The 85,809-nt window shown below is 63.7% G+C and carries 86 protein-coding genes, 2 tRNA genes, 1 pseudogene and 1 riboswitch; of the genes and pseudogenes, 46 read left to right on the forward strand and 43 right to left on the reverse strand.

From position 1 onward, the window contains the following. The coding region (locus Q4G20_RS11080) for an elongation factor Tu (RefSeq protein WP_303343514.1) at positions 1 to 757 on the reverse strand (757 nt) is incomplete at its 3' end. A gap of 249 nt (positions 758 to 1,006) precedes the next feature. On the opposite strand from Q4G20_RS11080, the gene Q4G20_RS11085 reads away from it, so the two are divergent. The 8 genes from Q4G20_RS11085 to Q4G20_RS11120 all read left to right on the forward strand — a co-directional run bounded on the left by Q4G20_RS11085 (position 1,007) and on the right by Q4G20_RS11120 (position 8,072). Continuing rightward, entirely contained in the window at positions 1,007 to 1,819 is an 813-nt protein-coding gene (locus tag Q4G20_RS11085; protein WP_303343515.1) for a DUF533 domain-containing protein, read from the forward strand. Between the two features lie 102 nt (positions 1,820 to 1,921). Beyond that, positions 1,922 to 2,371, forward strand: coding sequence for a cytochrome c (locus Q4G20_RS11090; protein ID WP_303343516.1), 450 nt, complete (start codon positions 1,922 to 1,924; stop codon positions 2,369 to 2,371). Beyond that, positions 2,371 to 2,952: a cytochrome b/b6 domain-containing protein gene (locus Q4G20_RS11095; protein WP_303343517.1), complete on the forward strand. Its 582-nt coding sequence runs from the start codon at positions 2,371 to 2,373 to the stop codon at positions 2,950 to 2,952. Before Q4G20_RS11090 ends, Q4G20_RS11095 begins: the two co-directional genes overlap by 1 nt. Then, a complete protein-coding gene (locus Q4G20_RS11100; RefSeq protein ID WP_303343518.1) occupies positions 2,949 to 3,803 on the forward strand; it encodes a hypothetical protein in 855 nt (284 codons plus the stop codon). Before Q4G20_RS11095 ends, Q4G20_RS11100 begins: the two co-directional genes overlap by 4 nt. Positions 3,804 to 3,817: 14 nt before the next feature. Beyond that, on the forward strand, positions 3,818 to 5,665 hold the full coding sequence (locus tag Q4G20_RS11105; RefSeq protein WP_303343519.1) for an ABC transporter ATP-binding protein: 1,848 nt from the start codon (positions 3,818 to 3,820) through the stop codon (positions 5,663 to 5,665). A gap of 45 nt (positions 5,666 to 5,710) precedes the next feature. Further along, a tRNA-Trp gene (locus Q4G20_RS11110) sits at positions 5,711 to 5,786 on the forward strand. Positions 5,787 to 6,009: 223 nt separating this feature from the next. Then, positions 6,010 to 7,674 carry a formate--tetrahydrofolate ligase gene (locus Q4G20_RS11115; RefSeq protein ID WP_303343520.1) on the forward strand — a complete coding sequence of 555 codons (1,665 nt, stop codon included), beginning with the start codon at positions 6,010 to 6,012 and terminating at the stop codon, positions 7,672 to 7,674. Between the two features lie 62 nt (positions 7,675 to 7,736). Beyond that, a complete protein-coding gene (locus Q4G20_RS11120) occupies positions 7,737 to 8,072 on the forward strand; it encodes a hypothetical protein (RefSeq protein ID WP_303343521.1) in 336 nt (111 codons plus the stop codon). A gap of 6 nt (positions 8,073 to 8,078) precedes the next feature. Here Q4G20_RS11120 and plsY read toward each other — a convergent pair whose 3' ends face one another. From plsY to Q4G20_RS11155, 7 genes are read right to left on the reverse strand one after another with little or no spacing between them, the layout of a single operon-like run. Further along, positions 8,079 to 8,660, reverse strand: a complete 582-nt coding sequence (plsY, locus tag Q4G20_RS11125) for a glycerol-3-phosphate 1-O-acyltransferase PlsY (protein ID WP_303343522.1) — start codon at positions 8,658 to 8,660, stop codon at positions 8,079 to 8,081. Continuing rightward, a complete protein-coding gene (gene pyrC / locus Q4G20_RS11130) occupies positions 8,657 to 9,916 on the reverse strand; it encodes a dihydroorotase (protein WP_303343523.1) in 1,260 nt (419 codons plus the stop codon). Before pyrC ends, plsY begins: the two co-directional genes overlap by 4 nt. 9 nt (positions 9,917 to 9,925) lie before the next feature. Beyond that, positions 9,926 to 10,423, reverse strand: a complete 498-nt coding sequence (locus Q4G20_RS11135; protein WP_303343524.1) for a hypothetical protein — start codon at positions 10,421 to 10,423, stop codon at positions 9,926 to 9,928. After that, positions 10,420 to 10,878, reverse strand: a complete 459-nt coding sequence (locus Q4G20_RS11140; RefSeq protein WP_303343525.1) for a hypothetical protein — start codon at positions 10,876 to 10,878, stop codon at positions 10,420 to 10,422. Before Q4G20_RS11140 ends, Q4G20_RS11135 begins: the two co-directional genes overlap by 4 nt. Beyond that, on the reverse strand, positions 10,871 to 11,275 hold the full coding sequence (locus Q4G20_RS11145) for a hypothetical protein (protein WP_303343526.1): 405 nt from the start codon (positions 11,273 to 11,275) through the stop codon (positions 10,871 to 10,873). The genes Q4G20_RS11140 and Q4G20_RS11145 overlap by 8 nt, the downstream gene beginning before the upstream one ends. Further along, the gene (locus tag Q4G20_RS11150; protein ID WP_303343527.1) at positions 11,272 to 11,718 is read right to left on the reverse strand and encodes a hypothetical protein; all 447 of its coding nucleotides are present in this window, start codon (positions 11,716 to 11,718) and stop codon (positions 11,272 to 11,274) included. The genes Q4G20_RS11145 and Q4G20_RS11150 overlap by 4 nt, the downstream gene beginning before the upstream one ends. Next, on the reverse strand, positions 11,711 to 12,670 hold the full coding sequence (locus tag Q4G20_RS11155; protein WP_303343528.1) for an aspartate carbamoyltransferase catalytic subunit: 960 nt from the start codon (positions 12,668 to 12,670) through the stop codon (positions 11,711 to 11,713). Before Q4G20_RS11155 ends, Q4G20_RS11150 begins: the two co-directional genes overlap by 8 nt. 156 nt (positions 12,671 to 12,826) lie before the next feature. Here Q4G20_RS11155 and Q4G20_RS11160 point away from each other — a divergent pair, with 156 nt between their 5' ends. The 6 genes from Q4G20_RS11160 to Q4G20_RS11185 all read left to right on the forward strand — a co-directional run bounded on the left by Q4G20_RS11160 (position 12,827) and on the right by Q4G20_RS11185 (position 17,849). Further along, on the forward strand, positions 12,827 to 14,203 hold the full coding sequence (locus Q4G20_RS11160) for an MATE family efflux transporter (protein ID WP_303343529.1): 1,377 nt from the start codon (positions 12,827 to 12,829) through the stop codon (positions 14,201 to 14,203). Positions 14,204 to 14,225: 22 nt separating this feature from the next. Beyond that, on the forward strand, positions 14,226 to 14,462 hold the full coding sequence (locus Q4G20_RS11165; protein WP_303343530.1) for an Lrp/AsnC ligand binding domain-containing protein: 237 nt from the start codon (positions 14,226 to 14,228) through the stop codon (positions 14,460 to 14,462). Then, positions 14,462 to 15,157, forward strand: coding sequence for an SDR family oxidoreductase (locus tag Q4G20_RS11170; protein WP_303343531.1), 696 nt, complete (start codon positions 14,462 to 14,464; stop codon positions 15,155 to 15,157). Before Q4G20_RS11165 ends, Q4G20_RS11170 begins: the two co-directional genes overlap by 1 nt. Next, the gene (locus Q4G20_RS11175) at positions 15,157 to 16,245 is read left to right on the forward strand and encodes a pyridoxal phosphate-dependent aminotransferase (RefSeq protein ID WP_303343532.1); all 1,089 of its coding nucleotides are present in this window, start codon (positions 15,157 to 15,159) and stop codon (positions 16,243 to 16,245) included. Before Q4G20_RS11170 ends, Q4G20_RS11175 begins: the two co-directional genes overlap by 1 nt. Positions 16,246 to 16,317: 72 nt before the next feature. Further along, positions 16,318 to 17,001, forward strand: coding sequence for an N-acetylmannosamine-6-phosphate 2-epimerase (locus Q4G20_RS11180; RefSeq protein ID WP_303343533.1), 684 nt, complete (start codon positions 16,318 to 16,320; stop codon positions 16,999 to 17,001). Further along, complete coding sequence (locus Q4G20_RS11185) at positions 16,998 to 17,849, forward strand: ROK family protein (protein ID WP_303343534.1); 852 nt, start codon at positions 16,998 to 17,000, stop codon at positions 17,847 to 17,849. The genes Q4G20_RS11180 and Q4G20_RS11185 overlap by 4 nt, the downstream gene beginning before the upstream one ends. A 17-nt stretch (positions 17,850 to 17,866) precedes the next feature. Here Q4G20_RS11185 and Q4G20_RS11190 read toward each other — a convergent pair whose 3' ends face one another. The 5 genes from Q4G20_RS11190 to Q4G20_RS11210 form a co-directional block, all read right to left on the reverse strand. After that, positions 17,867 to 18,784, reverse strand: a complete 918-nt coding sequence (locus Q4G20_RS11190; RefSeq protein WP_303343535.1) for a dihydrodipicolinate synthase family protein — start codon at positions 18,782 to 18,784, stop codon at positions 17,867 to 17,869. A 12-nt stretch (positions 18,785 to 18,796) separates the two neighbouring features. Continuing rightward, on the reverse strand, positions 18,797 to 19,588 hold the full coding sequence (locus Q4G20_RS11195; protein ID WP_303343536.1) for an ABC transporter ATP-binding protein: 792 nt from the start codon (positions 19,586 to 19,588) through the stop codon (positions 18,797 to 18,799). Continuing rightward, positions 19,585 to 21,552 carry a dipeptide/oligopeptide/nickel ABC transporter permease/ATP-binding protein gene (locus Q4G20_RS11200; protein WP_303343537.1) on the reverse strand — a complete coding sequence of 656 codons (1,968 nt, stop codon included), beginning with the start codon at positions 21,550 to 21,552 and terminating at the stop codon, positions 19,585 to 19,587. The genes Q4G20_RS11195 and Q4G20_RS11200 overlap by 4 nt, the downstream gene beginning before the upstream one ends. Then, complete coding sequence (locus tag Q4G20_RS11205) at positions 21,552 to 22,517, reverse strand: ABC transporter permease (protein ID WP_303343538.1); 966 nt, start codon at positions 22,515 to 22,517, stop codon at positions 21,552 to 21,554. Before Q4G20_RS11205 ends, Q4G20_RS11200 begins: the two co-directional genes overlap by 1 nt. 134 nt (positions 22,518 to 22,651) lie before the next feature. After that, complete coding sequence (locus Q4G20_RS11210; protein WP_303343539.1) at positions 22,652 to 24,214, reverse strand: ABC transporter substrate-binding protein; 1,563 nt, start codon at positions 24,212 to 24,214, stop codon at positions 22,652 to 22,654. Between the two features lie 126 nt (positions 24,215 to 24,340). On the opposite strand from Q4G20_RS11210, the gene Q4G20_RS11215 reads away from it, so the two are divergent. Further along, positions 24,341 to 25,048 (forward strand): FadR/GntR family transcriptional regulator, encoded by a 708-nt coding sequence (locus Q4G20_RS11215; RefSeq protein ID WP_303343540.1) that lies wholly within the window; start codon positions 24,341 to 24,343, stop codon positions 25,046 to 25,048. A 23-nt stretch (positions 25,049 to 25,071) separates the two neighbouring features. Here Q4G20_RS11215 and Q4G20_RS11220 read toward each other — a convergent pair whose 3' ends face one another. Continuing rightward, positions 25,072 to 25,866 carry an IclR family transcriptional regulator gene (locus tag Q4G20_RS11220; protein WP_303343542.1) on the reverse strand — a complete coding sequence of 265 codons (795 nt, stop codon included), beginning with the start codon at positions 25,864 to 25,866 and terminating at the stop codon, positions 25,072 to 25,074. A 439-nt stretch (positions 25,867 to 26,305) separates the two neighbouring features. On the opposite strand from Q4G20_RS11220, the gene Q4G20_RS11225 reads away from it, so the two are divergent. The 3 genes from Q4G20_RS11225 to Q4G20_RS11235 all read left to right on the forward strand — a co-directional run bounded on the left by Q4G20_RS11225 (position 26,306) and on the right by Q4G20_RS11235 (position 29,902). Then, complete coding sequence (locus tag Q4G20_RS11225; RefSeq protein ID WP_303343543.1) at positions 26,306 to 27,727, forward strand: mannose-1-phosphate guanylyltransferase/mannose-6-phosphate isomerase; 1,422 nt, start codon at positions 26,306 to 26,308, stop codon at positions 27,725 to 27,727. A 1-nt stretch (position 27,728) separates the two neighbouring features. After that, positions 27,729 to 28,319 (forward strand): d(CMP) kinase, encoded by a 591-nt coding sequence (locus Q4G20_RS11230; protein ID WP_303343544.1) that lies wholly within the window; start codon positions 27,729 to 27,731, stop codon positions 28,317 to 28,319. A 74-nt stretch (positions 28,320 to 28,393) separates the two neighbouring features. Beyond that, positions 28,394 to 29,902, forward strand: a complete 1,509-nt coding sequence (locus tag Q4G20_RS11235; RefSeq protein ID WP_303343545.1) for a VPLPA-CTERM sorting domain-containing protein — start codon at positions 28,394 to 28,396, stop codon at positions 29,900 to 29,902. Positions 29,903 to 29,950: 48 nt separating this feature from the next. Here the strand turns inward: Q4G20_RS11235 and metH are convergent, their stop codons facing one another. From metH to trpA, 6 genes are all read right to left on the reverse strand, one after another. Then, on the reverse strand, positions 29,951 to 32,656 hold the full coding sequence (gene metH, locus Q4G20_RS11240; protein ID WP_303343546.1) for a methionine synthase: 2,706 nt from the start codon (positions 32,654 to 32,656) through the stop codon (positions 29,951 to 29,953). Further along, positions 32,649 to 33,692, reverse strand: a complete 1,044-nt coding sequence (locus Q4G20_RS11245; RefSeq protein ID WP_303343548.1) for a homocysteine S-methyltransferase family protein — start codon at positions 33,690 to 33,692, stop codon at positions 32,649 to 32,651. Before Q4G20_RS11245 ends, metH begins: the two co-directional genes overlap by 8 nt. A 96-nt stretch (positions 33,693 to 33,788) precedes the next feature. Beyond that, positions 33,789 to 34,163 carry an AAA+ family ATPase gene (locus Q4G20_RS11250; RefSeq protein WP_303343549.1) on the reverse strand — a complete coding sequence of 125 codons (375 nt, stop codon included), beginning with the start codon at positions 34,161 to 34,163 and terminating at the stop codon, positions 33,789 to 33,791. 41 nt (positions 34,164 to 34,204) lie between these two features. Then, positions 34,205 to 34,933 (reverse strand): molecular chaperone DjiA, encoded by a 729-nt coding sequence (locus tag Q4G20_RS11255; protein WP_303343550.1) that lies wholly within the window; start codon positions 34,931 to 34,933, stop codon positions 34,205 to 34,207. Between the two features lie 46 nt (positions 34,934 to 34,979). Beyond that, complete coding sequence (locus Q4G20_RS11260; RefSeq protein ID WP_303343551.1) at positions 34,980 to 35,489, reverse strand: GNAT family N-acetyltransferase; 510 nt, start codon at positions 35,487 to 35,489, stop codon at positions 34,980 to 34,982. After that, the gene (trpA, locus tag Q4G20_RS11265) at positions 35,482 to 36,279 is read right to left on the reverse strand and encodes a tryptophan synthase subunit alpha (RefSeq protein ID WP_303343552.1); all 798 of its coding nucleotides are present in this window, start codon (positions 36,277 to 36,279) and stop codon (positions 35,482 to 35,484) included. The genes Q4G20_RS11260 and trpA overlap by 8 nt, the downstream gene beginning before the upstream one ends. Before the next feature lie 211 nt (positions 36,280 to 36,490). Between trpA and Q4G20_RS11270 the strand changes: the two genes are divergently transcribed. Together Q4G20_RS11270 and ychF are read left to right on the forward strand one after the other, a co-directional pair. Continuing rightward, positions 36,491 to 37,285, forward strand: a complete 795-nt coding sequence (locus Q4G20_RS11270) for an NF038132 family protein (RefSeq protein ID WP_303343553.1) — start codon at positions 36,491 to 36,493, stop codon at positions 37,283 to 37,285. A 127-nt stretch (positions 37,286 to 37,412) separates the two neighbouring features. Further along, positions 37,413 to 38,510: a redox-regulated ATPase YchF gene (gene ychF / locus Q4G20_RS11275; RefSeq protein WP_303343554.1), complete on the forward strand. Its 1,098-nt coding sequence runs from the start codon at positions 37,413 to 37,415 to the stop codon at positions 38,508 to 38,510. A 505-nt stretch (positions 38,511 to 39,015) separates the two neighbouring features. Here ychF and Q4G20_RS11280 read toward each other — a convergent pair. Further along, positions 39,016 to 39,609, reverse strand: a complete 594-nt coding sequence (locus Q4G20_RS11280; protein WP_303343555.1) for a TetR/AcrR family transcriptional regulator — start codon at positions 39,607 to 39,609, stop codon at positions 39,016 to 39,018. Between the two features lie 272 nt (positions 39,610 to 39,881). Next, positions 39,882 to 39,956: transfer RNA gene (locus tag Q4G20_RS11285), tRNA-Thr, on the reverse strand. A 136-nt stretch (positions 39,957 to 40,092) separates the two neighbouring features. Between Q4G20_RS11285 and Q4G20_RS11290 the strand changes: the two genes are divergently transcribed. From Q4G20_RS11290 to Q4G20_RS11300, 3 genes are read left to right on the forward strand one after another with little or no spacing between them, the layout of a single operon-like run. Next, positions 40,093 to 40,266 (forward strand): hypothetical protein, encoded by a 174-nt coding sequence (locus tag Q4G20_RS11290; RefSeq protein ID WP_303343556.1) that lies wholly within the window; start codon positions 40,093 to 40,095, stop codon positions 40,264 to 40,266. Beyond that, on the forward strand, positions 40,247 to 41,527 hold the full coding sequence (gene murA / locus Q4G20_RS11295; protein ID WP_303343557.1) for a UDP-N-acetylglucosamine 1-carboxyvinyltransferase: 1,281 nt from the start codon (positions 40,247 to 40,249) through the stop codon (positions 41,525 to 41,527). Before Q4G20_RS11290 ends, murA begins: the two co-directional genes overlap by 20 nt. A gap of 2 nt (positions 41,528 to 41,529) precedes the next feature. Next, positions 41,530 to 42,003 carry a DUF2948 family protein gene (locus Q4G20_RS11300; protein ID WP_303343558.1) on the forward strand — a complete coding sequence of 158 codons (474 nt, stop codon included), beginning with the start codon at positions 41,530 to 41,532 and terminating at the stop codon, positions 42,001 to 42,003. 6 nt (positions 42,004 to 42,009) lie between these two features. On the opposite strand, the gene Q4G20_RS11305 is transcribed toward Q4G20_RS11300, so the two are convergent. After that, a complete protein-coding gene (locus tag Q4G20_RS11305) occupies positions 42,010 to 42,804 on the reverse strand; it encodes a peptidoglycan-binding domain-containing protein (protein WP_303343559.1) in 795 nt (264 codons plus the stop codon). Positions 42,805 to 42,956: 152 nt separating this feature from the next. Between Q4G20_RS11305 and hisD the strand changes: the two genes are divergently transcribed. From hisD to Q4G20_RS11320, 3 genes are read left to right on the forward strand one after another with little or no spacing between them, the layout of a single operon-like run. After that, positions 42,957 to 44,270, forward strand: a complete 1,314-nt coding sequence (gene hisD / locus Q4G20_RS11310) for a histidinol dehydrogenase (RefSeq protein WP_303343561.1) — start codon at positions 42,957 to 42,959, stop codon at positions 44,268 to 44,270. Beyond that, positions 44,267 to 44,746, forward strand: a complete 480-nt coding sequence (locus Q4G20_RS11315; RefSeq protein WP_303343562.1) for a UPF0262 family protein — start codon at positions 44,267 to 44,269, stop codon at positions 44,744 to 44,746. Before hisD ends, Q4G20_RS11315 begins: the two co-directional genes overlap by 4 nt. Before the next feature lie 3 nt (positions 44,747 to 44,749). Then, positions 44,750 to 45,205: a low molecular weight phosphatase family protein gene (locus tag Q4G20_RS11320; RefSeq protein ID WP_303343563.1), complete on the forward strand. Its 456-nt coding sequence runs from the start codon at positions 44,750 to 44,752 to the stop codon at positions 45,203 to 45,205. On the opposite strand, the gene Q4G20_RS11325 is transcribed toward Q4G20_RS11320, so the two are convergent. From Q4G20_RS11325 to Q4G20_RS11350, 6 genes are all read right to left on the reverse strand, one after another. Next, positions 45,202 to 46,074 carry a DMT family transporter gene (locus tag Q4G20_RS11325; RefSeq protein WP_303343564.1) on the reverse strand — a complete coding sequence of 291 codons (873 nt, stop codon included), beginning with the start codon at positions 46,072 to 46,074 and terminating at the stop codon, positions 45,202 to 45,204. The two genes, Q4G20_RS11320 and Q4G20_RS11325, sit on opposite strands and share 4 nt — an antisense overlap. Positions 46,075 to 46,133: 59 nt before the next feature. Then, positions 46,134 to 46,264: riboswitch (FMN riboswitch) on the reverse strand. Between the two features lie 35 nt (positions 46,265 to 46,299). After that, positions 46,300 to 47,901, reverse strand: coding sequence for a glucose-6-phosphate isomerase (gene pgi, locus Q4G20_RS11330; protein WP_303343565.1), 1,602 nt, complete (start codon positions 47,899 to 47,901; stop codon positions 46,300 to 46,302). A gap of 10 nt (positions 47,902 to 47,911) precedes the next feature. Beyond that, complete coding sequence (gene pgl / locus Q4G20_RS11335; protein WP_303343600.1) at positions 47,912 to 48,583, reverse strand: 6-phosphogluconolactonase; 672 nt, start codon at positions 48,581 to 48,583, stop codon at positions 47,912 to 47,914. Positions 48,584 to 48,585: 2 nt separating this feature from the next. Further along, positions 48,586 to 50,031 (reverse strand): glucose-6-phosphate dehydrogenase, encoded by a 1,446-nt coding sequence (gene zwf / locus Q4G20_RS11340; RefSeq protein ID WP_303343566.1) that lies wholly within the window; start codon positions 50,029 to 50,031, stop codon positions 48,586 to 48,588. 51 nt (positions 50,032 to 50,082) lie between these two features. Further along, a complete protein-coding gene (locus tag Q4G20_RS11345) occupies positions 50,083 to 50,616 on the reverse strand; it encodes an RSP_2648 family PIN domain-containing protein (RefSeq protein WP_303343567.1) in 534 nt (177 codons plus the stop codon). Further along, positions 50,616 to 51,806, reverse strand: coding sequence for an RSP_2647 family RNA methyltransferase (locus Q4G20_RS11350; protein ID WP_303343568.1), 1,191 nt, complete (start codon positions 51,804 to 51,806; stop codon positions 50,616 to 50,618). The genes Q4G20_RS11345 and Q4G20_RS11350 overlap by 1 nt, the downstream gene beginning before the upstream one ends. Before the next feature lie 119 nt (positions 51,807 to 51,925). On the opposite strand from Q4G20_RS11350, the gene edd reads away from it, so the two are divergent. Further along, positions 51,926 to 53,728 (forward strand): phosphogluconate dehydratase, encoded by a 1,803-nt coding sequence (edd, locus tag Q4G20_RS11355; RefSeq protein ID WP_303343569.1) that lies wholly within the window; start codon positions 51,926 to 51,928, stop codon positions 53,726 to 53,728. Positions 53,729 to 53,788: 60 nt separating this feature from the next. Further along, on the forward strand, positions 53,789 to 54,817 hold the full coding sequence (ftsY, locus tag Q4G20_RS11360; protein ID WP_303343570.1) for a signal recognition particle-docking protein FtsY: 1,029 nt from the start codon (positions 53,789 to 53,791) through the stop codon (positions 54,815 to 54,817). Here ftsY and Q4G20_RS11365 read toward each other — a convergent pair. The 4 genes from Q4G20_RS11365 to hisS are packed head-to-tail and all read right to left on the reverse strand — an operon-like array spanning position 54,806 to position 58,526. Beyond that, positions 54,806 to 55,264 carry a cytochrome b gene (locus Q4G20_RS11365; RefSeq protein ID WP_303343571.1) on the reverse strand — a complete coding sequence of 153 codons (459 nt, stop codon included), beginning with the start codon at positions 55,262 to 55,264 and terminating at the stop codon, positions 54,806 to 54,808. The two genes, ftsY and Q4G20_RS11365, sit on opposite strands and share 12 nt — an antisense overlap. Before the next feature lie 45 nt (positions 55,265 to 55,309). Next, positions 55,310 to 55,990: an ATP phosphoribosyltransferase gene (hisG, locus tag Q4G20_RS11370; RefSeq protein ID WP_303343572.1), complete on the reverse strand. Its 681-nt coding sequence runs from the start codon at positions 55,988 to 55,990 to the stop codon at positions 55,310 to 55,312. Further along, a complete protein-coding gene (locus Q4G20_RS11375; protein ID WP_303343573.1) occupies positions 55,987 to 57,048 on the reverse strand; it encodes an ATP phosphoribosyltransferase regulatory subunit in 1,062 nt (353 codons plus the stop codon). Before Q4G20_RS11375 ends, hisG begins: the two co-directional genes overlap by 4 nt. Then, a complete protein-coding gene (gene hisS / locus Q4G20_RS11380) occupies positions 57,045 to 58,526 on the reverse strand; it encodes a histidine--tRNA ligase (protein WP_303343574.1) in 1,482 nt (493 codons plus the stop codon). The genes Q4G20_RS11375 and hisS overlap by 4 nt, the downstream gene beginning before the upstream one ends. Positions 58,527 to 58,580: 54 nt before the next feature. Between hisS and Q4G20_RS11385 the strand changes: the two genes are divergently transcribed. Further along, positions 58,581 to 58,793, forward strand: coding sequence for a SlyX family protein (locus Q4G20_RS11385; RefSeq protein ID WP_303343575.1), 213 nt, complete (start codon positions 58,581 to 58,583; stop codon positions 58,791 to 58,793). 7 nt (positions 58,794 to 58,800) lie between these two features. Here the strand turns inward: Q4G20_RS11385 and Q4G20_RS11390 are convergent, their stop codons facing one another. Further along, positions 58,801 to 59,415 (reverse strand): thiamine phosphate synthase, encoded by a 615-nt coding sequence (locus Q4G20_RS11390; RefSeq protein ID WP_303343576.1) that lies wholly within the window; start codon positions 59,413 to 59,415, stop codon positions 58,801 to 58,803. A 194-nt stretch (positions 59,416 to 59,609) separates the two neighbouring features. Here Q4G20_RS11390 and Q4G20_RS11395 point away from each other — a divergent pair, with 194 nt between their 5' ends. The 9 genes from Q4G20_RS11395 (at position 59,610) to Q4G20_RS11435 (ending at position 67,385) form a co-directional block, all read left to right on the forward strand. After that, positions 59,610 to 60,332, forward strand: a complete 723-nt coding sequence (locus Q4G20_RS11395; RefSeq protein ID WP_303343577.1) for an RNA methyltransferase — start codon at positions 59,610 to 59,612, stop codon at positions 60,330 to 60,332. 106 nt (positions 60,333 to 60,438) lie between these two features. Further along, entirely contained in the window at positions 60,439 to 61,581 is a 1,143-nt protein-coding gene (ctaA, locus tag Q4G20_RS11400; protein WP_303343578.1) for a heme A synthase, read from the forward strand. After that, positions 61,578 to 63,050: a carboxypeptidase M32 gene (locus Q4G20_RS11405; RefSeq protein ID WP_303343579.1), complete on the forward strand. Its 1,473-nt coding sequence runs from the start codon at positions 61,578 to 61,580 to the stop codon at positions 63,048 to 63,050. Before ctaA ends, Q4G20_RS11405 begins: the two co-directional genes overlap by 4 nt. Before the next feature lie 70 nt (positions 63,051 to 63,120). Next, positions 63,121 to 64,413, forward strand: coding sequence for an adenylosuccinate synthase (locus Q4G20_RS11410; RefSeq protein ID WP_303343580.1), 1,293 nt, complete (start codon positions 63,121 to 63,123; stop codon positions 64,411 to 64,413). Positions 64,414 to 64,417: 4 nt separating this feature from the next. Then, positions 64,418 to 64,630, forward strand: coding sequence for a DUF2842 domain-containing protein (locus tag Q4G20_RS11415; RefSeq protein ID WP_303343581.1), 213 nt, complete (start codon positions 64,418 to 64,420; stop codon positions 64,628 to 64,630). Further along, complete coding sequence (locus tag Q4G20_RS11420) at positions 64,627 to 65,274, forward strand: thiamine diphosphokinase (RefSeq protein ID WP_303343582.1); 648 nt, start codon at positions 64,627 to 64,629, stop codon at positions 65,272 to 65,274. Before Q4G20_RS11415 ends, Q4G20_RS11420 begins: the two co-directional genes overlap by 4 nt. A gap of 48 nt (positions 65,275 to 65,322) precedes the next feature. Further along, positions 65,323 to 66,438, forward strand: a complete 1,116-nt coding sequence (gene ispG, locus Q4G20_RS11425) for a flavodoxin-dependent (E)-4-hydroxy-3-methylbut-2-enyl-diphosphate synthase (RefSeq protein ID WP_303343583.1) — start codon at positions 65,323 to 65,325, stop codon at positions 66,436 to 66,438. Continuing rightward, complete coding sequence (locus tag Q4G20_RS11430; RefSeq protein ID WP_303343584.1) at positions 66,431 to 66,640, forward strand: DUF333 domain-containing protein; 210 nt, start codon at positions 66,431 to 66,433, stop codon at positions 66,638 to 66,640. Before ispG ends, Q4G20_RS11430 begins: the two co-directional genes overlap by 8 nt. A 217-nt stretch (positions 66,641 to 66,857) precedes the next feature. Then, positions 66,858 to 67,385 (forward strand): hypothetical protein, encoded by a 528-nt coding sequence (locus Q4G20_RS11435; protein ID WP_303343585.1) that lies wholly within the window; start codon positions 66,858 to 66,860, stop codon positions 67,383 to 67,385. Here the strand turns inward: Q4G20_RS11435 and Q4G20_RS11440 are convergent. The 5 genes from Q4G20_RS11440 to Q4G20_RS11460 all read right to left on the reverse strand — a co-directional run bounded on the left by Q4G20_RS11440 (position 67,375) and on the right by Q4G20_RS11460 (position 72,598). Then, positions 67,375 to 68,046: a DNA alkylation repair protein gene (locus Q4G20_RS11440; protein ID WP_303343586.1), complete on the reverse strand. Its 672-nt coding sequence runs from the start codon at positions 68,044 to 68,046 to the stop codon at positions 67,375 to 67,377. The two genes, Q4G20_RS11435 and Q4G20_RS11440, sit on opposite strands and share 11 nt — an antisense overlap. 78 nt (positions 68,047 to 68,124) lie before the next feature. Next, entirely contained in the window at positions 68,125 to 70,017 is a 1,893-nt protein-coding gene (locus tag Q4G20_RS11445) for a propionyl-CoA synthetase (protein ID WP_303343601.1), read from the reverse strand. Between the two features lie 210 nt (positions 70,018 to 70,227). After that, positions 70,228 to 70,998, reverse strand: a complete 771-nt coding sequence (locus Q4G20_RS11450; protein WP_303343587.1) for a 1-acyl-sn-glycerol-3-phosphate acyltransferase — start codon at positions 70,996 to 70,998, stop codon at positions 70,228 to 70,230. After that, positions 70,995 to 71,927: an ABC transporter permease gene (locus Q4G20_RS11455; RefSeq protein ID WP_303343588.1), complete on the reverse strand. Its 933-nt coding sequence runs from the start codon at positions 71,925 to 71,927 to the stop codon at positions 70,995 to 70,997. The genes Q4G20_RS11450 and Q4G20_RS11455 overlap by 4 nt, the downstream gene beginning before the upstream one ends. Continuing rightward, positions 71,924 to 72,598, reverse strand: a complete 675-nt coding sequence (locus Q4G20_RS11460) for a cell division ATP-binding protein FtsE (protein ID WP_303343589.1) — start codon at positions 72,596 to 72,598, stop codon at positions 71,924 to 71,926. Before Q4G20_RS11460 ends, Q4G20_RS11455 begins: the two co-directional genes overlap by 4 nt. A 106-nt stretch (positions 72,599 to 72,704) precedes the next feature. Here Q4G20_RS11460 and Q4G20_RS11465 point away from each other — a divergent pair, with 106 nt between their 5' ends. Next, positions 72,705 to 73,484: a zinc-ribbon domain-containing protein gene (locus Q4G20_RS11465; protein ID WP_303343590.1), complete on the forward strand. Its 780-nt coding sequence runs from the start codon at positions 72,705 to 72,707 to the stop codon at positions 73,482 to 73,484. After that, a complete protein-coding gene (locus Q4G20_RS11470) occupies positions 73,481 to 74,473 on the forward strand; it encodes a hypothetical protein (protein WP_368660796.1) in 993 nt (330 codons plus the stop codon). Before Q4G20_RS11465 ends, Q4G20_RS11470 begins: the two co-directional genes overlap by 4 nt. Here Q4G20_RS11470 and ileS read toward each other — a convergent pair. Then, the gene (gene ileS, locus Q4G20_RS11475) at positions 74,470 to 77,358 is read right to left on the reverse strand and encodes an isoleucine--tRNA ligase (RefSeq protein ID WP_303343591.1); all 2,889 of its coding nucleotides are present in this window, start codon (positions 77,356 to 77,358) and stop codon (positions 74,470 to 74,472) included. The genes Q4G20_RS11470 and ileS overlap by 4 nt on opposite strands. A gap of 243 nt (positions 77,359 to 77,601) precedes the next feature. Between ileS and Q4G20_RS11480 the strand changes: the two are divergent. Next, positions 77,602 to 78,551 (forward strand): annotated as a pseudogene (locus tag Q4G20_RS11480) (acetamidase/formamidase family protein). Here the strand turns inward: Q4G20_RS11480 and Q4G20_RS11485 are convergent. Beyond that, positions 78,548 to 80,566: a lytic transglycosylase domain-containing protein gene (locus Q4G20_RS11485; protein ID WP_303343592.1), complete on the reverse strand. Its 2,019-nt coding sequence runs from the start codon at positions 80,564 to 80,566 to the stop codon at positions 78,548 to 78,550. The pseudogene Q4G20_RS11480 and the gene Q4G20_RS11485 sit on opposite strands and share 4 nt — an antisense overlap. Before the next feature lie 110 nt (positions 80,567 to 80,676). On the opposite strand from Q4G20_RS11485, the gene dapA reads away from it, so the two are divergent. Together dapA and Q4G20_RS11495 are read left to right on the forward strand one after the other, a co-directional pair. Next, a complete protein-coding gene (dapA, locus tag Q4G20_RS11490) occupies positions 80,677 to 81,552 on the forward strand; it encodes a 4-hydroxy-tetrahydrodipicolinate synthase (protein WP_303343593.1) in 876 nt (291 codons plus the stop codon). A 285-nt stretch (positions 81,553 to 81,837) separates the two neighbouring features. Continuing rightward, positions 81,838 to 82,011 (forward strand): hypothetical protein, encoded by a 174-nt coding sequence (locus tag Q4G20_RS11495; protein ID WP_303343594.1) that lies wholly within the window; start codon positions 81,838 to 81,840, stop codon positions 82,009 to 82,011. A 9-nt stretch (positions 82,012 to 82,020) separates the two neighbouring features. Here Q4G20_RS11495 and Q4G20_RS11500 read toward each other — a convergent pair whose 3' ends face one another. Next, the gene (locus tag Q4G20_RS11500) at positions 82,021 to 82,617 is read right to left on the reverse strand and encodes an HNH endonuclease (protein ID WP_303343595.1); all 597 of its coding nucleotides are present in this window, start codon (positions 82,615 to 82,617) and stop codon (positions 82,021 to 82,023) included. A 186-nt stretch (positions 82,618 to 82,803) separates the two neighbouring features. Here Q4G20_RS11500 and Q4G20_RS11505 point away from each other — a divergent pair, with 186 nt between their 5' ends. After that, positions 82,804 to 83,235 (forward strand): VOC family protein, encoded by a 432-nt coding sequence (locus Q4G20_RS11505; RefSeq protein ID WP_303343596.1) that lies wholly within the window; start codon positions 82,804 to 82,806, stop codon positions 83,233 to 83,235. 21 nt (positions 83,236 to 83,256) lie between these two features. Here Q4G20_RS11505 and Q4G20_RS11510 read toward each other — a convergent pair whose 3' ends face one another. Further along, positions 83,257 to 83,742 (reverse strand): peroxiredoxin, encoded by a 486-nt coding sequence (locus Q4G20_RS11510; protein ID WP_303343597.1) that lies wholly within the window; start codon positions 83,740 to 83,742, stop codon positions 83,257 to 83,259. Between the two features lie 78 nt (positions 83,743 to 83,820). Between Q4G20_RS11510 and Q4G20_RS11515 the strand changes: the two genes are divergently transcribed. Together Q4G20_RS11515 and rsmD are read left to right on the forward strand one after the other, a co-directional pair. Then, the gene (locus tag Q4G20_RS11515) at positions 83,821 to 85,017 is read left to right on the forward strand and encodes an NAD(P)/FAD-dependent oxidoreductase (RefSeq protein ID WP_303343598.1); all 1,197 of its coding nucleotides are present in this window, start codon (positions 83,821 to 83,823) and stop codon (positions 85,015 to 85,017) included. Positions 85,018 to 85,147: 130 nt separating this feature from the next. Further along, on the forward strand, positions 85,148 to 85,717 hold the full coding sequence (rsmD, locus tag Q4G20_RS11520; protein ID WP_303343599.1) for a 16S rRNA (guanine(966)-N(2))-methyltransferase RsmD: 570 nt from the start codon (positions 85,148 to 85,150) through the stop codon (positions 85,715 to 85,717). Positions 85,718 to 85,809 lie beyond the last annotated feature (92 nt).

Below are 85,809 nucleotides of genomic sequence, written 5' to 3' on the forward strand. Positions count from 1 at the left end.
AGGTGGTTTTCTTGGTGTCGCGGATGCCCACGATTTCCAGTTCGTCGCCGACGTTCACCGCGCCGCGTTCCACACGACCGGTCACCACGGTGCCGCGGCCCGAGATCGAGAACACGTCTTCGATCGGCATCAGGAAGGGCTGGTCAACAGCGCGTTCCGGGGTCGGGATGTATTCGTCGACAGCCGCGATCAGCGCGCGGATCGAGTTTTCGCCGATTTCCGGGTCGCGACCTTCCATAGCGGCCAGAGCCGAGCCTTTGACGATCGGAATATCGTCGCCCGGATAGTCGTAGGAGGACAGCAGCTCGCGCACTTCCATCTCGACCAGTTCCAGCAGTTCTTCATCGTCCACCTGGTCAACCTTGTTCAGGTAAACGACCATGTAGGGGATGCCGACCTGACGGCCCAGCAGGATGTGTTCGCGGGTCTGCGGCATCGGGCCGTCAGCGGCGTTCACCACCAGAATCGCGCCGTCCATCTGCGCCGCGCCGGTGATCATGTTCTTCACATAGTCGGCGTGGCCGGGGCAGTCCACATGCGCGTAGTGGCGCGAATCCGATTCATATTCAACGTGAGCGGTCGAAATCGTGATCCCGCGGGCCTTTTCTTCCGGCGCGCCGTCGATCTGGTCATACGCCTTGAAGTCACCAAAATATTTGGTGATCGCCGCCGTCAGTGTCGTCTTGCCGTGGTCAACGTGACCAATCGTCCCGATGTTGACGTGCGGTTTCGTCCGTTCAAACTTTGCCTTTGCCATGTCGGCCTCCTGATCAGCGGGGCATGGCGGTAACGGCCCCGGAGTGAAACGTGCGCCGCGATTTATAGGGCGTGAAAGGAAAAATCAAGGGCGGGAAAGATTAAAGATTGCAGTATTATGATCCTTGACGTGGACGTTCTGCACCCCAATTCTGTGATGTGAATGGCGGGAACCCGGGCTGGAGTCCAGCCGTTTGCGCGTTACACGGCCACCATCCCGGTGGCTGCACCCTTGTAAAAGGACGTTCAGATGAGCCTGATGAAAAGCCTTGCCCGTGTTGCCGCTGGTGTCATGCTGGCCAAAGGTGTCGGCACGATGATGCAAAATCGCCAGCAAAGCAGCACAACCCCGCAACAGGGCGGCGGTCTGCTGAACGATCTTCTGCGCAACAATACCGGTGGCGCCGGGGGCAGCGTCACCGACATGCTGGGTCGCGCTTTGGGCGGCGGTGCTGGCACCGGTCGCCGTTATGGTGGGGCCAATTCTGCGGGCGCGCAGGGCGGTTTGGGCGGCTTGCTGGATCAGTTGGGCGGCCGTGGCGGCGCGGGTCTGGGCGATGTTCTGGGGGGCTTGCTGGGCGGTGCCGCTGGCGGTCTGGCGCAAAAGGATTCGCAGGCGCGCAATGACGCGACCTTTGGGGAATTGTTTAACGATGCCGTCAGCCATACCGGCGAACCCGAGGTTGCACCGACCGCTGAACAAAACGCGCTTGCTGGCCTGATGCTGCGTGCGATGATTCAGGCCGCCAAGGCCGATGGTAAGATTGACGAACGCGAACGCGCGCATCTGATGGGCCAGTTGGGCGATGATCTGGACGATGACGAACGCCAGTTCATTCGTGAACAGATGGCGGCCCCGGTTGATGCGCAGGCTTTGGCCAATGACGTTCCCAAGGGTCTGGAATCACAGGTTTATCTGATGTCGCTGCTGGCGATCAGCTTTGATAACGAAGCCGAGGCGCGCTATCTGAACGACCTTGCCACGGCCATGGGCCTGTCGCGTTCCGCCGTGAACGCGATCCATGACGAAGCGGGCGTCGCGCCGCTGTATAATCGCAGCTGATTTAACCTTTGCGTAACAGGTTTGTGTTACGTTCATTCAAAAGGTTGAACGAATGGTCCCGCTCTGTCACCCTGAGCGGGACTTATTTTACAGGAGTATGTCATGCGCATCGCCACATTTGCCGCCATTGCGGCCCTGATTGCAACGCCGTTGATGGCGCAAACGCCGGATGACGCCATGCAGGCCCGCCAAGGCTATATGAAGCTGGTCGCGGCCGAAATGGGCAAACTGTCGGGCATGGCGCGCGGAGAAATCGCCTTTGATCAGGCGCTTGCCGATGCAGCGGCGGCGAATCTGGCGGCTTTGGGCAGCTATGACGTGGCGCAGTTCTTTGTCGAAGGCACGTCGTCGAATGATCTGGCTGATTCGGACGCCTTGCCCGCGATCTGGGGCGATTTTGCCGATTTTCAGGCGAAATTGGCGGCGTTTTCGGACGCGGCTAAGGGCGCTCCGCAAGCCGTTGCGGATGCGGGCGGCAATCTGGGGCCAGCTCTGCAAGGTCTGGGAACCACCTGCCGCGACTGCCACCAACCCTATCGCCGCGACCGCTGATGCAAACGGGCGCCGATAAGGTCAGGGTCTGGGATCCGTTTTTGCGGATATTTCACTGGCTGCTGGCCGTGTTGGTGATCGCCAACTGGCTGCTGGGTCAATTCGGCCCGGCGGTCATGACGCTGCATTTCTGGCTGGGCTATGCGACTTTGGCGCTGATTGCGATGCGCATTGTCTGGGGCTTTGTCGGGCCGGAAACCGCGCGGTTTACCCATTTTATCCGGGGGCCGGGGGCGGTGATCGACTATGCCCGCCATATGCCCGAACGCCGGCCCAGCCATTGGTTTGGGCATAATCCGCTGGGCGCGCTATCGGTGGTGGCGATTCTGGCGATTTTGCTGTTTCAGATCGCCACCGGGCTGGTCGGTGATCCCGATGATTACATCAATATCGGCCCGTTGGCACCCTATGTCAGCCGGGCGACGACCCGCGCGGCGGTTGGATGGCATCAATGGGGCGCGAATGTCATTCTGGGTCTGGTCGTGCTGCATGTCGCGGTCATCCTGTTTTACCGCCTGTGGAAGCACGAAGATCTGATTCGCCCCATGATCACCGGCTGGAAATGGGTGCGCCGCAGGTGAGCGTCGACGTCGCGCATTTTCAAAACCGGCCTTGGCTGGCGGGATCGGCCGCGGTTTTACGGCCGACCCGGCATGTGCCGACGATGCTGACCGGGCAGGAACAGCGCCTGTATTATTGGTTAACGCACGAACAAGTGGCAGGGCCGGGGGCGATTGTCGATCTGGGTTGTTTTATCGGCGGATCGACGGCGCGGTTGGCGCAGGGCTTGGCCGATGGCGGGCGCGGCGGTGTGATCCATGCCTATGACCGCTTTACGGTGGATGCCGAAACGCGGCGACGTTTTCTGGCCGATCCGGCGCTGCCGCCCATTCCCGGCACCGATATTCTGCCCGCCGCGCGGGAATTGCTGGCGCCTTGGGCCGATGTGATCCGCCTGATCCCCGGTGAAATTCACCACATCGGTTGGGACGCGGCGCATGGGCCGATTGCGCTGTTGATTTTGGATGCGTGCAAACGCACCGAATGGACCGACCAGATGGCGCAGGATTTTTACCCCGATCTGATCGCCGGTCAGTCGATTGTGAACCATCAGGACTTTGGCCAGTGGCATCATTTCTGGGTGGCTGCGCATATGGCGTTGATGGCTGATTTCTTTGAACCTTTGGTTTATGTGCCTGGTGGGTCGATGCTGTTTCGCTGCATCCGGGTGCCGGACCGGGCGCAGCTGCGTGAACGCCGCGTCGCCGATCTGGACGATGCGCAGATGATCGCCGCGCTGCGTCAGGCGCGGCGGTGGTTGCGCGGCTTTGGCGTGGGGCAGATCATTGAAACCATGATTCGCACGGTCGAACAAAACCCCGGTCAGCGGTTTTTCTGGGAATTGAAAAACCCGCATGACATCGCCACGTGATAAAAAGGCCCGCTATGTTCGGTTGGTTTGAACGCCGCATCACCCCCTATCCCGACGCCGCGCCGGATATGCCGCCGCGCGGGTTTTTGGGCTTTATGCTGCATTACACGCAGGGCGCGCGGCTGTGGCTGGTGTTGCTGGCGCTTGGCTCTGGCGCGATTGCGCTGATCGAGGTGATCCTGTTTGGCTGGCTGGGTCAGTTGATCGACCGGCTGGCCGACACCCCGCGCGACCTGTTCTGGTCGCAAGAAGGGGGCCGCATCGCCATGATGGCCGCGGTTCTGCTGATTGCGGCGCCGCTGTTGAATATGGTGAGCACGTTGATTTTGCATCAATCCCTGATGGGCAACCTGCCACAGCGGATCCGTTGGCTGGGGCATCGGTATCTGTTGCGCCAATCGGTCGGTTATTTTCAGGACGAATTCGCCGGTCGCATCGCGCAGCGGCTGATGCAAACCGCGCTTGCCGTGCGCGAGGTGGCGATGAAAATCATGGATGTCGGCAGCTATATCCTGATTTATTTCGTGGGCGCTTTGGTTCTGGCAGCCAGTCAGGATTGGCGGCTGGCGATGCCCTTTGTCGTGTGGGCGGCGGCTTATGGCGCGCTGTTATGGGTGGTGGTGCCGCGTCTGGGCCGCGTGGCCGAGGCGCAGGCCGACGCCCGCAGCGCCATGACCGGGCGGATCGTGGACAGCTATACCAACATCGCGACGGTGAAGCTGTTTTCCCATTCTGACCGCGAAGAACGCTGGATGCGCGACGGCATGGATGGGTTTTTGCAGACGGTTTACCGCCAGATGCGCCTGTCCAGCGGTCAGGATATTGTGCTGAACCTGATCAATGTCTGGCTGCTGGCCGCCGTTGCGGGGATCGGGCTGTGGCTGTGGTCGAACGGCGATATTGCGGTGGGGGCGGTTGCGATTGCGGTGCCTCTGGCCATGCGCATGAACAATATGTCGCATTGGATCATGTGGGAATTCGCCGCGCTGTTTGAAAATATCGGCACGGTCCGCGACGGCATTACGACGCTGGCCATGCCGCGCGATGTGCGTGACGCCCCCGATGCGCGCCCGCTGGAACCCGGCGCGGGGGCGGTGCGGTTTGACAATGTGACCTTCCGCTATGCCGGGGTGGGGCGCAAAATCGCCGTGCTGGACGATCTGACGCTGCACATAAACCCCGGCGAACGGGTGGGGCTGGTCGGGCGGTCCGGGGCCGGAAAATCGACGCTGATCAATCTGTTGCTGCGGTTTTATGATATTCAGGACGGGCGCATTTCGATTGACGGGCAGGATGTCGCGCAGGTCACGCAGGACAGTTTGCGCGCCTCGATCGGGGTGGTGACGCAGGACAGTTCGCTGCTGCATCGGTCGGTGCGCGAAAACATCGCCTATGGTCGCCCCGGCGCGTCGGATGACCAGATCACCCACGCCCTGCGCATGGCCGAGGCGGATGGCTTTGTCCCCGATCTGTCCGACAGCCACGGGCGGCGGGGCCTGGACGCGCATGTCGGTGAACGCGGGGTCAAACTGTCCGGCGGTCAGCGCCAGCGAATCGCCATTGCGCGGGTGGCGTTGAAAGACGCGCCGATCCTGATTCTGGACGAAGCGACCAGCGCCCTGGACAGCGAGGTCGAGGCCGCGATTCAATCCCGTCTGGATGTGCTGATGCAGGGGAAAACCGTGATCGCCATTGCGCATCGCCTGTCCACGATTGCGGCCATGGACCGGCTGATCGTGATGGATCAGGGCCGGATTGTCGAACAGGGCAGCCATTCCGACCTGTTGGCGCAGGGTGGGATTTACGCGCGGCTGTGGGCGCGGCAGTCGGGCGGATTTTTGGCGGCCGATGATGGTGAATAACCCCTTGCGCCGGGGCGCGGGGTGGATTATCCAACCCCACGGCCTAGGGGTATAGCTCAGTTGGTAGAGCATCGGTCTCCAAAACCGAGGGTCGGGGGTTCGAGTCCCTCTGCCCCTGCCAGCCGTTTCCTGACATTGTTGTTTGTCCCTGTTTTTCTTGGGATTTGGGTGTGCCGTGCGGTCCGATGAATAGACCAGCGGCGGTTCCCGGTGATTCGGCTGCCGGTCGGGTGAAGGATGCTGGCCTGTTCCTTGATTCCATGATGATTTTGCCGCATCCTTTACAGCGCCCCAAGGCCCGCCGGCTTCGGCGATGACGCGCCCGCTTTGACAAAGGTGATGCCATGAATGACATAGATATTGCGCGCGCCGCCGCGAAACGCCCGATTGTGGACATCGCGGCGCGGCTGGGGCTGACGGCGGATGACATTCTGCCCTATGGCCATGATAAGGCGAAAATCACCCATGACGCCGTGGCGGGGCTGGCGGATCGGCCGCAGGGGCATCTGGTGCTGGTGACTGCGATCAACCCCACCCCGGCGGGCGAGGGGAAAACCACAACCACCGTCGGGCTGGGCGACGCGCTGAACCTTATTGGCAAACGCGCGACCATCTGCATCCGCGAGGCCAGCCTTGGCCCCAATTTCGGGCAAAAGGGCGGCGCAGCGGGCGGCGGTTACGCCCAAATCGTCCCGATGGAGGATATGAACCTGCATTTTACCGGCGATTTCCACGCCATTACCTCAGCGCATAATCTGCTGGCGGCGATGGTGGATAACCATATTTATTGGGGAAATACGCTGGATATTGACACGCGGCGGATCACCTGGCGGCGGGTCATGGACATGAACGACCGCGCGCTGCGTGATGTGGTCGTGGGACTGGGCGGCGTGGCGAACGGGTTCAGCCGCCCCACCGGTTTCGACATCACCGTCGCGTCCGAGGTGATGGCGATTCTGTGCCTGTCGCGCGATCTGGCCGATTTGCAGGACCGGCTGGGTCGCATCGTCATCGGCTATACCCGTGATCGTCAGCCGGTGACCGCGCGTGATCTGAACGCGGACGGGGCGATGACGGTGCTGTTGCGCGATGCGTTGCAGCCCAATCTGGTGCAGACGCTGGAAAACAACCCGGCTTTGGTGCATGGCGGGCCGTTCGCGAATATCGCCCATGGCTGCAACAGCGTGATCGCCACCCAAGCCGCGCTGCGCATGTCCGATTATGTCGTGACCGAGGCGGGCTTTGGCGCCGATCTGGGCGCGGAAAAGTTTCTGGACATCAAATGTCGGCTGGCGGGGCTGGCGCCGTCGGCTGTGGTGCTGGTGGCGACGATCCGGGCGCTGAAGATGAATGGCGGCGTGGCGCGGGCCGATCTGGGTGCGGAAAACGTTGATGCCGTGGTTCAGGGCTGCGACAATCTGGGGCGGCATATTGAAAACCTGACGGGTTACGGCCTGCCGGTGGTGGTCGCGCTGAACCATTTCGCGGGCGATACCGACGCCGAAATCGCGGCGGTGCGCGAATATTGCGCGGCGCGGGATGTGCGCGCGGTTGTGGCGCGGCATTGGGCCGATGGCGGAGCGGGGGCCACCGATCTGGCCCATGCGGTTGTCGATCTGATCGACGGCGGCGCGGATTTCACCACGCTCTATCCCGATGACATGCCGTTGTGGGACAAAATCGAAACCATCTGCACCCGGATTTACCGCGCGGATCGGGTTGAGGCTGGCCCCGGCGTGCGCGCGCAATTGCAGGCGTGGCAGGATCAGGGCCATGGCGCGATGCCGGTCTGTATCGCAAAAACGCAATACAGTTTCAGCACCGACCCCAATCTGCGCGGCGCGCCCACCGGCCACACCATCCCCGTGCGTGAGGTGCGCCTGAACGCAGGGGCCGGGTTCATCGTCGCAATCTGCGGCGATATTATGACCATGCCCGGCCTGCCGCGTCAGCCCGCCGCGGAAACGATCCGGCTGGATGACCAAGGGCAGGTTCAGGGCCTGTTCTGACCCGAACGTGACTTGCGCCCCGCGAACTGGGATGGCAGGTCGGGCGCAAAACGGGGGCGCGTATGATTTGGGTTCAGCGGCTGGTTGCGGTGGTCTTTGCGGTGGGCGTGGTGACGCTGGCCGTGTTCTATGGCGGGATTGCGTGGCGGGCCGAAGGGGTGCCGACCATGCCGATTTTCATGGGGCTGATGGGTGTGATCGTGCTGATCCTGCTGGCGGGGGCGTGCCTTGCGATGATCTCGGTCGCGCAGTCTGCGCGGCGGGCGGCGGATGCGCTGCAACGGATGGCGAGGCAGGGCGGCGCGTTGCCGGTTCAGACCGACAGCGTGGTGCCGTTCAGCGACAGCGGGCTGGCCACGCCGAAACCGACCACCCGCCGTCTGGTCGCGGAACGCTAAGCCGCGTTATTTTTTCCCGATGCGCGGCTCGGTCCCGTTCATCAGCCGCGTTATATTGGCGCGGTGACGCACGAAAATCAGCACCGCCATGAACGCCGTGACCCCGGCCAGCGGCCACATCCCCATGGCTCCGGCAAAGACCGGCATCAACGCCGCCGCCAGCAGCGCCGACAGCGAACTGATCCGGCTGACCGCCGCCGTCGCCGCCCAGATCGCACAGGCGGTCAGGCCCAGCGGCCAATACAGGGCCAGCACCGTTCCCAGAAATGTGGCCACGCCCTTGCCGCCGTTGAACCGCAGCCACACCGGAAAGCAATGCCCCAGAAACGCCGCGCCGCCCGCCATGATCGCCGCCGTTTCGCCGCCGAAATACCGCGCCAGCAGAACCGCAATCGCGCCTTTGCCGGAATCCAGCAGCAGCGTGGCCAGTGCCGCGCCTTTGTTCCCGGTGCGCAGAACATTGGTCGCGCCGATATTGCCCGACCCGATCTGGCGCAGATCGCCCAGACCCAAGGCCCGCGTGATGACCAGCCCGAACGGAACCGACCCCAAAAGATAGCCAAAAACGGCCCAGATCAGCGCGATCATCCGAATACCCTTTCGCCCGCAACCCAAGTGCCGATGACGCGCCCTTCCATCCGGGCGCCGTCAAAGGGGGTGTTTTTCGATTTCGACAACAGCGTGAACCGATCCAGCACAAAGGGCGCGTTCGGGTCAAACAGCACCAGATCCGCAGGCGCGCCGACCGACAGACGCCCCCCGGGCAGGCCCAGCCGCCGCGCCGGGTTCAGCGACATGGCGCGCCACAATTGCGGCAGGCTCAGCCCGCCCTGATGATAGAGCCGCATCGCCGCCGGCAGCAGCGTTTGCAGGCCAACCGCGCCGGGGGCTGCGGCCTCGAAGGGCAGGCGTTTGGATTCTTCGTCCTGCGGGGTGTGGAAGGATGCGATGACGTCGATCACGCCTTCGGCTACGGCCTGCACCATGGCCAGACGGTCGTCTTCGGACCGTAAGGGCGGGGTGAACCGGAAAAAGGTGCGGTAATCACCGACATCAAATTCGTTCAGTGTCAGATGGTGGATTGAAATGCCCGCCGTCACGTCCAGCCCCGCATCGCGCGCGCGGCGCAGGGCGGGCAGGCTGGCGGCGGTCGTGATCTGATCGGCGTGCCAGCGGCACCCCGTCATCGCGACCAGTGCCAGATCGCGGTCAAGGCCCATCACCTCGGCCATGGGGGACACGGCAGGGATGCCGTAAAGCGACGCGAATTTGCCGCTGGTCGCCGCCGCGCCCTGCGACAGCGCCGCGTCCTGCGGGTGGCCCACGATCAGCGCGCCCATCCCCCGCGCATAGGTCATGCAGCGCCCCAGCAGTTTCGCGTCCCGCACCTGACGCACGCCATCGGTGAACGCAACCGCGCCAAGGTCGGTCATCAGGCCAATCTCGACCATTTCGCGGCCGTCGCGGGATTTGGTCAGCGCGGCCATGTGGCGGATATTGACGGGCGCGTCGGCGGCGCGGCGGGCGACGAAGTCCAAAGCCTCGGGCGTGTCGATGGGGGGCTGGGTGTCGGGGCGCGCGATGATGGTCGTCACGCCCCCCGCCGCCGCGGCCAGCCCGGCAGTGCGGAAGGATTCTTTGTGCCGTTCGCCGGGTTCCCCGATTTTCACGCCCCAGTCGATCAGCCCCGGTGCCAGCACGCGCCCGCCGCAGTCAATCACGGTCGCGCCATCCGGGGCCGCGCCGTCGCGGGCGGTGATCTGGCCACTATCCACGGTCAGAGTGCCGCGGGCGTCCGTCTGGCCTTCGGGGTCGATCAGGCGGGCGTTTTCGAAATGGATCATGTCAGGCCCCTATTCGTTCAGTGCTTGGGCAATCAGATTGGCAATCGCCGCCCCGTTTGGCAGATGCGCCAGCCGGGGCGATTTGCCGCCAAAGTGCAACGTGGACAGATCGCCGGGTTCGGGGTCGATCTGCGGCACCGCTCCGCGCGGCAGGCGCCAATCGCGCAGGCTGCGCGGGTCGCGCGCGTCCAGCGTGATCACGCGGCGATTGGTCACGGCATAGTTCACGCGCCCCATCTGTTTCTGCCGCTGGCGCATCTGGCGAAAGGGGATGCCTGCGACCAGCACCGCGCCCAGCATCCCGGCAAACAGCCAGCCCGCCGCGCTGTGGCTGTCCACCATCCGCGCGATGACCAGCACCGCCAGAAAGCCCACAGCCCCAAGCGCGCCGATCATCCATTCCCGCGATGTGGGCCGGATCAGAGACAGCGACGGATGCGGCTGCCCGGACCAGATCAGAACTTCGCCCGGTTCCAGCATGGGTTTCCATGGAAAGGCGCGGGTCATTGCGCGCCCCGGATCATGGCGGCGGTGTTTGCGGCGTCGGCCTGGTGTTTGATCAGGTGCTTGCGCCCGCCACGGGTCACGATCTGCACATCGCCCATCAGGTTGCGCACGGTGGTGATGTCGGCCAGTTCAAACCGATCATTGCCCGGCGCGATCACGGCGCGGTCGGTCAGCAACCACCGGGCGCGCATGGCGTCGGCGTAGAACCACAGCCCGCGCAGGGTCAGCGCCGCCAGCACGCCCAAAATGCCCGCCCACAGATGATCGGCCCGCCCGATCAGCCACATCACGACGACCACGGCGACCCCGCCCCAGCCGGCCATGGCCAGATGGTCGCGGATGTATCGCGCGCGGTCCGGGGCAAACAGCGCAATCTGGCGTTCGCCATCGGGCAGGCTGGGGGCGGCCAGACGGTCGCGGTATTCGGGCGCGCGGTCGGGTGTGGGGTCAGTCATGGCGGGCGGTCCTGATAGCGGCGGTAATCTGTTCAGCGGCGCGCGTGGGCCGGGGGAGCGAGCGCAGCGCAATCGCCGTATCCGGCCCCATTACGGTCACGTCTCCGGTGATCGAGGTTTTGACCCGCACCACATCGCGCAGCGGGATGGTCTGGCTGCGCATGTCGGACAGCGCGCGGTCGGTCAGCGTCCAGACCTGATGACGCGCCATCAGCCATTGCGCGACGCCGAACACCAGCCCCGCAATCAGCGCGCCAAAGACGATGCGCCCCCAATCGACCGGTCCGTCCGACAGGGTCCGCATCATGCCGATCACCGCGCCGACAACGCCGGTGACAATCGCCGCCCCGCGCAGCGCGCCGATGGCATCGGGGCGAAACTGGACCGGCGCGGTCATGGGGTCACCTGCTGGCGGGCTTGGCGGGCGGTTTCGATCTGGCGGGCCACGTCCGGCGCGCCGTGGATGCAGCGCAGGCGCAGCTTCAGCCCCGGTTGCGCCACGACGATGCCGCCAAACAGGCGGTCGATGCGGACGGGTTCGGCGGCGCTCAGGTCGATGGCACGCCCCCGGCGGTCGTCGATCAGCCGCTGATCCGTCAGCCGCCAGCGGTCGCGCAGACATGACAGCGCCAGCCCGGCAAAGATCGCCAGTGTAAAGATCACGAACTGCACCACCATGGCCGCGGGCGGCGTGGGTTGCCAGCCGGTCAGCCCCATCACCAGCATCAGCACAACATAAATCACGCCATAGATCAGCGCGTCCCGCCCCACGCCGCGCAAAGACGGGCGGGCGGTCGCAATCTCGTGTTCGCCGGGGTTCAGCGCCATCATCTCACGCATCCCCCGCCGCCTGCGCGCCACGTTCCGCGCGCAGGTTGCGCGCCAGCAAATCCAGTGCCGCCATGCGCACCGCGACGCCCATTTCAACCTGATCCTGAATCACGCTGCGGTTGATGTCGTCCGCAATCGTGCCGTCAATTTCAACGCCGCGATTCATCGGGCCGGGATGCATGACAATCGCATCGGGTGCTGCCGCCGACAGTTTCGCCGCGTCCAGCCCCCAGCGGTGATAATATTCGCGTTCCGACGGGATAAAGCCGCCATCCATGCGTTCGCGTTGCAGGCGCAGCATCATCACCACATCCGCGCCCGCCAGACCGGCGCGCATGTCTTCGTACACCTCGACCCCCATATCGGCGGCGCCCGATGGCATCAGCGTGGCTGGCCCCACCAGACGGATGCGGTTTTCCATTTTTCCCAGCAAAATCAAGTTCGACCGCGCCACACGCGAATGTGCAATATCGCCGCAGATCGCGATGGTCAGGCGGTGCAGGCGGCCCTTGGCCCGGCGGATGGTCAGCGCATCCAGCAGCGCCTGCGTCGGGTGTTCGTGCCGCCCGTCGCCCGCGTTCAGAACGGCGCAGTTCACCTTGGACGCCAAGAGATTTACCGCGCCGGAATTGGGGTGGCGCACGACCAACAGATCAGGATGCATCGCGTTCAGCGTCAGCGCCGTGTCGATCAGCGTTTCGCCCTTTTTGACGGATGACTGCGCGACGGCCATATTCATCACATCCGCGCCCAGCCGCTTGCCCGCCAGTTCAAAACTGGCCTGCGTCCGCGTGCTGTTTTCAAAGAACATATTGATCTGCGTCATCCCGGCCAAAGCGTCGGAATGTTTGACCGTCCGCTGATTCAGGGCAACGTAATCATTGGCCAAATCCAAGAGGGTCAGGATTTCGTCCGGCTTAAGGTGGTCAATGCCAAGCAGATGGCGGGCGCGAAAGGTCATGTTGCGGCCTTTTGATCGGGGTTGGGTGATCTATTGCAGATGGGGGCGCGCGCGGCAAGGCGGGGGGCTGTCTGCCCCCCGGCCCCCCGAGGATATTTTCACACAGAAGATGCCCGCAGCTTGTTTCATCACGGTTTTGCCGGTAACGCGGAGGATATGGATATGACCCGTTACCGCCCGCATATTATCGCCACCTTGACGCTGGGTTTGCCGCTGATCGGCAGCCATCTGGCGCGCATGGCCATCGGGGTGGGCGATACGGTGATGGTGGGCTGGTATGGCGTCACCGAGCTGGCCGGGCTGGTCATTGCGACATCGGTTATTCACATCCTGATGTTTCTGGGCATGGGATTTGGCATCGGCCTGTTGGGCGTGATCGCCAGCGACATTGCCGCCGGGCGCGAAACCGAGGTGCGGCGCGGCACCCGCATGGCGCTGTGGCTGTCGGGGGTTTATGGTCTGCTGGTCATGCCGCTGATGTGGTGGTCGCAGCCGGTATTGCTGGCCTTGGGGCAGACGCCTGACACTTCGCTGTTGGCGCAGGATTATCTGCGTGTGGCGGGCTGGGGTCTGGGCGTCGTTCTGGCGCAGATCGCGTTGTCATCTTATCTGGCGGCGATTGAGCGGGCGCAGATTGTGATGTGGGTGACTCTGGCCGGGTTGCCGGCGAATGTGGCGCTGAACTGGGTGTTGATTTTCGGCAATCTGGGCGCGCCGGAATTGGGCGTCACCGGCGCGGCCCTGGCCAGCGTCACCGTGCAGGTTCTGCAATTGCTGGCGCTGATCGGTTATGCGGCGTGGCTGCCGATGGCGCGGAAATACGCGCTGTTCCAGCGGTTCTGGCGTCCTGACTGGCCCGCTATGGCGCAGGTGGCGCGGGTGGGTTTTCCTATCGGCGTCACCATGCTGGCCGAAGGTGGGTTGTTCGTTGCGTCCAACATCATGATGGGCTGGATCGGCACGCTGGAACTGGCCGCCCATGGCATTGCGCTGCAAATCACCGCGATCACGTTTATGGCGCATCTGGGGCTGTCCAATGCCGTGACGGTGCGGGTCGGGCAGGCGCGGGGGCGCGGCGATCCGGTCTGGATGCGCGACGCCGCCGTGACGGCCATTGGCATGTCGCTGATCTTCGCGGCGATCTGCATTGTGATGTATCTGACCATCGGAGGCCCGCTGATCGCGCTGTATCTGGACCCGAACGGCCCGCTTAGCCCCGCCATCATCCGCATTGGCGCGGTGCTGCTGGCCTTTGCCGCGCTGTTTCAGCTGACCGATGCGATGCAGGTCATCGCTTTGGGTTGTCTGCGCGGGGTGCAGGATACGCGCGTGCCGATGTGGATTGCCGGGTTCAGCTATTGGGGGTTGGGGATGCCCGCGGCCTGGGCGTTCGCGTTTCCGTTGGGGATGGGGCCGGGCGGGCTGTGGCTGGGCCTGTGTGTCGGGCTGACATTCGCCGCCGTGCTGCTGATGCTGCGGTTCTGGTCCGGGATGCGGCGCGGGGACTGGACGCGCGGCCACGCGCCTGCATAATGCCCGAAACAGAGGAATCCCCATGCGCCCCGTTTTCGTTCAATTCCGCTGCGCGCCCGGCCAAACCTATCAGGTGGCCGACGCCATTTATGACCGCGAGGTCGTCAGCGAACTGTATTCCACATCCGGCGATTACGACCTGATCGCCAAGGTTTATATCCCCGAAGGCGAGGATGTTGGCCGCTTTCTGGCTGAACGCCTGTTCGATATTGACGGCATCAGCCGCACCCTGACCACCATGACATTCAAGGCGTTTTGATGCCGGTTCTGGTCATCACTGGCGCGTCGGGCGGGATTGGCGCAGCGGTTGCGACGTTGGCCGTTGCGCAGGGCTGGCAGGTGGCGGGCCTGTCGCGGCGGGCGCAGGCCCCGGACGGGGTGCGCGCAATCGCCTGCGATGTGACCGACAGCGCGGCGGTTCAGGCCGCGTTCGATCAGGTGGCGCGGGATTTTGGCCGCGTTGATGTGGTGTTTGCCAATGCCGGGGCCTTTCCCCGCGCCGATACCATCGACCAGATCACCGATGACGAATGGCGCGCGGGGCTGGCCGTCAATCTGGACGGGATGTTTTACACCTGCCGCGCCGCATTCGCGCAGATGCGGGCGCAGTCGCCTCAGGGGGGGCGGATCATCATTAACGGATCGGTCAGCGCGCAGTCGCCGCGTCCCAATGCGTTGGGCTATACCGTGGCGAAACATGCGTTAACCGGGATGACGCGGCAACTGGCCGTGGATGGGCGCGCGTTCGGGATTGCGGCGGGCCAGATCGACATTGGCAACGCCGCAACGGAATTGCTGGCCGGAATTGCCGCCACGCAGGACAATCCCGAACCGATGATGCCGGTGGAACAGGCGGCGGCCTCGGTCCTGCATATGGCGGGGCTGCCTGTGGGCAGCAATGTGCTGACGATGACCGTGATGGCCACGAATATGCCGCTGGTGGGGCGCGGCTGATGCGCTTTGCCCCGATCCCCGACAGCCTGCCCGCGACGGTCCCCTTTACCGGACCCGAGACGTTGGAGCGTCGCGCCGGTCGCCCCTTTGCCGCGCGTCTGGGCGCGAATGAGAACGGCTTTGGCCCCAGCCCCCGCGCGATTGCCGCCATGTCGCGGGCTGCGGCCGAGGTTTGGAAATACGGCGATCCCGACCTGTTCGATCTGAAAACCGCGCTTGCCGCGCAATGCGGCGTGACGCCTGCGCATATCACCGTGGGCGAGGGGATCGACGGCATCCTTGGCAATCTGGTGCGGCTGATGATCGCGCCGGGGGATGCGGTGGTCACATCCGACGGAGCCTATCCGACCTTTAATTACCACGTCGCGGGGTTTGGCGGCGCGCTGCACAAGGTTCCCTATCGCAACGATGCCGAAGACCCTGCGGCCCTGGCCGCCCGCGCGGCGCAGGTGGGCGCGCGGCTGGTCTATCTGGCCAATCCCGACAACCCGATGGGCAGCTGGGTGCCGGGCGCTGACATTGCCGCGATGCTGGACGCGTTGCCGGGGGATTGCCTGCTGGTTCTGGATCAGGCCTATGGCGAATTTGCGCCGGATGACGCGGTGCCGGACATTGCCGCCGATGACCCGCGCGTCATTCGGATGCGCACCTTTTCCAAAGCCTATGGCATGGCGGGCGCGCGCATTGGTTACGCGATTGGCGCGCCGGACCTGATCGCGGGGTTTGACCGCATCCGCAATCATTTCGGCGTCAGCCGCATGGCGCAGGCGGGGGCCTTGGCGGCGCTGAATGACCGCGATTGGCTGGCCCAGACCGTCGCGCAGGTCGCCCGCGCGCGGGACCGGATCGGCGTGATTGCGGCGGAGAATGGTATGCGGGCGCTGCCCTCGGCCACCAATTTCGTCGCCGTGGATACCGGGCGGGATGGCGATTTCGCGCGCAGGGTTGTGGCGGGGCTGGCCGAACTGGGCGTGTTCATTCGGATGCCGGGGGTCGCGCCTCTGGATCGGTGCATCCGCATCAGTTGCGGGCCGGATGCCGAACTGGATGTGCTGGCCGATGCGCTGCCCCGCGTTCTGCGCGGTTAGAGTTTTTTCCGATACCACCCGGCGCGGGGCTGCGGTAACATCAGACATCTGATGTTTGCCAAGGGGGATGCCATGACCGCCACCATAATCCTGGACCGCCTGCGGGGCGGGCTGATCGCTTCGTGCCAGCCGGTCGATGGCGGGCCGATGGATGACCCCGCGATCGTCGCCGCCATGGCGCGCGCGACGGTCGCCGGAGGGGCCTCTGCCCTGCGGATCGAAGGCGTTGCCAATCTGCGCGCCGTGCGTCCCGTGGTCGATGTGCCGATCATCGGGCTGGTCAAACGCGACCTGCCCGACAGCCCGGTGCGCATCACTGTGACCGTGGATGACGCGCGCGCCTTGGCCGATGCGGGGGCGGACATCATCGCCTATGACGGGACGCCGCGCGCGCGGCCGGATGCGCGGGACGCGATTCTGGCGGCGATTTTGGACGCGGGGCGGCTGGCCATGGCGGATTGCGCCACGGTTCAGGATGGCCGCGCGGCATTGGACGGCGGCGCGGCGATCATTGGCACCACGCTGTCGGGTTACACCGCCGAAACCCAAGGGCTGAACACCGGCCCCGATTTCGACCTGATCCGCGCCTTCCGCGCGATGGGCGGTTTTGTGATGGCCGAGGGACGGCTGAACACCCCCGAACTGGCCGCGCAGGCGATTGCGGCAGGCGCGGATGCGGTGACCGTGGGCAGCGCGCTGACCCGGTTGGAACATGTCACCGGCTGGTTTGCGGACGCGATCCGGGGCGCGAAATGACGGTTTCGGGCTGGGCGGTCGATCTGGGCGGCACGAAAACCGCCGCCGCACGGATTGACAACGGCGCGGTGACCGAACGCCGGCAGGTGCCGACTGATCCGAATGCGGGCTGGCAGGCGCAGGTGGATGCCATGGCCGGGTTGCTGGTGGAACTGGGCCACGCGCAGGGCGATCCGCTGGGCGTCGCTGTGGCGGGGCGCGTGGATCGCCACGGCAATTGGCACGCGGTCAACACCGGCACATTTCAGGGCATCACCGCCGCGCCTCTGGGCCGGGTGCTGCGCGAACGGTTTGGCGCCCGGTCGGTTGCGCTGAACGATGCCGCCGCCGCCGCTTTGGCGGAATCGCGGTTGGGCGCGGGGCAGGGGGCGGCGAATTTTGCGTTCCTGACCGTATCCACCGGGGTAGGCGGCGGCATCGTGCTGAACGGGCGGCTGGTGGACAGCGGCAACGGGCTGGCGGGCCATGCGGGCTTTGTGACCTCGCGCCTGTCAGATGCGCAATGCGGGTCGGGCCGCATCGGCACGGTCGAAAGCGTGGCGTCGGGCCGCGCAATCGCCGCCGCCGCCGGTCTGGCTGACGGGCGCGCGGTCTTCGAATCCGGCGCGCATGACGCCATCATCGACCGATCCGCCGCCGCCGTCGCGGGGTTGATCGCGGATATGACATCGCTGTTGGGGCTGGACCGCGTGGCTGTGGGCGGCAGCATCGGATTGGCACCCGGATATCTGCCGCGCGTCATCGCTCATCTGAACGACGAACCGGAATTGTTCCGCCCGCAGGTCGTGGCCGCGCAAATGGGCCATGACAGCGGGCTGATCGGGGCCGTGATTGCGGCGGGGGGCTGACCCCCGCCGCCACCGGATCACAGCATATCGACGTCGTGCAGAATGGCGCGGATCTGGTCCAGAACCTCGCCCTCAAGCGCCTTGACCGGGAACGCCATCGTCCCGGTCGAGATCATGCCAAGCGCCGCCATGGCCGCCTTGAACGCGCCCACACCCGCGGCATCGCCCGAACGGCCCTGCGCGCAAAACACGATTTCAAACAGGCGGTTAAGGTGGTCCTGTTCCTCCATTGCGGCGGTGCCGTCCCCCTCCATTGCGGCGGCCCACAGCCGGACATAGGCGCCCGGATCGACATTCGCCAGACCCGGCACCGCGCCATCGGCACCGATCATCGCCATGGCGTCCACGACGACCTCGTGACCCGTAAACACGGCCAGAGGCGAACCGGCGGCGCGGTTCAGCGCGATCAGGCGGCGGAACCCAACATCATCGCCGGACGAATCCTTAATGCCGACGATGGTGCCTTCGGTCCCCAGATCAACCAGCAGGCTGGCGGGCAGTTTCTTATGCACCCGCACCGGCACGTCATAGGCAAACAGCGGCGCGTCGATCAATTCGCGAATCCGGCGGAAATGATCTGCGATTTCAACGGCATCGTTGATCGCATAGAGCGGCGCGGTCGTCACAATCGCATCCGCCCCGGCGCTGACCAAGGCGCGGCCCGCCTGACCAATGCGCGATGCCGTCAGGTCAATCGCGCCCGCAATCACCGGCACGCGGCCGTCAACGGCCTTGGCCACGGTTTCAACGACCGACAGCCGTTCGGCATCGGTCAGATAGGCGACCTCACCCGTGGAACCCAGCGCGAAAATCCCATCGACGCCCTGTTCGATCAGGTGGTCGGTGTGGCGGGCCAGATCGTCGTGATTGATCGACCCATCCGTATTTAGCGGGGTAACGATCGGCGGGACAATACCGTGAAAATTCAATGTCATAGTCAGCGTTCCTTAGTGGTTCAGCAAGCCCGGCGCTGCGGCCAGCAGCGTGCGGGTATAGTCGTCGCGGGGGGTGCCAAAGACCTGCGCGGCGGTGCCGGATTCGACAATCCGCCCGTTGCGCATGACCACGATGTCATCCGACACATGGCGCATCGTCTGAATGTCGTGGGAAATGAACACCATCCCCAGATTAAGGTCTTTCTTCAGGTCCAGCAGCAGGTTCAGGATCTGCGCGCGCACCGATACGTCAAGCGCGCTGGTCGGTTCATCCGCGACGATCACCTGCGGTTCCAAAGCCAAGGCGCGGGCAATCGCCACCCGCTGCCGCTGACCGCCGGACAGTTGCGCCGGGATCGCGTCCAGCACGGATTGCGGCAGGCCGACCCGCGCAATCAGATCGGACACCCGCGCGCGGCGGGTGGTGGCGTTGCCGATGCCGTGAACCTCCAGCGGGTCGGTCAGGGCGTCGCGCACCAACATGCGCGCGTTCAGCGCCGTGGCGGGGTCTTGGAACACCACCGACACGACGCGCCCTAACCGGCGGCGGGTGGCGGCGTCGAACCGGCGAATCTCGACGCCCGCGAACATCACCTGTCCCGCGCTGGGCTGCACCAGCCCGATCATCACCTTGGCCGCCGTGGATTTGCCCGACCCGGATTCGCCCACGATGCCAAGCACTTGCCCGGGATGAACGGCGAATGACACGTCATCCACGGCGCGGACATAATGCGGCCGGAACAGGGTCGATGCGCGGGTGCGAAAATCAACGCAGACATTGCGTAATTCGATGATGGCGGTCATGGCAGCCTCTGGGTCGGGGCGTCGTCGGGATGGGCGGCATACCAGTGATCGGTGCCGTCGATCCGGCGCATCTGACGCGTCACACCGGCATTACGTGCGGGATCCGACGACCGGGGCGCAAAGCGATCACCCGGCGGGAAATCGCGCGGGCTGGGGACCGTGCCGCGCACTTGGTGCAGGCGTTCGGCCCCGGCCTCGATCGACAGGACAGCGCCCAACAGGCCGCGCGTGTATTCATGCACCGGCTGGGTCAGAATATCGCTGGTCGGTCCCTGTTCGACCATCTGCCCCGCATACATCACCGAAATGCGATGCGAGATTTCCGCAACCAGCGCCAGATCATGCGACACAAACACCATCGCAAAGCCCAGTTCCTGACGCAGCCGGTTCAACAGCTCGATCACCTGTTTCTGAACGGTGACGTCCAGTGCGGTGGTGGGCTCGTCCGCGATCACCAGTTTCGGATCGCGCGTCAGGGCCATGGCGATCAGCACCCGCTGCCGCTGCCCGCCCGACAATTCGTGCGGATAGCTGTTCAGCGTGCGGTCCGGGTCCAGCCCCACCAATTGCAACAGATCATGCGCCGACCGCGTCCCCCCGCGCGAGGTCAATTGCGCCATCTGCGACCGGATCAGCATGGCCGGGTTCAGCGCCGACAGTGCATCCTGATAGATCATGGCGATGCCGCGCCCGCGCAGGGCGTTGCGTTGCCGGGGCGTCATGGTCAGCAGGTTTTCCCCGTTAAACAGGATTTCACCGCGAATCCGCGCTTTGGGGTCCAACAGACCCATGATGGCCAATGCGGTGATGGATTTGCCGCAGCCCGATTCCCCGACCAGCGCCATGGTTTCGCCCGGCCGCACGTCAAAGGAAATGTTGTCCACCACATCCACATCGCCATGCCGGGGAAAGCCGATGGACAGGTTGCGCACCTGCAACAGCGGCGCGTCATCGCCCGGATAGATCAGCCGGTCGCCGCGCGCCAATTCCGCCGCGCGCAACTGCGCCAGACTGTCGGCCAGATCGGGGCCGGGGGTGTGGGCTTCGGGCGCGGCCTCGATTTCGGCCTGCACTTTGGCGGCGCTGACATTGGCGCGGGCGCGGGGGGCGGCCATGGCGTCGGTCATCCCCTCGGCCACGATGTTCAGGGCCAGAACGGTGGTGGTGATCAGCATCCCGGCAAAAAAGGTCGGCCACCACGCGCCGGACATGACCAATTGCCGCCCCGCCGCGATGACGTTGCCCCAGCTGGGTTCGGGGTCAGGAACGCCAGCCTGGATAAAGGACAGGGACGCCTCGAACACAATCGCGTCGGCGACCAGAACCGTGGCAAACACCAGAATCGGGGCCAGACAGTTGCGCGCGACGTGTTTCAGCAAAATACGATGCGTCGGCGCGCCCATCACGCGGACGGCGGCGACGTAATCTTCGCCATATTGGTCGATGATATTCGCGCGGATGACCCGCGTCAGCTGCGGCACATACAGAAAGGCAATCGTCAGCACCAACACCGGCAGCGACTGGCCGAACACCGTGACAAAGACCGCCGCCAGCGCAATCCCCGGAAAGGACATGACCATATCCAGCGCGCGCATCAGCACCTCGGCCAGCCATTGATGCGCAGTCGCGGCAATGGAGGCCAGAACGGCGGCCACGGCCAGCGCAACCCCGGTCGCCGCCAGCCCGATGACCAGCGAATAACGCGCGCCATAGACCAGCCGGGAAAAGATGTCGCGCCCCTGCCGGTCGGTGCCGAACCAATGCGCGGCGTCGGGTGCCGCCGGTCCGCGCGTCAGCCCGGTGGACAGCGGGTTATGCGTGGCGATCAGCGGCGCAAACACCGCAATCAGCGCGACCAGCACCAGAAACACCAGCGCCACCCGCGACGACAGAGGCAGCGACCGCAACGCAGCCAGCCGCAGCCCCGGAACCGACAGCCGTTCGGTCAGACCCGCGCGCAGCATCAGACCGACCGGATGCGCGGGTTGACCAGCACATAAAGCAGGTCAACGATGATGTTGATGACCACAAAGGCCAGCGCGACGGTCAGGGTCACGCCCTGCACCAGATTGGGTTCGTTATTCGTCACCCCGTTCAGGATCAGCATACCCATCCCGTTGATGTTAAAGATGATTTCAATGATGACTGCGCCGCCCATCAGATAACCGATGCGCAGGCCCAGAACCGTGATCGGCGTGATCAGCGCGTTGCGCAGCACGTTGCGCCCCACCACGATCCGGCGCGGGATCCCAGCGCCCAGGGCGGTGCGGACGTAATCTTTGTCCAGTTCCTCGACCACGGCGGTGCGGACGACGCGGGACAACTGCCCGATAACCGGCACGGCCAAGGCAAAGGCCGGCAGCAGCATCCGCAGGAACCAGCCCGACGGATCATCCATAAAGGCCGGCAACCGCCCCGAGGTCGGCAAGATCGGGATCAGCCCCACCCGGTTGCCGAACAGCTGGATCAGCAGCACCGCCAGCCAAAAGGACGGCGTGGACAGCGACGCAATCGACACAATGCGGATGATCTGATCCGGCCAGCCTCCGCGCCAGATCGCCGCGATGATCCCCAGCACCAGCGCCGATGCCACCGCGATAATCAGCCCCAGAAAGGTCAGTTGCAGCGTGATCGGAAAGGCGCGCGCGACTTCGTCAATCACGGGCAGTTGCCGCGCGGAATAGGTTCCCAGATCGCCCTGCAACAGCCCGCCCAGAAAACTGACATAGCGCGTCAGCAGCGGGTCATCCAAGCCATGCGCCAGACGATAGGCGGCCCGCGCATCGAGCGAGGCCCCTTCGCCCAGCGCGGTAATCGCCGGGTCGATTTTGGAAAACGACATGATGAAGAACACCAAAAAGGTGATGCCCAGAATCATCACCGGCAACTGGATCAGCCGACGACCGATCAGGTTCAACATGTTCATCATAATGGCGGCTTCTTTTCTTGATCTTGGTTAGCGGACCCCGACAAGGGGGGAGGGGCCGGGGTCCGTGACCGGCCACATGATGTGGTATCAGATGGCCGGTATCAGGGGGCGGCCCGCATGGGACCGCCCGCAGCTTATTTCGCCACGCCCACATCCAGGAAGGACAGGCCCGTGGTCGGAACCGGCGCAAAGCCAACCAGTTCGCCGTCATTCCACGCCGTCGGCAACATGCGGTGGAACAGCGGATACAACGGGACTTCGTTCGACAAGAGGTCAAACGCTTCGTTCCACTTGGCCTGTTGGGCGTCGCCATCCAGTTGCTGCGCCTCGGCCAGCGTGGCGGTCAGGGTTTTGTAACCCTCGCTGTCGGCCCAGCGGTAACGTGTGGTCGGCCAGATGTTGTCGCCATACCACCACTGCATCAGAATGTCGGGGTCGTTGCCGAACACCGACGGGTCGCCCGGCGCGATCATGACCTGCATGTCGCCCGCATCAACCTTGCCATACTGACCGCCCGACTGGCCGATGTCCAAGGTCGTCTGGAAGCCAACGGCGTTCAGCGATTCCTGAATGATCGGGGCCACGTCGCGGACCCAGCCGTGATCGGTGGACATCAGCGTGATGGCGGGGTTTGCCTCGCCCGCATCGGCCAGCAGGGCGCGCGCTTTATCGGGGTCATAGGTGTAAACCGTTGACGCCTGATGATAATTCGGATGCGTTTCCGGCAGGAACGACGACGCAGCGGTCGCGTTGTCCAGCATCCCGGTGCCGATGATCTTGTCCATGTCCAAGGCATAGAAGAACGCCTGACGCACACGCACATCATCAAAGGGTTCGGCCTGCGTGTTGAACATCGCAAACAACAGCCCAAACGACTGCGCCTTTTCCAGCGTTTCCGATGCGGCCACCATGTCGGCATCGACATAAGGCACATCTTCGATCGCCATCACCGTCCCCGAGGTCAGCGCGTTCACACGCGCAGTCGGGTCGGAAATCAGGTTCCAGACCATTTCGGCGGCCTTGGCCGGGCGCGGGCCGGTATAGGCGTCAAAGCGTTCAAAGATGATTTTGTCTTCGGGAACCGCCGAAATCATCTTATAGGGGCCGGTGCCGACCGGGGATTTGCCAAAACCTTCGGCGTCCGATTCGATCAGCGCCTTCGGCACGATTTTCACCGAACCCAGACGTTCGTTGAACAGGCTGAACGGGTATTTCGTGGTGATTTTGACGGTGGTGTCGTCAACCGCCTCGACGCTGTCGATAAAGGCCACGAACGACCGGAACAGCGATTTCGATTCCGGGTCCAGAACGCGGTTAAAGCTGAACACAACATCATCTGCCGTCACAGCATCGCCGTTGTGGAACACCGCACCATCGCGCAGTTTGATGGTGTAGGTGGTGCCGTCATCGGTTGCGGGCATCGCAGCGGCCAGCGCGGCATAGGGCTGGCGCGTCACCGGGTCCAGATCAACCAGACCTTCGAATGTGTGCCAGTTGGCGCCCAGCGTCACCGCGCCCGATGCGTTCAGCGGATCAAACGTGCCGGACAGGCCATAGGCGATCGCGGCCTGAATGGTCGCGTCGGGGTTCACCTCTTGCGCAAACGCGCCGGTGGTGGGCAGCGCAAAGGCCATGCCAGCCACAAGGCCGGTGGCCAGCAAAGCGCGGCGCGAAATTCCGTAATAGACGTTTTTCATAACTACCTCCCAGTCAGTTGACATCTGACGTCTGATGAATGTTAGACTCATCCCAATCCAACATGCAAGCATCTTGCACAAACAGGTTAATAAATCGAAAACGCCGTTTTGATCCGGGGGGGAGCCATGCCGATTCTTCGTGACAAGCGCCGTAATGCCGCGGCGGAACAGATCAAGTCGCTGATCTTGGCGCGCGGGCTGCGTCCGGGTGATCTGATGCCGACCGAAACCGACTTATGCGCCGAATTGGGCATATCGCGGTCATCCCTGCGCGAAGCGATGCGCACCCTGACCGCCCTTGATATCGTTGAGGTTCGCCACGGTCACGGCACCGTCGTGGGGCAAATGAGCCTGGATTCGCTGGTCGAAACGCTGGTGTTCCGGGGCGTCTTGTCGCGGGGCGATGATCTGGCTGTTCTGCGCGAGGTGGTGGAACTGCGCTGCGCCCTTGATCTGGCCATGGCCGATGCGGTGATGGCGGCGCATCAGGGGCGCGATGACGCATCGCTGGCCGAATTGGTCGCGCAGATGATTGACCGCGCGAATCGAGGCGAAACTTTCGTGCAGGCGGATCGGCAGTTTCACACCGAATTGCTGGCCCCCATCAACAACACGCTGGCCGGGCAAATGGTCGCGGCGTTTTGGGACATTCACACGGCGGTGCTGCCGCGTCTGGGGCTGGCGCTGCCCGCCGATCTGCGCCAGACGGCGCGGGCGCATGGGGAATTGCTGCGCGCAGCGCAGGCAGGGGACGCCGCGGCCTATCGCGCGGCGGTGCTGGATCATTACGAACCACTGCAGCGGATGCTGCGGGACGGTGACGCGGGCCGGTGATCCGACGCGCCGCGCCGTTTAGGTCACCCCAAAACACCCAAAGTTCCCGCTGCGGCAACTACTGCGGCGCCCAGCGTTTTCAGATGCTCGGCCCCCAGACGATGCGCCGGGCCGTGCAGGCACAGCGCCCCGGCCACGCGTCCCGACAGATCGCGCACCGGTGCCGCCACGCCGATCATCCCGTCCGCCGATTCGTTCTGGTCGATCGCATAGCCTCGGTTCTGAATGCGCGTCAGGTCGTCTTGCAGCTGCTGGGGATCGGTGATCGTGTGATCGGTCAGCCGGGTCGGAGGCGCGCCGTTCAGCACCGCCTGCATCAGGTCCGGGTTATGCGCCAGAATCGCCTTGCCCGGAGCGGAGGCATGCAGAGCCGCGCTGCTGCCAATGGCGAAATCCGCGCGGATGGCATGGGGCGATTCCGACTGCGCCACAACAACCACCGCATCGCGCTGTTCCAATGCCAGCGTCGCGGTTTCCGCCGTGTCGCCCGACAATTGCCGCAACAGCGGACGCGCGCGTTCGGTCAGCCCGCCCGCGCGCAAAAAGGACGCGCCCAGATAGAACCCGCCGGTCCCGATGCTCCATGCCTGCGTGGCCCGGTCGGTCTGGACCATATTGTGACGTTGCAGCGTGTGCAGCATCCGATGCACGGTCGAAGGAGACTGCCGCGTGAGGTCCGACGCCTCGCTTAGGGTCAGGCTGCCATGCTTGGCCAAGGTTGTCAGCAAATCCAGTGCGCGTTCCAGCGACTGAATGGTTCCCTGCGGCTCGGTGTCCTGTTTCGGGGGACGCCCCCGGCGGCGTATGGTATCAGACATCGCGCGTTCCCTGTTTCCTCAGCCATGTCTTTGGGCAGTTTCTGCACCTGCACAAGGTTAGACTGACATAAATCTGCAAAACAACGAAAAAAACCGTGTTTTGTCTAATTCACCTGTAAAAATCGTGATGTAAATGTCTGAAAATTAACGAATAGACCGGGGTAGAAACATGCAGATTGTGCAGGTTTTGATTTTGCCAGTTTTGTAAAAATATATTCCAACATTGTGGCCTCGGTAAATTGCACATATGGTATCCATATATAAACAAATGGTTTTTATGTAGAATATTTTAACCTGCCAATGTAGATGATTCGGGCGTGGCTCTGATGCGCGGCTGTCGTCACCTCATGGGCAGAAAATGCGCCGAATGCGATCGCGTCCCTTTTGTTCAGGATGGGCCGACGCTATCAGAAGGCTGTCATACGGAAGGGGCAGTGTCATGTTCAAAATTACGCCGGTGCTGATGGCGGGCGGGTCCGGGACGCGGTTGTGGCCGGTGTCGCGCAAAAGCTTTCCCAAACAGTTCGCGCAACTGATTGGCGATGAAACGCTGTTTCAGGCGTCGGCGCATCGGCTGTCGGGGCCGCTGTTTGATGCGCCTGTGGTGATGACGAATGCGGATTTCCGGTTCATCGTGGCGGAACAGCTGGATCAGATGGGGCTGACGCCGGGCGCGATTGTCATTGAACCGTCAGGCCGCAACACCGCGCCCGCCGTTTTGGCCGCGGCGCTGATGGCCGACAGCCCCGACACGCTGTTGCTGGTGGCGCCGTCCGATCATGTCATCCCCGATTCGGACGCGTTTGCGCGTGCGGTGGAACAGGGCGCGGCTGCGGCTGCCGATGGCCGCATTGTGACATTCGGCATCACGCCGGACCGCCCGGAAACGGGATATGGTTATCTGGAACTGGCGGGGCAGGGCGACGGCCCTCAGCCTCTGGCCCGGTTTGTCGAAAAGCCCGATGCCGACCGCGCGGCGCAGATGCTGGCGCAGGGCAACTATCTGTGGAATGCGGGGATTTTCCTGTTCCGCGCCGGCACGATGATCGACGCCTTCCGCGCCCATGCGCCGGACTATGTCGCGCCCGTGCAGCAGGCGATTGACGACGCGGCCACGGATCTGGGCTTTTTGCGACTGGCGCGCGCGCCGTGGGACAGCCTGCCCGATAATTCAATCGACTATGCCGTGATGGAAAAGGCCGACAATCTGACCGTCGTTCGGTTTTCCGACGGCTGGTCGGATCTGGGCGGCTGGGACGCCGTCTGGCGCGAAGGTCTGGGCGGCGCCGATACCGGCAATGTCGCGGATGACTGTTCGACGGCGATTGATTGCGAAAACGTGTTGCTGCGGTCGGACAACCCCGATGTGCAGGTCGTGGGCATCGGCCTGCGCGATACGGTCGTGGTGGCAACCGGCGATGCGGTTCTGGTCGCCGATAAGAACCGCGCCCAGGACGTGCGCAAGGCCGTATCCGCCCTGAAATCCAAAGGCCGCAAACAGGCCGAGGCGTTCCCCCGCGATCATCGCCCTTGGGGCTGGTTTGAAACGCTGGCCTTGGCGGATCGTTTTCAGGTCAAACGCATCGTGGTAAAACCCGGAGCGGCCCTGTCGCTGCAAAGCCATGTTCACCGGTCCGAACACTGGATTGTGGTCAGCGGCACCGCGCGGGTGACGGTGGATGACCGGGTGACGCTGGTGACGGAAAACCAGTCGATCTATGTGCCGCTGGGCGCGATTCACCGCATGGAAAACCCCGGCAAAGTCCCGATGATCCTGATCGAGGTGCAAACCGGCAGCTATCTGGGCGAAGACGATATTATCCGCTACGAAGACGTCTATTCCCGCAGCAGTGAGGATTGATATGGGATTTATCGTTGCCATTGATGGCCCCGCCGCGGCAGGCAAAGGCACGGTGTCGCGCGCGATTGCGGCGATGTTTGGCTTTGCGCATCTGGATACGGGGTTGCTGTATCGGGCGACGGGGGCCAAGGGCGGTGATCCGGTCGCGGCGGCGCGGGGGCTGTGTGCCGACGATCTGGCGCGCGACGACCTGCGCAGCGCCGAGGCCGGGCAGGCCGCAAGCCGCGTTGCCGCCATCCCGCAGGTCCGCGATGAGCTGGTTGAATTTCAGCGCCGCTTCGCGCGTCAGGAACCCGGCGCGGTGCTGGACGGGCGCGACATTGGCACGGTGATTTGCCCCGATGCCGATGTGAAATTCTTTATCACCGCATCCGATCAGGTGCGGGCGGAACGCCGCGCGGCGGAATTGGGTGCCGATGTGGCGCATATTCTGGCCGAATTGCGCGAACGCGACCGGCGCGACCGTGAACGGGCGACCGCGCCGCTCTGTGCCGCGCCCGATGCGGTTGTGATCGACACCAGCGATCTGACGGTGGATCAGGTGATTGATCAGGTTGCGCAATGCATCAAGAACCGGGCGAAATTCGCCTGAAACCACCCGATTGTCACAATTTTGTCACCTTTACGGGGCAAAGTCCGGTTAACTGTTTCTGACCCGAGGTTACTATGCGTTCTGTTTTGCTGTCTGGCGTGGCCCTGACGATGTTGATGGGGGGCGCGTCGTTTGCGGGTTCCTGTGATGCGGTTGCGATTGGCGGGGAAAGTCAAATTATCCGCTGCACCGGCGGCGAAGCCGGGCCGCAGGTTGTCAGCGGTTCTAACACATCCTTCACTGTTGGAGACGACGCCTCGCTGACGTCGAACAATCGCAGCACGCCTGCCGCAGCGATCACGGGCGACAATGTCAGGTTTTACAACCTAAATACCGTCTCGAACACCGACACCCGCAACAACGCCAATGCGATCGACGTGACCGGCGGCGGCGTCTATGTCGAAAATCGTGGCACCATTTCCAGCGGCGATCGCGCCATCCACATCACGGGCGAAGGTGCTGATGCGTTCAGCATCGTCAATGACGGCGTGATCACGTCGCGTCGTCAGGCGATTCGGACGCTGAACGAACTGGCCATCCCGTATCTGAGCGTCGTTAACAACGGCACCATCAGCAGCAGCGACGGCCGCGCGATCCAGGGTCGCGGCTTTGGCACATGGGTGCAAAATAACGGCCAACTGTTCGGCTGGGAAGAAGTGATCGAGGCCCGCGACGGCTTTGCCCTCGACAATCGCGGTGTGATCGAGGCTGGCCGCCCGATCTATGACGCCGAAGGCACCATCACCGGCTTTGAACGCAAGGCCGACGAAGACGGCGTGCAATTCGCCAGCGGCTCTGTGGTCAACTATGGCCGGATTGTCGGCACCGATGACGGCATCGACATGGACGAAGGCACGGTGGAAAACCGCGCGGGCGGTGTTATCATCTCGCTGGGGCCGGATAACGACCCGGACAAAGCCGCGATTGATATTGACGGCGCGTTTGACAACAGCCGCGATCCGCTGCGTTCGGCCACCACCGTCAGCATCGTCAACGAAGGCTATATGGAAGGGCCGCGCGGCATCACCGTCGAATACGACCCGACCCGCGCCGATGACGATGTGAATAACGCGCGCCAGCGTGTGACCATCGTCAACAGTGGCGAAATCGTCGGCCGAGGCGGCACGGCGATCTGGCTGGCCCCCACGCAGGGCGACAGCAGCCTGACCGTGACTGGCAACTCCATCATTCGCGGCGATGTCGTGATGGGCGGCGGCGATGACACGCTGACCTTTGCCCACCTGTCGCATACCGGCGACTGGCGGATCGACAACCTGTTTGATGGCGGGGCCGGCTATAACATCGTTGATATCGACTATGACTTTGCCGAGATTACGAACGCGACCCAGATGACGCCCAGCGTGCTGCGTTTGGCCTTTATGAACACCAATGCCGGTCTGGAAATGAACGCGCGGTTCACCAATTGGGATATGTTCTTCTTTAGCAGCGGTCATCGTTTCACGCCCAGCGAATTGCTGGCGCAGTTTGCGCAGATCGCGCCGGTTCCGCTGCCTGCGGGGGCGGTGCTGCTGGTGTCGGCCCTTGGCGGCATGGCGGCGCTGCGCCGTCGCAAAGCGGCCTAAGCCACCGGTTTTTAAACGAAAACGGGGCGCATCACGCGCCCCGTTTTTTTATACCGCCACCTTGGCCGGGGTGTAATTCAAAATCGGGGCCAGCCAGCGTTCGGCGTCGTCCAGTGACATGCCTTTGCGCGCGGCGTAATCGCGGACCTGATCCTGTTCGACCTTGGCCACCCCGAAATAATAGGCGTCGGGATGCGCGATATAGAGACCCGAGACCGACGAACCGGGCCACATCGCCATGCCCTCGGTCAGGCGAACGCCGGTGGTGTCTTCGGCGTTCAGCAGGCGGAACAGGGTCAGTTTTTCGGTGTGATCGGGCTGCGCCGGATAGCCGGGGGCGGGGCGGATCCCGGCATAGGGTTCCGCGATCAGTTCGACCGGCGTAAAGGCTTCATCCGCGGCATAGCCCCAGAATTCGCGCCGCACCCGTTCATGCAGCATTTCGGCCATAGCCTCGGCCATGCGGTCGGCCAGGGCTTTGACCAGAATCGCGGAATAATCGTCATGTTCGGATTCGAAGCGGGCGGCGATCTCGGCTTCTTCGGGGCCTGCGGTGACGACGAAACCGCCGACATGGTCGGGCGCGTCGGGTGCCACGAAATCCGACAGCGCGACATTCGGGCGTGCGCCGCGTTTGTTCACCTGTTGACGCAGCGTGTGCAGCGTGGCCAGTTCCTGTTCGCGGCTGGCATCGGTGAACAGACGGATGTCGTCGCCCACCGCATTGGCGGGCCAGAACCCAACCACGGCGCGCGGCGTGAACCATTTGCCGTCGATGATCCGGCGCAGCATCGCCTGCGCGTCATCAAACAGGGCGCGTGCGGCCTCGCCTTGTTTTTCATCGTCCAGAATACGCGGGTAAACGCCCTTCAGTTCCCATGTCTGGAAGAACGGAGTCCAGTCGATGTAATCCGCAATCGCCGCCAGATCCCAGTCATCAACGACCCGAGCGCCGGTAAAGCTGGGCGCGACCGGCGTGTAATCCGACCAGTCCAGTTTCAGCGCATTGGCGCGCGCGTCAGCCAGAGGCAGACGCTGTTTCGCGGCCTCGGACCGTTCGTGGCGGTCGGCGACTTCGGCGTATTCGGTGCGCAGATTGGCGATGTAGTCGGCCTGCTGGGTGGGGCTAAGCAGCGACGACACCACCCCCACGGCGCGGCTGGCATCGGTGACGTAAACCGCCGCACCTTTATGATAACGCGGGGCAATTTTGACCGCCGTGTGAATTTTCGACGTGGTGGCCCCGCCGATCAGCAGCGGCACGGCAAAGCCTTCGCGCTCCATTTCATTGGCGACATGGACCATTTCGTCCAGACTGGGCGTGATCAGACCCGACAGCCCGATGGCGTCCACATTTTCGTCGCGCGCCACTTGCAGGATTTTCTGCGCCGGCACCATGACGCCCAGATCAATCACCTGATAATTGTTGCAGGCCAGCACGACGCCGACGATGTTTTTGCCAATATCGTGAACGTCGCCCTTGACCGTCGCCATCAGGATTTTGCCCGCGCTTTCGCGGTCGGCGGCGCCGGTCAGACGCTTTTCTTCCTCCATATAGGGCAGCAGGACGGCGACGGCCTGCTTCATGACGCGGGCCGATTTCACGACCTGAGGCAGAAACATCTTACCCGCGCCAAACAGATCGCCCACCACATTCATGCCCGCCATCAGCGGGCCTTCGATGACATGCAAGGGGCGTTCGGCGGCCTGACGGGCCTCTTCGGTGTCGGCGTCGATATATTCGGTGATGCCGTTGACAAGCGCGTGTTCCAGCCGCTTTTCAACCGTCCATTCGCGCCAGGACAGGTCTTTTTCGCGGGCCTTGGTGCCGCCTTCGCCACGGAACCGTTCGGCCACATCCAGCAGGCGTTCGGTCGCATCGGGGCGGCGGTTCAGCACCACATCTTCGCAGGCGTCGCGCAATTCCGTGTCGATCTGATCGTAAACCGCCAGCTGACCGGCATTGACGATGCCCATATCCATGCCCGCCTGAATGGCGTGATACAGGAACACGGCGTGCATCGCTTCGCGCACGGGTTCGTTGCCCCGGAACGAAAACGACAGATTCGACACCCCGCCCGAGATATGCGCATGAGGCAGATTTTCGCGAATCCAGCGGGTCGCGTTAATGAAATCAACGCCATAATTGTTGTGTTCCTCGATCCCCGTCGCCACGGCGAACACATTGGGGTCAAAGATGATGTCTTCGGGCGGAAAGCCCACCTCGTCCACCAGAATACGATAGGCGCGTTCGCAGATTTCGATTTTGCGTTCGAAACTGTCGGCCTGACCCGTTTCGTCGAAGGCCATCACCACGACCGCCGCGCCATAGGCCAGACACAGACGCGCCTGTTCGCGGAACTGGTCCAGCCCCTCTTTCATGCTGATCGAGTTGACGATCGGCTTGCCCTGCACGCATTGCAGGCCCGCCTCGATCACGTCCCATTTGGAGCTGTCGATCATCACGGGAACGCGGGCAATATCGGGTTCGGCGGCCAGCAGGTTCAGAAACTCGACCATGGCGGCGCGGCTGTCGATCAGCCCTTCGTCCATGTTGATGTCGATGATCTGCGCGCCGTTTTCCACCTGATCGCGGGCCACGTCCAAAGCGGCGGCATAATCGCGATTCGTGATCAGTTTGCGAAACCGGGCGGAGCCGGTCACGTTGGTGCGTTCGCCCACATTCACAAACGGAATGTCCGGGGTCAGCGTAAAGGGTTCCAGCCCCGAAAGGCGCAGCAGGCGGTCAGACATGTTCAGGCACCTTTCGCGGGTTCAGTGTCGCCACGGCGTCGGCAATGGCGCGGATATGATCGGGGGTCGTGCCGCAGCAGCCGCCAACGACATTCACCAACCCCTCGCGGGCGAAATCGGCGACTTGGCGCGCGGTGTCGTCGGGGCCTTCGTCATATTGGCCGAACGCATTGGGCAGGCCCGCATTGGGATAGGCGCAGATGCGCGTATCCGCCACGCCCGCCAGTTCCGCCAGATGCGGGCGCATGGCGGATGCACCAAGCGCGCAGTTCAGCCCAACGGTCCACGGATTCGCGTGACGGACCGAATACCAGAACGCGGTCGGGGTTTGCCCCGACAGGGTGCGGCCCGATGCGTCGGTGATGGTCCCCGAAATCATCAAAGGCAGCGCCTGCCCGTGATCCTGCATCGCCTCAAGACAGGCAAAGATCGCGGCTTTGGCGTTCAGCGTGTCAAAGATGGTTTCGATCAGCAAAATATCCGCGCCGCCCGCGATCAGCCCGCGCGCCTGCTGCAAATAGGCGACGCGCAGATCGTCAAAGGTCACGGCGCGATAGCCGGGATTGTTCACATCGGGGCTGATGGATGCCGTGCGGTTCGTCGGCCCAATCGCGCCCGCCACGAAACGCGGCCGCCCGTCCTGCGCCGTGGCGCGGTCAAGCGCGCGACGCACAATCTGCGCGCCCTGCACATTCAGATCATGCACCGCGTTTTCCATGGCGTAATCGGCCTGCGCAATCGTGGTTGCGGAAAAGGTGTTGGTTTCCACGATATCCGCGCCGGCCATGGCGTATTTGTAATGGATTTCCTCGATCGCGTCGGGCTGGGTCAGGATCAGCAGATCGTTGTTGCCCTGTTGCGGATGGTCGGAATGGTGGCGGCAGACATGGCCGGATGCGTGGCCGGTATAGTCGTCTTCGGACAGGCCAAGCTGTTGAATCTGCGTCCCCATGGCCCCGTCAAGGATCAGGATCCGTTCGGATGCCGCGTGGTTCAGCGCCTGAAAAACGGGCGAAAGGGGTAATCTGCCGGTCATAATCGCGTCCTTATGGTTGAACGCGCTATAATGCCTGCGGATGCTGGCCGCAAATTCATAATCTGCGACATGATTATGAACGCGGGTCAAGTGCCGTTATAATTCAATCTGCGGCGCGTCGGGGTTGAGCGGGATGTCAGGCGTCAGCCGCCGCAGGTCATCGCCAATCGGCGGCGGGGGCGGCGCGTCGGGGCGGCGGCGGATCAGAATATCGCCGTTGTCCAACCGCTGCGGCAGTTCGTAATGGCGGATGTCGTCCATGATGACGCCCAGATCCTGCATCGCGGGGGCAAGGCGGTTCATCGCGCCCCCTAACCCGCGCGCGGCGTCGTCCAGATCGGGGCCGATTTCGTCCAGCAGGTTTTGAAACAACAGACCCAGCCCGCGTTCGATCAGGTCAAAGCCATCATCCTGCGCCAAGGCGGCACCGGGGGGCAGGGACAGGGCCAATATGACAGCAAGCCGTTTCATATCGCTAAGGTGGGGGCGCCGCCGCCCGGACGCAAGAGGGATCACGCCCCCGCCGGGTCAGGTGCCTGATGCAGCGCGCGAAATTTCTGCCACGCGTCGTTCAGAACACGGGTGCGGGCCTCGGCCAGACGGACGGCCTCGGGGGGCAGGCCGCGGGCAATGGCGCGGTCGGGATGCGATTCGCGAACCAGATCGCGCCAGCGTTTGCGCGCCTCGGGCAGCGGAGTGTCGGGGGTGACGCCCAGAACGTCGCAGGGCGGGCAGCCATTCGGAACATGACGGCGGCGGATCGCGGCCAGTTGCGGGGCCGGGACGCCGAAAATCCGCGCCACTTCGTCGATAAAGATCACCTCGGCGTCGTGCAATTCGCCATCGGCAAGGGCGATGATAAACAACCCCTCGATCACGTCCAGCAGCACGGGATCGGCGGGCGGAAACATCGCCGCAATGCGCCGCGCCCACGCGTCAAAGCCCGCCACATCCTGCCGCGCCAGATCAAAGACGCGGGCGGCGTTTTTTTCCTCGGACCGGGGGATGATGAACACGCGGCGAAAGGCCGTCACCTCGGACCGCGCAACCATGCCGTCGGCCTTGGCCAGTTTCGCGCCCAAGGCGATCACGGCAATGGTGAAGGCGACCGATTTTTCCGGCGGAGTCGCCGCCCGCGCCCGCCCGACCAAGGCCGCTAGCCGGTCGCCAATGCGCTGCCAAAAGCTGCGCGGCTTAGGCAGGGCGGGGCAGGGACACAAAGGCTGGGCGCAACATTCCATACGCCTATGTTAGCGCCAGTTCCGCCCCCCGAACAGAGGGCGCGGGTCACGCCTGCGTCAAATCCTTACCCCACAGGGTAATGTCATGATATTCGCCGAATTTACAGCCGATGCCGGGCAGGGTGGCCCATTTGCCGTAACCGTTGCGGTCGTGGAAATCCTGCGACGGCTGGTTGTCGCCGGTGATCGACCCCACCAGCACACGCCCGCCATGGGCGCGGACGTGATCTTCGATTGCGTTCAGCATCAGTTCGCCGGTGCCGTCGCCCTGATGGTCGGGGCAGATATAGATCGAATGTTCTTTGGTATGCGCGTATCCCGGCCCGTCGCGGAAATGGGTGTAGGTGGCAAAGCCCGCAATCGCGCCGTCTTGGGTCGTGGCAACCAGAAAGGCGTGGCCGTCGCCCTGATTGCGCGCGATCAGGTCCACGATGTCCTGTTCGGTCATCTCATCGGCGCGCACGGTCAACAGCGTGTCGCGGATCACCGGATTCCAGATGGCGACAATCGCCGCCGCGTCATCGGCGGTCGCATTCCGCAGGCACAGATCAGCCACGATGCGCCCCCGCCGCCAGATCGCGCACGAAATCCAGAACCTGCGCGACGGGGCGACCTTCGCCGATCATTTTGACAATCGCGCTGCCCACAACGCAGCCATCGGCCACGCTGGCGATTTGTTCGGCCGCGTCCGGGGTGTTGATCCCAAACCCCACCACAACCGGCAGATTGGCGGCGTCACGGATGCGCGCGACCTGAGGCGCGACATCCGCCGCATTGGCCGCCGCGCCGCCGGTGATGCCGGTGACGCTGACGTAATACACAAATCCGCTGGTGTTTTTCACCACGGCAGGCAGGCGGCGGTCATCGGTGGTCGGCGTCGCCAAACGGATAAAGTTCAACCCGGCGCGCGCGGCGGGGATGCATAATTCGTCGTCTTCTTCCGGGGGCAGATCAACGATGATCAGCCCGTCAACGCCTGCATCGGCGGCATCGGTCAGAAACTGATCCACACCACCGGGCCGGGCATAGATCGGGTTGTAATACCCCATCAGCACAACCGGAGTGGTGTTATCCTGCTGCCGGAACGCGCGCAGCATGTCCAAGGTCTGCGACACACTGCCACCGGCGGCCAAGGCGCGTTGCCCCGCCGCCTGAATGGTCGGGCCATCCGCCATCGGATCGGTGAAGGGCATCCCCAATTCGATAATATCAACCCCTGCCGCCGGCAGTCCCTGCATGATCTGCAACGCGGTGTCGTGGTCCGGGTCAGACGCCATCATATAGGCGACAAACGCCTTTTGCCCCTGATCACGCAGCCGCGCGAAGGTGTCATCAATCCGGGTCATCACCTGTCTCCGTCCGATCTATGCCGCTGGTGTGGCCCAGATTGCCGCGATGTTCAAGCGCGCCTTGCGATGCGGGTGACGGAAACGTCAACAACTCTGCTTTTGGTTGATTAGATTGTTTATTTTCAATCGCTTATCTGAAATTAATAAATTGCAAACATAGTTGACAATGGTAAACAGAACCCATCTCATATTCTGACAGGAGACGATAATGAGTTTTGCACGTTACGCAGCCGCGGCCTTGACCACGGCAGTGATCGCCACCGGCGCACATGCCGCATCGCTTCCCGCGGATTGGGTGGTCGACGGCAATGCCGGCGTTGCCATGCCCGACGGCATCATGACCGCGCCGCCGGAACAGGGGCCGGGTTATTATTACGTCACGACCTTTGAAGGCAAATACGGCGTCGGCGCGTTGCCGGGCGTGGGTGGTTCCGGGACGCCGATTGATGGCAGCACGCTGACCACGTCGTCATTCGCGGCCAAGGCTGGCGATGTTTTGACGTTCTTTTTCAACTATGTGACCTCGGACGGGGCAGGTTATGCTGACTACGGCTGGGCGCGTCTGCTGAATACGGCCGGCGATCAGGCCGCGTTGCTGTTCACCGCGCGCACCACGCCGGGCGGCAACAGCGTTCCGGGTTTCTCTATGCCCGACGCGCAAGCCACGCTGGAACCCGGCGTTGTCGATATTATCGCCGGTAGCCCGGTGTGGTCTGTTCTGGGGAGCGAAAGCGGCACCTGCTACAGCGTCGGCTGCGGTTACACCGGTTGGGTCAAATCGACTTATGAATTCCTGAATGACGGTGATTTCAACCTGCAATTCGGTGTCACGAACTGGAGCGATACCAACTATGCTTCGGCTATGGCGTTCGCCGGTGCGCAGATTGCGGGCGTGGACATCACGCCCCCGACGCAGCCCGCGCCGGTTCCGCTGCCCGCCAGTGCGGCACTGCTGCTGGCCGGGATGGGCGCATTGGCCGCCACCCGCCGTCGCAAAGCATAACGCTGCAACGCATAAAAATGTCAGGCCCGCCCCACCCGGCGGGCCTTTCTGTATCGGCGCAGGCTGGACTTGGCCCCTTATTCCGCGTAACAGACGCCGGATTTCACATAAGACAGGGAACAGGGTCATGGGCTTTCGCATGGGGATCGTCGGTTTGCCGAATGTTGGTAAATCAACGCTGTTTAACGCGCTGACGAAAACCGCCGCCGCGCAGGCCGCCAACTTTCCTTTCTGCACCATCGAACCGAACGTAGGTGAGGTGGCCGTCCCTGATCCCCGGTTGGACCAGTTGGCGCAGATCGCCGGGTCGAAACAGATCCTGCCCACGCGGATTACCTTTGTGGACATCGCCGGTCTGGTCAAAGGCGCATCCAAGGGCGAAGGTCTGGGCAACCAGTTTCTGGCCAATATCCGCGAAGTGGACGCAATCGCCCATGTTCTGCGCTGTTTCGAAGACGGCGACATTACCCATGTCGAAGGTCGCGTTGATCCTATGGCCGACGCCGAGGTGATCGAAACCGAACTGATGATCGCGGACATGGAATCCATCGAACGCCGTCTGGCCAACCTGCAACGCAAGCTGAAAGGCAACGACAAAGAGGCCGCCGAACAGGATCGCCTGCTGCGCGTGGCCTTGGCCGCGCTTGAGGCCGGGCAACCCGCGCGCAGCGTGCAGGTGGCCGATGACGACCGCAAGGCGTGGAATATGCTGCAATTGCTGACGTCAAAACCGGTTCTGTATGTCTGCAACGTGGCGGAATCCGAGGCCGCGAACGGCAACGCCCTGTCGGATAAAGTCGCCGAGATGGCGCGCGAACAGGGCGCGGGCCATGTCGTGATCTCGGCCCGGATCGAAGAAGAAATCAGCCAGCTGGACGCGGACGAAGCCGAAATGTTCCTTGGCGAAATGGGGTTAGAGGAAGCGGGCCTGGATCGCCTGATCCGCGCGGGTTACGACCTGTTGGGCCTGCAAACCTATTTCACCGTTGGCCCGAAAGAGGCGCGCGCCTGGACCATCCGCAAAGGCACGCTGGCCCCGCAAGCGGCGGGTGTCATTCATGGCGATTTTGAAAAAGGGTTCATCCGCGCCGAAACGATTGCCTTTGCCGATTATGTCGCGGGCAACGGCGAATCCGGCGCGCGCGACGCGGGCAAGCTGCGGGTCGAAGGCAAAACCTACGAAGTCAAAGACGGCGACGTCCTGCATTTCCTGTTCAACGCATAAAAAAGGGCGGCCACGGGGCCGCCTTTTTGTTTCCGCGTGGGGTGCGGCAAAACCTGCGCCGCCAAGAACGGCGGCGCTTGGATATGGGGTTGCGCGCATGACGATGGGCGGCGATTGGGTCGCCCTGTCTCTCTATTGGTGTGCCACCGGCGGGCCACGGGACTGACCTGTGATTGCAACAACGGCCATGTTCTGCGGCGCGGTTCGGCGCGTCAGAACGGGCGGGTCGTGACACGCCTTTCGCGGTCCGTGCGGGTTGCGCCCGGTTTTTCACCGTCCGGCAGAGCGCGGGCGCGGCAGGTCACGGGCCAGCCCGTCGCCGCGAAAGACGGCGACGTTTTCCATGTTCTGTTGAACGCGGGAAAGGGGCGGCCTTTTTGTTTCCGCGTAAGGGCGCGCCCCGTTTTGCAACGTCACCCGGCGACAAACCCCGCGACGTTTCAGTTGCATCTTGGCGCATAAAAAAGGGCGGCCACGGGGCCGCCTTTTTTCCTATCCGCGCCGATCAGTCCTGATTTTGCTGGTCGATATGTTGCAGCGCCGCCGACAGGAATTCATCCATGGCGATTGAAATGCTTTCCTCGGGTGCTTTGCCGGTGGGTTGCCAGATGCTCAGATAGTCATCCAGCATCATATCCGCGATCCCGAACATGCAGCTGCGCATAATCATCGGCCAGACCGAATGATCATCCACATTCAGCAGAGCTTTGAACAATTCGCGGAAGCTGGCATCGCAATTCGCCACAATGCCGCTGGTGCGCTGCGGCGTCAGCAACAGGCTGGCGATGACGCGATACAGATTCGGGTTTTCAGCCACCCAACCCAGATAGGCCGTTGCCGTGCGATGCAGGCGGGTGCGCAAATCGTCGTTCGAATAATCGTCCAGCGTTGTCAGCAAACATTGGGTCAGGCTGGTCATCGCATGGTTCACAATGGCCGTTTCCAGCGTTTCATCGGTGGGAAACATTTTGGCGAATGCGCCGGGGGGCAGCTGCATCGCCTCGGTCAATGCGTTGACAGTGCAGGGGCGTTTTGCGGCGCGGACCATCATGTCTGCGGCCGCGTTAATGGCGTCGTCCTGGCTGGGTATGCTGGTCATGCTAAATTCTTATTTGTGTGCATTAATACTGATGGCGGTGCCGCTGGGCAGGCACGGCGGCGCCAATCCCGTGTTTGCCTTGCTATAACGCTAAGTTAACTCGCCTGAAAGTGGTAACGCGCACGTCAACCCCGCAATACGCCGCAGTTTTTAAGAAAAATTTCTTTGATTATCTTTGGGTCATGCCGCAGTCCGGTTTGTTGACCCCGGTTGCAGCGAATCGACTGCGCTAAAATGCGCGGCGTTGTCAGCGTTTTTTATGTCATGGACAATGGTGCTGTGAGAGAGGATTGAACTCTCGACCTCTCCCTTACCAAGGGAGTGCTCTACCACTGAGCTACCACAGCATCGTGGAGGGGCGTTTAGCCCGTGGCGTTGCGCCGCGCAAGGGGGATCGTCACATTTTTTCGATTTTTTGCCGACGCCGCGTCGAAAGCCCTGCGATTGCTGGACGTGGCGCGCATGGGGCGGTAACAGGGGCGAATGACCGACCAGATCAATGACAAAAACAGCAAACCCAGCCGCGATGATCGGCTGCGCGCGGCGTTGCGGGCGAATCTGCAACGACGCAAGGCGCAGGCGCGCGCGCGGGCGGATCAGGCGGATAGCGAAACGGGCAGTAAGACAGGCAAGGATAATGGATCAGATCATCGTTAATGGTAATGGCCCGCTCAGCGGCGAAATCCCGATTGCGGGGGCGAAGAATGCGTGCCTGACGCTGATGCCGGCCACGCTGTTGACGGATCAGCCGCTGACCCTGACCAATGCGCCGCGCCTGTCGGATATTCGCACCATGACCGCGCTGTTGCAAAGTCTGGGCGCCGAAGTCGCCAGCCTGCAAGAAGGTCAGGTGCTGGCCATGTCCAGCCACGACCTGACCAGTCAGCGCGCGGAGTATGACATCGTGCGGAAAATGCGGGCCTCGATTCTGGTGCTGGGGCCGCTTCTGGCGCGCTATGGTCAGGCCGAGGTGTCGCTGCCCGGCGGTTGCGCGATTGGTGCGCGGCCCGTGGACCTTCACCTGAAGGCGTTCGAGGCTATGGGTGCCGATCTGGACTTGCGCGACGGCTATGTTCACGCCAAGGCCCCGCTGGGCGGTCTGCGCGGCGCGGTTGTGGATTTCCCGCTGGTATCGGTCGGGGCGACGGAAAACGCGCTGATGGCGGCGGTTCTGGCCAAAGGGACCACGGTTCTGAACAACGCCGCGCGCGAACCGGAAATTGTCGATCTGGCGCAATGCCTGCGGGCCATGGGCGCGCAGATCGACGGTGACGGCACCAGCACCATCACCATTCAGGGCGTCGATTCGCTGCATGGCGCGACGCATCAGGTCGTGACCGACCGGATCGAGCTGGGAACCTATATGCTGGCCCCCGCCATGTGCGGCGGCGAGGTGGAATGTCTGGGCGGGCGCATCGAATTGCTGGCGGCGTTCTGCGAAAAGCTGGACGAAGCCGGCCTGACGGTCGAGGAAACCCCGCGCGGTATTAAGGTCAGCCGCAAAAATGGCCGGGTGCGCGCGGTGAATGTCACGACCGAACCTTTCCCCGGTTTCCCGACCGACCTTCAGGCGCAGTTCATGGCCATGATGTGTCTGGCCGAAGGCACCAGCGTTCTGGAAGAAACCATCTTTGAAAACCGCTTTATGCACGCGCCCGAACTGATCCGCATGGGTGCGCGGATTGATGTTCACGGCGGCCACGCCACCGTCACCGGCGTGGAAAAACTGCGCGGCGCGCCCGTGATGGCCACCGATCTGCGCGCCTCGGTCAGCCTGATTCTGGCCGGTATGGCGGCCGAGGGGCAAACGACCGTCAGCCGCGTCTATCATCTGGATCGCGGTTATGAAAAAGTTGTGCGGAAACTGCGCGGCGTCGGCGCGCATATCGAACGCATCAAAGACGTGAAAGAGGACTAACCATGCAGGACGCGCGCTTTGCCGATGCTGACCCCCGCCCTCTGGCCTTGATGGCGGCGGATGACGCGGATTTGCGCGTCATTTCCGCGCTGTCGCAGGATGCGGTTCTGCCGGGGTCGGACATCATCTATGACAGCCGCGCGCGTCAGGTGGCGTTGCTGCTGAACCGTTTCCGATGGGAAGATGCCACGGATGCAGAACGAGAAGGCCGCGCCTTTGAACGGGTGCGGTCGGTGCTGCTGATCCGCGACGCCCTGCGGCTGCAATCGGACGGGATCACCCGTGACGGGGAAACCGTGCTGGAATTGCTGGCGGTGCAGTGGCAACCGGGCGATGACGGCACCGGGCGGCTGGTTCTGGATTTCGCGGGCGACGGGTCGCTGGCCGTCGATTGCGAATGTCTGAACGTCGAATTGCGCGACGTGACGCGGCCCTATGCGGCGCTGTCGGGGCGGAAACCGGTCCACCCCGACTGATCGTGGTTAACCGCCGGTTTCACGGCGCATGGTGTAAATCTGATCGGCGGTCAGAAAACCCGTGACGGGCAGGGCATGATCGCCTTGCCAGCGGCGGATCGCGTTGCGGGTGTTCGGCCCGAATGTCCCGGTGGTGCCGCCGGTGTCGTAGCGCAGAATGGTTAACCGCAACTGCACTTCGCGGCGTTCGGCATCGCTGAGCTCTAATGCGCGTTCCTCGGCCTCGGCGGATTGAGGGGCCGCCGTGGGCGTGCGGGCGGCGGCCTGTTGGCCGATCTGGCGCACCTGCGCGGCGGTGACATATCCGGTCACGGTTTCGCCCTGTGCGCGCTGCCAGTTGGAAATCGCGGCACGGGTCTGACGCCCCCACAACCCATCCGGCGATCCCGGCTGATGGCCCAGCGTGGTTAATTCGCGCTGAATCCGGGTGCGGTCGGCGCGGGTCAGGCCGATGGCCGATTCCGTCCGCGCGGCGCTGTCGCTGATGACCGGCACGGTCGGGGTGGCGGGAGTCGCGGGCGTGGCTGGGGTTGCCGGGGCAGGCGTTGCCGCGCCCAGACGCGTCAGGGCCGCCCGCGCCTGCGCGGCGTAAATCCCCTGCGGATACTGGTTCAGATAGGCGCGATACCCCGCCGCGGTATTGGCCTTTTGCGCATCGGCCCAGGCGGTTTTGTCCAGTTCCTGCGCCAGCAAACCTTGGGCCACGCCCTGAATGATCTGGCCCAGATCTTGGGCTTGAACGGTGGGCGGGACCAGCAGCGTGGCCCCCAACAGGATGGCGGGAATGACGGGATGTCGCATCGGTTCCTCTGACTGGCCGGGATGGCCTTGATGAATGATGGTCCGTTAACGTGCGCCGCGCAAAACAATTCCGCACGCGCCGGATTTTGTGATCGGCTTGAACGGGGCGGCTCGGGCCTGCTAAGAAAACGCCAACACAAAGGGGGCGCCATATGCCGGTATGTCTGAACAGCGCGGATGCGGATTTCGAAACGGGCTTTCGCCAGATGCTGAACGCTAAACGCGAAGATTCCGCCGATGTGAACGATGTCGTGGCGGGGATCATCGCCGATGTGCGCGACCGGGGCGATGCGGCGCTGTGCGAATTGACCGCGCGCTTTGACCGGCTGGACCTGACACCCGAGACGCTGCGTTTCAGCGACGACCAGATCGCAACCGAAATCGCCCGCGTCACGGCCGAGGACCGCGCGGCACTGGAATTGGCGGCGGATCGCATCCGCGCCTATCACGCGCGGCAGATGCCCGATGACGCGCAATGGACCGATGAACAGGGCGCGACGCTGGGCTGGCGATGGACGCCCGTATCGGCGGCGGGGCTGTATGTGCCGGGCGGGCAGGCGGCCTATCCGTCCAGCGTGCTGATGAATGCGATCCCGGCGCGGGTGGCCGGGGTGGAACGGCTGGTCATCTGCGTGCCGACTCCGGGCGGGGTGGTGAACCCGCTGGTGCTGCTGGCCGCGCAACTGGCGGGCGTGGATGAGATTTATCGCGTGGGTGGCGCGCAGGCGATTGCGGCGCTTGCCTATGGCACCGATACGATTGCGCCGGTCGATAAAATCACCGGCCCCGGCAATGCCTATGTCGCGGCGGCGAAACGTCAGGTCTTTGGCCGCGTGGGCATCGACATGATCGCTGGCCCGTCCGAGGTCCTGGTGATCGCCGATGCCGACCAGAACCCCGACTGGATCGCGTGGGATTTGCTGGCGCAGGCCGAACATGACGCCGACGCGCAGTCGATCCTGATCACCACCGATCCCGCACTGGCGCAGGCCGTGGCGGCGTCCGTGGATCGCATCCTGCCGACGCTGGAACGCGCCGATATTGCCGGTGCCAGCTGGCGCGATTACGGCACGATCATCACGGTGGATCATCTGGATCAGGCGGCGGCGCTGTCGAACCGCATTGCGCCGGAACATCTGGAACTGTGCGTTGCCGACCCCGAAGGGCTGGCGCAGAAATGCACCCATGCGGGCGCGATTTTCCTGGGCGCCTATACCCCCGAGGCCGTGGGCGATTACGTCAGCGGCCCGAACCACGTTCTGCCCACGGCGCGGTCGGCGCGGTTTTCGTCCGGCCTGTCGGTGATGGATTTTCTGAAACGCACCACGCTGGCGCGGCTGACGCCCGGCGCTTTGGCCGCGATTGGTCCCGCCGCCGTGCAATTGGCCGCGTCCGAGGGGTTGCAGGCGCATGGCGCTTCGGTTCAGGCTCGGTTGGGGATGTTGAATACCGGGGGGGACGCATGACGCGCATTATTCGGATTGAGATTGACGACAGCGCCTTGCCGCCCGCCACGCCGGAAATGGAACAGGAACGCCGCGTCGCGGTGTTCGACCTGATCGAAGATAACAGCTTTGCCGTTCCGGGCCGCGACGGCGCGCCTGCGCCCGATGGGCCGTTCGTGTTGGAACTGTGCGTGCGCGAAGGGCGGCTGGTCTTTGATATGACCACGGAAACCGCGGATAAGGTTGCCGAATTTCACCTGTCGATGGGGCCGTTCCGGCAGGTGGTCAAAGATTACTTCCAAATCTGCCAAAGCTATTTCGACGCCGTGAAACGCCTGCCCCCCGCCCAGATCGAGGCGATCGACATGGCCCGCCGCGGCATCCACAACGAAGGCGCCCGCACCCTGCAAGAACGGCTGGACGGTAAGGCCGAACTGGACATCGACACGGCGCGGCGTCTGTTTACGCTGATCTGTTCGCTGATTCCGCAGGGGTGACGGATGGCGGAACGCTTTCCTTCCTCGGTTCTGTTTTGCTGTGATCACAATGCGATTCGGTCGCCGATGGCCGAAGGATTAATGAAACAATTGTATGGCAGGCGCGCCTATGTCCAATCGGCGGGGGTGCGCAACGATCAGGAAATCGACGGTTTCGCCATTGCCGTCAGCGGTGAAATCGGCGTCGAATTGTCCAATCACCGCAGCCGCAGTTTCGAGGAAATGCAGGATTGGGGCGATGATCTGGGCCAGTTTGACCTGATCATCGCCCTGTCGCCCGCCAGTCTGCGTCTGGCGCAGGAAATGACCCGCACCGCGCATATCGACGTGGAATATTGGCCGATCATGGACCCCACCGGCATGGCCGAGGCGCGCGACGCGAAGCTGGCCTTGTATCGGCAAAGCCGCGACCAGATTCGCGCGCGGATGATCGAACGGTTCGGCGCGCCCACCGATTAAGCGCGGCGCGATTCCCCCGACAGCAGCCACAGCGATGCGCCGACGATCAGCGCGGACCCGATCCACATGCTGCCCGGCGGCACAAATCCGAATGTGATGATCCCCAGCCCGACATTGAACGGCAATTTGATATGGTCAAAGGGCTGCAAAAACGCCGCATCCGCAATGGAATAGGCCCGCGCCAAGGCGTATTGCGCCGCCGCCGTCAGCAGCCCCGCAACCGCCAGTGCCGCCAATGCCGCGCCGCTGATGGCCAGCCCGGCCCCCGGCGTCAGGGTTAACGCAAGGTTCAGCGGCGTCAGCAGCGCCAGCAGATACAACGTCAGCGTGGCCGGGCTTTCGGTGGCGGTCATGCGTTTCGTCATCAGCGATGATGCCGCCCACAGCGCCGCCGCCCCCACCGGCGCGAATGCCCACACCGTGAACGCATCCGACCACGGCGACAAAATCACCGCGCCGCCGATAAACCCCGCAACCACGGCGGCCCAGCGTTCCACCGTGACCCGTTCGCCCAACAGCACCGCCGCACCGATGGTGACGAAGAACGGAGACAGCATAATCAGCGAAATCGCCTGCCAGATCGGGACATGGGCCAGCCCCATGGTCCATAACTGCACTCCGCCCACGGCGAAGGCGACGCGCAGGATATGCGCCGGCAGCCGCGCGGTGCGCAGGGCTGACAGGTCGCGCCCCTGCCACGGCAACAGCACGATCAGCGCAATGGCATATTGCCAGAACGTCGCCGTGGGCGAGGCCAGCCCCAGCCGCATGGTCACATATTGCAGCATCGTGTTGACGCAGGCGAACATCGCCCCCGCCGCGATCATCAGCGCCGCGCCGTGGCGGGCCGGATTGTCGAATAAGGTCATCGCGCGTCCTTTCTGTCCTTGCGCATTGACCCAAGGCAGAACGCCCCGCAAATGCGGGTGCGCCATCTCTTTCATCCGGACTGTAACCGTCGGCCCCGGAATTTCACCGGATCTGCTGACCCTGCCGATGGGCAGGCGCTCGCGGGCTGTAACCGCCGGTGGGGAATTTCGCCCCGCCCTGAGATAATCCGGCGGACATATCCCCACACGCGACCGCGCGCAAGATCACCCGCGCAGGTCGTGCAGCGCGCGCACCAGATGCAGCGTGGACGCATCCTGACCCGGCGCGTCCTGCCCCCGCAACAGCGGTTCCAGACGCAGGGCCAGTTCCTTGCCCAGCTCCACCCCCCACTGGTCAAAGCTGTTGATGCCCAGAATCACGCCTTCCACGAACACGCGGTGTTCATACAGCGCGACGATCTGGCCCAGCGTAAACGGCGTCAGTTGCGGGATCAGCAGCGTGGTGGAGGGGCGGTTTCCGGGGAACACGCGGTGCCGCGCCTGACGGTCCAGTTCGTCGCCCGTCAGCCCGCGCGCGGACATCATCTCGCGCGCCTGTTCCAGCGACCGCCCGCGCATCAGCGCCTGCGACTGCGCCAGACAATTCGCCACCAACAGAATGTGGTGATGATCCAGTTCCGGTTCATGCCCCCGCGCGGCGACGATAAATTCGCATGGCACAACGCCCGTGCCTTGGTGGATCAGCTGATAAAAGGCGTGCTGGCCGTTCGTGCCGGGTTCGCCCCAGACAATCGGCCCGCTGACGCGCGGCAGGTCGCTGCCATCCATAGCCACGCGCTTGCCGTTCGATTCCATTTCCAATTGCTGCAAATAGGCGGGCAGCCTCAGCAACCGGTTGTCATAGGGCAGCACCGCCCGGCTGGCATAGCCGCAAATCTGGTGATGCCAGATCCCCGTCAGCGCCAGCACAACCGGCAGGTTCTGAACCAACGGCGCGGTGCGGAAATGCGCATCCATGGCCGCCGCCCCCGCCAGAAACTGCGCGAAGTCATCCGGGCCAATGGCCAGCATCAGCGACAGCCCAATCGGCCCCCAGACGGAATAACGCCCGCCCACCCAATCTTCGAACCCAAAGACGCGCGACGGGTCGATGCCGAAATCGGCGGTTTTATCCGTGGCCGATGACAGCGCGGCGAATTGCGCCGCCGGGTTGTCCACGGCCTGCGCCATCCAATCGCGCGCGGTGCGGGCGTTTGTCATGGTCTCGATGGTGGTGAATGTTTTCGACGCCACGATGATCAGCGTCGTGGCCGGGTTCAGCCCGCGCAAGGTGTCGGCAATATCGGCGCCGTCCACATTGCTGACGAAATGCGTGCGTGGCCCGTCGTGATAGGGCGCAAGCGCCAGCACCGCCATGACCGGCCCCAGATCGGACCCGCCGATGCCGATATTCACCACATCGGTAATGCGCCCGCCCGCGCCGGTAAACGCGCCCGACCGCACATCGCGGGCAAAGCCCTGCATCCGGGCATAGGTGTCACGCACGGCGGGCATCACATCCACGCCGTCCACCATCACGGACCTATCGAGATTGCGCAGAGCGGTGTGCAGAACCGCGCGGCCTTCGGTTTCGTTGATGCGCTCGCCCGCAAACATCGCGTCACGCCGCGCCGGCACGACCGCCGCCAGTTCCAGCAGCATATCCCGCGCGGCGGCGTCGATCATGGTTTTGGACCAGTCAAACACCAGCCCATCCGCCACCGTCGTGAACGTCCGCGCCCGGCCCGGATCAGAGGCGAACAGGTCATCCATCCGGGCATCGCCCTGCGCGTTGCGGTGATGGGTCAGGCGGTCCCAGATCGTCATCAGATGTTCCTTATTCGGCCCAGTGAACCGTTGCGTTATCAAGGAAAGCGCGGATCGGCGCGACCGTCGGGTCCAGCTTTTGCGCGTTTTCCAATGCCTCGCGCTTTTCCGGTCCCATGATCAGGATATGCAGATGCAGCGCGTCGGCCAGCACCGGACGGGTCAGAGTGATGCGCGGTTCTTCGGCCCCGTCGGCGCGGATGGGCAGGACGGCGGGCGCATCCGTTGCCAGTGCAGCCGCCAGATGATCAGCGCCCGGAAACAGGCTGGCGGTGTGCATGTCATTGCCCATCCCCAGCAGCGCCACCGTCAGCGGCAGATGCGCCGCCAGCCGTTCGGACAGGGCCGGGGCCGCGTCGTCGGGTGTCGCGTCGCCGGTGAACAGGTCAATGTAATCCGCCGCCGCCGCTTTGTCGCGCAGCAGGTGGCGGCGCAGCAGGCGCGAATTGGACCGCGCATGGTCGCCATCAACCCAGCGTTCATCCCCCAGAACGACCGTCACCCGGTCCCATTCCAGATCAGCGCCCGACAGCGTTTCAAAGACCTGAACCGGGGACGTGCCGCCCGGAACGCACAGCGTCGCGCGGTCATTGGCGCGCAGCGCCTGCGTCAGGTTCATCGCCAGTTTGTCGGCCAATGCCAAGGACAGCATTTCGCGGTCGGGATATTCGACGAATTCCATGCTCATGATCTGATCTCTCTCCAACGGCGGTTGTCGCGGTGCATCAGACGCAACGCTTCTTCGGGGCCAGAGGATCCCGCGTCATAGGGTTCGGGTTCGGCTTTGCTGTCGTCCCATGCGGCGATGATGGGGTCGGTCCAGGCCCATGCGGCTTCGACTTCGTCCCCGCGCATGAACAAGGTCTGGTTGCCGCGGATCACGTCCATAATCAGCCGTTCATAGGCATCGGGCATATCCGCGCCATCCGCCCCCAAGGCATCGGCAAAGGACATATCCAACGGCACCTGCACCAGACGCATACCGCCGGGGCCGGGTTCCTTGATCATCATCTTGAGCTTCATCCCTTCATTGGGTTGCAGCCGGATGACCAGTTCATTCGCGCGCGGCGTGCCTTCGTCGAAAATGGAATGCGGCGGTTCTTTGAACGTCACGGCGATTTCGCTGGTGCGGGCGCGCAGTTTCTTGCCGGTGCGCAGATAGAACGGCGTGCCTTGCCAGCGCCAGTTCGCAATCCGCACCTTCATCGCGACATAACTTTCGGTGCGCGAATCGGGGTTTTCGGCGTCGTCGCGATAACCTGCCGTGCCATCATCGGGCTGATACTGCCCGCGCACAATGTCGCCCGGTTCTACGGGTTCCAATGCCCGGATGACCTTCAGCTTTTCGTCCCGCACCGCGTCGGGGTCGAAATGATAGGGCGGCTCCATCGCAATCAGGCACAGCAATTGCATCATATGGTTTTGCACCATATCGCGGATCGCACCCGATTTGTCGTAATAGCTGCCGCGCCCGGCCACGCCTACGGTTTCGGCCACCGTGATCTGGACGTGATCGACATATTGCGCGTTCCACAAGGGTTCAAACAGGATATTCGCAAAGCGCACCGCCATCAGGTTCTGCACCGTTTCTTTGCCCAGATAATGGTCGATGCGGTAAATCTGATGTTCGTCGAAATGCTGCGCCAGCGTGGCGTTCAGTTCGCGCGCGGTTGCCAGATCGCGGCCAAAGGGTTTCTCAACCACGATCCGGCTGTCGGTGTCCGCAATGCCGTAACGGGCCAGCCGCTGCGCAATATCGCCAAACAGCGCCGGCGCGACGGAAAAATAAAACGCGTGAACCACGCCCTGCCGCATATGATCGCACAGCGCCTGCCACCCGTCGTCCCCGCGCGCGTCAATCGCGACATAGCGCAGCAGCGCCAGAAAATCATCCAGCCGCGCCATATCGCCAGTGCCGCCAAATTCCGCGATTGCGGCGGCGGTTTCGGTGCGGAAGGTGGCGCTGTCCTGTTCGGTGCGGGCCGCGCCGATGATGCGCGCGCTGTCGGGGATTTGCCCCGCGACAAAGCGGCGGAACAGGCCGGGTAAAATCTTGCGCCGGGCCAGATCGCCGGTGGCGCCAAAGATCACAAGGTCGAAATCATCGACCGGAATGACGCGGGAAACCATGCTGTCCTCCGTCTGAGTTTGCGGATGTGTTAGCGTTAACCGCACGTCCGTTCAACCTTTTACCGCTTTCGCCAGCCGGGGCAGGCGGCTGCGTTTCAGCATATCGGGGACAGTCATATCGCCCCCCATCCGCGCGGCTTTGTCGCGCGCGGCCTGAACCGCAGCCACCACAGAATGCGGCGCGCGCGCGTGCAGTTCCAGCAAAAAAGCATCGGGGTGAATGGCGCGCAGGTCGAACCGCGCCATGATGGGGCGCGGAAAATCGCGCAGATTGGCGGTGACGATCAGGTTCGCGCGCCCCGATAATGCGGTGTCCAGAACATGCTGATCGCCGGTATCGGGCAGGTCGGCTGCGGCCTGTGCTGTGGTCGCGGTCAGCGCATCGGGCAGGCGGTCGGAAAGCAGCGCGATTTCCGCGCCCGCAACCGCTGCCTGATCCGGTCCCAGACGCGCGGCGGCGTGGCGCCATTCGTCCAGAATCCGCGCCGACCAGATCGGCGCATACAGCCCCGTCGCCGCAAGGTCGGTCAGAATTTCCCGCAGGATCGTGGGAAAAAGAACATTGGCGTCCAGAACCGCGCGCATCAATCCAGCCGGAAAAACAACGCCTTGAGGTAGCCCGTTTCCGCCAGTTGCGGCAGGGTCGGGTGGTCGGGTCCGGCCTGTCCGGTGTGGATCAGCACGCCGCGCCGCCCGCCGCGCCCAATGCCGCGCGCGCTGACATTGCGAAACGCGGTCAGGTCGGCGGCGTGGCTGCAACTGCACAGCCCCAGATAGCCCCCAGGCGCGACCAGCGGTGCGGCCAGCTTTGCCACCCGTTCATAGGCGCGCAACCCGGCTTCAAGCGCGGGTTTGCTGGGCGCAAATGCGGGCGGATCACAGATCACCACGTCAAAGGTGCGGCCATCGGCGGCCATTTGCTCCATGGCGGCAAAGGCATCGGAACGGATGGTTTCCAACCGATCCGCTGCGCCCATGGCCGCAGCACCCCCTGCGGCCAGTTCCAGTGCCGGGGCGCTGCCATCCACGCAGGTCGCCCGCGTGGCCCCCGCCGCCAGACCGGCCAGACCAAAGCCGCCGACATGGCTGAACACGTCCAGAATCGTGCCGCCGACCAGCCGCTGCGCGAATGCGTGGTTGGGGCGTTGATCGTAAAACAACCCGGTTTTCTGCCCGCCCATCACATCGGCCAGATAGGTCGCGCCGTTCATCGACACCGGCACCGGCGCGTCAGGCGCCGTGCCGCGCAGAACCTGCATCCGTTCGGTTAACCCCTCTAGCCCGCGGGCGCGGCCCTGACCGTTCAGGATCACGGTTTTGACCCCCGCCACGGCGATCAGCGCGTCGGCGATGTCGTCGGCCATCGTATCCGACCATGCGGCATTGGGCTGCATCACCGCCACGTCGCCAAAGCGGTCGATGACCAGACCGGGCAGACCGTCGGCCTCGGCGTGGATCAGCCGGTAAAACGGCGCGTCATACAGACGGTCTCGCATTGCCAAGGCGCGGCCCAGACGGATGCGCAGCCAGTCGCCGTCAATCACCGCGCTTGCGTCGGTATCCATCACGCGCGCCACGATTTTTGATACGGGGTTTACGGTCACCAGACCCAGAGGGCGGCGCTCGGCGTCCTCTAACACGGCAAAGCCGCCGGGGGGCAGGGCGCGGGTGCGGCGGTCCAGAACGGCCTCGTCGGCGTAAACCCACGGAAAGCCGTGGCGGATCGCCTGAGGTTTGGATTTCGGGCGCAGGCGGATCACGGGCAGGTCGGTCATGTGGTATCCTTTCGCCGCCTGATGTGACAGCTTGCCCGCTCCGGCACAAGCGCCGCGTTCGCCGGTTGCGTTGTTATCGCTAACGGAGTAGGATGCGGCAACAGATCCCGGAGGCTGCGATGACCCTGAATCCCACCCTTGACCGCGTGACCGACCGCATCCGCGAACGGTCGCATCAGACCCGCGCCGCCTATCTGGCGAAAATCGCCACAGCCGCCGAACAAGGACCGCGCCGCGCGCATCTGTCCTGCGGCAATCAGGCCCATGCCTATGCCGCCATGGATGATAAGGCTGAACTGGCCGCCGGGCGCGCGCCGAATATCGGGATCGTCACATCCTATAACGACATGCTGTCGGCGCATCATCCTTATGAACGCTTTCCCGATCTGATCCGGGCGGCGGCGCGCGACCAAGGCGCGACGGTGCAGGTGGCGGGCGGCGTCCCGGCCATGTGCGACGGCGTGACCCAAGGCCGCGCCGGGATGGAGCTGTCGCTGTTTTCGCGCGATGTCATCGCCCTGTCCGCCGGGGTGGCGCTGTCGCATGACTGTTTCGACGCAGCGATGTATCTGGGCGTCTGCGATAAAATCGTGCCGGGTCTGGTGATTGCGGCGGCGACCTTTGGCCATATCCCCGCCGTGTTCGTTCCCGCCGGTCCGATGCCGTCGGGCCTGCCCAATGACGAAAAGGCCCGCGTGCGCCAGCAATTCGCGACCGGAGAGGTGGGCCGCGACGCCCTGATGGCGGCTGAAATGGCCAGCTATCACAGCCCCGGCACCTGCACATTCTACGGCACGGCGAACAGCAACCAGATGCTGATGGAGTTTATGGGCCTGCACCTGCCCGGATCGTCATTCGTGAACCCGAACACGCCGCTGCGCGATGCGCTGACGGTGGCGGCGACGCAGCGGGCGGCGGCGATCACGCGGTTGGGGAATGATTACCTGCCCGCTGGTCATGTGCTGGACGAAAAGGCGTTTGTGAACGGCATTGTCGGGCTGATGGCGACGGGCGGGTCCACGAACCTGATCCTGCATCTGCCTGCCATGGCGCGCGCGGCAGGGGTGCTGATCGACCTGTCGGATTTCCACGATCTGTCGGAATCGGTGCCTCTGATGGCGCGGGTTTATCCCAACGGTCTGGCCGATGTGAACCATTTCCACGCCGCCGGAGGCTTGGGCTATATGATCGGGCATCTGCTGGATGCGGGGCTGCTGCACGCGGATGTGCAGACGATCAACGGCACGGGGCTGGACGGATACACCGCCGAACCGAAACTGGACGGCGCCGCGATCCGCTGGGAATCGGGCGCGCGCGACAGCCTGAACGACCGGATTTTGCGCCCGGCCAGCGATCCGTTCGCCCCCACGGGCGGGCTGAAGCAACTGTCGGGCAATCTGGGGCGCGGCGTGATTAAGGTCAGCGCCGTGGCCCCCGAACGCCACATCATTCAGGCCCCCGCCCGCGTGTTCAACGATCAGGAATCCGTCAAAACCGCGTTCAAGGCGGGTGAGTTCACCACCGACACCGTGGTCGTCGTCCGGTTTCAGGGGCCGCGCGCGAACGGGATGCCGGAACTTCATTCTCTGACGCCGACGCTGGCGGTGTTGCAGGATCGCGGTTTGCGCGTGGCGCTTGTCACCGATGGGCGCATGTCGGGCGCGTCGGGCAAAGTTCCCGCCGCCATTCATATCGCGCCCGAGGCGGCGAATGGCGGCCCCCTGTCGCGTATTCAGGACGGCGATGTGATCCGCGTGGATGCGGTCGCGGGCAGCATCGACTGCCTGACGCCGGGATGGGATGCGCGCGACCCCGCGCCCTTTGACCCCGCGCCGAACGCGGTTGGGATGGGGCGCGAACTGTTCGCGGCGTTTCGTGCGGCGGCAGGGTCGGCGGATACCGGGGCCTGTTCGGTCGTCTGACATCTTTTCCTTGGCGCGGTTTCCGCTTAGGGTTTCGTGCAGATCGAAAAGGGGCCGCGCATGTCGTTTTTTTCTAAACTCAAGGATCGTTTGACCCGGTCTTCGTCCAAGATCGGGGCGGGGCTGGATGATCTGGTGGGCGAAGATGTTGCGCCCGCGTCGGAACCTGCGCCCGAACCCGCGCCTGCCCCCGGCCTGATGGGCCGCCTGTTTGGCCGCAGCGACGCGCCCGCGCGCCCGGCGGAACCCCGTCGCGCCCTTGACGACGCCATGCTGGAGGAGCTGGAGGACATGCTGGTCCAGGCCGATCTGGGCGTGGAAACCGCCCTGCGGATCAGCGCCAACATCGCCGAAGGCCGCATGGGTCGCCGCATCTCGGCCACGGAACTGAAGGAATTGCTGGCCGATGAAATCGCGCGGATCATGACGCCGGTCGCGCGGCCCTTGCCGATTTACGCCAAAAAACCGCAGGTCGTGCTGGTCGTCGGCGTCAATGGCGCGGGCAAAACCACGACGATTGGCAAATTGGCCAGCCAGTTTCGGGCGGCGGGCAAATCGGTGGTGATCGCGGCGGGCGATACCTTCCGCGCGGCGGCGGTCGAACAGTTGCAGGTCTGGGGCGAACGCGCGGGCGTGCCGGTCATGGTCGCGCCGACGGGCAGCGACCCGGCCAGCCTTGCCTTTGACGCGATGACGCGGGCGGAAACGGACGGCGCTGATTTGCTGATGATCGACACCGCCGGGCGTCTGCAAAACCGCGCCGATCTGATGGAGGAACTGGCGAAAATCGTCCGCGTCATCCGCAAAAAAGACCCCGAGGCCCCCCACAACACCCTGCTGGTTCTGGACGCGACCACGGGGCAGAACGCGCTGAATCAGGTGGAAACCTTCCGCAAGCTGGCCGATGTGTCGGGGCTGGTCATGACCAAGCTGGACGGCACAGCGCGCGGCGGTGTGTTGGTGGCCTTGGCCGATAAATTCGGCCTGCCGATCCATGCCATCGGGGTGGGGGAACAGATCGACGATCTGGACGCGTTCGACGCGGACGAATTCGCCCGCGCCTTGGTCGGGTTGGACTCAGCGGCCTAACATCCGCATCAGGCTGCGGTTGCGCTGCACGAAATGGTGAACCAGCGCGGCGGCGGCATGAACGCCCGCGATCACCAGCAGCAGGTTGAACAACACGCCATGCGCATCGCCCGCCGGTTCAACGCCGCCGAAAAACGCCATCATGCCGCTGACCGGCACCAGAATCATCAGGGCATACGGCGCGCGATGCGCCCAGGTCGATGCCGCCTGTTGCCATGCGGGCGCGGGCAGGGGGGCCGGCACGCCCGACAGGCCGCGCACAATCAGACGAAGCGCGACCAGAGCCAGAACCGCCAAGCCGATGATGGCATGGGGCGGGGTGCCGGTGGCAACGGTCGCGCCCTGTTCGGCGGCCTCTGCCCCGATTTCGGCCAGATCGCCCATGCTTTCGCCGGTGATCCAGTGCAGGATGACGCGCAGGATGGAATAACGGTCGGGATGGGCCATGGCGCTGCCTCTTGGGGTGTTGCGCTTTGTGTCATCCCGGCTTTATCATAAATCAAGCCCCAGCTGCGCCAGAAACCGTGACAGGTCGGGGCCGCGCGCGTGCCGCCCCGCAAACAACGTCGCCTGAGACCGCAAAATCGGTTCCCCCGCCAGCACCCGCAAGTTATTAGCGCGCAGCGTTTCGCCAGAGCTGGTGATGTCGGCGATTGCCTCGGCGGTTTGGTTGGCGACGGTGCCTTCGGTCGCGCCTTGGCTGTCAACCAGTTGATAATCCGCGACTTCTTGTGCGGCCAGATGGGCGCGCACCAGCCGGTGATATTTCGTCGCGATCCGCAGGCGGAATCCATGCGCAGCCCGGAAATCGCGCGCGACCGATGCCAGATCGTCCAGCGTTTCGCAATCGCGCCAGCAATCCGGCACGGCCAGAATCAGGTCGGCATGGCCAAAGCCCATCGGCGCGATTTCCGCGACCGTGGACGCCCAACCCGCCAGCTTTTCCCGCACCAGATCGGTGCCGGTGACGCCCAATTCAATGCGCCCCGCGGCCAGTTCGCGCGGGATTTCCCCCGCTGACAGCAGGACCAGCGACACGTTATCCGCGCCTTCGACCCGGCCCGCATATTCGCGGTCGGACCCCGCGCGCGACAGCCGCACGCCGCGTTCCGCGAACCAGTCAAAGCTCTGTTCCATCAACCGCCCCTTGGACGGCACGCCAAGGCGGATCATGCCACGCCCCCCAATTCCGCGATCAGGCCGGGGCGGATGATGCCGCCCACGGCGGGGATTTCACGGCCCTTGCCCAGAACCCGCGTCAATGCATCGTAACGCCCGCCCGACGCGACCGGAGGCCAGCTGTCACGATCCGCGCTGAAACTGAACGTAAAGCCGTCGTAATATTCCAGCGTCGTGCGCCCGTGGCTGGCGTTGAACGTAATGCGCGCGGGGTCGATGCCACGCGCCGCGATTGCGTCCATGCGCGCGGCGATGCGGTCCACGGCCCCGGCAATCGCGGGCATATCCGCCGCCAGATCGCGCAGTTGCGCCAATGCGTCGGGCGCGGGCGCGCACAGATCAAACAGCCGTTGCAGCCGTTCCCCCCACAAAGGCGGCAGAGGCGCAACAGCGGCATCCGTGCGCAGCCGCGTGATCCGCGCAATCATATCATCGCGCGTCCGCAACCCGGCCCAAGGGGCTGAATTATCGGGGAAATCGCGCACAGGCGTGGGGTGTGAAAACCGGTCCAGCAGGCGGGCGAACCGACCGGGCCGCCAGATATGGTGCAGCAACGCATCGCGCCGCGCATCGGGCAAAGGCAGGCCCCGCACGGCATCCAGCAACAGCCCCATATCGCCCATTTCCGCCCGCAGATCATAGGGCGCCAGCAGGTCATGAAACAGGCCGAACACCTCGGCATCGGCGGCGGGGTCGCGGCTGAACAGTTCAAATCCCGCTTGCAGATATTCGCTGTCGCGCGGGGTCTCGGGGCGCGTGTCACCCATATCCTGTTTGCGGAACACCTCGCCCAGATAGCAATAGCGTGCGGGTTCCGCGCCGTTTTCCATATGCGCCTGAACGACCGGGACAGTGAAATCCGGGCGCAGCATCATTTCGCCACGGATCGGGTCGCTGGTGACATAGGCGCGGGCGCGAATATCCTCGCCATACAGATCCAGCAGGCTTTCGGCGGGCAACAGGATGTTGGGCGCGATTTCCTGCGCGCCCGCATCGCGGAACGCGGCCAGCAGGCGCAGGCCCGCAGCCTGTTTGACGGATTTCGGCGTCATCCCAAAATCCGCCGCAATTCGGCGACCAGATCGGCGCGGGGAACCTCGGTCTGGGCGGGTTGGGATTTCCATTCCTCGACGCTGGCCTGTGCCGCGATGCGGGCGCCCAGAATCAGGTCTTTGATCTGCACCACGCCGCGCGCGGCTTCGTCCGCGCCCTGAATCACCGCCGCAGGAGAGCCGCGTTTATCAGCGTATTTCAACTGGTTGCCAAAGTTCTTTGGATTCCCCAGATACACTTCGGCGCGGATGCCAGCGGCGCGCAATTCGGCGGCCATGGCCTGATAATCCGCGATGCGGTCGCGATCCATGACGGTGACGACGACCGGGCCAACGGGCGGCGTGCCAGCCAGTCCCTTGGCGCGCAACGCGGCCAGCAGGCGGTCCACGCCGATCGACACGCCGGTCGCAGGCACCTTTTGTCCGGTAAAGCGTTCGACCAGCCCGTCATAGCGCCCGCCACCCGCGACCGACCCGAATTGCCGCTTGCGTCCTTTTTCGTCCAGGATTTCAAAGGTCAGTTCGGCTTCGAACACCGGGCCGGTGTAGTAACCCAAGCCGCGCACGACCGACGGGTCAATCACCACGCGGTCGGTGCCAACCCCCATGGCGGCCAGCATGTCGGCGATCTGGGCCAGTTCGTCAACGCCTTCGGCCCCGGTGTCAGACGTGCCAATCGCGGCGCGCAGATTGGCCAGCGTGGCGGCGTTGTCCGCGCCTTTCGAGGTCAGGAACGCCAGCACCGGCGCGGCCTGCGTGTCCGACAACCCGATGCCGTCGATGAACGCGCCGCTGTCGTCTTTGCGGCCTGTGGTCAGCAGGGCCAGCACGCCGGATTCGCCCACCTTGTCGAATTTGTCGATGCTGCGCAGTACGTCATCGGCCTGTTCGGGGGCGACCTGAGCGGCCTCAAGCACGCCGGACAGAACCTTACGGTTGTTGATGCGCACGATGTAATCGCCGCGGGCAATGCCCACAGCTTCCAATGCGTCGGCCAGCATGGCGCAGATTTCGGCGTCGGCGGCGACTGATGCGCTGCCCACGGTGTCGGCATCGCATTGATAAAACTGACGGAACCGGCCCGGCCCCGGCTTTTCATTGCGCCAGACCGGACCCATGGCATACCGGCGATAAGGCGACGGCAGATCATTGCGGAACTGCGCGGCGACGCGGGCCAGGGGCGCGGTCAGGTCGTAACGCAGCGCCAGCCAATCGCCGGAACCGCCGCCCGGCACGTCGGCCTCTTGCCACGCGAACACCCCGGCATTGGGGCGGTCCACATCGGGAAGGAATTTCCCCAGCGATTCAACTGTTTCAACCGCGCTGGTTTCCAACGGGTCAAAGCCATGGCGGTGGTAAATTTCCGCGATGCGGTCCAGCATCGCCTTGCGTTCGGTCACGTCTGCGCCGAAATAGTCGCGAAAGCCCTTGGGCGTCTCTGCCTTGGGGCGGGGCTGTTTTTTCTGATCTTTTGCCATGGTGCCTGTGCCTTGTGGGCCAAATCCGTGGACCGCTTACCGGAAGGAAACGACATGGACAAGCACGACGACCGGATTCGCCAGCTAGAAGAATCGCTGGCCCATCTGGTGCGCGTCACCGATGACCTATCCGAGGTGATCGCCCGACAGGATGCCGAGCTGGCGCGGCTGACCCGGCGGGTTGAGATGCTGATGCAGGCGGCGGCAGAGCAGCAAACGGAATCGGGATCGATCCCGCTGGCCGATCAGCGCCCGCCGCATTACTGAGCCGGATTTACTGGCCCAGATCACCCCACAGCGCCGCCAAGGCCGCCGCCGGGTCATCCGCCGACCAGATTTCGGTGCCGATGGCCACGAAATCGGTCACGGGGGCCAGATCGGCCAACAGGGCGCGGGTGATCGCGCCTTCGGCGACGACGGGAACCTCGATCATTTCGGACCACCATTGGAACAGATCCAAAGGGGCCGGTTCGCCGCGCCCAAGTGCCGTTTCGCCCAAGGGGCCAAAGGCGACATAATCGGCCCCGGCCTCGGCCGCGTTCATGCCGTCATGGCGCGAATTGCTGCAAAATGCGCCGACAATCGCATCCGCGCCCAGTTCTTTGCGCGCGTCCCGCACGCCGCGCGCGCCATCGGTCAGATGCACCCCGTCCAGCCCGTGCCGCTGCGCCAGCCGGATATGATCGTCGATCACCACGGCAATATCGCGCGCATGGGCGATGTCACGCACCTGATCCGCCACGCGGCCCAGATCGGATTCATCCCCTGCACCGGGGATACGGATGCAGGCGAGGGGGTGGCGGTCCAGAACCGCCGTCAACGTATCGGTCAGGGTCGCCATCGGTGCGCCGGTCGGCAAAATCAGATAAAGTTGCGGCTGCTGGGTCATGGTCGATCCTTTCCTGTTCCTTGTGCCATAACCCAGCCGCGCGACTGGGGAAAGTGGGGCTGTTGGTGGCGGAGCCTGGTGTGATGCGGCGAGCGCCGGGGGTTTCACACCCCCGGACCCCCGTGGGATATTTTTGCACAGAAGATAGATAGGTGCGTCTTGCTGTGGGGGCGGTGGCGGGATAATGTGCGCGGATGAAAACCCCCGTCATTATCCTTGTGCGTCCGCAGATGGGCGAAAATATCGGTGCTGCCGCGCGTGCGATGCTGAATTTCGGGCTGACCGAGATGCGGCTGGTTGCGCCGCGTGATGGTTGGCCCAATCCGCGTGCGGTTGCCATGGCGTCCGGCGCGGCGGGGCGGGTGTTGGACACCGCGCGCGTTTATCCGACCCTTGCCGACGCGATGGAGGGGATCACATTCGCCTGGGCCACAACCGCGCGCGGGCGTGAATTGACCAAGCCCGTTCACACCCCTGCCACGGCCATGCAGGCGGCGCGCGACCATGACGGGCAATCTGCGATTATCTTTGGTCCCGAACGCACCGGTTTGGAAAATGACGACATCGCGCGGGCCAATGCGATTGTGACGGTGCCGGTTAATCCTGACTTTCCGTCGCTGAACCTGGCGCAGGCGGTGTTGCTGATGGGCTATGAATGGGGGCAGGGGGTGTTGCCGCCGGAACCCGCGCCTCATGGTGGGCGTCCTGAATCCGAGGCCCTCGCGGATCGGGTCGAAATTGAACGGCTGGGCGATCATTATGAAGAACGGCTGGTCGATGCCGGGTTTTTCTTTCCCGAAACCAAGGCCGCGTCGATGCGTCTGAACCTGCGCAATATGTGGGCGCGGCTGGCGCTGACGCGGGGCGATGTGCGTATTCTGCACGGCGTTTTGCGGCAATTGACGCGACCTCGTTAATGGTGCCGCGTTAACGGTTTCGCAACGGGTGCGTGTTAGGACGGTCGCGGTTGACCACGCCCCCGCCGGGGCCTAAGTTCCCCGCGTTTTGTGGCAGGAGTATCCGATGGCCAAACGACCCGTGTTTCAGGATGTGACCACGGCGGAACCTCTCCGCCCGGTTCAGACCGGCATGATTGACGCGCGCCCACGCGGGGCGCGTCTGGCGATCCGGGCGTGGCTGGTGGTGCTGTTTGTGATGGTGCTGGCCATGATCGTGATTGGCGGTGCCACGCGGCTGACCGGATCGGGGCTGTCGATCACCGAATGGGCGCCCGTCACCGGCACCATCCCGCCGCTGTCGGATGCCGATTGGCAGCGCGAATTCGATCTGTATCGTCAAATCCCGCAATATACCGAAGTCAACGCCGGTATGTCGCTGGCCGAGTTCAAGACGATTTACTGGTGGGAATGGGGGCATCGCCTGTTGGGCCGTCTGGTTGGGCTGGTCTGGGGCTTGGGGTTCCTGTTTTTCTGGGCGACGAAGCGGATCCCGACGGGCTGGACGCCGCGGTTGTTGGGCTTGGGTGCGCTGGGCGGGTTGCAGGGCGCGATTGGCTGGTGGATGGTCAGTTCCGGGCTGGTCGATGGCATGATCCGGGTCGCGTCCTATCGGCTGGCGGTGCATCTGGGCATTGCCTTTGTGATTCTGGGCCTGATCGTGTGGTATGTGCTGCAATTGTCCCGGTCCGAGGCTGACCTGCTGCGCGCCCGCCGCGCGGGCGAAGCCAAGCTGTTTTCTATGTCCACCGGCCTGCTGCATCTGTGTTTTCTGCAAATCCTGCTGGGCGCTTTGGTTGCGGGGATTGATGCGGGGCGGATGTATACCGGCTGGCCGATGATGGGCGGGGAATGGATTCCATCGACCATCTGGGACGCGACCTTAGGCTGGCGGAATATCTTTGAAAATCCGGCGCTTGTGCAGTTTGTTCACCGCATGGCGGGCTATTTGCTGGCGGTGTTCGGGGTGGTTGTGTGGCTGCGCGCGCGCCGGTCACCGCATCCGGTGACGCGTGGGGCCTTTACGGTGATGATCGTGGGCATGGGCGCGCAGATCGGGCTGGGCATCCTGAATGTGCTGCACGCGTCGCCTTTGCCCTTGGCGCTGACGCATCAATTTGGCGCGGTGGTTTTGTTCGCGCTGATCCTGCGCGCGCGGCATCACGCGCGTTATCCCTTTGAAACCTCGATCCGTGGGGGTGTGCGATGAGCGCATTGGACGATCTGTTTGCCTTTCAACGCCAGACCGAGGCCCTGTCCGCCGTGGCGGAACGTCTGGGTTGGGATCAGGAAACCGTCATGCCGCGCGGGGCGACCGAACAACGGGCCGAGGAAATGGCCGCGATGGAAACGGTTCTGCACGACCGCCGCACCGATCCGCGCCTTGGAGAATGGCTGGACGCGGCAGAGGCGCGTTCGGATGCCGAACAACGCATGTTGGACCTGATCGCCCGCGATTATCAGCGCAGCAGCCGTATTCCCGCGCGTCTGGCGTCGGAATTGGCGCGGCAAACATCGCTGGCTCAGGGCGTCTGGGCCGAGGCGCGCGCCAATGACGCGCCGCAGGATTTCTTGCCGACGCTGGATCAGATCCTGATGCTGAAACGGGAAGAGGCGGCGGCCTTGGCCGATGGCGGCGATCTGTATGACGCGTTGCTGGATGATTACGAACCCGGCATGACGGGGGGCGAGATCGCGGCGCTGTTTGACGCCATGCGCCCGCGTCTGGTCGCGCTGCGCGACGATATTCTGGGCGCCGATCATCAGCCTGCCGCGCTGACCGGCCATTTCCCGCAGGAAACGCAGTTGCGGCTGGCGCGTGCCTGCGCCGGGGCGTTCGGTTACGACTGGTCGCGCGGGCGTCTGGATCTGGCGGTGCATCCGTTCAGCAGCGGCCGTTGGCAGGACAGCCGGATCACCACGCGCGTGGTCGAAACCGACCCGTTCAACTGTCTCTATTCCACCATCCACGAGGTCGGCCATTCCAGTTACGAACTGGGCATCGACGATGATTATGCCTTTACGCCGCTGGGGCGTGGGGTCTCGATGGGGGTTCACGAAAGCCAAAGCCGGATTTACGAAAACCAGATGGGGCGCGGGCGGGCGTTCTCGGGGTGGCTGTTTGACCGGATGACGGGGGCCTTTGACGGGCTGAACATTACCGATGCGGATGCGTTCTATGCCACCGTGAACCGCGTCACCCCCGGTTATATCCGGACCGAGGCGGATGAGGTTCAATACAACCTGCATATCATGTTACGCTTTGATCTGGAACGGGATTTGATCGCGGGCCGTCTGGATACGGCGGACCTGACGGAGGCGTGGAATGTGCGGTTCCTGTCGGATTTCGGCGTGGCTGTGGACCGGCCCGCGAATGGCGTTTTGCAGGATGTGCATTGGTCGGTGGGGCTGTTTGGGTATTTTCCGACCTATGCGCTGGGCAATGTCTATGCCGGGTGCCTGAACGTCGCGCTGCGTCAGGCGGTGCCGGATTTGGACGCGGCGCTTGCGCGGGGCGACGCAACCCCCGGCACCGAATGGCTGCGTGAAAATCTGCAACGTCATGGCGGGCTGTTGCCGCCGCGTGCGTTGATCGAACAGGCCAGCGGCGCGGCGATCCGGCCCGAACCTCTGCTGGATTATCTGGACGACAAATTCGGCGCGATTTACCGGCTGTAACCGGGCTTTCGCCGGGCCTGCAAACACGATAAGGGCAGGTGTAACTTAGGAACACGGAAAGGATCGCGGTATGGCCAATGTGGTGGTTGTCGGCGCGCAATGGGGCGACGAGGGCAAGGGCAAGATCGTGGACTGGCTTTCTGAACGTGCCGATGTGATCGCGCGTTTTCAGGGCGGCCATAACGCCGGTCATACGCTGGTGATCGGTGAACAGGTGTTCAAACTGTCGCTGCTGCCGTCGGGCATTGTGCGCCCGGGCAAGCTGGCCGTGATCGGCAATGGCGTGGTTCTGGACCCGTGGGCGTTGTTTTCGGAAATCGACAAGCTGGCCGCGCAGGGGGTGCAGATTGGCACCGACAACCTGATGATCGCGGAAAACGCGCCGCTGATCCTGCCGCTGCATCAGGATCTGGACAAGCTGCGCGAAGAAGCCGCGGGCAAGGCCAAAATCGGCACCACGGGGCGCGGCATCGGCCCGGCCTACGAAGACAAAGTCGGCCGCCGCACCATCCGCGTGGCCGATCTGGCTGACGAAGAAACGCTGGATGCGCGGCTGGATCGCCTGCTGGCGCATCATGACGCGCTGCGCGCCGGTCTGGGCGCGACCCCGATTGACCGCGCCGATCTGCGCGCGCGGTTGCTGGAAATTGCGCCGAAACTGTTGCCCTATGCCCAGCCGGTGTGGCGGATCATGGCCAATGCGCGCAAATCCGGCAAACGCATCCTGTTCGAAGGCGCGCAGGGGTCGCTGCTGGATATCGACTTCGGCACCTATCCTTATGTCACCTCGTCCACCACAATGTCGGGCATGGCGGCCAGCGGCACCGGCATGGGGCCGGGCGCGATTGATTTCGTGCTGGGCATCGTCAAGGCCTACACGACCCGCGTGGGCGAAGGCCCGTTCCCGACCGAGCTTGACGACACCGATGGTCAGCGTCTGGGCGAACGCGGGCATGAGTTTGGCACCGTCACAGGCCGCAAACGCCGCTGCGGCTGGTTCGATGCGGTTCTGGTGCGCCAGACCTGCGCGATTTCCGGCGTGAATGGCATTGCGTTAACCAAGCTGGACGTGCTGGACGGGTTCGAGACGCTGAAAATCTGCGTCGGTTACGAAATCGACGGGCAGCGTTATGACTATCTGCCGACCGCCGCCGCGTTGCAGGCCCGCGTGACCCCCATTTACGAAGAAATGGAGGGGTGGCAGGAATCCACCCAAGGCGCGCGGTCCTGGGCCGATCTGCCCGCAGCGGCGATTAAATATGTCCGCCGGGTCGAGGAATTGATCCAATGCCCCGTTGCTCTGCTGTCCACCAGCCCCGAACGCGACGATACGATTCTGGTCACCGACCCGTTTTCGGACTGACGCGATGAAGCTGCAAACCCGCAAACGCCTGTCGATCCTGATTCTGGTCGTGCTGATGCCGCTGTATATCGTGGCGGCGGTCACGCTGATGAACTGGCTGGATGCGCGTTTCGGGCGCCTGCCGATTCTGGCCGAGGTGCTGGTTTACATCGTGCTGGGCATCGTCTGGATCCTGCCCTTTCGCCGCGTGTTTCGCGGCATTGGCAAGGGCGAATGACCCGGCCGGTTTCGGCGGATGGGGTGACCTTGGTCGGCGGCGGAGAGTTATCCGCCGCTGATCTGGAACAGGCCCGCGCGATTGCGCCGCTGCTGGTGGCGGCGGATGGCGGCGCGGACCGTGCGCGTGATCTGGGCCATCAGCCTGATTGGATCATTGGCGATCTGGACAGCCTGACGGGTGCCGCGCGGGCGTCGGTGCCGCCCAGTCGCCTGCTGCATGTCGCAGAACAGGACAGCACCGATTTCGTCAAATGCCTGACCCGGATTGACGCGCGTTTTGTGCTGGCCGTGGGCTTTGCGGGGGGGCGCGTGGATCACACGCTGGCCGCGATGACGGCCTTGGTTTCGACCGATGCGCGCGTGCTGATGCTGACGGGCGATGACGTGATTTTCGCCGCGCCGCCGGAATTGCGGCTGGATGTGACGGCGGGAACGCGGGTGTCTCTGTTTCCGATGGGACCGGCCACGGGAACCAGCACGGGTCTGGAATGGCCGATTGATGGGTTAACCTTAACGCCCGCCGGTCAGATCGGCACATCGAATCGCGCGACTGGCCCGGTTTCGTTAACCATGAACGGCCCTCTGCTGGTGATCCTGGCGCGCGATTGTCTGGGCGCGGTGATGGCGGGGCTGAACCTTTGACGCGAGCGCGCAATTGGCGTATCTGCAACCCAAAGAAATGAGGCCCCCATGTCGCTGAATCCGATCCGTCCGTGGCGCAATATCGAACGGCGCACATCGCGTCAGATCATGGTTGGCAATGTGCCGGTTGGCGGCGATGCGCCGATCAGCGTGCAGACCATGACCAACACCAACGGCCATGACGTGCGCGCCACGCTGGATCAGGTGATCCGCGCCGCGGATGCGGGCGCCGACATCGTGCGGATCAGCGCGCCCGATGTGGAAACGACCGCCGCGCTGCGCGAAATTTGTCGCGAAAGCCCGGTGCCGATCGTGGCGGATATCCATTTCCACTATAAACGCGCGATCGAAGCGGCGCAGGCCGGCGCCGCTTGTCTGCGCATCAACCCCGGCAATATCGGCGACGAAACCCGCGTGCGCGAGGTGATCAAGGCCGCGCGCGATCACGGTTGCAGCATCCGAATCGGCGTCAATGCGGGCAGTTTGGAAAAACACCTGCTGGATAAATACGGCGAACCTTGCCCCGATGCGATGGTTGAAAGCGGGCTGGACCATATTAAGATCCTGCAAGACAACGATTTTCACGAATTCAAAATCAGCGTGAAGGCGTCGGACGTGTTCATGGCCGCCGCCGCCTATCAGTTGCTGGCCGACGCCACAGACGCCCCCATCCATCTGGGCATCACCGAGGCGGGCGGCTTTGTCGGCGGTACGGTGAAATCGGCGATCGGGCTGGGCAACCTGCTGTGGTCCGGCATCGGCGACACGATTCGCGTCAGCCTGTCCGCCGACCCGGTCGAGGAAGTGAAAGTCGGTTTCGAAATCCTGAAATCGCTGGGCCTGCGCACGCGCGGGGTGCAGATTATTTCCTGCCCGTCCTGCGCGCGTCAGGGCTTTGACGTGATTAAGACCGTGGAAATGCTGGAAAAACGGCTGGAGCATATCAAAACTCCGATGAGCCTGTCGATCATCGGCTGCGTCGTCAACGGCCCGGGTGAGGCGCTGATGACCGACATTGGTTTCACCGGCGGCGGGGCAGGGTCCGGCATGGTCTATCTGGCGGGGCGTCAGAGCCATAAAATGACGAATGATCAAATGGTTGACCATATCGTCGGCCTGGTCGAAGAACGCGCCGCCCTGTTGGAAAGCGAAAAAGATGCTTAAATTTGCGTGGCTTATCCCGGTTGCGGCCTGTGCAGCGCCGGCGGTGCAGGTGGCAAACCCCGCATCGCAATATTGCGCGAGCCTTGGCGGGGCGACCCGAATCGTGGCGACGCCGGATGGCGAGGTCGGATATTGCGACCTGCCCGACGGGCGCAGCATCGACGAATGGGATCTGTTTCGGGCGTCTCAACGGGCGAATTAACCGGTTGTTAAGGCGGGGGCGCTATACCCGCTTTATGACATGGAACGAATCATATGCTTTGGTGGTGCGGATGGCCGTTCTGGTCGTCGGCGTGGTGATGCGACTGCTGCGCCGTGGCGGCGGTAACAGACCGGTCACAACCGCGCGGTTGCGCCGTCCGGCAATGGACGCGCCACCCCGCATCGCGCTAAACTGCCCAAAATTGCAGGAGAAAACGATGCGCCCCATTCACCCCGCCGCCGCGTTGATGCTGACCGCCGCTTTGCTGGCGGGTTGTTCGAATATTGCGATGACAACCGCTCGCCCGGATGCCCCTGCTGCGACACCGGACACCGCGCCCGCGCCGGTCGCCACGCAGATGACGCAGGAACAGGTGCAAAAGGCGGTTGCGGTGACACGCGCGCCCGCGCCGCGCCCCGCCGCCCGCGCGACCGCCGCGCAGATGAACACCACGACGCGGGAACAACGCGCTGCGGCCGCCGCGCCTGCGAAAACCACCGAATCACGTCTGGGAACCACGGTCGCATCGCTGGGCAACCCGACCGAGGGCGGGTTTTGGGTAAAAACCCCGCTGGTCAAAGAACGCAGCATGGGCCGCGTCGTGAACCCCGCGAATGGCAAATCGGCGCAGGTCGAACTGATCCCGCTGTCGGGTGGCACGGGATCACAGGTGTCGCTGCCCGCGCTGCAATTGCTGGGGGTATCCCTGACGGACCTGCCGACGCTGGAGCTGTTCAGGTCGTAATCAGCCGCGCGGCTTCGCGCCGGGCAAAGGGCTTCATCCGCGCGCCGTGATCGTCCAGAAACGCGGTGACGGTGGCGGGATCGCGTTTCGACAGATCGCGCAGCCACCACGCCACGGCCTTTTGAATGAACCAGTCGCGGTCATCGACCATCTGCGCGGCCCAGCCCAGAATACGCGCGCGGACTGCCAATTCCTCGGGCTTTGGGTTGTTCATTTTGGCCCAAGGCAGCGTGCCGACCAAAGCCGCGCGGCGCGTCCACATATTCGGGTGATCCAGCCAGCCGGCCACCTGATCCACACGCGCAGGATCGGCAATCAGCCGTTTTTGCCCCGCAATCATCGCGTGATCGGCCACGGCCCAGCCGTCAAATTGCGGCACCCAGTCGCAGATCAGCGACCACACCGCGTCATCCGGCCTGATCCGCGCCTGCGTTAACAATTTCGCCGCCGCAATGCGTGCTTCGTGAATGTCGCTGTCCCATAACGCACGGGCCAAATCGACGCGCCCCGCGACATCACGCGCCGCGCGCCAGTCCCGAACCAGATCGTCAATCGCAGGATTGGACACGCCCAAATAACGGCGATCCACCTTATGATAACCTGCCATTTGCGCGGCCTTAGCGTCATCGGCCAATGAAATCAGAGTGTTCAGTTCGTCCATATCCGGCCCCTTTTGGTTGCGTCTAACATTGCGCAGGGGCAGGGGAAAGCCGGGCGGATGCGCCGCCCGGCGGGATGGTTAACGATGTTCGGGATAGCCCACACCCTGCAACACTTCGGCAATTTCGCCCAAGATGTCGGGATCGTCGATGGTGGCGGGGGTGTTGAATTCCTCACCATCCGCGATTTTTACCATGGTCGCGCGCAGGATTTTGCCCGACCGCGTTTTCGGCAGGCGGTCCACCACGCAGGCGGTTTTGAACGCCGCAACCGGCCCGATCTGGTCGCGGACCATCTTCACCACCTCGGCCACGACCTGTTCATCGCTTTGTTCGGTGCCTTTTTTCAGGCACAGGAACCCCAGCGGGGCCTGACCTTTCAGCTTATCCGCCACGCCAATCACGGCACATTCGGCAACGGCGGGGTGGGCGGACAGAACCTCCTCCATGGCGCCGGTGGACAGGCGGTGACCGGCGACGTTAATCACGTCATCGGTGCGCGACATGATGTAAAGATAGCCGTCATCATCCAGATAACCCGCATCGCCGGTTTCGTAATAGCCGGGGAAATTGGTCAGATAGGACTTTTTGAACCGATCTTCCGCGTTCCACAGCGTCGGCAAAGTCCCCGGCGGCAGCGGCATTTTAATCACGATGGCGCCCAGAGTGTTCGGGCCGACCGGCTGGCCCGCTTCGTCCAGAACCGACAGGTCATAGCCCGGCACCGGGACCGAGGGGCTGCCCTTTTTCACCGGCAGCAATTCGGTGGCATAGGGGTTGCACACCGCAGGCCAGCCCAGTTCGGTTTGCCACCAGTGGTCGATCACGGGAACCTTCAGGTGATCTTCGGCCCATTGGATCGTGTCGGGATCGGCGCGTTCACCGGCCAGGAACAGGGCCTTGAAATGCCGCAGATTGTAATCGCCAATCAGTTCGCCATTCGGATCTTCGCGCCGGATGGCACGAATCGCGGTGGGCGCGCTAAAGAAGATCTTCACCTTGTGGTTTTGCAAAACCCGCCAAAAGGTGCCAGCGTCCGGGGTGCCGACGGGTTTCCCTTCGAACACGATGGTCGTCGCGCCGCGGATCAGCGGGCCATAGCAGATAAAGCTGTGGCCAACGACCCAACCCACATCGGACGCGGCCCAGAACACTTCGCCCGCATTGATCCCGAACAGGTTTTCCATCGACCAGTTCAGCGCGACCAGTTGACCGGCGGTGTGGCGCACCACGCCCTTGGGCTGGCCCGTGGTGCCCGATGTATACAGGATGTATGACGGGTGGTTGCCCTCAACCGGGACACATTCGGCGGGCTCAACGCCGTATTGGAACGAATGCCAGGCGTAGTCGCGGCCCTCGATCAGTTGCGCAACCTCTTGTTCGCGTTGGAAAATAACGCAAAAATCGGGCTTGTGCGCGGCCATGTCGATCGCGCGGTCCAACAAAGGTTTGTAATGCACGACGCGGCCCGGTTCCAAACCGCAGGACGCGGCGATGATCGCCTTGGGCGTTGCGTCGTTGATGCGGGTGGCCAATTCATTCGCCGCAAAGCCGCCGAACACGACCGAATGGACCGCACCCAGACGCGCGCAGGCCAGCATCGCCTCCAATGCTTCGGGGATCATGGGCATGTAGATGATCACGCGGTCGCCTTTTTCCACGCCCTTGGCACGCAGCGCCCCGGCAAGGCTGGCCACGCGATCGCGCAATTCGCGATAGGTGATGCCGCGGGTGGAATTGGTGATCGGGCTGTCATGGATGATGGCCAGCTGGTCGCCGCGCCCGGCCTCGACATGGCGGTCAACTGCGTTCCAGCAGGTGTTGGTCACGCCATCCGCGAACCATTCGCCCGCAGGCCCGGTGTCAAAAAACGCGCGGCTGGGTTTCTGGAACCAGTCGATCTGCTGCGCGGCATCCATCCAGAACGTTTCCGGATCATTTTGCCAAGACTGGTAAACCTGCTGATAGCCCATAATTTCCCCCTCCATCAGTTTCGCCCATTTGTTACGCAAATTGCACATAGGCGCGCAAGGATGTTAGCGATAAGGGGCGCCTAACAGCGCAATTATTTTACCAAACCGACCGCCACAGCCCCCGCGAACGCACCGCCCGCTCTTTCATCTTGGCCTCAATATCCCGGGGGTCCGGGGGCTGGCCCCCGGCGTCCTCCACCAAAACAGCCCTCAGGACCGCAGCCCCGCCTCGGCCATCAATTCGGCGGAACGGGTTTCGATCTGATCTTCCAGATGCGCCATGAACTGATCGGCGGGGATGTCGGGACCGATGGCGGGCAGAAACTCGATCACGGCGCGGCCGGGGCGGACGCCCCAGCCCTTGCGCGGCCAGAACATGCCGGTATTCACCGCGACCGGCACAACGGGCAGGCCGGTATTGTTCCGAATCGTCGCCACCCCGTGTTTATAGGGTTTGCGCGTCCCCGGCAGAGTCCGCGTCCCTTCGGGATAGATGATCAACTGGCCCAAGCCTTCGCCCGCGATGCGTTGATTGATGGTGGCGGAAATGGCGGTCATGGCGTCGCGGCCCCGGCTGCGGTCAATCGGAACGCAGCCCGATTTCCACGCATACCAGCCCATGATCGGAACGCGCTTAACCTCGCGCTTCATGATAAAGGCGCGGCGGGGGACGGCGTGGGCAATTGCCAGAATATCCAGAAAACATTGATGTTTTGCCGCGACGATGCAGTCATGGGTGGGCGGCGTGCCGCGCACCTCAACCCGGACGCCCATATGAAACCGCGCGGCCCACAGCATGTAACCGATCCAGCGGGTCGCGACCCGGTTCGCGCCGTCGCGCCCGTGGCGCATCGTGACCGGAATACCCGCCAGCCCGATGATGATGGTGGCCACGGCAACATGCAGATAATACAGCACATTTTGCACATATTGCCATGCCGTCAACGGGCCGGGCATGGGCGTATCGCAGCGTTTCGTCATCGCACATTCCTCAGCATTTTCAGCGCCGCCCAGCGGGTGGCAAAGAACCCGACCCCCGCCGCGACCACCGGAATCAGCAACGGCAGCAACCAGCCCGCACCGGCAAAGCCAAGGCCCGTCATGAACCCGCCCGCCGCGTTCATATTCGGCAACAGCGCAATGCCCGCCATGCCCAGCAATGTGCCGACCGAGGCCCCCACAGCGGCACGGCGCGTAAACCGGCTGACAAAGGCCGTCGCAATCGTGATGTCCCGCGCCCCGATCAGGCGCAGCACGCGGATCACCTGACCATTGGCGGCCAGTGCCGCTTTGGCCGCCAGCGTGATCATCGCCGCCGAGGCCGCGCCGATCAGCAGCAGCGACACCACCCCCAACAGCCGCAACCGGCTGGCCGCCGAGACCAGAGGCCGCCGCCAGGTCGTGTGATCGTCCAGCACCGCGCCCGGCGCTTCGGCCTCTAAACGCAGGCGCAGACCCTCGGGGTCGAAATCGCGGCCGGTCAGCGGCACGTCGATCAGTGCCGGGACGGGCAACGCATCGACCGGCATATCGGGGCCGAACCACGGCTCCAGCAGATCGGCGACTTCATCAGCGGGCAACAGGCGGGGGCGGCCGATCCCCGGCGTGGTTTGCAGAATCTGCATCGCGGCCTGCGCGCGGGCGTCCTGTTCCGCGGCGGGCGCGCTGACCCGCACCGTCACCGACCCCGCCAGTTCCGACGACCAGCGATCCGCCAGCCGCCCCGTGGACAGCGCAAGCGCAAGCGCAAACACCGCCAGAAACGCCATGGCCCCCGCCGAAAACAGCGTCAGTTGCGCGGTAAAGCCCGTTGGCGGCACGATCCGATCGCCCGTGCCGTTTTCGCCGCCCGACAGCAGCCCGTTCCACAGCGCCCGCAGATTGATGCCCCGAAAATCCACCCGTTTCACAGATCCGCCCCCGCCAGATGCAGCGTTCCGCCCGAAATGCGCAGCACCCGCGCCTGAACCTGCGCCTTGGTTGCGCGGATCAGGTTCAGGTCATGCGTGGCGACCAGCACCGTTTTGCCTGATTTGTTCAATTCAACCAGCAATTGCATCAGGCGCATCGACATGTCCCAATCCAGATTGCCCGTCGGTTCATCCGCCAGCACCAGATCGGGCGACAGAATCACCGCCCGCGCCAATGCCGCGCGCTGACGTTCGCCCCCCGACAGCGACGGCGGCAGCGCGCGCGCATGTTGCGACAACTGCACCCAGCCCAGCAGATCGCGCAGGGCCTGCATGTCCACATCCTCGCCCGAAACGGTCAGAGGCATGGCGACGTTTTCGGCCAGCGGCAGATGGTCCAGAAATTGCGGATCCTGATGCACCACGCCGACGCGACGGCGCAGCATGGCGATGTCATCGCGCGACAGCCCCCGCATATCCTGACCAAAGGCCGTCATCTGCCCCGATGTCGGCAACAGATCGGCGTAGCACAACCGCAGCAGCGTGGTTTTGCCCGACCCCGACGGCCCGGTCAGGAAATGGAACATACCGGCCTGCAAATTCAATGACATATCCGACAACAGTTCCGGCCCGCCCTGATAGCCAAAGCCCACATTCTGCATCTCGATCATGCGCACCTCATCGTTTTTGCGGCCATTCTGTCGCGGCCATCGCCTGCCCGCTGGAAAGCTGGCACCACGCTTGATAAAACAGACGCGACATAATTACGAGGGTGGCATGTCTGAAATCAGGTTGATCTGTCCGGGATGTGCAGCCGAATACAGCCTGCCATCCGACGCAATCCCCCGCGACGGTCGCGAAGTCGAATGCAGCGCCTGCGCCCATATCTGGCACGCCCTGCCGGTGGGGGCGGAAAACCGCGTCGATCTGACCGATTATCACCTGCGCTTTGGCGGTCAGGCGGCTGTGGAACGCGCCGCCCCGCCTGACCTCGCACCCGAACCTGCGCCCGCACCCGAACCCGCCCCCGACACCCCGCCGTCGCGCCGTATCCCCGCCGATGTGCTGGATATTTTACGCCAAGAGGTTGAGTTCGAAAAAGCGCAGCGCCGGACCGAGGCGGGCGGCAAGCGCGCCGATCCCGAACCGGATCAGGGCGCGCCGGAACGGGTGCATCGGCCCTTTGATTGGGGGGATGCAAGCAGCACGACGGAAATCGTTGCCTCGGAACCGCCCCCGGTCGATGTGATTCGCCATCCCGCAGGTCCCGATTTTCAACAGGTCTGGGCCGGGGCATCCGCCGACGAATCACCTGTTCCGATGACCCCGCCGCTGGATGATGCGCCGCCCCCGGCGCAGCCGCCGAAACCGGCCAAGACCGGCTATGTCATGGGATTCGGCGTGGCCATCATGGTGCTGGCGGCGGGGCTGGCGCTGTATATTCTGGCTCCGTCTTTGGCAGAACAGGATGCGGCTCTGGGCGCGCGGGCGATGGAATGGCGCGCCATGGTGGATGGGCTGCGGATGATGCTGGCGGATTGGTTGGCCCAGCTGTGACAGCGCGCATCCGAAACCTGATGATCGTCGCCCAAGCCGGGCGGCTGGAATACGAAGCCATCCTGTTTCTGGCCAGCCTGCGCCATTGCTCGCCGGGCTGGACCGGGCGCGTGATTGTGGCGGAGCCTCAGCCGGACGGGGCGTGGTCGGGGCATGACACCCGCATCCATGACGACAGCCGCGCGCTGCTGGTGGATATGGGGGCCGAGATCGTCCCCTTTACCGCACGCCATTTCGGCGCAAGCTATCCCAACGGCAATAAAATCGAGGCGTTAGGCATCCTGCCCCCCGGTGAGCCGTTTGTTTTCTTTGACACCGACACGCTGATCACCGGCCCGCTGGACCGCGTGCCGATGGACCCGAACCGGCCCGCGGCGTCGATGCGGCGCACGGCGACGTGGCCGCGGATTCCGTTGTATCAATTGGGCTATGCCGATATTTGGCGGTCGCTCTATGATCGGTTTGGGCTGGATTTTGACAGCTCGCTGGACACGGCCTATCCCGAACACAACTGGCAACGGTATTTGTATTTCAACGCGGGCTGGTTTTTTGGCGCGGACCCGGTCGAATTTGGGCGGCGATTTACCGACTGGGCGGTGACGCTGCGCAATGATCCGCACAGCGAAATGGCGGCGCAGGTCATGGACCCGTGGCTGGATCAGATCATCTTGCCGCTGGTCATTCACAGCTTTGGCGGCGGTCGCCCCGGCCCGGAGCTGGCGGGGCTGGATGGCGATGTGACCTGTCATTACCGCAAATTGCCGCTGCTTTATGCGCGGGAAAGTGACGGGGTGGTGGACCTGCTGGAAACGATCACCGCCCGCAACGCGATCAAACGCCGGTTGCGGGAATGGGAACCGGCCAAGATGTTGATTTATCAGGGAAAGGGGCGCGACAAGGTGCGCCCGATTTTCGCCGGTCAGCCGATCCCAACGGTCGAACGGGTCATCCGGCGCGACATTAAACGCGCCGGATGGTGGTTGGTTTAACCCGCCAGAACCTCGTTGCAGCGCGCGCAGACCCCCGCATGGGCGTGGCTGCCGACATCAGGCAGGATTTTCCAGCACCGCTGGCATTTTTCGCCCTCGGCCGTTTCAAAGACCACGCCGATGCCGGGGGTTTCGGGCAACCGGAACGCCTCGGCGGGCAGGGGGTCGGCGGTCAGAACGATGTCCGAGGTGATGCAAATATCGTCGAAATTCACCGATTTCAGCGCGGCCAGCGTGGCGTCGTCGCGGATATGAACCACGGGCGCGGCTTCGAGGCTGGCGCCGATGGTTTTGTCGCTGCGCTTGACCTCAAGCGCGGCGGTCACGACACGGCGGGCGCGGCGCACCAGTTCCCATTTCGCGGCCAGCGGTTCGTTCAGCCAATCCGCCGGAGTCACCGCAAAATCATGCAGGTGAACGCTGTCGTCATCGGACGGGAACCGCGACAGCCACACATCTTCGGTCGTAAAGGGCAGGATCGGGGCCAACCACGTCACCAGACGGTGGAACAGCAGATCCAGAACCGTCCGCGTGGCGCGGCGGCGCAGGCTTTCGGCTGCATCGCAATACAGCGCGTCTTTGCGGATGTCGAAATAAAACGCTGACAAATCGACGGTGCAGAACTGGAACAGCGTCTGGAACACGCCTTGGAAATCATAGGCATCGTAACCGCGCCGGACCTGATGATCCAAGCCCGCCAGGCGGTGCAGAACCCATTGTTCCAATTCCGGCATATCCGCCGCATCGACCCGTTCGGCGTCGTCAAACCCGGCCAAAGCGCCCAGCATAAACCGCAGCGTGTTGCGCAACCGGCGATAGCTGTCGGCGGTGCCTTTCAGGATTTCTTTGCCGATGCGGCTGTCGGCGGTGTAATCCACCTGCGCCACCCACAGGCGCAGAATATCCGCGCCGTATTCGCGCACAATATCGGCGGGCAGCACGGTATTGCCCAGCGATTTGGACATTTTCATGCCCTTTTCGTCCAGCGTGAAGCCATGCGTCAGCACCCCGCGATAGGGCGCGCGCCCGCGCGTCGCGCAAGCCTGCAACAGCGATGACTGGAACCAGCCGCGATGCTGGTCGGTGCCTTCCAGATACAGATCCGCGATGCCATCGGGCGATCCGTCGGCGCGGTCGCGGATGACAAAGGCATGGGTCGAACCGCTGTCGAACCACACATCCAGCACGTCCATCACCTGATCGTAATCATCGGGATTGGCGATTCCGTCCAGCATCTGGGCGGCGAATCCCGGGCGATACCACACATCCGCGCCGTCTTGTTCGAACGCCGCGATGATGCGGTCGTTCAGCCGCTGATCGCGCAGCAGGAAATCGGGATCATCGGGCCGCGCGCCTTTTTTGACAAAGCAGGTCAGCGGCACCCCCCAGGCGCGTTGCCGCGACAGCACCCAATCGGGCCGGTTTTCGACCATGGAATGAATCCGGTTGCGCCCTGTTTGCGGCGTCCATTTCACCAATTGGTCGATGCTGTTCAGCGCGCGGGCGCGGATGCTGTCGCCATAATCGCCCATCCCGTCATCCAGCGGCTTGTCAATCGCGGCGAACCATTGCGGCGTGTTGCGATAAATCAGCGGCGCCTTGGACCGCCAGCTATGCGGATAGCTGTGTTTCAGTTTGCCCTTGGCCAGCAACGCGCCGGCACCATGCAGCGCCTTGATATTGCTGACATTCGCCGGGCCTTCTTTGCCGTCGGGCTGGATGATCAACTGCCCGCCAAACAGCGGCAGATCGGCGCGATAGCTGCCATCGGGTTCGACGTTATAGGTCATCGGCACGCCATAACGCAGCGCCAGCTGATAATCGTCGTCGCCATGGCTGGGCGCGGTGTGAACGAACCCGGTGCCCGCATCATCGGTCACATGATCGCCCGGCAGCATCGGCACGTCGAAATCCCATTCGGCATTGCCACCGTCGATCCCGCGATAAGGATGCGCCAGCACCAGCCCGGTCAGTTCATCCACGGTCACATCCCGCAACCGGCTATGCCCGCTGACTTTGGCCGCCGCCAAAACCCCTTCCGCCAGAGCATCGGCCAGAACCAGCTTTTCCCCCACAACGGCGGTGCCTTCGGCCTCGGTCACTTCGTAAAGGCCATAGGCGATGTCAGGCCCAAAGGCGACCGCACGGTTCTGCGGAATCGTCCACGGAGTCGTGGTCCAGATCACGACCGACGCGCCATCCAGCGACCCATCCACGGGCCGGAACCGCACCCAGATCATGTGGCTGGTGTGGTCGTGATATTCGACCTCGGCCTCGGCCAGGGCGGTCTTTTCGACCGGCGACCACATCACCGGCTTGCTGCCCTGATACAGCGAGCCATTCATCAACAGCTTCATGAAATCGGCGGCGATGACGGCCTCGGCGTGATAATTCATGGTCAGATAGGGGTCATCCCATGTCCCATAAACGCCCAGACGTTTGAATTCGTCGCGCTGCACCCCGACCCAATGTTCGGCAAAGCGGCGACATTCCTGACGAAATTCGATGGTGTCCACGGCGTCTTTGTCGCGGCCCTCGTTGCGATATTTTTCTTCGATCTTCCATTCGATCGGCAGGCCGTGGCAATCCCAACCGGGGACATAGCGCGCATCGCGGCCCATCATCTGCTGCGACCGGGTGATAAAGTCCTTCAACACCTTATTCAGCGCATGGCCGATATGCAGATTGCCGTTGGCATAGGGGGGGCCGTCATGCAGGATAAACGGCGCGCGGCCCTCGGACCGTTCGCGCAGACGGTCATAAATCCCAATCCGCGCCCAGCGGTCCAGCCATTCGGGTTCCCGCGCAGGCAGGCCCGCACGCATGGGAAAATCCGTTTGCGGCAGAAAAACAGTATCGCGATAGTCGGGGGTCTCGGCGCTCATCTGGCGTTCCTTCAGGTAGGGTGTGGGGCAACAAGGGCAAACCCGGCAGCGCGAAACGTCACGCCACCGGGCCGCTAATTCGTATGCCGACACCCAGAAATTCCATGCGCCATCTATAGGAACGCCCGCGTCAGGCCGCAAGCCGATGCCGCTTCTTCTGTGCATAAATACTCCTGCGACAGGACGGCGCTTGAATCGGGCGCGGATTCCGCGCGATGCTGGCGGCACATCAGGGGGGGCGCTATGTGCAAAAACTGCAACTATACCATCCACGCGGCGCAGCATCATTTCGGCTGGGACAATGCGATTGCGCCGGTGCTGCGGGTTGACCCGGGGGCGGTAATCGAATGTGAATGTCTGGACAGTTCGGGCGGTCAGTTCACGCCGCAATCGACCGCCGCTGACATTGCGGGACTGGATTTCGCGCGGGTGAATCCGGTGAACGGCCCCATCTGGGTGAATGGCGCGGAACCCGGCGACGCGCTGAAAATCACGCTGGACGGGTTCGCGCCGCGCCGCGTCGATGGCGCGGGCTTTGGCTGGACGGCGAATATTCCGGGCTTTGGGCTGCTGGCCGATCAGTTCCCGGATCCGGCGCTGACGCTGTGGCGCTATGAGCCGGACCAGATGACGCCCGCGCTGTTTGGCGATCAGGCGCGGGTGCCGCTGAAGCCCTTTGCCGGGACGATGGGAACGGCATTGGCGGAACCGGGTCAACATTCCGTGGTGCCGCCGCGTCAAACGGGGGGCAATCTGGACATCCGCGATCTGGCGGCGGGGTCCACGCTGTATCTGCCGGTTCAGGTCGCGGGCGCGCTGTTTAGTGTCGGCGACACCCACGCCGCCCAAGGTGACGGAGAGGTCTGCGGCACCGCCATCGAAAGCCCGATGAACGTGACCCTGAAAATTGATCTGGTCAAAGGTGCGAATCTGCGCTTTCCGCGCTTTTCCACCCCCGGCCCGGTGACGCGCCATCTGGACGCGCAGGGGTATGAGGCGACCACCGGCATCGGTCCCGACCTGATGACGGCGGCGCGCGATGCGGTCGCGGGCATGATTGACCATCTGACGGCCACGCGCGGCATGTCGGCGACCGATGCCTATATGCTGTGTTCGGTCTGCGGATTTCGGAAATCGTCGATATGCCGAATTGGGTGGTGTCGTTCTATTTCCCGCGGATGGTGTTCGATTAAGGCGCGGGCGGGCCGAAACTGGCACGCGGCGGCGGGGCGGATCGGTCCAGCGTCAGCGAGGGCGGAGGGGGTGGCATTTCGCCCCCGCCCGACAGGTCATGGCGGGGGTCAATCGCGGCGGGGGTGCCGCTGATGCGGGCGCGGTAAATCGGCATCGCCTCGGTCACGCGCATGACATAGTTTCGGGTTTCGTCAAAGGGGATCAGTTCCACCCAATCCACCGGGTCGATGGCGTCGGTGCGCAGATCGCCGAAGTCGCTCAGCCAGCGGGCCGGCCGCCCCGGCCCGGCATTGTAACCCGACGCAATCAGCGCGACCGACGGCCCGAACCGATCCGCCAGCCCCGACAGATAGGCCGACCCGATCACCGCGTTATAGGCCGCGTCCCCCGCCAGCCGGTCGGCGTCAAAGGGGATGCCAATGCGCCGCGTCACCTGTTCCGCCGTCGCGGGCATCACCTGCATCAGCCCCTGCGCCCCGGCATGGCTGCGGGCGGTGTGGTTGAATTCCGATTCCTGCCGCGCAATCGACATGACCAATTCGGGCGGCGGGCCAAGGCGTTCGTTTTCCAGCCCCGTCAGCGGGAAATGCGCGACCGGCCAGACGACCGCCTTATTCGCGGATTGTTTTGCCAGACGCAGCCCGTGCCACGGCGCGCCATATTCATACATCAGCCGCGCCATGCGGGCGATGTCATCCGGTTCGGCGCTGCGCGACAGATGCAGAAAGAACCGTTGCGCTTCGTCCCGGCGGCCTGTGGCCAGCAGCCACAGCCCCGCGCGAAACACCGGATCATCGCGCAGCGCGCTGCTGCGCCAATCGGGCAGCGTGTCAAACGCCGCGCCGGGGATCGCGTATTCGGGCGGCATCGGCGCGCCAATTTCGTTGGCGGCCAGTTGCCCGTAATAGGTGGCGGGCAGGGCGGCGGCGCGTTCCATCTGCGCGCGCGCGCCTGCGTCATCGCCCAGATCCTGCAAGGCGCGCCCCTGCCAGTAAAAGGCCCGCGACAGGCTGATCGCGCTGCGCACGACGGTTTCCAGATGGCGGAAATGATCCAGTGCCACATCCGGCGCATCGGTTTTCAGCGCGGCCCACCCGGCCAGCCATTCCAGATCGGCGTAATGGCGGTTGGACGGGGCCAGATGATGCGGCGTCGCCAGATCGCGCGCGCGCTGCCAATCGCCGTTGCGCATGGCCAGACGGGTGTAATCCACCCGCATCTGCGCCCATTGGTCGGGGTCTCGCAGATCATGCGCGCTGCCCGATGATTCCAACATCAGCGCCTGCGCGCCGTCATGTTGCCGCGCCGAAACCCGCCACAGAAACCGGTCCATCGTCAGGCCGGGATCGGCGCGTTGGTCATCGGGCAGGGCGAGGATCAGGTCATCCACCCCGTCGCGCCCCGCCTGCAACGCAATCCGCGCCGCCAACAGGGGCTGTTGCACGGGGTCAATGTCATCAATCAGCCGTTCGGCCTGCGCCCAGTCGCGCCTGTCCAGCATCCCGATGGCGCGCGCCAGCAGATGCGGGGCCAGTTCGCTGCCATAGGATTCCAGCATCGCGGCCTGATCGGATTCCGACATGGGTTGCGTCAGGAAAAACCGTTTGCGTTCGGCGCGGGCGGCCTCATCCCCCAGCGTCGCGGTATAGGCGGTCAGCGCGCGATAGGTCGTGGGTTTGCGCCCCGAAAACCACTGCGCCACCTGACCCTGGGGCAGGCCCGCGCGCAGTTTCGCATCACCGCGTTGCTGCAACTGATCCAGTCCGGGCCAGTCGGGGTTTTGCGTGACAAAATCCAGATAATCGTCAAAGCTGCCATGGCCCGCCCGCAGCGATTGCCAGCCAACCAAAGCCTGTGCCATCGGTCCCGAAACCGTCGCGGCGTCCCATGCCGTCACCCAATCGCGCGCCTCCGCCGCTGACAGCGCCAAGGCCATGGCCCCCGCATCTTCGGACGCGGCAGGCAGGGGGGCGGCCAGAAAACCGGCCAGAATTATGTGTCGCAGATGTCTCATCACTGCCCTGTGTGGTCTTTGGGCGTTGTGGATGCAATTCACAACCTTGGCAAGTTCAGCGCGTCCCGTTAAACCGACGCAAGATTTCATCTTTCTGCAAGGAGCGTGTCATGTTCAAAGGGTCTCTGCCCGCACTGGTCACGCCGTTCACCCCGGACGGCGAACTGGATCTGGACACGCTGAAAAAGCTGGTCGAATGGCATATCGACCAAGGCACGCACGGCCTTGTGCCCGTCGGCACCACCGGCGAAAGCCCGACCCTGACCCATGACGAACACCGCCGCGTGATCGAGGTGGTCGTGGATGTTGTCGCCGGTCGCATCCCCGTGATCGCGGGCGCCGGGTCGAACAGCACCCGCGAAGGGCGCGGTCTGGTGCAATTCGCCGCCGAGGTCGGCGCGGATGCCGCGCTGGTCGTCACACCCTATTACAACAAACCGACTCAGGCGGGGCTGATCGCGCATTACACCGAATTGCACGACGCCGCCGATATTCCGATCATCATTTACAACATTCCGGGCCGGTCGGTTGTGGATATGACGCCCGAAACCATGGGCAAACTGGCCGAGCTGCCCCGCATCGTCGGCGTCAAGGACGCAACCGGCAAATTGGAGCGCGTCAGCCAGCAGCGCATCACCTGCGGCACCGATTTCATCCAATTGTCGGGCGAGGACGCGACAGCGCTGGGCTTTAACGCGCATGGCGGTGTGGGCTGCATCAGCGTGACGGCAAACGTCGCGCCCAAACTGTGCGCCGAATTCCAGAACGCCACCCTGCGCGGCGATTATGCCGCTGCGTTGGACTATCAGGACCGGCTGATGCCGCTGCATCACGCGATTTTCGTGGAACCTGGTCTGGTCGGCGCGAAATACGCCATGTCGCGGCTGGGGCTGTGCCACGACCGCGTGCGCTTGCCCCTGACGCCGCTGACGGAACCGACCCAACGCCTGCTGGACGCCGCGCTGGAACATGCCGGGTTGATCTGATTGCGTCCCGCGACGGCCGGGGGGCCAGCCCCCCTAGCCCGCCCCACGGGGGCGGGCGTTCGACGGGAAAAAGGTCCACTGGACCTTTTTCTGATCCGTCTCACCCCAGGATATTTAAGCACAGAAGATAAAGGGCGGGTAAAGTCCGCGCGTTTCTTTCCATCAACGAAACCCGCATCCGCCGCAATAAACAGCCTGTGAGCGCCCTCGGATTGTCAGGGAATCGTCACAGTCGGGGGTTTTCATTCCCGGACCTGCGCCCCATATTGCAGGCATAAGGAAGGAATGCCTATGCCGCTGCCGTATTTTCTGTTGCTGATCTGTGCTGTTGCTTTGGCCGCTGCGGTGACGCTGTGGGTCAGTTTTGCCGCCGGGATCCCGGAAATTATGATTGCGCTGATCGCTCTGTCAGGGGTGGTTGCCCTGCATCTGGGGCAGCGGCGCGACCGGCAGGGCTGACGGGCCGGATCAGCTTTCCAGTTCCGCGTCCCAATACAGAAAATCCATCCAGCTGTCGTGCAAATGGTTCGGCGGGAAACGCCGTCCGATGCTGTGCATTTCTTCGGGGCAGGGCTGGCGCGGGGTTTTGCGCAGGGTCAGGCCGGAATGGCGCAGGCTGCGGTTGGCTTTGCGCAGGTTGCAGGGGCTGCACGCCGCAACGACGTTTTCCCAACTGGTCACACCGCCGCGTGACCGAGGCACCACATGGTCAAAGGTCAGGTCGCCCTTGGCCCCGCAATACTGACAGCAAAATTCATCCCGCAAGAAAAGATTAAAGCGCGTGAAGGCCACGCGCTTTTGAGGTTTTACATAATCTTTCAGCACCACGACCGAAGGTATGCGGAACGCCTGTCGCTGGCTGCGCACCACTTCGTCATATTCGGCCAATATGGTCACGCGGTCCAGAAACACGGCCTTGATCGCCTCTTGCCACGGCCAGAGCGACAGCGGGTAATAGGACAGCGGGCGATAATCGGCGTTCAGCACCAGTGCCGGGTGGTGGCGCAGGTTTGCCGGTTCGCGCACGAATTGCGTTCGGAAATCGGTTTGGTGATGATCCAACATTACTGCCTTCCTGCCTGCCCCGTGGGGTGGCGGGGCGTCCCGTCGATCCTTGACGCTGACTATATATCGCGGCAGCGCCGAAGCAAGCCCCTGCATCTGTGCCGGGGGGTTAACTGCGCATAAACGCCGCAGGTGACATGCGTATGACAGATTGCACGCGCGGCGCGGACATGCGACGATTTGACCATGACACAGGCACCGAAATTGCTGGGAACCTTGGAAAGCGCGTTATATGCGCGCGATCTGGATGCGGGGCGCGCGTTTTATGAAAACGTGCTGGGACTGCGCGCCTTTCAGGTGGTGCCGGGGCGGCATGTGTTTTTCCGCGTCAGCGATGATCCCCGCGCGCAGGTGCTGTTGTTGTTCAATCCCGATGCGACGGTGCAACCGCCCGGCCCGGATGCGCGCCTGCCGGTGCCGCCGCATGGCGCGACGGGGCAGGGGCATTACTGTCTGGCCGCCGATCCGGCCACGCTGGACGATTGGCGCGCGCATCTGGAACGCGCGGGCGTGGTGATCGAGGCGGATTTTGAATGGCCGGGCGGCGGGCGGTCGCTGTATTTCCGCGATCCGGCCGGCAATTCCATTGAAATCGCCGACCCCGCGATCTGGGATTAAGGGGGCCGCAGCCCCCTTGGATCAGGCTTTTTCCAGCAGGGCGTTGCCCGCGCTGATGGTGCAGTTGCCGGGCGAATCCTCGATGTCCACCACGTCAAAGCTGCCGTCATTCAGCAGCGCCGCAAAGCGTTTGCAACGGCCATAGAGCCCCGCCGGGGGCGCGTCGAAATCCAGACCCAGCGATTTGGTCAGGCTGCCATCGGCATCGGCCAAGACCTCGATCCCGGCGGCGTCGGCACCGGTTTCGGTCGCCCATGCGGATGCGACAAACGGATCGTTCACGGTGATGCAGATGATGCGGGTCACGCCCTTTTCGCGGAATGCATCGGCGCTGCGCACAAAGCTGGGCATATGGGCATTGGTGCAGGTGCCGGTAAAGGCGCCCGGCACGCCGAAGATCGCCACGCGGCCCGTGGCCAGATCGGTGGTTGCGATTTCCTCGGGGCCGTTTTCGCCCACGCGCAGCAGTTTGCCGGTGGGCAGGGTATCGCCAGCCTTGATGGTCATGTTGTCCTCACTGAATTGCAACGGATTCGGGGTGACTATAGGGTGACACAAGTTTTCAGACCAGAGAAGGCGCAACAGATGCGGATTGTGATTATCGGGGCGGGGCAGGCGGCGGCGTCCATGGCGGCACGGCTGCGCGCGCAGGGGCATGACGGGCCGCTGACCGTGATTGGCAATGAACCCGCCGCCCCCTATCAGCGCCCGCCTTTGTCCAAGGCGTATCTGCTGGGCCAGATGGGGCTGGACCGGCTGACCCTGCGCGCGCCGGAATGGTGGGGCGATCAGGGGATTGATCTGCGCACCGGCGAATCTGCGCGGTCGATTGACCCGGTGCGCCGGGTGGTCACTACGGATCGGGGCGTGGTGGAATATGACGCACTGGCCCTGACCACGGGGGCCACGCCGCGCCGCCTGCCCGCCGCGATGGGCGGTGATTTGCCCGGAACCTATGTCATCCGCAGTCTGGCCAATGTCGATGCGCTGGCCCCCGAAATGCAGCCGGGGCGCAACCTGATCGTGATCGGCGGCGGCTATATCGGGCTGGAGGCCGCAGCCGTCGCCCGCAAACTGGGCCTGACCGTGACCCTGATCGAGGCCGCGCCGCGTATCCTTGGCCGCGTCGCCGCGACGGAAACCGCGGATATGATCCGCGCGCTGCATCAGGCGCATGGGGTCACGATCATGGAAAACACCGGCATCACCCGGATCATGGGGGACGACCGGGCCACCGGGGTCGCGCTGACCGATGGCCGCGAATTGCCCGCTGATTTTATCGTGATGGGGATTGGCGTTTTGCCCGAAACCGATCTGGCGCAGACGGCGGGGCTGGCGTTGGATAACGGCATTGCCACCGACGAATATGGCCGCACCAGCGACCCGGCGATCTGGGCCGCAGGCGATTGCGCCAGCACCCCCCATCAGGGCGCGCAACTGCGACTGGAAAGCGTGGGCGGTGCGATTGATGCGGCGGAATGTGTGGCCGACAATATGCTGGGCAAAACTCGCGCCTATACCCCGAAACCGTGGTTCTGGTCGGATCAGTTCGACGCGAAACTGCAAATCGCGGGGCTGAATACGGGCTATGACGGTGTGATCACGCGCGGCGGCGATGGCCATTCGGGGTCTGTGTGGTATTTCCGCGCCGGGCAGTTGATCGCGGTGGATGCGCTGAACGACGCGCGCGCTTATATGATCGGTAAACGCCTGATCGAATCGGGCCGCAACGCCGACCCCGCACTGATCCGAACCGCCGATGATCTGAAGGTGCTGATGTGACTGTCTTCTGTGTGCAAATGTCCTTTTGGGGTGAGACGGATCAGAAAAAGGTCCAGTGGACCTTTTTCCCGTCGAACGCACGCCCCTGTGGGGCGGGCAGGGGGGGCGAAGCGCCCCCGGCTGGCCGCGCATGAGAATCGTCGGCGGCAATTTACGCGGTCTGAAACTGGCCGAGGTCGGCGCGGGCGATCCCGCCGCCCATCTGCGCCCCACGACCGACCGCGTGCGCGAGGCGATTTTTAACCTGCTGATCAACGGCGCGGGGCCAAACCCCATCCCGGGCGCGCGGGTGCTGGATCTGTTTGCCGGCACCGGCGCCTTGGGGCTTGAAGCGCTGTCACGCGGCGCGGCCCGCGTGGCCTTTGTGGACGAAGGCGTCAAAGCGCGCGCCCTGATGCGCGACAATATCGAACGCGCTCGCGCCATGGGTGTGACCGATCTGTGGCGGCGCGATGCCACGCGGCTGGGTCCGAATCGCGGCGCGGGATTTGATCTGATTTTCCTTGATCCGCCCTATGGTCAGGGATTGGGGGAACGGGCGATTGCCTCGGCTCTGGATGGCGGCTGGATCGCGCCGGGGGCGGTGATTGTCTGGGAAGACAGCCGCCCGCCGGTCGTTCCGGCACCGTTGGAACAGGTCGATCAGCGCCGTTACGGCGATACGGTGGTGACGCTGGCCCGGATGCCCGCTTTGCCGTGATTCCGTCATGTTTTTGTTATTTTGCGTTGTTATACTGGTTTTGTGACGTTTGGGCCTGTTTTGGCGTGTGGGGAAAACGCGTTGTTTATCAG

The sequence above is a fragment of the Paracoccus sp. (in: a-proteobacteria) genome, assembly GCF_030538495.1.
In the GTDB taxonomy this organism is placed as follows: domain Bacteria; phylum Pseudomonadota; class Alphaproteobacteria; order Rhodobacterales; family Rhodobacteraceae; genus Paracoccus.

Bases quoted from the DNA above. Each gene is read 5' to 3' on its own strand.
- Q4G20_RS11085 (WP_303343515.1), top strand. From the start codon at position 1,007: ATGAGCCTGATGAAAAGCCTTGCCCGTGTTGCCGCTGGTGTCATGCTG.
- Q4G20_RS11090 (WP_303343516.1), top strand. From the start codon at position 1,922: ATGCGCATCGCCACATTTGCCGCCATTGCGGCCCTGATTGCAACGCCG.
- Q4G20_RS11095 (WP_303343517.1), top strand. From the start codon at position 2,371: ATGCAAACGGGCGCCGATAAGGTCAGGGTCTGGGATCCGTTTTTGCGG.
- Q4G20_RS11105 (WP_303343519.1), top strand. From the start codon at position 3,818: ATGTTCGGTTGGTTTGAACGCCGCATCACCCCCTATCCCGACGCCGCG.
- Q4G20_RS11115 (WP_303343520.1), top strand. From the start codon at position 6,010: ATGAATGACATAGATATTGCGCGCGCCGCCGCGAAACGCCCGATTGTG.
- Q4G20_RS11120 (WP_303343521.1), top strand. From the start codon at position 7,737: ATGATTTGGGTTCAGCGGCTGGTTGCGGTGGTCTTTGCGGTGGGCGTG.
- plsY (WP_303343522.1), bottom strand. From the start codon at position 8,660: ATGATCGCGCTGATCTGGGCCGTTTTTGGCTATCTTTTGGGGTCGGTT.
- pyrC (WP_303343523.1), bottom strand. From the start codon at position 9,916: ATGATCCATTTCGAAAACGCCCGCCTGATCGACCCCGAAGGCCAGACG.
- Q4G20_RS11135 (WP_303343524.1), bottom strand. From the start codon at position 10,423: ATGACCCGCGCCTTTCCATGGAAACCCATGCTGGAACCGGGCGAAGTT.
- Q4G20_RS11140 (WP_303343525.1), bottom strand. From the start codon at position 10,878: ATGACTGACCCCACACCCGACCGCGCGCCCGAATACCGCGACCGTCTG.
- Q4G20_RS11145 (WP_303343526.1), bottom strand. From the start codon at position 11,275: ATGACCGCGCCGGTCCAGTTTCGCCCCGATGCCATCGGCGCGCTGCGC.
- Q4G20_RS11150 (WP_303343527.1), bottom strand. From the start codon at position 11,718: ATGCGTGAGATGATGGCGCTGAACCCCGGCGAACACGAGATTGCGACC.
- Q4G20_RS11155 (WP_303343528.1), bottom strand. From the start codon at position 12,670: ATGACCTTTCGCGCCCGCCATCTGCTTGGCATTGACCACCTTAAGCCG.
- Q4G20_RS11160 (WP_303343529.1), top strand. From the start codon at position 12,827: ATGGATATGACCCGTTACCGCCCGCATATTATCGCCACCTTGACGCTG.
- Q4G20_RS11165 (WP_303343530.1), top strand. From the start codon at position 14,226: ATGCGCCCCGTTTTCGTTCAATTCCGCTGCGCGCCCGGCCAAACCTAT.
- Q4G20_RS11170 (WP_303343531.1), top strand. From the start codon at position 14,462: ATGCCGGTTCTGGTCATCACTGGCGCGTCGGGCGGGATTGGCGCAGCG.
- Q4G20_RS11175 (WP_303343532.1), top strand. From the start codon at position 15,157: ATGCGCTTTGCCCCGATCCCCGACAGCCTGCCCGCGACGGTCCCCTTT.
- Q4G20_RS11180 (WP_303343533.1), top strand. From the start codon at position 16,318: ATGACCGCCACCATAATCCTGGACCGCCTGCGGGGCGGGCTGATCGCT.
- Q4G20_RS11185 (WP_303343534.1), top strand. From the start codon at position 16,998: ATGACGGTTTCGGGCTGGGCGGTCGATCTGGGCGGCACGAAAACCGCC.
- Q4G20_RS11190 (WP_303343535.1), bottom strand. From the start codon at position 18,784: ATGACATTGAATTTTCACGGTATTGTCCCGCCGATCGTTACCCCGCTA.
- Q4G20_RS11195 (WP_303343536.1), bottom strand. From the start codon at position 19,588: ATGACCGCCATCATCGAATTACGCAATGTCTGCGTTGATTTTCGCACC.
- Q4G20_RS11200 (WP_303343537.1), bottom strand. From the start codon at position 21,552: ATGCTGCGCGCGGGTCTGACCGAACGGCTGTCGGTTCCGGGGCTGCGG.
- Q4G20_RS11205 (WP_303343538.1), bottom strand. From the start codon at position 22,517: ATGATGAACATGTTGAACCTGATCGGTCGTCGGCTGATCCAGTTGCCG.
- Q4G20_RS11210 (WP_303343539.1), bottom strand. From the start codon at position 24,214: ATGAAAAACGTCTATTACGGAATTTCGCGCCGCGCTTTGCTGGCCACC.
- Q4G20_RS11215 (WP_303343540.1), top strand. From the start codon at position 24,341: ATGCCGATTCTTCGTGACAAGCGCCGTAATGCCGCGGCGGAACAGATC.
- Q4G20_RS11220 (WP_303343542.1), bottom strand. From the start codon at position 25,866: ATGTCTGATACCATACGCCGCCGGGGGCGTCCCCCGAAACAGGACACC.
- Q4G20_RS11225 (WP_303343543.1), top strand. From the start codon at position 26,306: ATGTTCAAAATTACGCCGGTGCTGATGGCGGGCGGGTCCGGGACGCGG.
- Q4G20_RS11230 (WP_303343544.1), top strand. From the start codon at position 27,729: ATGGGATTTATCGTTGCCATTGATGGCCCCGCCGCGGCAGGCAAAGGC.
- Q4G20_RS11235 (WP_303343545.1), top strand. From the start codon at position 28,394: ATGCGTTCTGTTTTGCTGTCTGGCGTGGCCCTGACGATGTTGATGGGG.
- metH (WP_303343546.1), bottom strand. From the start codon at position 32,656: ATGTCTGACCGCCTGCTGCGCCTTTCGGGGCTGGAACCCTTTACGCTG.
- Q4G20_RS11245 (WP_303343548.1), bottom strand. From the start codon at position 33,692: ATGACCGGCAGATTACCCCTTTCGCCCGTTTTTCAGGCGCTGAACCAC.
- Q4G20_RS11250 (WP_303343549.1), bottom strand. From the start codon at position 34,163: ATGAAACGGCTTGCTGTCATATTGGCCCTGTCCCTGCCCCCCGGTGCC.
- Q4G20_RS11255 (WP_303343550.1), bottom strand. From the start codon at position 34,933: ATGGAATGTTGCGCCCAGCCTTTGTGTCCCTGCCCCGCCCTGCCTAAG.
- trpA (WP_303343552.1), bottom strand. From the start codon at position 36,279: ATGACCCGGATTGATGACACCTTCGCGCGGCTGCGTGATCAGGGGCAA.
- Q4G20_RS11270 (WP_303343553.1), top strand. From the start codon at position 36,491: ATGAGTTTTGCACGTTACGCAGCCGCGGCCTTGACCACGGCAGTGATC.
- ychF (WP_303343554.1), top strand. From the start codon at position 37,413: ATGGGCTTTCGCATGGGGATCGTCGGTTTGCCGAATGTTGGTAAATCA.
- Q4G20_RS11280 (WP_303343555.1), bottom strand. From the start codon at position 39,609: ATGACCAGCATACCCAGCCAGGACGACGCCATTAACGCGGCCGCAGAC.
- Q4G20_RS11290 (WP_303343556.1), top strand. From the start codon at position 40,093: ATGACCGACCAGATCAATGACAAAAACAGCAAACCCAGCCGCGATGAT.
- murA (WP_303343557.1), top strand. From the start codon at position 40,247: ATGGATCAGATCATCGTTAATGGTAATGGCCCGCTCAGCGGCGAAATC.
- Q4G20_RS11300 (WP_303343558.1), top strand. From the start codon at position 41,530: ATGCAGGACGCGCGCTTTGCCGATGCTGACCCCCGCCCTCTGGCCTTG.
- Q4G20_RS11305 (WP_303343559.1), bottom strand. From the start codon at position 42,804: ATGCGACATCCCGTCATTCCCGCCATCCTGTTGGGGGCCACGCTGCTG.
- hisD (WP_303343561.1), top strand. From the start codon at position 42,957: ATGCCGGTATGTCTGAACAGCGCGGATGCGGATTTCGAAACGGGCTTT.
- Q4G20_RS11315 (WP_303343562.1), top strand. From the start codon at position 44,267: ATGACGCGCATTATTCGGATTGAGATTGACGACAGCGCCTTGCCGCCC.
- Q4G20_RS11320 (WP_303343563.1), top strand. From the start codon at position 44,750: ATGGCGGAACGCTTTCCTTCCTCGGTTCTGTTTTGCTGTGATCACAAT.
- Q4G20_RS11325 (WP_303343564.1), bottom strand. From the start codon at position 46,074: ATGACCTTATTCGACAATCCGGCCCGCCACGGCGCGGCGCTGATGATC.
- pgi (WP_303343565.1), bottom strand. From the start codon at position 47,901: ATGACGATCTGGGACCGCCTGACCCATCACCGCAACGCGCAGGGCGAT.
- pgl (WP_303343600.1), bottom strand. From the start codon at position 48,583: ATGGAATTCGTCGAATATCCCGACCGCGAAATGCTGTCCTTGGCATTG.
- zwf (WP_303343566.1), bottom strand. From the start codon at position 50,031: ATGGTTTCCCGCGTCATTCCGGTCGATGATTTCGACCTTGTGATCTTT.
- Q4G20_RS11345 (WP_303343567.1), bottom strand. From the start codon at position 50,616: ATGCGCGCGGTTCTGGACGCCAATGTTCTTTTTCCCACGATCCTGCGG.
- Q4G20_RS11350 (WP_303343568.1), bottom strand. From the start codon at position 51,806: ATGACCGACCTGCCCGTGATCCGCCTGCGCCCGAAATCCAAACCTCAG.
- edd (WP_303343569.1), top strand. From the start codon at position 51,926: ATGACCCTGAATCCCACCCTTGACCGCGTGACCGACCGCATCCGCGAA.
- ftsY (WP_303343570.1), top strand. From the start codon at position 53,789: ATGTCGTTTTTTTCTAAACTCAAGGATCGTTTGACCCGGTCTTCGTCC.
- Q4G20_RS11365 (WP_303343571.1), bottom strand. From the start codon at position 55,264: ATGGCCCATCCCGACCGTTATTCCATCCTGCGCGTCATCCTGCACTGG.
- hisG (WP_303343572.1), bottom strand. From the start codon at position 55,990: ATGATCCGCCTTGGCGTGCCGTCCAAGGGGCGGTTGATGGAACAGAGC.
- Q4G20_RS11375 (WP_303343573.1), bottom strand. From the start codon at position 57,048: ATGACGCCGAAATCCGTCAAACAGGCTGCGGGCCTGCGCCTGCTGGCC.
- hisS (WP_303343574.1), bottom strand. From the start codon at position 58,526: ATGGCAAAAGATCAGAAAAAACAGCCCCGCCCCAAGGCAGAGACGCCC.
- Q4G20_RS11385 (WP_303343575.1), top strand. From the start codon at position 58,581: ATGGACAAGCACGACGACCGGATTCGCCAGCTAGAAGAATCGCTGGCC.
- Q4G20_RS11390 (WP_303343576.1), bottom strand. From the start codon at position 59,415: ATGACCCAGCAGCCGCAACTTTATCTGATTTTGCCGACCGGCGCACCG.
- Q4G20_RS11395 (WP_303343577.1), top strand. From the start codon at position 59,610: ATGAAAACCCCCGTCATTATCCTTGTGCGTCCGCAGATGGGCGAAAAT.
- ctaA (WP_303343578.1), top strand. From the start codon at position 60,439: ATGGCCAAACGACCCGTGTTTCAGGATGTGACCACGGCGGAACCTCTC.
- Q4G20_RS11405 (WP_303343579.1), top strand. From the start codon at position 61,578: ATGAGCGCATTGGACGATCTGTTTGCCTTTCAACGCCAGACCGAGGCC.
- Q4G20_RS11410 (WP_303343580.1), top strand. From the start codon at position 63,121: ATGGCCAATGTGGTGGTTGTCGGCGCGCAATGGGGCGACGAGGGCAAG.
- Q4G20_RS11415 (WP_303343581.1), top strand. From the start codon at position 64,418: ATGAAGCTGCAAACCCGCAAACGCCTGTCGATCCTGATTCTGGTCGTG.
- Q4G20_RS11420 (WP_303343582.1), top strand. From the start codon at position 64,627: ATGACCCGGCCGGTTTCGGCGGATGGGGTGACCTTGGTCGGCGGCGGA.
- ispG (WP_303343583.1), top strand. From the start codon at position 65,323: ATGTCGCTGAATCCGATCCGTCCGTGGCGCAATATCGAACGGCGCACA.
- Q4G20_RS11430 (WP_303343584.1), top strand. From the start codon at position 66,431: ATGCTTAAATTTGCGTGGCTTATCCCGGTTGCGGCCTGTGCAGCGCCG.
- Q4G20_RS11435 (WP_303343585.1), top strand. From the start codon at position 66,858: ATGCGCCCCATTCACCCCGCCGCCGCGTTGATGCTGACCGCCGCTTTG.
- Q4G20_RS11440 (WP_303343586.1), bottom strand. From the start codon at position 68,046: ATGGACGAACTGAACACTCTGATTTCATTGGCCGATGACGCTAAGGCC.
- Q4G20_RS11445 (WP_303343601.1), bottom strand. From the start codon at position 70,017: ATGGGCTATCAGCAGGTTTACCAGTCTTGGCAAAATGATCCGGAAACG.
- Q4G20_RS11450 (WP_303343587.1), bottom strand. From the start codon at position 70,998: ATGACGAAACGCTGCGATACGCCCATGCCCGGCCCGTTGACGGCATGG.
- Q4G20_RS11460 (WP_303343589.1), bottom strand. From the start codon at position 72,598: ATGATCGAGATGCAGAATGTGGGCTTTGGCTATCAGGGCGGGCCGGAA.
- Q4G20_RS11465 (WP_303343590.1), top strand. From the start codon at position 72,705: ATGTCTGAAATCAGGTTGATCTGTCCGGGATGTGCAGCCGAATACAGC.
- ileS (WP_303343591.1), bottom strand. From the start codon at position 77,358: ATGAGCGCCGAGACCCCCGACTATCGCGATACTGTTTTTCTGCCGCAA.
- Q4G20_RS11485 (WP_303343592.1), bottom strand. From the start codon at position 80,566: ATGAGACATCTGCGACACATAATTCTGGCCGGTTTTCTGGCCGCCCCC.
- dapA (WP_303343593.1), top strand. From the start codon at position 80,677: ATGTTCAAAGGGTCTCTGCCCGCACTGGTCACGCCGTTCACCCCGGAC.
- Q4G20_RS11495 (WP_303343594.1), top strand. From the start codon at position 81,838: ATGCCTATGCCGCTGCCGTATTTTCTGTTGCTGATCTGTGCTGTTGCT.
- Q4G20_RS11500 (WP_303343595.1), bottom strand. From the start codon at position 82,617: ATGTTGGATCATCACCAAACCGATTTCCGAACGCAATTCGTGCGCGAA.
- Q4G20_RS11505 (WP_303343596.1), top strand. From the start codon at position 82,804: ATGACACAGGCACCGAAATTGCTGGGAACCTTGGAAAGCGCGTTATAT.
- Q4G20_RS11510 (WP_303343597.1), bottom strand. From the start codon at position 83,742: ATGACCATCAAGGCTGGCGATACCCTGCCCACCGGCAAACTGCTGCGC.
- Q4G20_RS11515 (WP_303343598.1), top strand. From the start codon at position 83,821: ATGCGGATTGTGATTATCGGGGCGGGGCAGGCGGCGGCGTCCATGGCG.
- rsmD (WP_303343599.1), top strand. From the start codon at position 85,148: ATGAGAATCGTCGGCGGCAATTTACGCGGTCTGAAACTGGCCGAGGTC.